The organism is Mucilaginibacter sp. P5_A4, from assembly GCF_056400605.1.
This window is the reverse complement of the sequence record NZ_JBFUKX010000009.1, coordinates 1-115,343: the sequence shown is the minus strand read 5'-3', so window position 1 is coordinate 115,343 and position 115,343 is coordinate 1. Positions and strand designations below refer to the sequence as shown.

The 115,343-nt window shown below is 42.4% G+C and carries 84 protein-coding genes and 1 tRNA gene (1 of these 85 running past the window's edge); 53 read left to right on the top strand and 32 right to left on the bottom strand.

Translation table 11 applies throughout. The features are described 5' to 3' along the window. Both AC1DQW_RS08245 and AC1DQW_RS08240 read left to right on the top strand, forming a co-directional pair. On the top strand, nucleotides 1–494 hold the 3' end of the coding sequence (locus AC1DQW_RS08245; protein ID WP_477453644.1) for an aldose epimerase family protein. Its footprint begins 682 nt before the window's first position; 494 of the gene's 1,176 nt are visible here — the last part of the coding sequence; its start codon lies off the left edge, out of view; its stop codon occupies nucleotides 492–494. Between the two features lie 51 nt (nucleotides 495–545). Continuing rightward, the gene (locus AC1DQW_RS08240; RefSeq protein WP_477453643.1) at nucleotides 546–1,139 is read left to right on the top strand and encodes an RNA polymerase sigma-70 factor; all 594 of its coding nucleotides are present in this window, start codon (nucleotides 546–548) and stop codon (nucleotides 1,137–1,139) included. Between the two features lie 185 nt (nucleotides 1,140–1,324). Here AC1DQW_RS08240 and AC1DQW_RS08235 read toward each other — a convergent pair whose 3' ends face one another. After that, nucleotides 1,325–2,371, bottom strand: a complete 1,047-nt coding sequence (locus AC1DQW_RS08235) for a PDDEXK nuclease domain-containing protein (protein ID WP_477453642.1) — start codon at nucleotides 2,369–2,371, stop codon at nucleotides 1,325–1,327. 154 nt (nucleotides 2,372–2,525) lie between these two features. On the opposite strand from AC1DQW_RS08235, the gene AC1DQW_RS08230 reads away from it, so the two are divergent. From AC1DQW_RS08230 to AC1DQW_RS08190, 9 genes are all read left to right on the top strand, one after another. Beyond that, nucleotides 2,526–3,620, top strand: coding sequence for a FecR family protein (locus tag AC1DQW_RS08230; protein ID WP_477453641.1), 1,095 nt, complete (start codon nucleotides 2,526–2,528; stop codon nucleotides 3,618–3,620). 220 nt (nucleotides 3,621–3,840) lie between these two features. Then, nucleotides 3,841–7,119 (top strand): TonB-dependent receptor, encoded by a 3,279-nt coding sequence (locus AC1DQW_RS08225; RefSeq protein WP_477453640.1) that lies wholly within the window; start codon nucleotides 3,841–3,843, stop codon nucleotides 7,117–7,119. A gap of 20 nt (nucleotides 7,120–7,139) precedes the next feature. Next, nucleotides 7,140–8,699: a RagB/SusD family nutrient uptake outer membrane protein gene (locus AC1DQW_RS08220; RefSeq protein ID WP_477453639.1), complete on the top strand. Its 1,560-nt coding sequence runs from the start codon at nucleotides 7,140–7,142 to the stop codon at nucleotides 8,697–8,699. 132 nt (nucleotides 8,700–8,831) lie between these two features. Further along, on the top strand, nucleotides 8,832–10,901 hold the full coding sequence (locus AC1DQW_RS08215; protein WP_477453638.1) for a hypothetical protein: 2,070 nt from the start codon (nucleotides 8,832–8,834) through the stop codon (nucleotides 10,899–10,901). Nucleotides 10,902–10,923: 22 nt separating this feature from the next. Next, the gene (locus tag AC1DQW_RS08210) at nucleotides 10,924–12,405 is read left to right on the top strand and encodes a family 43 glycosylhydrolase (RefSeq protein ID WP_477453637.1); all 1,482 of its coding nucleotides are present in this window, start codon (nucleotides 10,924–10,926) and stop codon (nucleotides 12,403–12,405) included. A gap of 211 nt (nucleotides 12,406–12,616) precedes the next feature. After that, nucleotides 12,617–14,590, top strand: coding sequence for an alpha-L-arabinofuranosidase C-terminal domain-containing protein (locus tag AC1DQW_RS08205; RefSeq protein WP_477453636.1), 1,974 nt, complete (start codon nucleotides 12,617–12,619; stop codon nucleotides 14,588–14,590). A gap of 76 nt (nucleotides 14,591–14,666) precedes the next feature. Then, nucleotides 14,667–15,674, top strand: a complete 1,008-nt coding sequence (locus AC1DQW_RS08200; protein WP_477453635.1) for a family 43 glycosylhydrolase — start codon at nucleotides 14,667–14,669, stop codon at nucleotides 15,672–15,674. An 81-nt stretch (nucleotides 15,675–15,755) separates the two neighbouring features. Next, on the top strand, nucleotides 15,756–16,739 hold the full coding sequence (locus AC1DQW_RS08195) for a glycoside hydrolase family 43 protein (RefSeq protein WP_477453634.1): 984 nt from the start codon (nucleotides 15,756–15,758) through the stop codon (nucleotides 16,737–16,739). Nucleotides 16,740–16,794: 55 nt separating this feature from the next. After that, a complete protein-coding gene (locus AC1DQW_RS08190) occupies nucleotides 16,795–17,796 on the top strand; it encodes a ligand-gated ion channel (RefSeq protein ID WP_477453633.1) in 1,002 nt (333 codons plus the stop codon). Between the two features lie 13 nt (nucleotides 17,797–17,809). On the opposite strand, the gene AC1DQW_RS08185 is transcribed toward AC1DQW_RS08190, so the two are convergent. Continuing rightward, nucleotides 17,810–18,619, bottom strand: a complete 810-nt coding sequence (locus tag AC1DQW_RS08185; RefSeq protein WP_477453632.1) for a lysophospholipid acyltransferase family protein — start codon at nucleotides 18,617–18,619, stop codon at nucleotides 17,810–17,812. A 250-nt stretch (nucleotides 18,620–18,869) separates the two neighbouring features. Between AC1DQW_RS08185 and AC1DQW_RS08180 the strand changes: the two genes are divergently transcribed. Together AC1DQW_RS08180 and AC1DQW_RS08175 are read left to right on the top strand one after the other, a co-directional pair. Beyond that, nucleotides 18,870–19,037, top strand: coding sequence for a hypothetical protein (locus AC1DQW_RS08180; protein WP_477403888.1), 168 nt, complete (start codon nucleotides 18,870–18,872; stop codon nucleotides 19,035–19,037). A 17-nt stretch (nucleotides 19,038–19,054) separates the two neighbouring features. Continuing rightward, nucleotides 19,055–19,963, top strand: a complete 909-nt coding sequence (locus AC1DQW_RS08175) for a metallophosphoesterase family protein (protein ID WP_477453631.1) — start codon at nucleotides 19,055–19,057, stop codon at nucleotides 19,961–19,963. A gap of 48 nt (nucleotides 19,964–20,011) precedes the next feature. On the opposite strand, the gene AC1DQW_RS08170 is transcribed toward AC1DQW_RS08175, so the two are convergent. The 3 genes from AC1DQW_RS08170 to AC1DQW_RS08160 all read right to left on the bottom strand — a co-directional run bounded on the left by AC1DQW_RS08170 (nucleotide 20,012) and on the right by AC1DQW_RS08160 (nucleotide 21,549). Continuing rightward, nucleotides 20,012–20,293 (bottom strand): type II toxin-antitoxin system YafQ family toxin, encoded by a 282-nt coding sequence (locus AC1DQW_RS08170; RefSeq protein ID WP_477453630.1) that lies wholly within the window; start codon nucleotides 20,291–20,293, stop codon nucleotides 20,012–20,014. A gap of 8 nt (nucleotides 20,294–20,301) precedes the next feature. Next, nucleotides 20,302–20,499, bottom strand: a complete 198-nt coding sequence (locus AC1DQW_RS08165) for a hypothetical protein (protein ID WP_477453629.1) — start codon at nucleotides 20,497–20,499, stop codon at nucleotides 20,302–20,304. Between the two features lie 369 nt (nucleotides 20,500–20,868). After that, nucleotides 20,869–21,549 carry a GNAT family N-acetyltransferase gene (locus AC1DQW_RS08160; protein ID WP_477453628.1) on the bottom strand — a complete coding sequence of 227 codons (681 nt, stop codon included), beginning with the start codon at nucleotides 21,547–21,549 and terminating at the stop codon, nucleotides 20,869–20,871. A 424-nt stretch (nucleotides 21,550–21,973) separates the two neighbouring features. On the opposite strand from AC1DQW_RS08160, the gene AC1DQW_RS08155 reads away from it, so the two are divergent. The 7 genes from AC1DQW_RS08155 to AC1DQW_RS08125 all read left to right on the top strand — a co-directional run bounded on the left by AC1DQW_RS08155 (nucleotide 21,974) and on the right by AC1DQW_RS08125 (nucleotide 33,679). Continuing rightward, nucleotides 21,974–22,261 carry a hypothetical protein gene (locus tag AC1DQW_RS08155; RefSeq protein ID WP_477414050.1) on the top strand — a complete coding sequence of 96 codons (288 nt, stop codon included), beginning with the start codon at nucleotides 21,974–21,976 and terminating at the stop codon, nucleotides 22,259–22,261. A 130-nt stretch (nucleotides 22,262–22,391) separates the two neighbouring features. Further along, on the top strand, nucleotides 22,392–23,015 hold the full coding sequence (locus tag AC1DQW_RS08150; protein WP_477453627.1) for a hypothetical protein: 624 nt from the start codon (nucleotides 22,392–22,394) through the stop codon (nucleotides 23,013–23,015). Between the two features lie 471 nt (nucleotides 23,016–23,486). Next, nucleotides 23,487–25,163 (top strand): RICIN domain-containing protein, encoded by a 1,677-nt coding sequence (locus tag AC1DQW_RS08145; protein ID WP_477453626.1) that lies wholly within the window; start codon nucleotides 23,487–23,489, stop codon nucleotides 25,161–25,163. 732 nt (nucleotides 25,164–25,895) lie between these two features. Next, nucleotides 25,896–30,038: a hybrid sensor histidine kinase/response regulator gene (locus AC1DQW_RS08140; protein WP_477453625.1), complete on the top strand. Its 4,143-nt coding sequence runs from the start codon at nucleotides 25,896–25,898 to the stop codon at nucleotides 30,036–30,038. A 234-nt stretch (nucleotides 30,039–30,272) separates the two neighbouring features. After that, on the top strand, nucleotides 30,273–30,854 hold the full coding sequence (locus tag AC1DQW_RS08135) for an RNA polymerase sigma factor (protein ID WP_477453624.1): 582 nt from the start codon (nucleotides 30,273–30,275) through the stop codon (nucleotides 30,852–30,854). Nucleotides 30,855–31,106: 252 nt separating this feature from the next. Continuing rightward, nucleotides 31,107–32,594 carry a glycosyl hydrolase family 28 protein gene (locus AC1DQW_RS08130; protein ID WP_477453623.1) on the top strand — a complete coding sequence of 496 codons (1,488 nt, stop codon included), beginning with the start codon at nucleotides 31,107–31,109 and terminating at the stop codon, nucleotides 32,592–32,594. A 62-nt stretch (nucleotides 32,595–32,656) separates the two neighbouring features. Next, nucleotides 32,657–33,679 (top strand): LacI family DNA-binding transcriptional regulator, encoded by a 1,023-nt coding sequence (locus tag AC1DQW_RS08125; RefSeq protein ID WP_477453622.1) that lies wholly within the window; start codon nucleotides 32,657–32,659, stop codon nucleotides 33,677–33,679. Between the two features lie 148 nt (nucleotides 33,680–33,827). On the opposite strand, the gene AC1DQW_RS08120 is transcribed toward AC1DQW_RS08125, so the two are convergent. Further along, a complete protein-coding gene (locus AC1DQW_RS08120; RefSeq protein ID WP_477453621.1) occupies nucleotides 33,828–34,760 on the bottom strand; it encodes a PorP/SprF family type IX secretion system membrane protein in 933 nt (310 codons plus the stop codon). Between the two features lie 21 nt (nucleotides 34,761–34,781). Continuing rightward, entirely contained in the window at nucleotides 34,782–42,203 is a 7,422-nt protein-coding gene (locus tag AC1DQW_RS08115; RefSeq protein WP_477453620.1) for a cellulose binding domain-containing protein, read from the bottom strand. A gap of 756 nt (nucleotides 42,204–42,959) precedes the next feature. Between AC1DQW_RS08115 and AC1DQW_RS08110 the strand changes: the two genes are divergently transcribed. The 8 genes from AC1DQW_RS08110 to AC1DQW_RS08075 all read left to right on the top strand — a co-directional run bounded on the left by AC1DQW_RS08110 (nucleotide 42,960) and on the right by AC1DQW_RS08075 (nucleotide 53,457). Next, complete coding sequence (locus AC1DQW_RS08110; RefSeq protein ID WP_477453619.1) at nucleotides 42,960–43,781, top strand: alpha/beta fold hydrolase; 822 nt, start codon at nucleotides 42,960–42,962, stop codon at nucleotides 43,779–43,781. 169 nt (nucleotides 43,782–43,950) lie between these two features. Continuing rightward, nucleotides 43,951–45,375, top strand: a complete 1,425-nt coding sequence (locus AC1DQW_RS08105) for an MATE family efflux transporter (protein ID WP_477453618.1) — start codon at nucleotides 43,951–43,953, stop codon at nucleotides 45,373–45,375. 170 nt (nucleotides 45,376–45,545) lie between these two features. Further along, the gene (locus AC1DQW_RS08100) at nucleotides 45,546–46,136 is read left to right on the top strand and encodes an RNA polymerase sigma factor (RefSeq protein ID WP_477453617.1); all 591 of its coding nucleotides are present in this window, start codon (nucleotides 45,546–45,548) and stop codon (nucleotides 46,134–46,136) included. Between the two features lie 70 nt (nucleotides 46,137–46,206). Then, complete coding sequence (locus AC1DQW_RS08095; protein WP_477453616.1) at nucleotides 46,207–47,151, top strand: FecR family protein; 945 nt, start codon at nucleotides 46,207–46,209, stop codon at nucleotides 47,149–47,151. Nucleotides 47,152–47,306: 155 nt separating this feature from the next. Next, on the top strand, nucleotides 47,307–50,627 hold the full coding sequence (locus tag AC1DQW_RS08090) for a SusC/RagA family TonB-linked outer membrane protein (protein ID WP_477453615.1): 3,321 nt from the start codon (nucleotides 47,307–47,309) through the stop codon (nucleotides 50,625–50,627). 19 nt (nucleotides 50,628–50,646) lie between these two features. Beyond that, nucleotides 50,647–52,185 (top strand): RagB/SusD family nutrient uptake outer membrane protein, encoded by a 1,539-nt coding sequence (locus tag AC1DQW_RS08085; RefSeq protein WP_477453614.1) that lies wholly within the window; start codon nucleotides 50,647–50,649, stop codon nucleotides 52,183–52,185. 75 nt (nucleotides 52,186–52,260) lie between these two features. Further along, nucleotides 52,261–53,313, top strand: coding sequence for a metallophosphoesterase (locus AC1DQW_RS08080; RefSeq protein ID WP_477453613.1), 1,053 nt, complete (start codon nucleotides 52,261–52,263; stop codon nucleotides 53,311–53,313). 6 nt (nucleotides 53,314–53,319) lie between these two features. After that, nucleotides 53,320–53,457: a hypothetical protein gene (locus AC1DQW_RS08075; protein ID WP_477453612.1), complete on the top strand. Its 138-nt coding sequence runs from the start codon at nucleotides 53,320–53,322 to the stop codon at nucleotides 53,455–53,457. Between the two features lie 194 nt (nucleotides 53,458–53,651). On the opposite strand, the gene AC1DQW_RS08070 is transcribed toward AC1DQW_RS08075, so the two are convergent. The 3 genes from AC1DQW_RS08070 to AC1DQW_RS08060 are packed head-to-tail and all read right to left on the bottom strand — an operon-like array spanning nucleotide 53,652 to nucleotide 58,364. Continuing rightward, a complete protein-coding gene (locus tag AC1DQW_RS08070) occupies nucleotides 53,652–54,908 on the bottom strand; it encodes a PQQ-dependent sugar dehydrogenase (protein WP_477453611.1) in 1,257 nt (418 codons plus the stop codon). Nucleotides 54,909–54,965: 57 nt separating this feature from the next. Next, nucleotides 54,966–57,254, bottom strand: coding sequence for a glycosyl hydrolase family 95 catalytic domain-containing protein (locus tag AC1DQW_RS08065; RefSeq protein WP_477453610.1), 2,289 nt, complete (start codon nucleotides 57,252–57,254; stop codon nucleotides 54,966–54,968). Nucleotides 57,255–57,260: 6 nt separating this feature from the next. After that, entirely contained in the window at nucleotides 57,261–58,364 is a 1,104-nt protein-coding gene (locus AC1DQW_RS08060) for a Gfo/Idh/MocA family protein (RefSeq protein ID WP_477453609.1), read from the bottom strand. A 352-nt stretch (nucleotides 58,365–58,716) separates the two neighbouring features. Here AC1DQW_RS08060 and AC1DQW_RS08055 point away from each other — a divergent pair, with 352 nt between their 5' ends. The 3 genes from AC1DQW_RS08055 to map all read left to right on the top strand — a co-directional run bounded on the left by AC1DQW_RS08055 (nucleotide 58,717) and on the right by map (nucleotide 65,837). Continuing rightward, nucleotides 58,717–62,322 (top strand): family 43 glycosylhydrolase, encoded by a 3,606-nt coding sequence (locus AC1DQW_RS08055; protein ID WP_477453608.1) that lies wholly within the window; start codon nucleotides 58,717–58,719, stop codon nucleotides 62,320–62,322. A gap of 305 nt (nucleotides 62,323–62,627) precedes the next feature. After that, complete coding sequence (locus AC1DQW_RS08050) at nucleotides 62,628–64,928, top strand: S9 family peptidase (protein WP_477453607.1); 2,301 nt, start codon at nucleotides 62,628–62,630, stop codon at nucleotides 64,926–64,928. Between the two features lie 144 nt (nucleotides 64,929–65,072). Next, on the top strand, nucleotides 65,073–65,837 hold the full coding sequence (gene map / locus AC1DQW_RS08045; protein WP_477453606.1) for a type I methionyl aminopeptidase: 765 nt from the start codon (nucleotides 65,073–65,075) through the stop codon (nucleotides 65,835–65,837). Nucleotides 65,838–66,022: 185 nt separating this feature from the next. On the opposite strand, the gene AC1DQW_RS08040 is transcribed toward map, so the two are convergent. The 4 genes from AC1DQW_RS08040 to AC1DQW_RS08025 form a co-directional block, all read right to left on the bottom strand. Next, entirely contained in the window at nucleotides 66,023–66,454 is a 432-nt protein-coding gene (locus AC1DQW_RS08040) for an alpha/beta fold hydrolase (protein WP_477453670.1), read from the bottom strand. A 17-nt stretch (nucleotides 66,455–66,471) separates the two neighbouring features. Next, the gene (locus tag AC1DQW_RS08035) at nucleotides 66,472–66,813 is read right to left on the bottom strand and encodes an alpha/beta fold hydrolase (RefSeq protein ID WP_477453605.1); all 342 of its coding nucleotides are present in this window, start codon (nucleotides 66,811–66,813) and stop codon (nucleotides 66,472–66,474) included. 400 nt (nucleotides 66,814–67,213) lie between these two features. After that, nucleotides 67,214–67,975: a LytR/AlgR family response regulator transcription factor gene (locus AC1DQW_RS08030; RefSeq protein ID WP_477453604.1), complete on the bottom strand. Its 762-nt coding sequence runs from the start codon at nucleotides 67,973–67,975 to the stop codon at nucleotides 67,214–67,216. Continuing rightward, the gene (locus AC1DQW_RS08025; protein WP_477453603.1) at nucleotides 67,956–68,975 is read right to left on the bottom strand and encodes a sensor histidine kinase; all 1,020 of its coding nucleotides are present in this window, start codon (nucleotides 68,973–68,975) and stop codon (nucleotides 67,956–67,958) included. Before AC1DQW_RS08025 ends, AC1DQW_RS08030 begins: the two co-directional genes overlap by 20 nt. Here AC1DQW_RS08025 and AC1DQW_RS08020 point away from each other — a divergent pair. After that, nucleotides 68,964–69,266, top strand: coding sequence for a hypothetical protein (locus AC1DQW_RS08020; protein ID WP_477453602.1), 303 nt, complete (start codon nucleotides 68,964–68,966; stop codon nucleotides 69,264–69,266). The two genes, AC1DQW_RS08025 and AC1DQW_RS08020, sit on opposite strands and share 12 nt — an antisense overlap. A 10-nt stretch (nucleotides 69,267–69,276) precedes the next feature. Here the strand turns inward: AC1DQW_RS08020 and AC1DQW_RS08015 are convergent, their stop codons facing one another. From AC1DQW_RS08015 to AC1DQW_RS07995, 5 genes are all read right to left on the bottom strand, one after another. Then, entirely contained in the window at nucleotides 69,277–70,296 is a 1,020-nt protein-coding gene (locus tag AC1DQW_RS08015) for an alpha/beta fold hydrolase (protein WP_477453601.1), read from the bottom strand. A gap of 78 nt (nucleotides 70,297–70,374) precedes the next feature. After that, nucleotides 70,375–70,770: a DoxX family protein gene (locus AC1DQW_RS08010; protein ID WP_477453600.1), complete on the bottom strand. Its 396-nt coding sequence runs from the start codon at nucleotides 70,768–70,770 to the stop codon at nucleotides 70,375–70,377. 139 nt (nucleotides 70,771–70,909) lie between these two features. Beyond that, nucleotides 70,910–72,475, bottom strand: coding sequence for an FAD-dependent monooxygenase (locus AC1DQW_RS08005; RefSeq protein WP_477453599.1), 1,566 nt, complete (start codon nucleotides 72,473–72,475; stop codon nucleotides 70,910–70,912). Nucleotides 72,476–72,515: 40 nt separating this feature from the next. Further along, nucleotides 72,516–73,430, bottom strand: coding sequence for a helix-turn-helix domain-containing protein (locus AC1DQW_RS08000; protein WP_477453598.1), 915 nt, complete (start codon nucleotides 73,428–73,430; stop codon nucleotides 72,516–72,518). Between the two features lie 130 nt (nucleotides 73,431–73,560). Next, nucleotides 73,561–73,905, bottom strand: a complete 345-nt coding sequence (locus tag AC1DQW_RS07995) for a hypothetical protein (protein WP_477453597.1) — start codon at nucleotides 73,903–73,905, stop codon at nucleotides 73,561–73,563. 370 nt (nucleotides 73,906–74,275) lie between these two features. Between AC1DQW_RS07995 and AC1DQW_RS07990 the strand changes: the two genes are divergently transcribed. Beyond that, complete coding sequence (locus AC1DQW_RS07990; RefSeq protein WP_477453596.1) at nucleotides 74,276–74,950, top strand: Type 1 glutamine amidotransferase-like domain-containing protein; 675 nt, start codon at nucleotides 74,276–74,278, stop codon at nucleotides 74,948–74,950. A gap of 164 nt (nucleotides 74,951–75,114) precedes the next feature. Here the strand turns inward: AC1DQW_RS07990 and AC1DQW_RS07985 are convergent, their stop codons facing one another. From AC1DQW_RS07985 to AC1DQW_RS07975, 3 genes are all read right to left on the bottom strand, one after another. Then, entirely contained in the window at nucleotides 75,115–76,743 is a 1,629-nt protein-coding gene (locus AC1DQW_RS07985; RefSeq protein WP_477453595.1) for a two-component regulator propeller domain-containing protein, read from the bottom strand. A 288-nt stretch (nucleotides 76,744–77,031) separates the two neighbouring features. After that, a complete protein-coding gene (locus AC1DQW_RS07980) occupies nucleotides 77,032–77,184 on the bottom strand; it encodes a GIY-YIG nuclease family protein (RefSeq protein ID WP_477453594.1) in 153 nt (50 codons plus the stop codon). Nucleotides 77,185–77,219: 35 nt separating this feature from the next. Next, a tRNA-Met gene (locus tag AC1DQW_RS07975) sits at nucleotides 77,220–77,293 on the bottom strand. A 161-nt stretch (nucleotides 77,294–77,454) separates the two neighbouring features. Here AC1DQW_RS07975 and AC1DQW_RS07970 point away from each other — a divergent pair. The 3 genes from AC1DQW_RS07970 to AC1DQW_RS07960 all read left to right on the top strand — a co-directional run bounded on the left by AC1DQW_RS07970 (nucleotide 77,455) and on the right by AC1DQW_RS07960 (nucleotide 80,802). Continuing rightward, nucleotides 77,455–77,835 (top strand): START-like domain-containing protein, encoded by a 381-nt coding sequence (locus tag AC1DQW_RS07970; RefSeq protein WP_477402620.1) that lies wholly within the window; start codon nucleotides 77,455–77,457, stop codon nucleotides 77,833–77,835. A 110-nt stretch (nucleotides 77,836–77,945) separates the two neighbouring features. Then, a complete protein-coding gene (locus tag AC1DQW_RS07965; protein ID WP_477453593.1) occupies nucleotides 77,946–79,370 on the top strand; it encodes an LptF/LptG family permease in 1,425 nt (474 codons plus the stop codon). A 226-nt stretch (nucleotides 79,371–79,596) separates the two neighbouring features. Next, on the top strand, nucleotides 79,597–80,802 hold the full coding sequence (locus AC1DQW_RS07960) for a bifunctional 3,4-dihydroxy-2-butanone-4-phosphate synthase/GTP cyclohydrolase II (RefSeq protein ID WP_477453592.1): 1,206 nt from the start codon (nucleotides 79,597–79,599) through the stop codon (nucleotides 80,800–80,802). 93 nt (nucleotides 80,803–80,895) lie between these two features. Here AC1DQW_RS07960 and AC1DQW_RS07955 read toward each other — a convergent pair whose 3' ends face one another. Further along, nucleotides 80,896–85,299: a translocation/assembly module TamB domain-containing protein gene (locus AC1DQW_RS07955; RefSeq protein ID WP_477453591.1), complete on the bottom strand. Its 4,404-nt coding sequence runs from the start codon at nucleotides 85,297–85,299 to the stop codon at nucleotides 80,896–80,898. A 204-nt stretch (nucleotides 85,300–85,503) separates the two neighbouring features. On the opposite strand from AC1DQW_RS07955, the gene tsaD reads away from it, so the two are divergent. Both tsaD and AC1DQW_RS07945 read left to right on the top strand, forming a co-directional pair. Next, a complete protein-coding gene (tsaD, locus tag AC1DQW_RS07950) occupies nucleotides 85,504–86,505 on the top strand; it encodes a tRNA (adenosine(37)-N6)-threonylcarbamoyltransferase complex transferase subunit TsaD (protein WP_477453590.1) in 1,002 nt (333 codons plus the stop codon). Between the two features lie 91 nt (nucleotides 86,506–86,596). Continuing rightward, nucleotides 86,597–86,767 (top strand): hypothetical protein, encoded by a 171-nt coding sequence (locus tag AC1DQW_RS07945; RefSeq protein WP_177183727.1) that lies wholly within the window; start codon nucleotides 86,597–86,599, stop codon nucleotides 86,765–86,767. A gap of 285 nt (nucleotides 86,768–87,052) precedes the next feature. Here AC1DQW_RS07945 and AC1DQW_RS07940 read toward each other — a convergent pair whose 3' ends face one another. Both AC1DQW_RS07940 and uvrA read right to left on the bottom strand, forming a co-directional pair. After that, nucleotides 87,053–87,649 carry a glycoside hydrolase family 19 protein gene (locus AC1DQW_RS07940; RefSeq protein ID WP_477453589.1) on the bottom strand — a complete coding sequence of 199 codons (597 nt, stop codon included), beginning with the start codon at nucleotides 87,647–87,649 and terminating at the stop codon, nucleotides 87,053–87,055. 305 nt (nucleotides 87,650–87,954) lie between these two features. Next, nucleotides 87,955–90,888, bottom strand: a complete 2,934-nt coding sequence (gene uvrA / locus AC1DQW_RS07935; RefSeq protein WP_477453588.1) for an excinuclease ABC subunit UvrA — start codon at nucleotides 90,886–90,888, stop codon at nucleotides 87,955–87,957. A 376-nt stretch (nucleotides 90,889–91,264) separates the two neighbouring features. Here uvrA and AC1DQW_RS07930 point away from each other — a divergent pair, with 376 nt between their 5' ends. From AC1DQW_RS07930 to AC1DQW_RS07900, 7 genes are all read left to right on the top strand, one after another. Continuing rightward, nucleotides 91,265–91,507, top strand: coding sequence for a hypothetical protein (locus tag AC1DQW_RS07930; protein ID WP_477453587.1), 243 nt, complete (start codon nucleotides 91,265–91,267; stop codon nucleotides 91,505–91,507). Nucleotide 91,508: 1 nt separating this feature from the next. After that, the gene (locus AC1DQW_RS07925) at nucleotides 91,509–91,841 is read left to right on the top strand and encodes a hypothetical protein (RefSeq protein ID WP_477453586.1); all 333 of its coding nucleotides are present in this window, start codon (nucleotides 91,509–91,511) and stop codon (nucleotides 91,839–91,841) included. A 345-nt stretch (nucleotides 91,842–92,186) separates the two neighbouring features. Continuing rightward, nucleotides 92,187–92,771, top strand: coding sequence for an RNA polymerase sigma factor (locus tag AC1DQW_RS07920; protein ID WP_477405136.1), 585 nt, complete (start codon nucleotides 92,187–92,189; stop codon nucleotides 92,769–92,771). Between the two features lie 224 nt (nucleotides 92,772–92,995). Then, on the top strand, nucleotides 92,996–93,190 hold the full coding sequence (locus AC1DQW_RS07915; protein WP_477453585.1) for a hypothetical protein: 195 nt from the start codon (nucleotides 92,996–92,998) through the stop codon (nucleotides 93,188–93,190). A 306-nt stretch (nucleotides 93,191–93,496) separates the two neighbouring features. Beyond that, a complete protein-coding gene (gene nth / locus AC1DQW_RS07910) occupies nucleotides 93,497–94,255 on the top strand; it encodes an endonuclease III (protein WP_477453584.1) in 759 nt (252 codons plus the stop codon). A gap of 278 nt (nucleotides 94,256–94,533) precedes the next feature. Beyond that, nucleotides 94,534–95,556: a recombinase RecA gene (recA, locus tag AC1DQW_RS07905; RefSeq protein WP_295720980.1), complete on the top strand. Its 1,023-nt coding sequence runs from the start codon at nucleotides 94,534–94,536 to the stop codon at nucleotides 95,554–95,556. A 364-nt stretch (nucleotides 95,557–95,920) separates the two neighbouring features. Beyond that, on the top strand, nucleotides 95,921–97,555 hold the full coding sequence (locus AC1DQW_RS07900) for an ABC transporter substrate-binding protein (RefSeq protein WP_477453583.1): 1,635 nt from the start codon (nucleotides 95,921–95,923) through the stop codon (nucleotides 97,553–97,555). A 132-nt stretch (nucleotides 97,556–97,687) separates the two neighbouring features. Here AC1DQW_RS07900 and AC1DQW_RS07895 read toward each other — a convergent pair whose 3' ends face one another. Further along, entirely contained in the window at nucleotides 97,688–99,955 is a 2,268-nt protein-coding gene (locus AC1DQW_RS07895) for an aconitate hydratase (protein WP_477453582.1), read from the bottom strand. 234 nt (nucleotides 99,956–100,189) lie between these two features. After that, on the bottom strand, nucleotides 100,190–100,816 hold the full coding sequence (locus tag AC1DQW_RS07890) for a polysaccharide deacetylase family protein (protein WP_477405126.1): 627 nt from the start codon (nucleotides 100,814–100,816) through the stop codon (nucleotides 100,190–100,192). A 94-nt stretch (nucleotides 100,817–100,910) separates the two neighbouring features. Between AC1DQW_RS07890 and AC1DQW_RS07885 the strand changes: the two genes are divergently transcribed. Together AC1DQW_RS07885 and AC1DQW_RS07880 are read left to right on the top strand one after the other, a co-directional pair. Then, a complete protein-coding gene (locus tag AC1DQW_RS07885; protein WP_477453581.1) occupies nucleotides 100,911–102,359 on the top strand; it encodes a TolC family protein in 1,449 nt (482 codons plus the stop codon). A gap of 40 nt (nucleotides 102,360–102,399) precedes the next feature. Beyond that, nucleotides 102,400–103,737, top strand: a complete 1,338-nt coding sequence (locus tag AC1DQW_RS07880; RefSeq protein ID WP_477405811.1) for an efflux RND transporter periplasmic adaptor subunit — start codon at nucleotides 102,400–102,402, stop codon at nucleotides 103,735–103,737. 69 nt (nucleotides 103,738–103,806) lie between these two features. On the opposite strand, the gene AC1DQW_RS07875 is transcribed toward AC1DQW_RS07880, so the two are convergent. From AC1DQW_RS07875 to AC1DQW_RS07860, 4 genes are all read right to left on the bottom strand, one after another. Further along, nucleotides 103,807–104,631 (bottom strand): type 1 glutamine amidotransferase, encoded by an 825-nt coding sequence (locus AC1DQW_RS07875; RefSeq protein WP_477453580.1) that lies wholly within the window; start codon nucleotides 104,629–104,631, stop codon nucleotides 103,807–103,809. A gap of 95 nt (nucleotides 104,632–104,726) precedes the next feature. Beyond that, the gene (locus AC1DQW_RS07870) at nucleotides 104,727–105,824 is read right to left on the bottom strand and encodes a carboxylate-amine ligase (RefSeq protein WP_477453579.1); all 1,098 of its coding nucleotides are present in this window, start codon (nucleotides 105,822–105,824) and stop codon (nucleotides 104,727–104,729) included. Between the two features lie 400 nt (nucleotides 105,825–106,224). Beyond that, nucleotides 106,225–107,304 carry an ATP-grasp domain-containing protein gene (locus tag AC1DQW_RS07865; RefSeq protein WP_477453578.1) on the bottom strand — a complete coding sequence of 360 codons (1,080 nt, stop codon included), beginning with the start codon at nucleotides 107,302–107,304 and terminating at the stop codon, nucleotides 106,225–106,227. A gap of 108 nt (nucleotides 107,305–107,412) precedes the next feature. Continuing rightward, nucleotides 107,413–108,120, bottom strand: a complete 708-nt coding sequence (locus tag AC1DQW_RS07860) for an alpha/beta fold hydrolase (protein ID WP_477413947.1) — start codon at nucleotides 108,118–108,120, stop codon at nucleotides 107,413–107,415. 160 nt (nucleotides 108,121–108,280) lie between these two features. On the opposite strand from AC1DQW_RS07860, the gene AC1DQW_RS07855 reads away from it, so the two are divergent. From AC1DQW_RS07855 to typA, 3 genes are all read left to right on the top strand, one after another. Beyond that, entirely contained in the window at nucleotides 108,281–109,069 is a 789-nt protein-coding gene (locus AC1DQW_RS07855; protein WP_477453577.1) for an alpha/beta hydrolase, read from the top strand. A 17-nt stretch (nucleotides 109,070–109,086) separates the two neighbouring features. Further along, nucleotides 109,087–109,215 carry a hypothetical protein gene (locus tag AC1DQW_RS07850; protein WP_477453576.1) on the top strand — a complete coding sequence of 43 codons (129 nt, stop codon included), beginning with the start codon at nucleotides 109,087–109,089 and terminating at the stop codon, nucleotides 109,213–109,215. Nucleotides 109,216–109,309: 94 nt separating this feature from the next. Continuing rightward, the gene (gene typA / locus AC1DQW_RS07845) at nucleotides 109,310–111,121 is read left to right on the top strand and encodes a translational GTPase TypA (RefSeq protein WP_477413941.1); all 1,812 of its coding nucleotides are present in this window, start codon (nucleotides 109,310–109,312) and stop codon (nucleotides 111,119–111,121) included. 135 nt (nucleotides 111,122–111,256) lie between these two features. On the opposite strand, the gene AC1DQW_RS07840 is transcribed toward typA, so the two are convergent. Next, nucleotides 111,257–112,735, bottom strand: coding sequence for a lipopolysaccharide biosynthesis protein (locus tag AC1DQW_RS07840; protein WP_477453575.1), 1,479 nt, complete (start codon nucleotides 112,733–112,735; stop codon nucleotides 111,257–111,259). A gap of 54 nt (nucleotides 112,736–112,789) precedes the next feature. Here AC1DQW_RS07840 and AC1DQW_RS07835 point away from each other — a divergent pair, with 54 nt between their 5' ends. From AC1DQW_RS07835 to AC1DQW_RS07825, 3 genes are all read left to right on the top strand, one after another. Next, nucleotides 112,790–113,800, top strand: a complete 1,011-nt coding sequence (locus AC1DQW_RS07835; protein WP_477453574.1) for a glycosyltransferase — start codon at nucleotides 112,790–112,792, stop codon at nucleotides 113,798–113,800. A 30-nt stretch (nucleotides 113,801–113,830) separates the two neighbouring features. Next, nucleotides 113,831–114,604: a class I SAM-dependent methyltransferase gene (locus AC1DQW_RS07830; protein WP_477453573.1), complete on the top strand. Its 774-nt coding sequence runs from the start codon at nucleotides 113,831–113,833 to the stop codon at nucleotides 114,602–114,604. 12 nt (nucleotides 114,605–114,616) lie between these two features. Continuing rightward, the coding region (locus tag AC1DQW_RS07825) for a sugar transferase (RefSeq protein ID WP_477453572.1) at nucleotides 114,617–115,343 on the top strand (727 nt) is incomplete at its 3' end.

The window sequence follows — 115,343 nt, the reverse complement described above, 5'->3', positions numbered from 1 at the left end:
GCGATTCAACTATACTGGATAATATTGTGAAAATTGACGCTGATAACATTACCCCGGTTGATACCACGCTGATCCCGACAGGGAAATTACAGCCTGTAAAAGGTACTCCTTTTGATTTTACCACTGCAAAAACCATTGGCGCCAATATTAATGACAAGGACGAGCAATTGAAAAATGGCAAAGGCTACGATCATAACTTTGCGCTTAATAAGCACGATATCACCAAATCGATAGCAACTGTGAGCAGCCCTAAGACAGGTATTGTAATGGATATTTATACCGACGAACCGGGATTGCAGTTTTACAGCGGTAACTTTTTAACAGGTGCAACCAACGATGGTAAAGGCGGTAAAGCGTACCCGCACCGTTCGGCATTTTGCATGGAAACCCAGCACTTTCCTGATGCGCCAAACCAGCCCGCATTTGCATCAACTGTGTTAAAGCCAGGCGCAACCTATCATACAACAACCATTTATAAATTTTCAAGCAAGTAGGCTTCTTATAAATAATTGTAGTTCCATTTTTTGATTATAACCCCGCTTGAGATGGCTGAAACCGAAATAAAATATCTGCTTAATGATATTGCTTTAAATAACAACAGGGCATCCTTTAAAAGGCTGTACCTGTTTTATTACCGCAAATTATTTTGGTTTGCCAAATCGTTTGTAAAAACCGATGAGGCCGCTGAAGAGATTGTTGATGATGTATTTTTAAACCTGTGGATGCAGCGTACAAAGCTAACCGACATTAGTAACTTTAGCAACTATTGCTATGTTTCGGTTAAAAACAAATGCTTAACCCATATCTCAAAAGCGCAGTTAAACCAGGTAAGTATTGATGAGGTGGACGTGGATGTCATTGATCCTTCGGCAACCGGCGAAGACAAGCTTATCTGCAGAGATACAACAAAACTTATTAATGATTCGCTCAGCAGGCTATCAGACCAATGCAAATTGGTTTTTAAACTGGTAAAGGAGGATGGTTTAAAATACAGGGAAGTTGCCGACCTGCTGAACCTGTCTATAAAAACCGTTGAATATCATATGGGTAACGCGCTAAAACAGATCTCGGTTGGGATTGCTGATTCGCAGAAAAGCAATGTTGCAACACAGGGAAAAGTATTTTCAGAAAAGAAATAGTTTTTACAATGCAGCGTCTTTTTTGCTGTAAATTACATTTTTACAAGGCAATAATGGTTGATAAATTACATTTATACAAGGCAATGTGCTGTTGAGTGGGGTCTGTAAAATAAACTGTGTCAGACCCTTATTGAGCTGACAGAGCAACATAGCAAGGCTTAGCTGCATAATACTTATTAATCTTTTTACTCCAGCTGCTTTTTAAGGGCTTCTTTACTTGGTAATACCGCTTTATATTCTTTGGCAAATATTTGATTGTTACCCTCCGGTAATGTAAACTCTATAACTGTTCTGTTTTCCTCTTTACAAAGGATAATACCTATTGTTGGGTTTTCATCCTTAGTTTTTATTTTTCTGTCGTAATAGTTTACATACATCTGCATCTGGCCAATATCCTGGTGGGTTAACTTGCCAATTTTTAAGTCGAAAAGGATAAAGCATCTTAGTAGCCGGTTATAAAAAACAAGGTCGACAAAAAAGCTATCACCTTCAAATGTAAACCTCCGTTGCCTTCCTTCAAACAGGAAGCCTTTTCCTAACTCCAGCATAAAGTGTTCTAACTTATCTATAATGGCGGTTTCAAATTCATTTTCAGAATATTTACTTTCTTCTTTTAAACCAAGAAATTCTAACACATAATGGCTTTTAAGCGCATCGGCAGGCCTTTCTATTATTTGTCCTTTTTCTGCAAGTTGTTTTACACCGTTTTTATCCTTGCTTAAAGCTAATCTTTCAAATAATGCCGAGTTGTATTGCCGCTGCAATTCCCTTACCGACCAATGATTAGCCGCGGCTTCTATTTCGTAAAAGTTGCGTTCATCTTCATTTTTAATTTTAAGGAGCTGGATATAATGAGTCCAGCTTAAATGAAATGGGATGGTAAATTCCCCAGACACTGTATGGGGAATTAATAACTGATTGAATTTCCCAATCACTGATTGGGGAATTCGATGGCGGTAAATAATATAAAAGCTTCTCATGTATTCCAGGTTTGACAAGGAATACCCCTTTCCAAACTCTTTATTCAATCCATTACTTAAATGCGTCAATGTTTCTTTAGCATATTCAGCACGTTGGCTTCCTTGTTGTTCATCTTCTACAATCATTTTACCTATTTGAAAATAAGTAAGGATCATAGTTGCATTAACATTCCTGACAATATAATGCTGTGTTTCGGCTATTATGGTTTTGATATTTTCAAAAAGCGGGAACGGATTGTTTTTTGATCTCATTTTTATATGCTGCTATGCCAAAACTAATAAGAATCATTATACCTGTGATATAGAAAAGGCAAAAGTGTCGTGATAATCGCCCCCAAAAAAAAATATAATTTTTCTCCCAGGGTGTTTTCATTATTTACAGTCTATATAAGTAGAGCARTAAATAATGATTAATAATATCTGGATACTTATTGGTAAAAAGTTAAGCGGTGAGGCTACTGCCGAAGAATTGCTTGAACTTGAAGAACTGCTGCAGCAAGGCATTGCAGATCAGTATCCGCTTGCTTTACTGGAAGAGATCTGGCGAAAAGAAAATGAAACAAAGGCCGACGAAAAATTAGAATCAAAATGGCTGGCCTTTGAAAATAAGCTGGATGATGCCGATAAAACAGAGTATGAAAATTTAACCCAATCAGAAAATTCTGAACAGGATAAACCAAAACCGGGCTTCATAAAATTCCTTAAAATTATTTCATTAGTTGTAGCAGCATGTTTTGCCCTGGTGTTTGTTATTGTAAATAAAAGGGATGTAACAAACATCAATAAAACCAACCAGATAACAGCGCCGCAAAACGGCATCAGTAAAATTCAATTATCCGATGGTACCAGGGTTTGGTTAAACGCGGGCAGCAAGCTGATTTATGATGCTAATTATGGCGTTGAGCAAAGAAAAGTTTCGCTCCAGGGCGAGGCTTTGTTCGATGTTGTAAAGGATACTCAGCATCCCTTTATAGTTACTACACCAACCATCAGCATAAAAGTATTGGGTACCAAATTTAACGTACGTGCATACAGTAACGATAAAACATCTGAAGCTTCGCTCATACGGGGGCGGATAGAATTAACCATATTAAAAACCCCCGAGAAAAAGATCATTTTAAAAGCAGCTGATAAGCTTACCATAAATAATGAGCAACCGCTTGTTGCCGGTAAAGCCCCGGTGCTGGCTGCCAAAAATATAACAGAAGAAACTCCGCTGATGGCATTAGGCCAGATCCATATGGCGAAAAAGGATAGTTTACCATCAGAGGCGCTATGGATTGAAAACAAGCTTGCCTTTGATGCCGAGGATTTTGAAAGCCTGGCCAAAAAGCTGGAGCGCCGTTATAACGTTACCATTAGTTTTAAGAACGAAGGCCTTAAAAAATTAAGATTTACAGGTAAGTTTCAAAACGAATCTATCGGTAAAGCCATGAAAGCCCTGCAAACCACAACCTATTTCCATTATAAAACCGACAATAATCAAATTTTAGTTTATTAACCATTTAACCAATTAATTAAACAGCCTATGCTTATATAAGTATCTAAACTAAACCAAAAAACGGGGAAATGTTGACGCATCCCCCCGTGTATTTGGTACAAGTTAACTACCAGCCCTTTTAGAAAACCAAATAGTTAAAACACCTTAATGCTAAATTATGAAAAAAAATGTACACCGCATTAACCAAGTGCGGTTAAACCAATTTTTGAAAGTCTTTTTTATGTTTAAATTTATCCTTGCCCTGGTGATCATGTCATCATTTCAGGCTTTTTCAAAGGGATATGGCCAGAGTATAATAAATGTCAATTTTCAGAATGTAACCTTAAAAAAGGCGTTCAAAGAAATTGAAAAAAAATCTGACTACCGCTTTTTGTACAACGATGATATACTGGCTAAAAATGTTTTACCCACAAGCCTGAATGTCACGAACGCATCACTTGAGCAGGCAATGAATACTTTGCTTGCCAATACCAATTTGGTATACAAGTTAAGTGATAATAATCTTGTGATTCTATCAGAAAAGGGCGCCACAGTTTCGGTACTTACCGTAACCGGGAAAGTTACCGACGAGGAAGGCCTGCCAATGCCTGGAGTGAGCATCAAGGTAAAAGGAACAGAGGTGGGAGCACAAACCGACATTCAGGGAAAGTATGTGCTTAACATACCTGATGCCAGTGCGAGCAATGTGATACTTGTATTTTCGTTTGTGGGGTATACCACACAGGAAGTGCCGTTAAATGGTAACTCCACGCTTAGCGTTCAGCTTAAGGCTGCCTCAAATTCATTAAACGAGGTTATTGTTGTTGGTTACGGATCAGTAAAGAAGAAAGATCTTACAGGTTCGGTATCGGTAGTAAACGTTGATAATGCCAAAAAAACAGCATCGTATGATGTGGCCAAACTATTACAGGGCCAGGCAGCTGGTGTAAGCGTACAGGGATCGGGCGAGCCGGGTGGTTTTGTACAAATAAAGATCCGTGGTATTTCTACCTTCGGTAACAACAGCCCGCTGTTTGTTATTGATGGCGTTCCTGTAGATGCCCCCTTTGATTTCCCTACCGATAATATAGAAACCATACAGGTATTAAAAGATGCATCTGCAGCGTCAATTTATGGTTCGCGCGCGGCAACAGGTGTTATTATCATCACTTCTAAAAAAGGGAAAACCGGGCCTTTAAGAGTTAATTATAACGGTTATTACGGCCTGCAAAATATTGCCAAGCGCATGGATGTTACCGATAGGGCAGGTTATCAAAAAATAACTACCGCAGCCGAGTTAAATGCCGGCTTAACTATTGCCCCGGCAAATGACCCATCAAATGCGGCTTTCATCAGTAAAACCAATACCGACTGGCAAAAGGAAATGTTTAAAACCGGAAAAATACAGGATCATAACCTGAACTTATCCGGCGGCAGCGATGCCATAAGCTACAATGTTGGCCTTGGTTATTTTGATAACACCAGCACATTATCGGGCCCGCAAAGTTACAAGCGCTATAACTTTACAGGTAATTTTCAGGGTAAAAAAGGCATATTTACTTTTGGCGGTAAAACGGCTTACACCCAATCGCACAAAAACAACCCGGCTATTACAAGTTCGCACGCGGTATTTGGCGGCGGCCTTACCAGCATGCTCACCGCAATACCAACTATGCCTGTTTATGACCCTAACAGGCTGGGCGGCTACGGCGGCAGCGACAACGTAACTCAAAGGGCTATTACCCTTAATGTTATTGGTATGAATAACCTGGTAACCGATTACAGCAACCGTAACAGGATGTTTGGCAATTTTTGGGGCGAACTGGAGCTGGTAAAAAACCTAAAATACAAGGTTAATGTAAGCTACGACCGTACCGATTACGAAAACTTTCATTATGAGCCATCATATGACCTTGGTTTTTACTACCTCAACACCAAGTATTACCTGAACGACCAAAACGGTAACGCGCATACCGGCCTGGTAGAAAATACCTTGTCGTACCAGTTAACCGCCGGCAAACATAAGCTGGATGTTTTGGCAGGTACATCATACCAGGAAGATCATAACCAGTTTGTTACCGGTACCGCATCGGCAGCCGGCAGCCTTAAGTTTTTTACCTTTGGTTCCATTGCCGATCCAACTTCAAAAGGCTTAAATGGTTATAAAGATGCCAATACCTTGTTATCTTACTTTGGCAGGTTAAACTATAATTATGATAGCCGTTACTTATTAACAGTAAACTTCAGGAGGGATGGTTCATCAAGGTTTGGATCTGCTCATCATTATGGTAATTTTCCTTCGGTTGCCGTAGCTTGGAATGTAGGCAACGAAAAGGCTTTCCATCTGCCATCATTTATCAGTAGTTTAAAACTAAGGAGCGGTTACGGCTCATTAGGGAATCAAAATTTTGGTAACTACCTTAATACAGGTTATATAAATGGCAATGCCAGTTACGTTTTTGGTAATACATTGGCCCCAGGGGCAGCAGTAATTGCAGTGGCCGATCCAAATGTTAAATGGGAAGCAACAACTACAAGCAACGCTGCTATTGATTTAGGTATTTTTCAAGAGAAGCTTACATTTACTGCTGAGTATTTTTATAAAAAAGCAACCGATATTTTAGCCAGTATTCCTTTGCCTTTATCTGTTGGTTCGGTCCCTAATTCAGTAGTAACCAATGCGGCATCTACACAAAACAAGGGCATTGAGTTTACTGTGAACTATCACGAAAATATTGGTAAACTACAGTTAAATATTAAAGCCGATGCCAGTACACTTAAAAATAAAGTGTTAAAATTGGGTGGCACCAACAACCCTATATACGGGGCGGGCAGTAAAACAGAAGTTGGCCGCGAAGTGGGCGAGCTGTATGGCTTTGTTACCGAAGGCATTTTCCAAAGCCAGGCCGATATTAACAGCCATGCTACACAAACATTGGCCGCGCCCGGTGATGTTAAATTTAAAGATGTAAACGGTGACCATGCTATAACAGATGCCGATAGGGTTTACCTCGGATCTGTTATACCCAAAGTTTATTATGGCCTAAATGTAGGCGCGTCATATGGGAACTTTGATGCATCATTTTTCCTGCAGGGAAGCGCCGGTAATAAAGTATTTAACGGGGTTTATCATGACCTGATGGTTGGCCAGTATATCAACTCATCTGTGGATGAGCTAAATTTCTGGACACCAACAAATACCAATACAAATGTACCAAGACCTATCATCGGAGATCCGAATGGTAACTCACGTTTTTCTGATCGTTTTATAGAAAGCGGCAGCTATGTTAAATTACAAAATGCACAACTGGGTTACACTATTCCGAAAAATGTTTTAAATAAAACCCATGTTTTCAGCAGCTTCAGGGTGTACCTGTCTGGTCAGAATTTGCTGATCATTTCTAAATACCGTGGCTATGACCCTGATTTTATAAGCGATGGTTTATTTAGCCGTGGCTATGATTATGGATCATTCCCAAATCCAAGAACGGTTATGTTAGGTGTACAGGTAGGATTGTAAAATTTATTAAAAACAGAGTCATGAAAACTAATAAAAAATATTTTATATGGGCATTCGCAGCTGTAGTATGCCTTAGCGCCTGTACTAAGAAGTTAGACCAGGTAAACCCAAATCAGCAAACAGCAGTATCATTCTGGAAAACGCAGGCCGATGCTATCGCGGGATTAAATGCCGCATACGGCAGTTTAATTATTGATGGTACCTATATGCGTTTTACCCCGGCCATGCTGGATATTCGCGGTGATGATGTGCGAAGCAACAGCCCCTGGACTGCGTTTTATAACATTGGCCGTTTTTCATTAGGTACGGCTGATGGGTCGGGCTATGGATGGGCTTATGGTGCCTATTACGAAGGTATAGCCCGTTGTAACCAGGTGTTGGATAATGTGCCCAATATTACTATGGATGCTGCACTGAAAAATCGCCTGCTGGGGCAGGCCCATTTTTTAAGGGGATTATACTTTTTTCACCTGGTGAACTTTTTTGGTAAAGTAGCCTTGCCTACCCATTATGTAAAAACATCGGCCGATTATTTTGTAAAACAATCAACCGAGGCCGAAGGCTGGAAACAGGTAGAAGATGATTTTACCGCCGCCGCCGCGTTACTGCCGGTATCCTACACATCAACAAACGGACCGGATGCAGGCCAGATTGGCCGCGCTACCAAAGGCGCAGCCATGGCATACCTGGGCAAAGCTTTATTGTTTAACAAAAATTTTGCCGGGGCTGCTACGCAGTTTAAAGCGGTTATTGACTTAAATGTGTACAGCCTTGTTGCTAATTATAAGGACAACTTTACTGAAGCGAACGAAAATAATTCTGAATCAATATTTGAAGTACAGTTTTCACGGGATGCCGGGGGTACAGACCTGGGCTGGGGCGGAGCGCCGGTATCAACCTGGGGCCGTACATCGGCAAGGGCTATTACATTTGCACCACGCAGTTTTGGGTGGACAGACGTGCAGCCTACGTTTTCGGCATTGAACGAATACCTGATCGAAAAAACGGTAGATGGCAACGTTGACCCAAGGGTTGATGCCACCATTTATTACAACAAACCAGGCGAGACCTTATATGGCCAGTCGTTTTTTGACAGGTACAAGAATAACCCTGCCGATTTGAACGATATATTTTGCCGCAAATATGAAAACGGTGATACCCGTGCCGATGAATTTGACTGGCGCTCGGGCATCAACGAAAGGATTATGCGCTACGCCGATGTATTGCTGATGTATGCCGAGTGCCTGAACGAGGCCGGCCAAACAGCACAGGCTTATCCATACATCCAGATGGTGCGCACCCGTGCTAAACTGCCCGACCTGGCTACCACAAAACCAGGTATGAACCAAACCCAGATGCGTGATCAGCTTGCTCATGAAAGGTTGCTTGAGTTTTGTTTGGAAGGCCATCGCTTCGACGATATCCGTCGCTGGGGCTGGTTACAGGATCCTGCAAAACTGGCTTTGTTGAAAACCAGGGATGTTGAGTTTAATACTTACCAGGCCGGCCGGGAATATTATCCTATCCCGCAATCAGAAATTGACAACAATCCTGGTTTTAAACAAAACGCAACTTATTAAGCAAAGTTAAACCTTATACAGGGGCGCCCATTTTGCGCCCCTGCATAAAAATAAACAATTGAGATCAGGTTACAGCTGTGCTGTTTTTTATAAACGGCGCAGCTTATTTAACACCAAACAAAATATTTTACGGTGATAAAAAAACTTTGCTACCTGGTTTGCCTGTGCCTCCTGTTACAACAACAGGCCAAAGCGCAGTTGGTAAATCAAAAGGAGGCCGTTGTTGATGTTACTATTGATGCAGGCTATAAGGGGCCGGTTATATCAAAGCTGGTATACGGGCAGTTTATTGAGCTGCTTTTTAATTATTTTGAAGGCGGCCTGTGGGCCGAGATGCTGGGCGACAGAAAATTCTTTTACCCGGTAAATTCAAACGGGAAATTAACACCTGGCAACTCACGTAATTATTTAGGCAGATGGAAGCCGTTTGGCCCCGATGCGTTTGTAAAGATGGATAGCGCGAACGCATACACCGGCGAGCATGCCGTTAAAGTTATTTTAGATGCTAACACGGCGCATGGCATACAACAGGCGGGGCTTACCTTTTTAAAAGGCAAGGCTTATGCCGGTTACGTAATTGTTAAAGCAAAAAAAGGTACAATACTAAACATAGATGTTGTTGCTGATGATAACTTAGGTAACCTGAGCATCGCCCTTCCTGTTACAACCAGCGGGTTTCATAAATACCCTTTTAAATTTAGGGCTACTACAGGCAAAGCCACTTTTGAGGTATGGGCAAAGGGTAATGGTTCCTTTAATATTGGCGCGGTTTCATTAATGCCTGCCGATAATGTGCAAGGTTTCAGGGCCGATATTTTACGGGATTTAAAGTCAATGAATTTGGGCATCATCCGCTGGGGCGGTAATGCATCATCCGGTTACGATTGGCGCAATGGTATTGGCGACAGGGACAAACGCGCGCCCAAATATGATTACGCCTGGAGCGCCATGGAATCAAATGATGTGGGCACAGATGAATATATGGTCCTTTGCAAGTTACTGAATGTGGTGCCCTACATTGGCGTAAATGCTGGTTTTGGCGAGGCATATTCAGCTGCTCAATGGGTACAGTACGTTAATGGTGCTGCATCAACGGCAATGGGCAAGTTAAGGACGCAAAATGGGCATCCGCAGCCCTATAACGTAAAATGGTGGGGCATAGGAAACGAAATGTACGGCGAGTGGCAACTGGGACATATGCCCATAAAATATTATGTGATTAAGCACGAAATTTTTGCCCGGGAAATGAGAAAGCAGGACCCATCCATTATCCTGGTGGCATCGGGTGCGTCGACATTTGAGATGGGCGCAACATCGGTATATGTTAGTCACCCCGAAATTGCGCATGTACCTTATAGCTATGGCTCGGAGCAGGATTGGTCGGGCAATTTGCTGGCCCACGATGCTAAGTATATGAATTTTATAGCCGAGCATTTGTACCCCATATCCGATTCGGCCTACAACGAAAACACACAACGGTTTGATCATGTAAGCGACTCGCTGCCGCAACGCATCAGGCGCTTGCCCAACCGCATCAAAGGTGCGGCCGAAGCTTTTGAACAATACACAAAAACCATCCCGGAAGTAAAAAGCAGGAATATCCTGATGGCAATGGACGAATGGCGTATGAAGGATGGCTGGGGATTGGAAGACGCACTGGCAACCGCCGAAGGTTTTAATGAAATAGCCCGCCATACCGATATTATCAAAATGTCGGCCTATACATCAACAAGCGCGCCGTTGGGTTTGTTGTACAACGCAACAGCAAGCGCCATGCAGCCCAATGGCCTCACTATTAAACTATATGCCGATCATTTTGGCAGTATCCCGGTGATGGTAAGCGGCAGCAACGATCAGCCCCAAATTGCCGGAACCACAGGTGCCGACAGGCCGGCAACATCATCCGGCAGTAGCACTTATCCTTTAGATGTAATGGCAGCGTTAACAAACGATGGTAAAAAAATAACCATCGCGGTGGTTAACCCCACAAGGCAAACACAAACACTCCACATACAATATAAAAACATGAGTATTGCTGCCGATGGGCAAAAATGGGCTATAGTTGGTACAGATTTGAAGGCGATCAATATACCAGGCACTAAACCAGCTGTAAGTATTGTATCATCGGCAATTAAAAATGCCGGTCAGTCACTCAGCACCGAACCTTTAAGCGTAACTCTGTTCGAACTTAAAATTAAATAATAATAAAACCGGGAATAGCACGATGAAGAAACTAAAATACTTATGCGTAATAGCAGCCATGGCAACGGTAACGTTCTCTTGCTCAAAAAAGGGAACACCAACGCCTGCCAAAACGGATACCACAACCACACCTGTTACAACTGCTTTTGATATTAATTCCATAACAGATACCTATGCCGATATCTCGGCATTTATCTATTACCCCAAATGGACGGTATACAACGTGCACGATCCATCCATTAAAAAATTTGGCGATTATTATTATTGCTACAGTACCGATGTGGGTTTTGGGATAGATGTACGGTCGGGCCTGCAGATCCGCCGTTCAAAAGACCTGGTGAAATGGGAATATGTGGGCTGGGTATTTTCGTCATTACCGGCATTAGGTTCGCAATACATTACCTCAAAGGGCGGCACACCATTTAATGCGTTATGGGCGCCTTATGTAATGAAGGTGGGTTCGGAGTACCGGCTTTATTATTCACTCTCATCCGCGGTAGCGCGCTTAAGCGTTATCGGTATGGCAACAGCTACATCACCTGATGGCCCCTGGACCGAAAAAGGCCTGGTGGTAACATCAGCAAACGATGCCACCATACAAACCAATGCCATCGATCCAACTGTAATTACAACCACCAGCGGCGAGCAATACATGTACTATGGATCGGCATGGGATGGTATTTATATTTTAAAGCTTAATGCCTCAACCGGTTTGGCGGCCTCGGCTGGTGATAAGGGTAAACGCATTGCCAACCGTGGTTTTACAGGTGGCAAATACAATGGCAATATTGAAGGCGCAGAAGTGATCTACAATGCCGATCTGAAAAAGTATTTCCTGTTCATCTCGTACGACTGGTTGCAAACTAAATACAACGTAAGGGTTGGCCGTGGCGATAGCCCAACCGGGCCTTTTTATGATTACAACGGGCACGACATTAATACCGATGAAGATCATGGGCCGATGATTTTGGCGCCGTACCAGTTTAGTAATCAAAGCGGCTGGCAGGGCACGGGCCATTGTGCTGTGTTTGATGATGGTAGCGGCCAGTATTTTATGGGCCACCAGGGCAGGCCTGGCATCAACTCCTACTTTATGGACCTGCATGTGCGCAAAATTTCCTGGACGCCCGATGGCTGGCCTGTAGTATCACCAGAGCGTTATGCCAATGTTGCCCAAACCGCCATAGCCAATACGGATATTGCTGGTACTTATGAAAAAATAACGCTTGGTTATCACGTAGTAGTAGGTTACGGTACAGAACAAACAAACCCGGATTTCCAGGTTTCAACCCAATTTAAACTGGATGCGGGAGGTACCATAGACGGCAGCGCAACTGACACCTGGACCTATGCATCGCCATATATCACCCTTAAATACAGTACTGGAGCCACCTATAAACTGAAAGTTGAGCGCGAGCGCGACTGGGAAAATAAAATAACATCAACCTTAATATTCACCGGGCTGGATAATACCGGAACGGCTATTTGGGGGAAGAAGAAGTAAGTGTGGAGATGAATTATAAAAATGTTGTCATTTTGACGAGGGACGAGGAGAAACGGCATCATGCTTCGAACGATGTTGTTGAATACAGAGGGTTCAAGATTTCTCACTCGTACTTCGTTTCTAAATAACAATTTAAACTACAAAAAAATAATTATTGTGAAAAACACACTTAATAATAATTTTTTGTAGTTTTAGCGTACCAATAAAACCAATGATGATCAGGAAAGCTTTTTTTACTTTTTGCAGCGCCGGCTTGCTCTTGTCGGCCCAGGCGCAAACGCCTAAGGTTTACACCATTCAGGCCGATAAAATAAAAACGCCTATACAGAAAACCATGTATGGTATCTTCTTTGAGGATATTAACCTGGCTGCCGATGGCGGGGTATACGCCGAACTGGTTAAAAACCGGTCGTTTGAGTTTAATATGCCGTTGATGGCGTGGACAACACATAAAAAAGATGGCGGCGATGGTCGTACAGAGGTGATAAACAGATCGGCAGAAAGGCCGGAAAACCCGCATTTTATAAAAACCTATATAGCATCAGATGCCGGTTCTTATGGCCTGGCAAACGAAGGTTTCCGTGGGATGGGTATTAGGGAAGGCGAGGAATACAGCTTTTCGTTAATGGCCAAACAGGAAGGGGATGCCAACGTAAAGCTGCACATCGAACTGCATGGCGATAACGATGCTATCGTAGGTTCAGCTGATCTTACCCCGACTGATAAAGAATGGAACCGCTATAGTGTGAAATTTAAATCGTCGGCCACGGTAAAAAAAGGAAGCCTGTATGTTTGGCTGAGCGGCAAAGGCATTATCGATATGGATATGATCTCGCTGTTTCCTGAGCATACCTGGAAAAACCGTCCCGGTGGTTTACGTGCCGACCTGGTACAAAAACTGGCCGATATAAAACCAGGCTTCCTGCGTTTCCCCGGTGGTTGTATTGTTGAAGGCCGCGAGCTGGGCAACCGTTACCAATGGAAAAAGAGTATTGGCGATATTGATAAGCGTACCAATATCATTAACCGCTGGAACATGGAGTTTAAGCATCGCCCTACGCCCGATTATTACCAGACTTTTGGCCTGGGCTTCATGGAATATTTTATGACTGCCGAAGATATTGGCGCCTCACCACTGCCTATTCTTAACTGTGGTATGGCCTGCGAGTTTAACACGGCCGAACTGGTACCGATGGATCAGCTTGATCCGTATATACAGGATGCTTTAGACCTTATTGAGTTTGCCAATGGCGACGCAAGCACCAAATGGGGCAAGATGCGTACCGATCTTGGTCACCCGGCGCCGTTTAATTTAAAAATGTTAGGCGTAGGTAACGAGCAATGGGGCCCGCAATATGTAGAGCGTTGGAAAGTGTTCACCAAAGCCATCAAAACAAAATATCCTAACGTGAAAATAGTATCAGCCTTAGGCCCATCACCCGATGGTAAGGAGTTTGACCTGCTGAACACTACCTTCCGCAGTTTAGGTGCCGATATTTTGGATGAGCATTACTACGCCGCCCCAAAATGGTTTCGCGATAATGCCAGGCGTTATGATAATTATGACCGTAAAGGTCCGAAGATTTTCGCCGGGGAATATGCAGCGCAGAGCGTATCTACGGTTAGTCCCGAAAATAAAAACAACTGGGAATGCGCCCTGGCCGAAGCCGCCTTTATGACCGGCCTGGAGCGTAATGCCGATGTGGTGAACATGGCCTCATACGCCCCGCTGTTTGCCCATGTTGAAGGCTGGCAATGGACGCCAAACCTCATCTGGTTTGATAACCTGAACAGCTACGCCACACCAAACTACTACGTGCAGCAACTATTTTCATTAAACAAAGGAACTGATGTAGTGCCGCTAACCCTCAACAACGATGTTGTTGCCGGCCAGGATGGTTGCTACGCCACTGCCAGTTTGGACAAAAACACCAATGAACTGGTCATTAAGTTTGTAAATACCGGTGCCACTGCCCAAAGCGTAAGCTTTAAACTAAATGGCGGCAGCTACCAGAAACAGGCTAATGTTACAACATTAAGCAGCGAAAAAGGCGATGCTGCAAACTCGTTGGAAAAACCTACAGCGGTAAGCCCGGTGCAAAGTACTATTGCGGTTAGCGGTAAATCTGTAAACGTGAACATTGAGCCTTATGCATTGAAAGTGATCAGGCTGAAGAATAAGTAGGGGTAAAATACGATTCCCCGAACCCGTCATTGCTTCGTATTTCGCCGCAATGACGGGGTTTTTAAATACATATACCTTGAAAAAACTAACCATTGCTGTCTTCCTGCTCATCACCAGCATTACTACCAGGGCACAGGATTTAAAAACCGATATTTCGGTACACGATCCGGTGATTATTAAGCAGGATAGTACCTATTATATTTTTTGTACGGGTATGGGGATAGCCATGTGGTCATCGGCAGATAAGGTGCATTGGAAACATGAGCAGCCGGTTTTTGCTGTCGCCCCGCAATGGGCGGTTGATGCTATTCCCGGTTTTAAGGGTCATATATGGGCGCCGGATATTTCATATCATGATGGTTTGTATTACCTGTATTATTCGGTATCTGCCTTTGGTAAAAACACCTCCGCAATCGGGGTGGCTACCAATACTACCTTACACACTAACGATGCGGCTTATAAATGGATAGATCATGGTAAAGTTATCCAGTCTATCCCGGGCAAAACCAACTGGAATGCCATCGACCCTAATTTAATTACGGATAAGGATGGAACGCCCTACCTGGTATTTGGTTCCTTTTGGGACGGCCTTAAACTGGCTAAACTTAGTAATGACAGACTTAGTATTGCCGAAAATATTAACAACCTGCCAACTATTGCCACCCGCAAAAAAAACGCCGTTGAAAACCTGCCCGCAGTTGATGGCAACCCGGTTGATGCCGGCGGTAATGCTATTGAGGCGCCATTTATTTACAAACACAGCAAATACTTTTATCTGTTTGCCTCGATAGATTATTGTTGTAAAGGACCAAAAAGTACCTATAAAATGATCATCGGCAGATCAAAAGCCTTAAAGGGCCCATACCTGGATAAAACCGGCACAGCTATGAACAAAGGCGGCGGTACTGTTTTGCTGCAAGGCGATAAGGATTGGTACGGCGTAGGCCATAACGGCGTTGCCCGGTTTGATGGCGATGATTATATTGTTTACCACGGATATGATGCCGCGGATAGGGGAATCTCAAAATTGCAGCTAAAGAAATTGAAATGGGTAGACGGGTGGCCGGTGATACAAGAGTTATAAAAATCTATTCGCCGACATGCGTAGCGAAGAAGCACATCCTTCGTTCTTCGGAATCACAATTTAAAAACTGGTAAGAAAACAATGAAAATATTAAAATACCTCATCACATTAACAACAGCCCTTGGCTGCTTAATCTCAGCCCAGGCCGCGGTTATCAAACCGGATACCATCATCCACAGCACTGGTAACCCCATCATTCGCCATAAGTTTACCGCCGATCCGGCGGCTATGGTGTACAAAGGCCAGGTGTATTTATACACGGGTCATGATGAGGCAGCCACCGGTCACAATGGCTACGTAATGCACAACTGGACCTGCTTCACATCATCAGATATGGTAACCTGGACAGAACATCCATCCCCCCTAAATGTAAAAGATTTTGCATGGGCTAAAGCCGATGCATGGGCATCGCAGGTAATTGAGCGCAATGGTAAGTTTTACTGGTATGTGGCACTTGAGCATGGCACAATCCCCGGCAAGGCGATAGGGGTAGCAGTAAGCGATAGCCCTACCGGCCCGTTTAAAGATGCCCGCGGAACAGCTTTAGTTACCAACGATATGACCAAAGCTGTTAAACATTCCTGGGATGATATTGATCCATCGGTTATTATTGATAAGGATGGGCAGGCTTACCTGTTTTGGGGCAACGGCATTTGCTACTACGCCAAATTAAAACCCAACATGACCGAGCTTGATGGCCCGATAAAAACCATCACCCTACCGCATTATACGGAAGCGCCGTGGATTCATGAGCGCAACGGCTGGTATTACCTGTCGTACGCATACGAATTCCCCGAGAAGATAGCCTACGCTATGAGCAGGAACATAAATGGTCCCTGGGTTTACAGGGGAATAATTAATGAGCTGGCAGGCAACTCCAACACCAACCACCAGGCCATTATAGATTTTAAGGGTAAAACCTATTTTATTTATCACAATGGGGCCTTAGCAGCAGATGCAGGCAGTTTCCACCGCTCGGTATGTATTGATTACCTGTACTATAATAAGGATGGTACTATTAAACGGGTGGTAATGACAAGTGAAGGGGTGAAGAAGGTAAAATAGTTACCCGTGAGGGGAAACCACTTTTGTTCAGTTAAAAGATTATCCGTTATATTATATGATTAAAACTATATTAGCTTTAATTTATACAACAGATAATCTTTTGAAATACTCCCTGCTATTCATCCCGTTCATATTCTTCGCATCGGCAGCTGCTATGGCGAGGCCTGTACATCCCGATACTGTAAAAACCGGGGTTTATATTACCAGCATTCATGATATAAATTTTAAGGATAAAGAATATACCATCGACCTTTGGCTCTGGCTGAAATACGAAAACAGGAAATTTGATTTTTTGCAAAACCTGGAAGTGCCCCAGGCAAAAACAGTTACCAAATCGTTTTCAACTATTGATTCAAGCGGCAGCAAGGTTTATATGTTGATGAAACTGCAGTGCGTGATGAAAGATTCCTGGGCGATTGACAACTTTCCCTTCGACAGGCAGAAGCTGAGATTTTCCATCGAGAATTCGCAGTTCGATTCCCAGTCACTTGTTTTTGCTGCCGATACATTGGGCAAACATTTTGATCCCCGTTTCACACTAAGGGGATGGCGCATAGATAGCCTAAGTATCACCACCGGGATTAAAGCCTATGAAACAAGTTTTGGCGATGAGAGCCTGAAAAAACCACACACCGAATACAGTAATTTTAAAGTAAGGTTACAAATTAACAGGGACGCCATGGGTCTATTCTGGAAAATGTTCCTGGGTATGTACGTCGCTTTCCTGATTGCTTACATGTGCTTTTTTATCCATACTGATAGTATTGATTCGCGGTTTGGATTAAGTGTAGGCGCATTGTTTGCGGTTATTGGTAATAAGTATATCATTGATTCGGCGCTGCCGGAGTCTACCACGTTTACCCTGGTGGATACCCTGCACGGAATTACTTTGTTTTTTATACTTACTACAATTATCTGCACTGCATATTCCCTCAGGCTGGTAAAACAGGAAAAAATAGCTAAGGCCAAAAAGTTCGACTTTATTTGCGGCCAGGTTTTGCTGGTAGTTTACCTTGTATTGAATGCCTGGTTTATTTATAAAGCGAACGGGCAATAGCCAGTTTTAAATATCAGGCAGCAACTTCTTTTAGTTCATATGTTTTTGCGCGCAGTATAGGCAGCAGCTCATCGGTTTTTTGCTGGGTTTGAAAATTGCAGGGCGATATAGGTTTGCCAATGCGCACACGTAATACCATCCCTTTTTTGTTAAAAAGTTCGGCTGGCAGCATGGCCGTTTGAAGGGCCGGGTGTATATAGCGCAGCAAACTAAAGCCTATCCCGTTATCGCCGTGAAAATAAATGGGGAGTACAGGTACTCCGGCTTTTGCAATAAGTTTCCCAACAACGGGGTGCCATTGCCTGTCGGTAACCTGCCTGGTTTTAAAATCAAATGCAGAAACCTCCCCGGCAGGGAAAATAGCAACCGGGGTGCCGCCGCGAAGTTTGGACAAAGTGTTTTTTAGTCCGCTGATGCTGGAGCTATCTTTAACGGTTTCAAAAGGGTTAACAGCAATGATATAATCAGCCAGGTTTGGTACCCGCTTTAGCAGAAAGTTACCCATAAATAAAGTATCGGTCCTGGATGCAACCAGTAAATTGAGCAAGGCCAGCGATTCAACAGCGCCATAAGGATGATTAGCTACTGCAATAAAAGCGCCCGAAGCCGGGATCCTGGCCAGATCCTCTTCATCAACCTGGATAGTGATACCTAAAAAATCAAGCACGAAACGGGTAAAGTCAACACCTTTTAAAGTGCCAGCCTGCTGCATCATGCTATTAAATGCATCAATTTTCATCAGCTTCATTAAAAGCGCAGCTAAACCGGGAAGCCTTTTAGTTCCCGTTGCTTTTATAACATCATTTTTGCTGATTATTGCCATTTGGCAAAAATAAGGTTATGGTGTAAAGGAATAGTCCTGTTGTTGTTATGCTTTGTAGTACGATGCTGATTTTTCACTGCCATTCAATTCGGCATATTACCATTTTGTTAAATTATCCACCTGGGTTATTATTACCAAAAAGGCATTTAACTTTGCGCCGGTCATTGAGATCATTGCGTAGGGCGCTGGCCGGCAGCATATGAAAGGTTCGAGCCCTTTCCCTACATCTGTTTTAATCAACAAACCAATTATGGAAGCGATAAATTATCCCTTAGTAATAGCCATAACACTTGTGCTGGCTGCATTGGTGATATGGCTCATCCGCAGGAATCAAAAGGATGAAAAGGAATATGAAAAAGATAGTAATAAGTCAGAAATGAAGCCGGAAAAAGGGGAGCATAAAAAACCTCGTATCTAATTAGTTTTACATTTCATATGCAAAGAAGATCAGCATTAAAAAATATTGGCGGCCTGTTACTGGCGCCAACCCTGGGTTTTGGTAACATCATCGATCCTAAAAAAAATGTGCTCCGGATAGCGCATTTGACCGATGTGCATCTTAAAAACAAGTTTGATGCTCCCGCCAAATTTGTTAAATGCCTGCACCATTTGCAGCAGCAAAGTCCCAAACCAGACCTGATACTGAATGGCGGGGATATTGTTTTTGATATGAACAAGGAAAACATCGGCACTATTAACGATCAATGGCGGCTGATGAACAATGTGATGAAAGGCGAAAGCAGCATTCCCGTACATTATTGCCTGGGCAACCACGATATATGGTGGAACGAGAATAATAAAAGCCAGGCTATTTACGGCAAACAATACTCCATGGACCAGCTAAAACTTTCAAAGCCCTACAACAGTTTTACCAAAGGCGGCTGGAAATTTATTTTGCTTGACAGTGTACACCTTGATATTGACGGAACCTGGTACATTGGTAAACTGGGCGACGAGCAGTTTGCCTGGCTGGAGAATGAATTGAAAACCACCGACCCTGCAATGCCGGTACTGGTGATGTCGCATATTCCTATCCTGAGTGCTACACTGATGGTACAGGATGATATTATCAACAAATGGGAAATACTGGGCGGCGATATGCATACCGATACAGCAAAAATCATTCGCTTGTTTTACCAGCACCCCAATGTTAAATTATGTTTGAGCGGTCACATCCATCTAAGGGATAAGGTGGTTTATAATAATGTTACCTACATCTGTAACGGGGCCGTAAGCGGTGCATGGTGGGAAGGCAACCTCCGCGAAACCGCACCGGGCTATGGGCTTATTGATCTTTACAGTGATGGAACGTTTGAGGAGCAATATGTGAATTACCTGGGGTAGAAGGAAACAGATATGCCATGAAGGTTAATGTATTCCGGATGTTATAAATTAAAATAGATCTGAATGTGTACCTGTTCTTACTAACTCTAAAATCATTAGTTTTTCATTCTCATCCCAAATAAGTAACAGGTCGGGCTTTACATGGCATTCCCAATATCCTTTGTAATCGCCGCTAAGTTTATGAGGTTTATGCTTTTTGCTTAACCCCTTGTGTCCTTTTTCAGCAAGTACAGTAATTAGTTGCTGTAATAATTTAAAATCTTTACTTGAGCGTTTTTTAAGTAATTTCAGATCTTTTAGGAATTTCGCTGAAGTAACAATTTCAAACATCGCTTTGATCAGATACTGTTAAAAAGTTCGTCAACACTTTTGAATTTTTTGCCCTTACCTGCTTTAAGTTCATTCATTGCAGCTATAGTATCTGCGTTTGGAGTATTAACCTCTTTTTTTACTTTAACGGTTACACCAAGTTCTTTTAAAAATTCTTTAACCAGGCGGGTTTTATCGTCCGGTACTTTAATTTCGAGGGTTTGCATATACAAGATGAATTTTACGTGTTATAAATTTACTTAATTAATTATTAAGAATCTGCGCTAAGCATCTCATCAATGTCTTTCCGAGAATATTTTTTATTCCTAATAACTTAGCTACTTCACTTTCCAGTTGATCTCCATAATAATTAACCAATATTTTTTTAGCTCCGAAGTCTCACTGTCAGCCATGGGCTGCTAAATAGCCTTAACAGGCTAATTTAAACAGCATTAAGTTCGGTATGCGAATTTTGAGCTACAGTAATTAACAAATTTACTGAATTAAGCCAGATGTAGCAAAAAGCATGCTATATGTTGAACAAATTATATCTCATTCTCGGTAAAGCCACGCCCCTGTTTTTGTATTGCCAGTAGTTAAACCTTCTGTATTGCGCAAATGCTCATTTCCTTCCGTGTTACAAAATCCAGCTTTTCATAAACTTTAATAGCATTTGCATTATCGTAAAGCACATGAAGGAATGGAATGCCATTATCAGCTTTAATTAGCCGCAGCTGGTGTTGTATTAATTGGCTGGCGTAACCTTTGCCAAGGTGATCGGGATGGTTACAAACCGCGCTAACCTCCATGTAGGGCAAAGGCTGTAAACGCCGCCCGGCCATGGCTACCAATTGATGGCCATTGAAAATGCCGTAATAATTTCCAAAATCTATAGTACGGCTAAAGAACGGACCGGGGTTGGTTAGTTTGGTGAGCGCCAGTATGGCCGGTATATGCTCATCTCGTAAAGGTATAAGTTCCGCGCCGGCTACTGCCTGTGGTGCCGGGTTATTGTATACCATTTGCAAGGCCCTCATTTGCTGAATGATTTTCCATTGTTTGGGGATCTCCATCTCGCCCGGATTAAAAACGGCCACCGTAGTTTGAGACGGCAGGAGATTATAAAGGATATCGAAGTTCCCGGGTGTGTTTTCGGCCATGCCTGCAAAAGGGGAAACATCTTTTATAAAATATTTAACATGGTGAACACCTGCCGAAAGGTTTTTATTGCCAGATGTTAAAGCATTCCAGGCCGGGTTATCAAGTGGATGCTCCATGTAGGTATTTATAATATTCAAATTTTGTTTGGTTAAAATTATGAAAAATACCAAATGGCATTAAAATAAACCACTTTAGTTTTTATCGATAATAATTATACCTGATAACGGGGATGATTATTTGGCGTTGTATGTTTTACYGTATCATAATTCCATTTATTTACCGTGCGTTAAAAATAGCGGCAGTACTTAAAAATTAAACCCTGCCAATTTGACTTATTGTTGTATTAAAATCCAAACACAGGGTGTTATTTGTAGGCGGAGTTGAACCTGGATTTATGAAGTTTTGTAACAGGTTTAAGAAAAAAAAATAAACACTCGCATTGTAATTGAATTTACATGCTTTTGGATTGAAATTTGCTAAGATGTTGAGTAGCAAATAAGTAGGGAGGTATGTTTGTAAGCTGTTAAATTGAAAATTACCATGAAAAACAATAAAAAAAGATTAAGCAATGCTTTAACAAGCAGGGTAATTGATCTGCACGACCAGGGATATACTGACGATTTTTTACCAATACAGGATGAACGATTTTTATGTATCCAAAACAGTGAGGACTTTTCTTTAGCTGATCTGAATATAAAAGTGATTGACGAGGGATTTGATCAGTTATCAAAAACCTATAAATACATCTATACCATCGAAACTACAAACGGATCGAAAGGCTTATTGGTTACCGATTTTATTTTTGCTGATCCTGAAGCTGTAAATTAATCAGGATGTTTTATACTCAACTCCGTTCGCTAAATTATATTTAATTATCCGGTAGGATAGGTAATAACCTCTATCGCAATCTTTGTATCTAAGATTAAAACTATAGATTTGATAATAAAGATATAAAAATATGTGGTGGCAATACCTGCTTGTTTTTACGGGCGCCTTTTTATTTGATGTTGTTCCTTTCCCGTTTCCACCTGCTTTTACCATTATGATTTTTTTACAGGTTGTATATGGCCTAAATGTTTGGTGGGTTATTACAATTGGAGTTGTGGGGTCTATTATTGGAAGATATACCCTTACTTTGTATATCCCGATGCTGGCCGGAAGAATTTTTAAGAAGTCGAAGAATGAAGATGTCCAGTTCCTTGGTAAAAAACTAAAAGAAAAAGGATGGAAAAGCCAGGTAGTCATACTTGCTTACACCTTATTACCGCTTCCCACTACGCCTTTATTCCTGGCCAGTGGTATGTCAAAAATAAACGCAAGGTATATAATCCCAACTTTTTTTGTAGGTAAATTTACAAGCGATGCCATTACTGTGCATATGGGAAAATATGTTTCAGAAAATGCGGAAAGCATAATCAAGGAAGGATTTTCCTGGAAATCRATTGCAAGTTTAATATTGGGGTTGCTTTTACTGTGCTCTATTTTATTTGTCGAATGGCGTTCACTGATCCAAAAAAATAAATTTGTGTTAAACTTCAAGATCTGGAAGCCTGGTAAGGCTAAAACAACTCCCGCCCGGTAATTTGGGTTCAGATCTTTTTTTTGGGTGAACTAAGGATAAAACACATTGCAAAAGTCTGCTTATTTGTCGCTGCCCATAAGTAAACACAATGGGAAGATAGAAATTAAAAATCCTTAATTTATTGCCACATGCCTTAGGATCAATTTAATACAGCTGTAAATGGCGGGTGAAATATGTTGTTATAAATTGTGACGTGTTTTGATGAAATTTAATATTATTACTCCTTCCTGGCCTATTAGTGCCTCATAAATGGTCAATTAGTCCCTCATTATTATTTATTAATTGCAATATGTTTGACTTACAATTATTACCTATTAGTCAATACGGAAGCCATGTCTCTTATCTTGGTTGCAATTTATTTTATTATTAATCAACACTATGCTAAGTATTTGGGTTCGGTTTTGCGTTTTTGGTAGGTGTTTCATTTGTAATTAATTAACCAAATTATAACTTAACCAAAATTTAAAAAAAATGAAGTCAAAAAGCCTGATTTTTCTTAGCTGTTTATTTCTGATGTTTACATTAGGCTGTAAAAAGTCATCTTTGCCCGTGGCGGTAAACGCTGATAGCAATAAGCCTACATCTGTTTCTAAACTTGCCGTAAACGCAACCACTACATTCATTCACCCCGGAATGCTGCATACCCAGGCAGATCTGATCAGGATGCAGACCATGGTTAACGCAGGGACAGATCCCTGGCTGTCTGGATGGAACAAACTTACAGCCAACTCACACTCGCTATCAACTTATGCCATGAAAGGGCCTGTGGATACCGTTTACAGAGGTTCTGGTTCGCCGGAAAACTATTCAAAACTATATAATGATATTGCTGCCGCTTATCAAAATGCTTTACGTTGGAAAATCAATGGCGATGTAGCCTGTGGAAATAAGGCAGTGGCTATCATGAACGCATGGTCATCTACCCTGGTATCGATCCAGGGATCTGCAGACAGATGGCTTGCTGCCGGTATATATGGTTACGAGTTTGCCAATGCAGCCGAGATCATGCGTGACTACAGCGGCTGGGCAGCAGCAGACTTTACACGCTTTAAAAATATGATGCTTAACGTATTTTATCCAATGAACCACGATTTTTTGGTGAATCATAATGGAGCCTGTATAACAAATTACTGGGCAAACTGGGATTTGTGCAGTATGGCGTCAATTCTTTCAATTGGCATATTATGTGACGACACTAACAAGTTTGACGAAGCAATAACCTATTTCAAAACCGGCGCCGGAAATGGTTCAATTGATCATGCTGTGCCTTTTTTATACAATTCAGGTCAGTTAGGGCAAGGACAGGAAGCTGGTCGTGATCAGGGGCACCAATGTTTGGATATTTCTCTGCTGGGGGCTTTCTGCCAAATGGCTTATAACCAAAACCAGGATTTATTTGCTTATGAAAACAACAAAGCATTGGCAGTTTGCGAATATACTGCCAGTTATAATCTTGGAAACGAGGTGCCTTTCACCACTTATAACTGGGCTAACGGGCAAAATTGCACATGGCAAACACAAACGGTTATTGCAGCCGGCGGTAGGGGAGATATCCGCCCAAGCTGGGAGCTGATCTACAATTACCAGATATCACATGGCATTACCGGAACAACCTTTAGCGGGCAGTATGCTGCTAATGTAAGGCCCGAAGGCGGCGGCGGCGATTATGGGCCAAACAGCGGAGGGTATGACCAGTTAGGATTTGGAACTTTAACACATTCTGTAGGAACGCAGCCTATAGCCAATGGAACTTATAAACTGGTCAATCGCGCAAGCGGAAAATACCTGGATAATTTAGGGGTAAATACTAACGGAGCAAATGTGGGGCAATGGGCCTCAAGCGGTAGTAATAACCAGAAATGGGTAATAACATATAGCGGCGGTTATTACAAATTAGCTTGTGTAACAGGTGGCAAGTGCCTGGATAGCTATGACCACATTGCCGACGGTTCTACAGTTGCCGAGTGGGCAAGCGGCGGAAGCACCAATCAACAATGGACAATAATACCGGTAGGATCCTACTTTAAAATTGTAAACCGTACTAATGGCAAATGCCTGGATACCGGAGGTGGTACCGCGGATGGATCCATCATGCAATTCTGGGCAAGCGGAACCAGCAACAATCAGTTATGGACCATTGCACCTTGATAAACATGTTGCTAAAAAAACGTAAAACTTATATTTATAAACAAGAAATGGCATGGACTATAGGTTCATGCCATTCCTGTTTAAACCAGGCCATCATTGCGCGTAGGGAAATAAATTCAGCTGTTTAATATGATCCAGGTTGCGCAAAAAGGCCGGTCAATGGTCTTTTTGCGTTTATTCTCAATCGTTTAAATTAGGCAGGTCAAATAATTTATCGTAATAAAATGAAAATGGTGAGTATATAAAGCAATCACAATTGTCTATATATTATCTTGATATACCGGTTGGGTAACTATTGATTAATAATTGGTTAGAAGGCTCTTCAGGGAGCCTTTTTTATATTGCGTTGTGATATTTAACACTAATGTTTCGCCGAAAAAAACTTTAATATATAAAGCTTTTGAAAGAAAATAATTAGGAGACGCACCCGACTTAGTTTGCCTTGAAGGACAGCCAATTATATAAGCTCCCGGATAATTTGAGAAAATGAATGGAAAATCTTTTATTTGTACAAATGATTAAAAAGAAAGATGAAATAGAGCCCGTGCCTCCCTTTCGGATAAGGAAACTTAAAATTCCCCCGAAATTGATCGCTTCTAACTGGAACTCTATATATACTAAGATCAGCAAGTCCCGGGGTACAGATGAATCCTAACCAATAGGCTTCTTGTTAGATTTATAACAATTAAATCCGGCCCAGATAGTGATACCAGTTTAATAAGAGAAGTAAAAGTGAATCCCGAGGTTAACAATTGCTTATATCCTAAAGTTGCGAAGTCAGCCAACTATATCAGCATTGTATACCTGGTAGTTGTTCTGATACTTCAGCCATTATTATCTTTTGCTATCGTTTATCCTGCAATAGATCATTTATCAATCAATAATGGCTTATCAAATAATGAAGTCCGCTGCATTTACCAGGACGACCAGGGATTTGTATGGTTTGGGACATATGATGGTTTAAACCGTTATGATGGCTATAATTTCAAGATCTTCCGCAATAATCCAAATAACTCAAAATCCATCATAAATAATTGGATTAACTGTATTACACAAGATACCAGGCATGATTTATGGGTAGGAACCAGGCAGGGTATAAATATTTTTAATCGGGTGTCTGAAAAATTCACCCCGGTTTATGCCTTTTTTCCTGGTAATAGCCAACCAAAAAAACTCAGTACTTACATAAAGGATATTAAAACTGATGCCACGGGATTGGTGTATGTGGCTTCACAGGACAACGGACTGATAGTCTTCGATCGAAAACATCAGGAAACAGGCTATGGTGTTCCCCTTATTGATGGCCATAAAATTATCGTGAATTACAATGTTACGAGCTTGTGTACAGATGGCTTGCAACATGTTTATTTAATGGTTAAAGACCACGGATTGTGCTTGTATAACAAGGAAAAAAAACAAGCTGAAGTCATTAATAAATCAATAACAGCGGCTTCGTGTATGCAGGCAGACAAAGGTCGGCTTTGGATTGGAACAAGCTCCGGATTACATCGTTACGATATAAAGCTGGGTTATTATAACCTTGAGCTGAGCGAGGGTCCAGAGAAGCTTAGTTCAAACAGGATAACAAGTATTCAACCAATGCGGGATAGCTCGCTATGGATCGGTACAGATGGCGGAGGTATCAACATTCTGAATATAAATACCGGGAAGTTTAATTATCTGAACAGCAATCTGAGCCAGTTTTCTCTATCCAGCAATGCTGTTTACGCTATTTACGTAGATAAGCAAAATAGAAAGTGGATTGGCACACTGCGGGGAGGGGTAAATATAATAGATGATTACAAATCCAGGTTTCTTAATATTGCTCATAACCCGATAAATGCGAATAGCCTGATTAATAATTTTGTCAAATCTATCTTTGAAACTTCAGACAAAAAAATCTGGATTGGTACCGATGGCGGCGGCCTGAGCATTTGGGACAGAAGGGAAAATACATTTGAAAACTACAGCCATTCCCCGGGGGATTCACGACAGATAAATTCCAATTTTATTACATGCATCCAGCAGGATTCATTCGGCAAAATATGGATTGCCACCTATAGTAACGGAATAAATCAGTATTTGCCTCAATCTAAAGAATTCAAAGTTTATAAAGGAGTTAATGAAGCGGGAAATCCGGTCACTTCAATTTTTTGGATCTTGAAGGAAGATCGCGCACATAATCTTTGGGCAAGCGCATTGCAGGATGGGTTTTACCGCTACGACAGACAAAATGACCGGTTCAGTGTATTTGATTCTAAACTAATTAATATCCTGGCTATTACCGAAGACCATTACGGAAAATTGTGGGGAGGATCATTTGATGGTATTTATGAAATTGACCGGATAAATAAAAAGCATAAGTTTTTTCCGGTTGGCAAATCTGTCCGATCAATACATGAAGACAAATGGGGTAATATGTGGTTGGGAACAGAGGCCGGTTTGATGCTTTTTGACAGGAATAAACATCGTATTGTCCGTAAGTACACTACTGATGATGGATTAAGTAATAACACCATTTTGGCTATCGAAGAAGATAGTTTTGGGCACTTGTGGATGAGTACTTACAATGGCATTTCCAGGTTCGACCCGCAAAAACGGATATTTACTAATTATTTTGAAAGTGATGGCCTTTTGAACAGGGAATTCAACTATAATGCCTCCTTGCACCTGTCAACCGGAGAACTTGCCTTTGGCGGCATTAACGGTTTAAGTCTGTTCCGTCCGGAGCAAATTGTCCCGATAAAAGATAATTCCAACCTGGTTATTACGGGGATAAAAATAAATAATCACCCTTCAAGTGATTACCTTTTCGGGCTAAAATCTGATAGTAAGAAGCTTATTACCTCGCTTACGGTGCCTTATGATGAAGCGTCTCTTTCTTTTGATTTTGCAGCTATCAATTTCACTGCCCAGGAAAGAATTAGCTACAGGTATACAATGGAAGGCTGGGACAGGGGATGGAATTACTCCGGGCACAACAGAACCGCAGTTTACACCAGGTTAAGCCCGGGAACATATACATTTAAAATTAATGCCACCAATTCTGAAGGGCAGTGGTTATCAAAACAAGCCTATTTAAAGGTAATAGTGCTGCCTCCGTGGTATCGCACCTGGTGGGCTTATCTTGTGTATGTACTTTTAGTCATATCTTTTATTTACTGGTACCTGGATTATAAGTTTAGAGAAACCCGTTTGAAATATGAAATTAAGCTGGCGGTAGCTAATGCCGAAAACCAAAAGACCCTGCAGGAAAAGGAAAGAGAATTACACGAGAGGAGACTGGAGTTTTTTACAGGAATGTCTCATGAATTCCGTACACCCTTATCTTTAATAATTAATCCCATCAAGGATCTTTTAGACCGGAGTTTGGAGAATGACCGCCAGGACCTGAATATTATATATAGGAATGCAAGAAGGTTGTTAAGCCTGGTTGACCAATTGCTTTTATTCAGAAAAGCTGACGATGGCATTTCTCAATTAAATATAGGGCCCATAAATATCTTTGAAGTCTGTCGTGATGTAAAGTCCTGCTTTATTCCTCAGGCAAAAACAGGACACCTGCATTATGAATTGATTGCCGATGTTAAAGACCTGGTTATTTATGGCGATAGGGAAAAGATTGAAATTATCCTTTTTAATTTAATTTCAAACGCAATAAAATATACGCCACAAAACGGAAAGGTGATCATTAGTATCAAAGAGGATACTGAATTTGTAAATATCAGCGTAGCTGATACCGGACAGGGGATCCCGGAGGATGTTAAAGAAAGGTTGTTTGATAAATTTTACCGGTCAAAAGATACCACAGGATTGTTAAAGGCTGGCTTTGGTATCGGTTTGTATCTTGCCAGGCAATTTACTGCCGAACACCATGGATCTCTCTCTTATATAAGCGAAGTATCAACCGGAACGGTTTTTTTACTTCAATTGAAAAAGGGTACAGCTCATTTTGCAGGTAAGGAAATAGCAGCAACGGGATCACAGTCTTCAGAACTTTTAAATGAACTGGCCGATAGTTTGCCGGTTGCTAACATAGTTGAAAATCAGCTTGATTTTAAGGGCCAGGGAATAATTACTGATAAAAAGGTAATATTAATTATTGATGACGATCACGAACTGAGGCGGTACATTAAAAGTATACTTGAAAAAAGCTATCTCATATGCGAAGCTGCAGATGGTTTGAGTGGTATTGCTGTTGCAAAGGAAAAGCTGCCTGACTTGATTATTTGTGACGTAATGATGCCTGGCTTAAACGGCATTGAATTGTGTGCTATAATCAAGCAAGATCCTTTGCTCAACTATATCCCCATGATCTTGCTGACTGCCAGCTCATCAGCAGAAAATAAGATTAAAGGATTGGAGAGTGGGGCGGATGATTATATAAACAAGCCTTTTGAAAAAGAAATTCTCATTGCGCGTGTTGCCAATTTATTGCAGATGAGAAGCAATTTACAAAGCTATTTTTATAACGCGGTAACACTGAAAAAAAGTAATATTAACATTTCGGAAGAATATAAGCATTTCCTGGAAAAATGTATCGAGGTGGTTGAAAAGCATCTTACAGACGAACATTTTAATGTACATGTACTTGCAAATGAAATTGGGATGAGCCGCTCAAACCTTTTCAGGAAAGTAAAGTTCCTGTCGGGGCATTCAATCAACAGCTTCATCAGGTATATAAGATTGCGTAAAGCGGCAGAACTATTGATTCAATCGAATATGAATGTAAATGAAGTTGCGCTTGAAACCGGCTTCAACAATATCAAATACTTCCGTACACAGTTTTTTAAACTCTTCGGCGTTAATCCTTCCGACTTTGTTCGTCAGAAGCGCCCGGTATTTAAAAAACGCTTCAATGTTAGCGGCACTTAACGGGCAATCCATCGGTTTTGTCTCTAAACCGGTTTAGAGAGCCTTTTTTGGTCGAATTGTACCCTTTAAATGGCTTGTTTGTACCCCGTATTTATGTGCAATTCGCACCATATTAGCTCTTGTTAAACCAATTATTCATTGTTATTTCTTTGTTCTTCAAACCAGCCAATGTGCACGGCATATTGAGTTTTGTATGTATAAAGTATGTAGCATTAAGAAAATCCAAAACCGTTTATGAATAAGAGCAGTCAGTTATCAAGTTGGTGGGAAGATTCCCGCAGTGGGGACGTTGGGGCATTCAAATGTATCCATAATGAATTATTTCCCGGTCTGTTTCATTATCTACTTAAGATATTGAAGGATGAAGATGTATGCTACGATTTACTCCAGGATCTTTTTATTAAATTATGGGAAAAAAAGGAAAAGCTCGGCCCGATTAGTAACGTTAAGGTGTACTTTTTTAAAGCCGCCCGTTCCATTGCTATCAATTATATTAAAAGTGATAAGGTGCGGTATACTCACACTATACAAGACTTTGAGATTGAAATGGTGTTTTCCCAGGAAGAAATACTGGTTAACAAGGAAATTAACCTTCAAATGAAGCGGCAGCTCTCTATTGCACTCAATGGCTTGCCAAAACGGCAGCGTGAAATGATATTTCTAAAATATTTTGACGGCTGGAACTATGAGCAGATAGCCGAGGTTACAGGTATAAAATACCAGTCGGTAGTTAATCATGTCCATCGTGGAATACTTCAGTTGAGGACAGAACTGTCCGAAGATAAATACATGGCAGATTGCAGAGTTGCCGTTTAAAAAATTAAGACCTCAATTTTAAATAAATATTGCATTTACAATCCACATCAATGATTTTATTTAACATATGCTAAAACTATTACTTCACAACTATAATTAACATCTGTAATTAAGCCTTCTTCATACATACGGGTATCAATTGGTTATAAGGCTTAAGCTATTGGGGCTTTTTTCTAATTTATCCTTAATAACATGAGTATGTAAATACAATTAGGCTGTCTTTTCTAAAATTTCAGTGTTTATAAATAATATATGTTTAAATCAATATTTACGGTATGCATTTTTCTGCAAACCACAATTTGCAGTTTTGCAGAAATAATTAACTATAAAGCCCCTAATTGTACAATAATAAGTAAAGCCTACCAGGTAAAGATAAAAGAGGCAGGCTCAGCCTGGCAAAGGCCAGACGTGTATTATGCAAACGTTGCCCATTCGGTTAATAACAGGATGGCAGTAAAGCAGACTTCCTATACTTATTTTGATTGTTCGGCCAAGGTAAATGTTTCGGTAACGGTAAATAATGCCAAAGTTAAAAGTGTTAAAATCCGCCCGGCGGCTTATGGAATCGTTTCGCAGATACACGGAAATACCATTACTTTTTCTATGGATGCTTCACAGTTTGTTTCTGTTGAAATAAACGGGAATATTCTTGAGAACCTCCAGGTCTTTGCGAATGCTATTGATACCGAACGACCCACTTCAGGAAACGCGGACCTTATTTATTTTGGTCCCGGAATTCATGAAATCGGCAGGATGCTCCTGCCTTCAAATAAAAAAGTTTATATATCCGGAGGAGCTATTGTACACGGCAGCTTTATAGTTGATCACGCAGAAAATGTAAAGATTTTTGGCCGCGGTATTTTAACACAATTAAATGTTGGACAAGAGTCTGCCCGGCACGAAAATAACAAGTCCCCCGATTCTGTGACAACAAGAAAGGATGCCATTCTCGTTCAATATTCAAAAAACGTCGAGATCAGCGGTATTATCGTTATTCCTCATAAATATTCGGTACTTATCGGTCAATCGGAGAAAGTAAACATAAAAGATCTTAAATCCTTCAGTTCGGAGGGAAATGCAGATGGAATTGATGTGTTCTGTAGTAAAGATATTTTGCTTGATCATGTTTTTATGCGAAATTCTGACGACTGTGTGGCCGTATATGGGCACCGTTGGGATTATTATGGTAATGTAAAAAACTTAACCGTAAGTAATTCAATTTTGTGGGCAGATGTAGCCCATCCTATCCTGGTAGGCACCCATGGCGACAGTAAAAACCCAGATACGCTCGAAAACATAAAATTCAAAAATATAATCATACTGAATCAGCATGAAAACCAGATAGATTACCAGGGATGTATGTCGTTAAATGCCGGGGATAGCAATTTGCTGCGCGATATTCGATTTGAAAATATTGCAGTTGAAAGCATAAGTAAGGGCCAGCTTATCAATATTCGGGTAATGTTTAATCATAAGTATAATACGTCGCCCGGTGATGGTATACAGAATGTTTATTTTAAAAATATTCACTATGCAGGTAAAAACGCGAACATGTCAATTATTGCTGGTTATGATGAGAAGCGGGGAATCAAAAATATAACGTTTGAGAACCTGAAAATCGCAGATCAGATCATCTCGGATGATATGGTTAATAAGCCGTCGTTTTACAAAACGGGAGATATGGCGGATATATTTGTTGGTGAGCATGTTGAGGATTTAAGATTTATCAAAACGGAATGATTAACCACAACTATTTAAAATAAACCTGAACATTTCAAAGTGTAATATGCCCGGGAGCTTTTATGAAAAAGAAGTTAGGAATAAAGGATATCGCAAACCAATTAAACATTTCTAAAACTACGGTTTCATTTATCCTGAACGGGAAGGCAAAAGAATATGGGATTACTCCTGATTTAGAAAATAAAGTCCTGAATTATGTAAAGAATGTTGGTTATATACCCAATAAAATAGCCCAGGGATTCAGAGCGGGAAAAACCAAAATTCTGGGTATGATGATTGAAGATATCTCTGATCCTTTTTTTTCATCTATTGCAAGAGCAACCGAGGAGCATGCATACAACAAAGGCTATCAGATCATCTATGGAAGTACAGAAAATGACACCCGGAAAGCTAAGGATTTAATACTGGCTTTTAAAAATCATGGTGTTGATGGTTTTATTATCGCGCCGGCGCCGGGTATTGAATCCGCTGTCAGCGAATTATTGGAAGATGGTTTTCCTATCGTCATATTCGACCGTCCGCTCGGGAATATTAAAGCTGATACCGTTCTGGTAAACAATTTTTTTGCAAGCTTTTCGGGAGTAAAGCATTTGGTGCAGGAAGGTTATCAAAATATTGCATTAATAACATTGGTATCCGAGCAATTTCAAATGATTGAACGGCAAAATGGATACCTAAAAGCAATAACTGATTTAAAACAATCGCCAATAATTAAAAAAATAAGGTATCATAGCCAGAGGGAGCAAAGCATAGTTGAAATTGAAAATTTCCTGAAAGAGAACAACGCTATCGACGCGCTTTACTTTTCAACAAACTATATCGCCGAAAACGGACTGGAAGCGATCAGGAATCTTGGCCTCCGGATTCCGCAGGATGTGGCTGTAATTGTATTTGACGATAGCAGGTTGTTTAAATTACATTCGCCACCTGTTACTGCCATATCCCAACCAATTACTGCAATAGCCAGCCATTTGGTCGCTTTGATGCTCACGATTCTTACCCGCACCAACGATGATGAGAGTAGCCCGGAAACAGTTATTCTGGATGCGGAGCTTATTATCCGGGCATCATCACAAGCAAGATAATAGCCAGTTTATTGCAAAAAAAAATCCGGGAAATCATTTCCCGGATCTAATAAATGGGCAAAGCTTATCACAGAATAGGCAATCCCATTTTTCCGGAAACTACTTTGTTTTTCTTTTTGCAACAGCTTTTTTATAATATGGAAATGGGCTATAGTAAATTAATATTATTCAGAAGTTTCCCAAACCGGTAGCTCAGCGATATTTCATGGGTAGCGTTGTTAAAGCCCCCCAGGTTGGCTGATGAGGTGCCTAACTGGTAGCTGTAACCTATATGAAAGGCATTCATATTTAATGTAAGAATCCCTGCCATTGTTTTATCGGTACGGTAGTTGATACCAAGCCCCAGGGTCTCTTTTATATACATTGTACCGGAAACATCCGCAACAAGCGGCACTCCTTTTGCATAGGCAACCAATGTTGCCGGTTTAAATTTGATATCCTCGCTGATATTGGCAAGCATAGCCCCTGAAAAGTAATAATGACTCCTGAAATTGGAATTGTTTTGAATCGATGCGGTCCCCAAACTGGTTATGGTAAGCTCGGGTGCCGAGATCCCCAGGTAGTACCAGCCGGTATAATAGATTACGCCAAATCCAATATTGGGTTTGGTTCCCCTTACATCATTCCTGAAGGTTGGATCATTGGAATCCAATGTAGAATAATTGGCTGCATAGTTCCGTACGCCGGCGTTGATCGATACCGCTAAATAACTGTAAGGGTCCAGCTGGATCCCTTTTGCAAAATAGGCATTTACTTCGGTTTGATGTTCAATGGCCAACTGGTTATTAAATACGATCAGTCCTGCTGCACCGTCAATCGATTCGATGGGCAGGTTCCCGTTGATCAGGTAAGTTACCGGCGCCCCGTCTATTCCTACCCATTGCTTGCGTGCCAGGGTATGAATTGATCCGGCTTTATCCAAAAGGGAATAGGCCGGGTTAAACGGTGTTAAGTTATCCATGTACTGGGTATAACTAAAGGCTTGCTGCTGCGCAACAGCACTGTTGCCTGTTACTATAAGTAACAGGCACAGGCTTAATGCAACAAGCAGGGGTTTCTTGTTATTATAAATTTTATTCATATCCGGGACCATGCCGTGCTATCAGTATTTAATGATGATGAAACCGGTTTTATGTTTATTTTCTTCACCCTTCTTATATTCCAGCGTGTAAAAATAGGTACCCGGCTGCTGCATGGCGCCGCCTATACTGGAATGCCCGTCGAATACTTTCGAGCTGTTATCATAGCCATTCGCTTCAAATATTTTAACACCACTGCGGTTCATGATCGTTAATTTATTATCCGGGTAGGCGGTTAAGCCGTCTATGATCAGCACATCATTAATACCATCCCCGTTTGGAGAAAGACCCTGGTGTACTACAATTCCTTCATTGCTGATGTCGCGCTGCGGCGGAGCCACGGCCAGCGGGGCGCTTTTTAATGACACGGAGCCTGCTGAAGGTTCTGTTCCGTAAATCAACTGCCCTTTATAATAAACCGTAATGTGGTTATTCTCCTTCATCACATCTTTGGCCAGGTAGGAGTAATCATTCAGTTCATTAAAGTTCGACCAGTCTGCTTTGACAATACGGTACTGGATATTGCCCGATGAACTTAAAGGATAAAGGGTACCGGCTGAGGAATTTACCGCAAGCTCAAAATAGGTGTCGGCCCCGGTAAGCGCAGTACTTAATGGTACAAAGTTACCGCTGATGTTACCGCTGCCTTTTTTAGCATAATCTATCCAGTAGTTCAGGCTTTGTGTGCCGTCTTTGGTAAACCAGTAACGGGCCGTAATGTCGCCAAAAGCTACCGGTACATTCCCGGTATTGTTAATAGCCAGGTAGGTGCTGATGGTATTGCCGCTGGTAGCTGTGTTTTGATTCTGGTAAAACACGTTCAGGCTGGTAAGCGGGGTAGCAGCAGTTGGCTCGGTTCCCCATATCAGCATCCCGTTGCGGTAAAGCGTGATATGGTTGTTGCCAGCATAGCTGCTGGTATTGCTTTGATGGGAATAATCATCCGCCTCGTTCAACAATCCCCAGTCCTGGTTGGCAAACCTGGATTGTATTTGCCCGGTATTGCTGTTAGCGCCCAGGTTTCCTGTTGCGGTGAAACTATATTCCACATAACCCAGGGCGCCATTCCGGGGCTGATCCAAAGGAACATATTTCATTTTTACATTGCTGTTCCCCAGCTGGGCGTAATCAATCCAGGTATTGATGCCGGCATAATTCTCTGCAGTGAACCAGTAACGCATGGTTAACTCACTATAGGCTACGCCAACAGAATCGGCATTCACCACCTTCACATATGGGCGGGCGATGTTATTGGTCAATTGTCCGGTATCCCCATCCTGGTACTGTACCTGCAGGTTAAGCGGAATAACGGTAAAGGTTTGGCTAAGCGTTGTGTCTTTATAAGTTGCGTTACCCGGCTGGCTGGCTGTAATAACAGTTGTTCCGGTTCCCACAATATGAACCAGTCCGTTGGTTACCGTTGCAACACCTGTATTACTGCTGCCAAAGCTTACCGGCAGGCCCGATGAAGCAGTTGCGGAAATACTAAAATCAGCATCACCTGGTCTTTTAGCAGGCAGGGCGTTGAAAGTAATAGTTTGAGCCAGTTTGTTTACGGTAAGGCTTTGGCTTACCGAACTTGCAGGAAGATAGGTAGCATTCCCGGCTTGTGAAGCGGTAATAACAGTTGTACCTGCTCCTTTGATGTGAATTTTCCCGTTTAAGATGGCTGCAACTGTTGTATCGGAACTTGCGTAAGAGATCAATAGGCCTGAGCTTACTGCTGCACCCGCATAGAAATCGGCATCGGTAACCGTTTTGGGGCTTAAAGTATTGAAAGCTATAGTTTGAGCCAGTTTGTTTACCGCAAGGCTTTGGCTTACCGAACTTGCCGGAAGATAGGTGGCATTCCCGGCTTGTGAAGCGGTAATAACAGTGTTTCCTGCACCTTTGATGTGAATTTTCCCGTTTAAGATGGCTGCAACTGTCGTATCGCCGCTTGTGTAAGATACCAATAGACCTGAGCTTACTGCTGCACCCGCATAGAAATCAGTATCGATAACAGTTTTGGGAGTTAAAGTGCTAAAGGTTATTGTTTGATCTTTTTTAACTATGGTTAAAGTTTGGTTCATGGATGTTGCCGCTTTATAAGCAGTGTTTCCGGCCTGAGAAGCGGTAATGACAGCCGTTCCTGCTGCTTTAATATGGACATTCCCGTTAACAACAGCTGCAATTGTAGTATCTGAACTGGTGTATGTTAGTGGAAGGCCCGAAGATGCAGTGGCAGGAGGTGCAAAATCGGTATCACCCATTACCTTCTGCGTCATAAGGTTAAAGGTAATTGTTTGATCGCTAAGAAGGTCCGCAGCAATTTCTGTGGCGCTTAATGCCCTGCTGTAAATCTTAAACGCGTCAATTGAGCCTTTAAGCATAGGATCACCTGAAAATTGCGATTTGCCTAAATAATTAAAACCTGTAGTTCCCAGGGCCGATGGCTTGATACTGATAGCTGTGGTGGACGCTACAGCTGCGCCGTTGATATATAAAGTACAAGTACTGCCCGACCTTGTTACTGCCAGGTTTGTCCAGGTATTGAGCGGGAATGTATAATTAAAATTCAGGTTCTGTTCGGCAGCAGACCCGTTTTTAATTGCATAACGGACAGTTGATTTTCCGCTTACCACGGCTGCCTGAACTGTTAAGAACATATACTGAGTAGTGCTTTGCCCAAAATCAAATACACGCATCCAGGTAGTAATAGCGTCCATTCTTACCCACGTAGAAATGGTAAAATCATTTAGCGTACTCATAGTGCCCGATGGAAGCGTTGTATAAGCATTGGCCGTTCCATCCAACAGGAGCGATTGGCCGTACTTGCCGGTACCATGGCTGGCTGTAGCCGCCAGTGTAGCATGTTTTGCGCCCCAGGCGTCGACCCCTTTGGTGCCGCTTTGCTCATCAAATTTATAATAATCATTCTGGCCAATATTGGGTTTCGCAATTACTTCTATGCTGTTTGGGCTTTCAACAGTGCTGTCAATTGATGTAACCACGTAAAAATAGGTGCTTCCGTTAGTCACGTTCGCATCGGTATATTGTGTAGTACTAACATTTCCAAGGGTGGTATAAGGCCCTCCCGAAGTAGTGGAACGTTTAACTTTATAGCTGAAGTTTGATATCGGCCCCCATTCTATAATGTTTTTAGCATCTCCCGCTGCAACCAGGATTCCGCTAACGATGTTGCTTTGAACCGTTAAAGCAAGAGCTGCGGTATCCGCAGTGCTTCCGTTTGATGCAGTTAGGGTAACAGAAAAAACTCCGGTTTGGGTTGGAGCGCCCGAAATTACTCCCGTATTTGTATTAATATTCAACCCGGTAGGAAGCCCGCTTGCCGAAAAACTATTGGGCGATTTGATTGCCCCGATAGTATAATTAAAAGACTTTCCGACTACAACAGTGTCGGTTAATGAACTGGTGATGGTAACGGGCAAAGTGCGGTCATCCAGTAACTGAACATCGTTGCCCGTTCCTCCCTGATAGGTTATCCGGAAACTGTAACCGCCCACGGTAACTAAAGACAATTCCGGCAAATCTTTAAAAGTTCCGGCAATGGCGGTGCTGCCTGTATTATTAATAATGGTATAAGAAGTGCCCGATGGTAATGTGCCTGCAATGCCCGTTACTGATAATTTAGGATTATTGACCAGGGTTACACTGGTAGCTGTTATCTTATCTCCCGTAGCACTTCCCAAATCAATTTCGGCATTGTAGGTAGCATCAGACTTTAATGTTAAGGCTCCGGTTATCAGCGAACCGATTGCCTGGTTTCCGGGCTCAAGTATCGCGCCTGTTCCGCTTCCGGTTCCGATAGTAACTGATCCTGAACCTTTACCGGTTCCGCCGAATGAACCGGCTGTAACCGTAAGCGCGCTGTTAAATACGCCGGACGACGGGTCGTTATTCAGCAAGAATTTTCCGCCATTGATGGTTGTGGTGCCGCCATATGAATTATTGCCGCTAAAAATAAGTACGCCCGAGCCTACTTTTTCAACGTTCATTGAGCCCGACATGACGCCTCCAAAATTTGTACTAAGGTTTAATGCACCAATGCTGATGGTAGGACTACCTCCCGCATCTGTCCGGATTGCCCCCCTGCCGGAAAGTGCGCCAAAACTGATGGTACCGGTAGCGAACAGTATGCCCTGGCAGTCGTTACCATTGGCATCCAGGTTCCAGTAAGCTTTTGCACTACCCGATTCTGGTACTTCAAAACGCACCCGGTTATTACCGCTACGTAATTTGGATACAAAAGTACCGGTGAAATTGCTGTTATCGCCAAAAAGGTGTAAGCCCGCGTAAGTGTTTCCATCCTGTATAATGGTGCCGTTACCCAAAAGCTTGCCCCGCAGGTTTATTGCGTTACTGGTTTGATAAAAATAACTGGTTTTACCGGCAGCTATTTCAAAGTCATTATAAAAGGTTGCATCGCCATTTGCAGAGAATAATGCCCCGCCATTCATAATGATTTTACCCGTGCCCAGCGGCCCGGATGTTGGAGCCGAAGGCGTTCCGGTACCAGCGCCCGAAACTTCCAAACCATATACGGGGGGCCAGCTTTGCCCGTTGCCGTTTAGTGTGGTGGTGCCGGTGTAAGTATTGTTCCCTGATATATAAAGATATCCTATGCCATTTTTAAGCAAACTTCCGTTTCCGCTTAGCCCTCCGGTGAGGGATACCGTACCGCTGGTTATGGTGTTTACATTGAGTAAAGTATCCAGTACAACAGGTGTACTCAGGGTATGGGAGGTTGTGGCATTGTTAACCAGGTCATTCTTTAAATGAAGTGTATCGCCGGATATGGTATAACTGTTTGCGCCCGCGTTAAATTGCATCCGCGAAACCGCCAGCCCTTTAATGTTATTAGTCAAAATAGTATCAGCCGATGCGTTGAACATAATAATGGCCGGGCTTGCCGGTATAGCATTTTCTACCCAGTTGGAAGCCCGTTTTAATGAATCGGTTTCGGTTGCCGGTTTCCAGGTATAAGAACCAGCCCCGGGGACCCCGAATGCCTCGATCGAATTCGTGCTTTCTTTGGTTTGCCCAACTGACGAAACCACATAATAATAAGGGCTTCCGTTGCTTACATTTATATCGGCGTAACTGGTACCCGGCACATTAGCTACGGTTGTATAAGGGCCGCCGCTAACGGTGCTTCTTTTTACATTATAGGTTGCTGCTCCGGAAGCGGTGGTCCAGCTTAAATCAATTTCTTTGTTTTTATTAACCACAGTGGGTTGTGCAGGGGCCGCAGGCGGAACTGAAGCAACGACCTCGTTGGAGTTACTACTTTCCAGATTCCCGGTAAAGGCCGTAATAATATAATAGTTGTTTACTTCGGGCACAGGAGAAGCATCAGTAAAGCTGGTACCGCTAACCCCTGCCTGGATTGTTGTATATGCACCTCCGGGGCTTAGCGAACGTTTAACCGAATAACCGGTAGCGTTGGCCGAAGCTGCCCAGGTCAATTTAATTTGCGTAGCGTTAACCACCGATGCCGCGGCCGATGCAGGCGCTGCGGGCGTTTGGTTATTGATAACGTTGAGGATGAGGGTTGCCGTACCTGTGCCGTTGGCATTGGTAGCTGCTATGGCAACTTCGCTTTGCCCTAAAGCAGTAGGTGTGCCGGAAATAATACCGGTAGCCGCATCAAGGCTAAGCCCAGCTGGCAAGCCGCTGGCACTATAAGAAGATGGATTAGCACCGGCGGTAATATTATAACTGAAAGGTGTGCTAATTGTAGCTGTGGCTGTAGTAGCACTGCTGATATCCGGAGAGCCGGCCGGCGCAGTTCGACTATAAGCTACATTGCTGAACGTGGCAGTATTGAGTGCCGAAGCATTACCAGAGATGGTATAAAACCCGGCATACAGATCGGTTGGGAAACCTGTTGCAGAATACCAGCAGCTAAGATTGGTCCAGTTAATACCGTCCTGCGAATGGTAGGCGAATATACGCGTACCTACGCGTTCGATTTTTAACCACCAGGGGGCTTTGGGCTGCCAATGATTGCCGATACCGCCTGTAGCGTTGAGAAAAATATCCCAAAATGCGGAACCAGCAGCCAGCGATTGACGTAACATGACGCCGCAGCCGCCGGTATTGAGCGACATGCTGTTAACTTTTACGACCAGGCCAGCATTGCCGCTGATCTTTTTAAAATTGAAGCTGAAGGCATTACTGGTAGAAGTTCCGGCAGAATTAACTGTCCAGACCCCGTTATTCAACGAAGCGCTGCCTGCCAGCCCGGTATTACCGATATCCAGATTGGTTACGTTACTCACCGCCTGTACGTTATCGGTAGGGTAAACAACCGGCGTTAAAGGTGTGGCATGCGAGGTATCGGAAGATTTTAAATACAAAAACGAAAAACCATCTTCGCCTGCCAGCGCACGTATTTGCTCGGTATATGGTGTTGGGATGCCTTTACGGAGTGCATATGCTCCCTTGATGATATTGTTAAACGGATGCCTGTGAACAAATCCGGGAGGGATTCCCCAATTGGTCCAATAGCTGGCATAGGCTCCGTATGGTATAAAAGATAAGGTACCGGCAGGCGACTGACTATACTGATTATATAATTCGCCGATTTTAAACAAACGATTATCAAATTCTGCAAACAGGTCAACCCCTTGTTTCCAGGCTACTTCGGCACTCCACCCAAGCGCCTGGATCTGCTCAAACCAGTGGTCATCACGACCGGAGTCACCTACTTCGCCGTTAGGTAAGCTATTCCGCAACCCGCCGCCTGCATCCATACGGTATACCTCAAGGGCTTGCTGCCATAAAACAGGATCTTTTAAATAGGCCGATATACCAATTGCAATTGCAGTTTGAAGAGCCCCTTTATTAGCATCCCTTGTAGGGTAAGGCGACCAAGAAGTTGGAAATAAAACATTACGGAAATAATTATTGACATGGGTATCGTTAGCCGCTGTCCATCCCGGGAAGATGCTTCTTAAAATATCAGCCCCGGCAACAAAATAAGCTACCCGGTCGCCAATATCGAGCATATTTTCTCCGCCACCCCAGGTGGTATTGGTAACTGCCCATGCATCCAGCATATTGGTAGCTTTACGGGCGTATGTGGAATCGCCTGTAAAAACATACATGAACGCCAGGTTATGAATAGCGATCATATCATCCAGCCATGCCGGATTGTTTAAATTGGGTGCCCGGGTTACCGTAGCAAAAGGCCCTCTCATTCCATAGCTCAATTGCGAATGCGAATCGCCTTTGAGGGAGTTATATCCCGTAAGCCAGGGCTCTGTATTCATATTGGCCTTAAGTTGAGCCAGGTCTGCCTGGGTGAAGGGAACGCCGGGATTTACAAAGGTCTGTGCCCGGGTTACTTTACTTGTGGTTATGAGGCAAGCAAAAATAAGCAGGAAAAGAAATAAACTTTTTTTTCTTTTCCGGGGTGTGAGATAGGTACAAAGGTTCATAAATAGTGAATAATTAGTTTAAACTTTGATTATTATGGATTGGCTAAAAAAATACATGTATAAGAACATCGCCATCGTAAGATGATTTGATGGCGCAATTAAAATAGGTCAGTCGTAAATAGCAGGTGTGTATGTATATAGAAAACAGCGTTTTTGTGCCTTGTAGTTATTGTTCTATAACTATTCAGGCAAAAGCAAGTACTACTTTCCACAGGTCATCAAATAGACAGGCAATGGCATTTATTATACTCAAATAATTTAAAATATTTTTAGGGGGAAACCTGCTATAGGCGATTTGTGAAGTAATTCATTGTAAATCAGCTGATTGTTTGTTGTTTGGAGGAGAGGGTTAATTTTGTATGCCGCTTATTTACAGGGAATTGTAAACAGTAAAAAGAGGCATACCGGAGCTGGACCTGGATTTTGCATCTTATTATCTACAAGGTATCTCCGACACGACCAAAATCCAACCGATTTATAGAACATAAAATTACGTTGGGTGAAAGGCGACGTCAATTCCTGACGTTTTCTGCTGTTAAGCGGAAAGTGATTTCTAAAATGTTTTATGAACTTTTGTATTGACCTGTTTTCGCTGTTCAAGACCTCTTAAAGTAAAGTTTTTAACCTACGAAAAAGCATGTTGCTATGCCGGGGGCATTTTTATAAAGATAGTAAAAACCAAAACTGCATGGTATTGTTAACATGTTTCAATAATCGAATTAGCCTTATTAATCACAACAATCAAAATCAACAACAATGAGTAAAATTACAGTAAAAGACGGCACTGAAATTTATTACAAGGACTGGGGGACCGGACAACCGCTTTTTTTTCATCACGGCTGGCCTTTATCAGGTGATGACTGGGATGCACAGATGGTGTTTTTCCTTGGGCAGGGATTTAGGGTTATCGCCCATGATCGCCGGGGGCATGGAAGATCGGCCCAAACGGCCGACGGACATGATATGGACACCTATGCAGCCGATGTGGCCGAGCTTACCCAGGCACTTGATTTAAAAGACGCTGTGCACATTGGCCATTCTACAGGTGGTGGCGAAGTTATCCGTTATGTTGCAAAACATGGAAAAGGCCGCGTAGCCAAAGCTGTGTTGATCAGTGCGGTTACGCCCATCATGGTACAAACCGAAAACAATCCCGACGGAATTCCAATGTCCATATTTGATGAGATCCGCGAAGGCACTGCAACACACCGGCCACAATATTTCCAGGATTTTACCATGCCCTTTTACGGATTTAACCGTGAGGGAGCTAAAATATCGCAGGGAATCAGGGACAACTGGTGGCGCCAGGGCATGATGGGCGGAATAAAAGCGCACTATGACTGTATTAAGGCTTTTTCGGAAACAGATTTTACAGAAGACCTTAAAAGCGTGGATGTTCCTGTACTTGTTATGCATGGCGAGGATGACCAGATTGTTCCATTTGCCCTTACAGCAGTAAAAGCTGTAAAGCTTGTAAAAAACGGAAAGCTTATTTCATATCCTGGTTTCCCCCACGGAATGCCAACAACAGAAGCTGCAACCATTAATAAAGATCTTTTGGCTTTTATTAAATCATAAATAAAAAAGATAATTAGGTTCAAGAATGTAAAGCCTTGGAAATTAATATTTCAAGGCTTTATTTGTGTTGATCTCAATCACAGCTTGCGTAACCAAAAGGTCTCGTTATATTTGTAACTCAGGGTCTCAGATAAAAAGCCGCTACCTAAAACAATACAAGCTTATATTTATGTCACAATCAGTTACTACAAAGGGTAAGGTATCTTCTTTTTTCTCGGTTTTAAAACAAGCAATAAAGGGTCACGAAGTTGACCTAACCTCCATCAGCATAAAAAGAGCAATTGTTTTATTGGCTATCCCCATGATGTTGGAAATGGCTATGGAATCTGTTTTTGCGCTGGTCGACCTTTATTTTGTAGGTCATTTAAACAACAGCAGTCATGCTATTCAAACAGTGGGATTAACCGAATCTGTATTAACCGTAATATATTCATTGGCCATAGGCTTAAGTATGGCCGCAACGGCCGTTGTTGCACGCCGCATTGGTGAAAAAAATCCTGAAGCCGCATCAAAGGCAGGCATGCAAACCATTATAATTGCTGTGTTTATTAACCTGTCCATCAGTATTTTTGGGTTTTTACACGCCAGGGACCTGCTTTTAATTATGGGTGCATCGACAGAAACTGCAGATCATGGAACTCCATTCGTCCGCATTATGATGGGCGGTAGTATCATCATTGTGCTGTTGTTTTTAATAAATGGTATTTTCAGGGGAGCCGGTAACGCCGCCATCGCCATGCGTAGTTTGTGGATTGCTAATATGGCGAACATTATTTTATGCCCCATTTTTATCAGGGGCCTTGGTCCTATCCCGGCTTTTGGATTAACAGGAGCGGCTATAGCCACAAGTATTGGTCGCGGTTTGGGTGTTACCTATCAGGTTTACAATTTATTTAATGGCAAAAATGCTTTAAAAATCCGTATAAGCTATTTTATACCCGACTGGCAGCAGATTAAAGCGATTATAAAAATTGCGGCGCCCGGTATTTTGCAATTTGTAATAGCCAGTTGCAGCTGGATATTTTTGGCGCAATTGGTTGCTACAACAGGCGGCGATCATGGTTCTGCAGGTTACCAAACATCACTCCGGTTAATGATGTTCTTCCTGCTACCGGCCTGGGGCTTGAGCAATGCAGCAGCAACATTGGTTGGGCAAAATTTAGGCGCCGGGCATTTGGACAGGGCAGAACAGTCGGTATTTCAAACTATAAAATATACGGTTGTATTTTTAGGCATTGTGAGCGTATTGTTTTTAACCTGCGGACATTTATTTGCCTCTTTTTTTACAGACGATGAGGAGGTTAAAAAAGTGGCCACCCGATCGTTACAAATTTTAAGCGGTGGTTTTATTATTTACGGAGCAGGTATGGTTTTTACCAGTGCGTTTAATGGCGCCGGCGATACCTGGACACCAACTAAAATTAATGTTTTTACCTTTTGGTTATTCCAGATACCCTTTGCTTATTTATTGGCCAAGTATTTTTCAATGGGGCCAACCGGCGTTTTTATTTCCATCCCTGTCGCCGAAATAGGATTGGCCATAGCAGCTTATATACTGTTTAAGCGTGGAAAATGGAAGAAAACCCTGGTGTAGTGTATTATTTAGTATCGCAGATCAACTAACTTTTTAACGGGTTCAACGCCGGTATTTTATGGTGTGACTTTTGATTGCAAGTTTATTAAAATACAGCCTTGACAGGCATGTTGTAATCATTTTCTTAAAGTTTAGTTAACATTAGTAGTGTAAGTTTGCGCGGACAAGTCATGGAAATTGCCGACACTACTTTACTTTCGCGTATCAGGGAAGACGATCATTCGGCCTTTGACCTGCTGTTTGAACGTTACTGGGAGCGGTCATACCGGGCAGCCCGGGGCAGGCTTGATGATGAAGCACAGGCGCAGGACCTTGTGCAGGAGATTTTTATCAAACTCTGGCAGCGCAGGCATACTTTAGCTGTCCAAACCAGCTTGGAGCAATACTTATTAAGTGCGGTGCGCTTAAGCGTAATCAGTTATTTCAGGTCTCAAAAGGTTACTCATGTTCGCCTGCAGGATGCGATGCAGCGGGTAGAGCTGCTTGAAAACTCGATACACGACCATACGGGATACCTTGAGTTGGAGCGGACTCTTGAGCGGGCTGTTAAACATATGCCCGAGATGCTGCAAAAGGTTTACCAGTTGCGCAGCGAAAACCATTCGGTAAAAGCAATTGCCAGTGAGCTGGGACTGGCCGAACAAACAGTAAAAAACTATATCTCTGAAGTATTACGGCGGCTGCGAATTGCAATTGCTAAAAAACACCCCGAACAAAGTACAGCATATTTAGCGCTGATACTTTTTGTGCTTTACAATTAATTAACAAAATGGTGATGTAAATTATAAGTACCCTGACGGCTTTTTGACGACTTAATGTTGAAAACCCACCATGGAGCTACGTAAATTTATAAAACAACTTGGCCGGTACCTCAATGGTACCACCAATGAAACCGAAAAAGCCATAATTGAAGCCTGGTATGATTCCTACGAGACCGAAAGCGAAAAGCAGTCTTTATCAGCTAAGGAGCGCGAGCGTGTCAGGAATGCCATGCACGCAAGGATCAGCGAAAGCATAAACAAGTCCGCGCCGTCCGCATGGTTCAATTACCGCATTGCTGCAAGTGTTTTATTGTTATGCTGTTCATCTGTGCTGGTTTTTTTCCTGCTTAGGCCAGCGGCTCCCGTTCAGGAAACATTTACAACTTTACGTACGCGTAGCGGAGAGATTAGACGGGTTACATTGCCAGACAGCTCCGTTATATGGCTAAACGCACAAAGCAGGATGCGTATCCCTTCCAATTTTGATAAGGCTATACGCCAGGTATATTTAGATGAAGGCGAAGCTTTTTTTGAAGTAAAACATAACACCCGTAAACCATTTCGGGTTATCACGGCTCCGTTACAGGTGCAAGTTTTAGGGACCTCATTTAATATCAACGCCTATCATAGCCTGCCTCATGTCAAAATCACGGTGGTTACCGGCAAAGTGGGGGTAAGCAAAGCAACAAAACTGCTGTCGTTCGTCACGCCGGGGCAGGAACTCAGTTACCTGACAGATCGCGGCACCTTTGAGCAGAAAAAAGTAGACGCCAGTCAAAGCCAGAGCTGGAAAGACGGAGATACTTATTTAAACCGCGTAAAATTTGATGAGCTGTCGCTGGTTTTTAAAAACCTGTACGGTCTTACGTTAAAGGCGGGCAACAAGCGGGTACATGATTATTTATTCACCTTACGCATTAAACGTAACACACCCAGCGCAGAAGCACTGAAGCTTATCAGCGCGATACACAATGCACATTTCAGAAAGGAGGGTACTTACGTAATTATTTATTAGCCTTAAAAAAGAAACCGGTCCTGTTTCAGCAGGAGCCGGCTTTAATTTCAGCAGGTGAAGGTTTGCCGACCCCGCCCGCAATGCTTAGCAACTATTTGACCTATTACAAAGCAATCAAAAATATGAATTTCTATACACAGTTATGCAGACAGATTATGCGTATCTCATTTTTACTAATTTCCATATCAATAACCATCGGCCTGGTATCGGTGCGGGCAACTGAGTTGGCAGCACAGGGGGTAAACACCCGCCTGGATATCAGCCTGGGAAACGAAGATCTTTCGACCGCTATTAAAAAGCTGGAGCAAAAGGCCAATGTTGTTTTTGCTTATGATGAAGTTTTCTTAAACCTGGCCGGTAAGCATGTCAATCCGGCAAATTACCGGAACGAAAGCCTGAAAAACATCCTTGGTGCATTATTCAAGGGGCAGGAGATCGGGTTTAAAGAACAGGCCGGTAATATTATCCTCTTCAGGCAACTGACAGGCCGCATAAACGGCAAGGTTACCGATGAAAACGGTCAGCCACTACCGGGAGCATCTGTAAGTATTGCGGGTACCACATCGGGAATGATGACCAATAATGATGGTAGTTATACGATTGCCATTCCGGAAGGTGCTTATACCGTGGCCGTTTCATTTGTAGGATATAAACGATTGGAAACCGCCGATGTAAAGGTTACCGGCAATCAAACCACCATATTGAATATCAGCCTGGTGCCAGGTATGCTGTTAAAAGAAGTAACCGTAAGCTACGGTAAACAGCGTATCAAAGAAGTCACCGGGTCTTTGACCCAGGTAGACGCGGCTCCGCTCCAGGATATGCCGGTGATGCAGTTTGTCCAACAATTGCAGGGAAAGGCAGCAGGTGTACAGATCGCGCAAAGCAGCGGTCAGCCAGGCCGTGGTGTGGAGTTTCGGATCCGGGGTGCGGCCTCGTTTTACGCCAGCAACCAGCCTTTGATAGTGGTAGATGGTATTCCTGTTACCGGCAGTATCAACAACATGAACCCTGCCGAGATCGAAAGTTTCAGTATATTAAAGGACGCGTCGGCTACCGCGCTTTATGGTTCACGTGCTGCAAATGGTGTAGTGCTGATTACCACGAAGCACGCTAAACCTGGCGACGCACAGATTGAATTTAACGCGAATTACGGTGTTCAGAAAATACCGGGCGAGCGTGTTCCGAAAATGATGGATGCACGCGGGTTTACGCAATACATGAAAGAGAAGTTTGAGGATAGCCGCAAATATGAGCTCGGTTATATCACACCTACCCCGGCCGATTATTTAAATCCGGAGCAGTATGGCGAAGGTACCAACTGGTATAAATTGCTTACCCGTGCCGCGCCAATTCAAAGTTATGATGTTACTATTCGCAGCGCCCGCGAAAAATCAAGTTCAACCGTTATGGCTGGTTACCAGGAGCAACAGGGCGTGCTCATCAATACCGGTACCAAATTGTTTTCACTACGCATTAACCAGGACCTTTCTTTAAGCAATAACAGACTGAAAATAGGTTTTAACCTTGCCCCAAGCTATCGCCTGGACCATAATAACCGGTTAGGCACCGATGGTGTGGGCGGCCTGTTTGAAAGGATTTTTGAAGCCAGCCCTTTAAAATCTCCTTATAATGCCGATGGTAGCTATAACCGTGATACCTACTCACCGGGCATGGTGGCCTATATTAACCCGCTGGCTCAGTTCAATCTCACCAACGATGATTATAAAACAACCCGCATATTAGCAAACGGCTATTTAAACTATGAGTTTTTAAAAGGCTTGAGTATTAAAACCAACCTGGCGGTAGATAAGGGCAGCGAAACACGCCAGTATTTCCAATCGGGGGTGGTTACTTCAACGGTAGGTCAGGCCACCGGAACCAGCAGTTCAGTAGATAATGGATCCTACACCGCCGAGGCTAACCTGGTTTATCGCAAATCTTTAGGTGATCACAACCTGGAAGCGCTTGCTGGCTACTCTGCTCAAAAATATAGCGGCACCAGTAATACGCTAACTGGTTTAGGTTATCCGAGCAATGATATCCCGTATTTAAACGCAGCTACCAGCTTATCAGCCGGAGGTAGTTCCTATAGCGCATATTCATTATTGTCAAGCATCGCCCGTCTTAACTATAACTATAAAGGCAGGTACCTGCTGCAAGGCGCAATTCGCCGCGACGGCTCTTCCCGCTTTGGCGAGAATCAGCGTTATGGCAATTTCCCTTCGGTGTCAGCGGGCTGGGTAGTAAGTGATGAAAAGTTCATGGAGCGCTTCCGGTTTCTTGACCTGGTGAAGATTCGCGCGAGTTATGGCGTAACCGGTAATAATTTCTTTTTGGGTAACTACGATGCGCAGGCAACCATAGGGAAATATTATTATGAATTTGGTGGCGCAGCTGTTTCAGGTCAAGCCATCAATCGTTTGGGCAACAGCGAACTTCGCTGGGAACGCAACAAACAGTTTGACCTGGGGATCGATCTTTCCTTCTTTAATAACCGGTTGAATTTTACTTACGATTATTACCACAAGATCTCTGACGGACTTATTATGCAACGCCCCATACCAAAAGCTTCGGGTTCTACCAGTATCCTGGATAATGTGGGTGTGATTGAATTGTGGGGACACGAGTTTACGGTTAACTCTACCAATCTTACAGGTAAGTTTAAATGGACTACTAATTTAAATATTTCTTTTGATCGCAACCTGATCAAGGATATCGTTAATCCGGGTTACATCCGCAGGAACAACACCGTATCATCTGATTACTTCCGCCAGCAGGAGGGACATCACCTGGGCGAGTTTTATGGCTTTGTGTTTTTAGGCTTATATAAAGATGCCAATGACCTGGCCAACTCGGCAAAATACGGCAGTGCGTCAGATGTTGGCACCATTAAGGTGAAGGATATTAACGGTGACGGGGTTATTGATGATGTGAACGACCGTACCTTTATTGGCGACCCCACACCAACTTTTACAGGTGGCCTTACCAATAACTTTGTTTATAAAAACTGGGACCTGAACATCCATATGTCTTTTTCTGTAGGCGGTAAAATACTGAATGCCGCCAAGTGGGCCTATCAAAGCAATCTCGACGGTTCGCGTGTTATGCTTGCAGCAGCTGCGGACCGCTGGCGCTCGCCCGAAAATCCGGGCTCAGGCGTTTATCCCCGTACAAAAACCGGTACTACGGCAATGGGGCGCCAGGTTAATTCGCAATGGGTTGAAAACGGCTCTTACCTCACTGCAAAAAATATCTCGCTGGGCTATCGTTTCAACCTGGGCGATAAATTCTTAATGCGTAACCTGAGAGTGTATACATCAGTACAGCAGGCTTTTGTATTCACTAAATATTCGGGTATGAACCCCGAAATCAACTTCGCTGGGCTTGATCCTACGCAGGGTATCGGTGTTGATGAAAATGCTTATCCTATACCCCGCACATTTTCATTTGGTGTTTCAGCAACTTTTAAATAACCCTCTAAAAGAACATTTTATGAAAAAGATATATATCATTTTTGCTTTTATCGCACTTACAGCACTTTCGTGTAAAAAGGACTTTATTGATCTTACACCCAAAGATTCCTATACCAGTGCTTCATTCTATAAAACTCCCGACCAGTTTAAACAAGCTGCCATCGCGGCATATGTACCATTGCAGGATGTTTTGGTGAACGATTATTTTACATCAGAAATACGCTCGGATAATACCATTTATCAACCATATCCCAGCAATCGTGGTACCTCCTATTTATACCGTGAAAGTATTTCAAACTTCACCAATACGCCCACTAATGATTATGTGAACGCTGTTTGGCAGCATTGTTATACCGGTATTTCGCGAACCAATATTGTGATTCAGCGCCTGGCAGCGGCTGATTTTGATGCGGCAACCAAATCACCAATTGATGGACAGATGAAGTTTTTAAGGGCTTTCTACTATTTTAAATTGGTTAGGTTGTTTGGCGGTGTACCCTTGTTTTTAAAGGAAGTGACTAAGGTCGATGAAGCTTTTTTACCACGTTCAGCGGCTGATGCAGTATATAGCCAGATTATTGCCGACACGAAGGACGCCATCAGTGAGCTGAACGCCCCTGCCAGGTTTCCGCAAACGGGAGAGGCCACCAAAGGGTCGGCAACGATGTTGTTGGCTGAGGTTTATGCCACCCAAAAGAAATGGGTCGATGCCGAAATCCTGCTGAACACTCTTGCCGGTATGGGTTACGGACTGAATGCCAATTATGCGGATGCATTTACACCGATAAATAAAAACAGCAAGGAATCCATATTCGATATCCAGTTTCTGGAAGGAACAGTTTTGGGCACTACCCCGAATCCGCTGCCTTTCCATTTTTTACCGCGGAGCACCAATACATCGGTTATTACGGGTATCGCGATCAACAATAGTTCAACCGGCGGCTGGAATACACCCACGCAGGACCTGATTAATGCTTATGAGCCGAATGATAAACGCCTGGCGGCATCGATAGGAATTGTTGAAGGAGCTTATAATGCCAGCGACCTGTTTGTTTATTCGGCCAATAAAAGTGTGGTGGGATATGTACCTGCCGCGGGTAAAATTGGCGTACCCTATATCAAAAAATATGAACATCCGCCGCTTATCGCGGTTACAGGCTCCAGCGATAACTTCCCTATCTACCGGTATTCTGATGCGTTGCTGCTTTTGGCCGAAGCAGAAAACGAACAAGGTAAATCGCCGCTAACGGCATTAAATATAGTAAGGTCAAGGGCCGGATTACCTGAAACCGCTACTGCCGACCAGGCGTCTCTCCGCGATATCATTGCTCACGAGCGCCGGGTGGAATTAGCCTTTGAAAATCACCGGTGGAACGACCTGGTACGTACCGGCCGGGCGGTTGAGGTAATGAATACTTTTGGCACCCTGCTTAAAACACAGGTAAATTACCTTACGCCGGATACTTATAATGTAACGGCTAACAAGTTGTTATATCCAATACCACAGCCGGAAATTGATTTGAACCCGGGCGTAATGACACAAAACCCCGGTTATTAATCCATCATCTTTTACCATCTCCGCCTGCGGATAACTGCAGGCGGGGATATGGTTTAACCTTCAAACAAAAAACTCATGATACTCAAATACAGAAACGCATTGGCAGCCAGGTTTTGCCTTGGCTTGCTATTGCTGAATTATAATGCACAATCAAAAAATAACTTACCATTAACGGATACGGTTTTAAACACTCCAGGACCTGACGCGGTGGTTAAACCCGGCGATTTTTCCATTGCCGTACTACCCGATACGCAATACTACCTGGCCCAGGCACAGCTTGGTGGAACCTTTGATATGTTTAAAGCGCAGATTGACTGGATAAAAAAGAACCAGGTTAAAGAAAACATAGCCTATGTGGCACATATGGGCGATATTACCGAGCATGGCGATAACCCGGTTACGGAACGGGCCGAATGGTACCTGGCCAAGACCGCGCTTTACGGCCTGGAAAACCCGGTAAGCATACCCTATGGGCTGGCTGTTGGTAACCATGATCAGTTCCCGTCGCAGTATCCGGTTAAAGGTTCCACCAGCGGCTATAACCAATATTTTGGTATAAAGCATTTTGAAGGGCGCCCTTATTACGGCGGTCATTATGGCGAGAATAACGATAGCCACTACGACCTGTTTACTGCCGGCGGCGTTGATTTCATTGTATTATTCCTGGAATATGATGCCTTTAATGAGGATCAGGCGGGCATGTATTCCTGGGCCAACCAGGTTTTAGCCAAATATACCAGTCGCAAGGCAATTGTTGTAAGCCACTCCATTTTGCATTTTAACCCGGTAACCGGTTCCAACACGCCGCAGGCACCTTTTAACGCGCAGGGTAAAGCTATTTATGAAAGCCTGAAAAGTAACCCCAATTTGTTTATGATGCTTTGCGGACATGTTGGAGACAATGGCGAGGGTTATCGCACCGAAACCTATAACGGGCATACAATTAGGGCTTTCCTGAACGATTATCAAAGTCGGCCTAACGGTGGGAACGGTTTAATGCGCCTGTACAAGTTTTCGGTTAAGCATAATGAATTGTCGGTCAGGACATTTTCGCCTTATGCCACAGAAAACGAAACGGATGCTGACAGCCAGTTTACCGTGCCTTTATTTGATACTCCTGTAAAGTAAGCAGCTATGAAAATCGTTTTAAAAACATTGGTAATTATTGTGCTGACAAGCCTCCATGCCCTGGCACAAAAGCCGAAATATGTAGTTATCATCAGCATTGATGGCTTCAGGCCCGAATTTTACAGCGGCCAGGCCTGTTTTTAGGCGGATTGCTGCTTTTTCCAACTACCGAAACAAGACGTAGTTATCGTACCTCTTTGATACCGGACCAGGTAAAGATCATAAAGAGGGGCAGCGGCTTGATAGTATAAATGACACGTAGGTTGCAGCCGTCTTTTTTATAAGCCCTGTTCAAAATCATAGCGGCCGTCCTGTCGGCCGCTATGCCTCTTTTTAACTTAGTTTTTGATGATCTTATAAACCCCTCCTTTGGTATTTCCGGGGCCGGTATCTGGATTGGTTGAAAAATAGAGCTCACCTGCCGGGTCTTCACCAAACCCGGTTATTTTTAGGTTTGAGGGAAGATTTTGTAAAGCGATATCTCCCCTTTGCCATTTATTCCCTGCTTTTTTCAAAAAGAACACCTTTCCCACCCAATCTGCAAACACATATTTGCTTTTTAAAGCAGGCATTTGTTGCCCGTTATAAACGTAACCTCCAATAACACTCACCCCAATTTTATGGCTGTATTCAGCTATGGGCATAGTAATTCCCTTGATAACACATCCTGTGGCAGGGTTGTAGCAATGTGTTCCTTCCATTAAACGCCAGCCGTAATTAGCACCCTTGGTAACGATATCCACTTCTTCCCATAAATCCTGACCAACATCGCCGGCAAACATTTGGCCCGTGGCGCTGTCGAAGGAAAAGCGGTATGGGTTACGGAAACCGTAGGCCCATATTTCGGGTTTTGCGTCTTTTCTGCCAACAAAGGGATTGTCTTTAGGCACCATATATCCAGCCCTGGCATTAACATCTACACGCAATATTTTAGCCAGCCAGGTATTCAGTTCTTGTCCGTTACCGGTTTTTCCGTGCCTGTCACCCTGGCCACCGCCATCGCCGAATGAGATATACAAATAGCCATCGGGACCAAACCTGATACAGCCGCCATTATGGTTTGATTCTGGTTCTTCAATAGTAAGTATAATACGCCCGCTGTTAGTTTCAATCATACCTGAACCAGCCGATAGCTTATACTCGGCTACAACGCCCGTATGATCTGATTGTTGAGCGGACGGCCTGCTGTAAAACACATAAAATTTTCCATTGGTTTTAAATTTTGGGTGCAGGGCAATACTCAGTAGCCCCCGCTCTTCATAACTACTGCTTAAATCTACCAGCTTACTGTGCAGATCAAGTAAAGCAGCCTCCCTTAATTTCCCGTTCTTAACTACCCGGATCTTCCCGGTTTGCTCCGTAATCCACACATCTCCGTTACCCGGGAAGGCCATGTCCGTAGGGGCATTCAAATTTTCAGCAACCAGTTGAACTTTTAAAGTTATGGTTGATGGCTCTTCCATTTTTGTGGCTGGTTTATCATTATTAAAAGAAGGGAGCAAGCACATCAAAATGCCCGAGCACAGGAGGATAATCAATGGTGCCCATAATTTTGATGGTTTCCATGTGAATTTATTACGGAATTTGCTTTTCATTATTTGGTTAGTTTCAGGTTAGTATTTATTTATCAGGTCAAACTATAGTGCCCTGATTTAATCGGCTGCTTTCAAAATTATTTTTTCATTTTCGCCCGTGTTAAAAGTAATTGTTTTACCATTAAGTATTTCCGCATTTTTTCCGTTGCGAATCAAGTGCACTTTTTGATCCGGCCATGGGTTTTCCATGGTGCAGTTTCTGCCTTTTTCGCTAAGCAGGCTAACATATTCAACTTTCCCGTTTTTTAATTTACTGCTGATCACAAATGCGCTATAAGCCCTGAGTTTATCAAAACTTGCATCTTTAGCGTGGTTCCAATTGGGGAACACCCGTACTACGCCTTCATAGCTTTGCAACAGCATTTCATTAATAGTGAGCGGTACGGCAGCAAGGGTTTCAATACCGCCTCCGCTTTGAGTGATCCACAGGTTAGGTAATGATTGCGCGGCGATACGGGCTTTCAAATAATTTAAAACCTCATCTGGGTTATATCCTGCACGCACTGCTCCGGGAAAGCAAGTTTCTATCCCATTGCCCAGGGTATTACCCCAGTCTGCCGGGCTTTCTGCCTTGTCTTTCCAATGGGATATATCACTAAGCAATATTTTATTAAACTCTGGTGTGCTAATTGGCCCTGCAACACCCCCGGGCAATATTAGCCCATGAATGGACACGCGTGACAAACCATCCACACGGTTCACCCACGCTGAAGGGCTTTTCTCTGCGTTTTTCAGGGCGATTCTGCCATTAGTTTCTCCCACGGGGAAATCGCTGATATGATTGCGGATATCCTGCCATTTAGCCTGCCGGGTTTCATCAATTTTTAAAAAGCTACTCACATCCATCATTCCCTTAAAAAGCATTTTTACCAAACCTAATGAAAGTGTGGAGTTAAAATCGCCCAGTTGGTTACGCCATTGCCCTTTATTTTTAAGGTTAGGCATTACTTCGCCAAAATGATCATTATAGATCACATAACGGCCATTTTCAAGCTTCAAATAGTCTTCCCAAAAATTAGCACACTGCAACAGGTAAGGATATATCCGCCGGGCATAATTGGCGTCATAGGTACTGTAAAAACGCATCAGCATATTGCCTGCACCAAAAACTGCATTAATTTTTTGCCCCAGGAACTTATAACCATGATCGATAGTGTCTTCCCGCGAACCATACCGTTTTTCCATCTCATCAGGAGTAAGCGGCCAGCGCGTGGTACACAATCCTTTTGGCCCGATACCAACCGGGTAATACATGCCATTGATATGAAGCAGGTCCTGGGCATGGAATTTGCCCATCTTCATGTAATCCAGCAAGGGCTGATCATAATTGTCAATCAAATCGATGTAATTAGATGAATAGGCCGCCCAGAAAGGGGCTTCATAATTATAGTTCAGGTGATAATCGCCACCCCATGAGGTTGAGTCTCGGGTAACGAACGGGCCCCATATACCAGGGGCGAATTTATTCCCCCGCGTGATACATGCAAACAGGTATTGAGAAGCATAATAGTATTTTTCAAGCACCATATCCCCAATTTTTATATTTGAACGGTCCCAAAAGTTTTTCCACCATTGCTCATGTACGGTTTGTATTTTCCCTATCTTACCCGGTGTTAATAACCGGGCCTCGTTAATAGCGGCATCCTTCCAGTCCTTACGATCATGATTGGTATACATGATAACTGAAATGGTTACTTTTTGATTTGGCAATAGCGTAACCGTTCCATCATTTTTTAATTCAGCACCTAATACCTTCATGGCCAATATCACATGCGAGGGCCACTCCAGCATAGGGGTGTTTTCAAAAGAACGGCTTACCCAAATCACATCGCCGGTTTTGCCGGCATGGTTAACAGCCGTATTGCCTTTAGCCGACCATAGATTTAGCTTTAAACGACAGGTTTTATTGGCCGAAAAGCTGGCTGTCATCATATTGTTTTCAGCTGCTACCCAGGTATTAAGAGTAACTGTGAGCCCGTTTTTTTTGAAAGATGCTTTAATAATAGCCTTGTCCTGTATTTGCTCGGCGTAATAGGCAGCGCCTTTTAGCGCATTAATACCAATGGTTAACCCGCCCGGCAAAGCAATGCCGCCGCCGGGATATACCGGGTATGCCCGCCAGAAATCATTTTTACCTAAAAAGAAACATAAATTTTCGGGATTGCCGCCCATCGTCAGGCCGATATCCCCGTTACCGGCAAGCGGTGCATCAGGGGGTTTTGAAGTGGGCGTTTGCTGGGGTGGCTGGGTAAATATTGCTTTATAACGCCCGGCATAAACAGACTGGGCATAGCTTTGCGCGGGGCAAACCAGCAGGAGGATAATTATTGTTTTTATTAATTTCATGAAACACTAATAAGTTACCGCTACACTTTTGCCGGTTTGCGCCGCCTTATAAATAGCTTCCAGGATTACCAGGTCCCGCCGTCCTACCGTTCCCGAAACTGCGGATTCGCTGTTATTTATAATACATTGGGCAAAATTATCCATCTGCAATGCCTGCTGAACAGGAGGTGTAAAATTAAGCGGGCCCCGGCTGGTATCCACTACCATGCCCCGGTAAGTAAAAGCATGTTCTTTAAACTCAATCCATCCTTTTGCGCCTTCGGCCCTGAAACGATCGGAGTTGTGCCGGTAACTGGTAAAAGCGCTGCATTCAGCGCCGCCCGGAAACTGCATGGTCCAGTTCATGCCCTCTTCTACATCACTAAAAATATCAGGGCGGGTTTTGGGTATCTCGCTGGCGGTCACTGATATTGGACCTGCACCATTGGCAGCCATACATGCCCCGTGAATAATATAAATACCCAGGTCCATCATAGGGCCGCCGCCTGCTAACTTTTTATCTGCCCGCCAAACTTTACTATTCATTATAAATCCACGATCACCTGTCATTTTAGTGAAGGCGCCAAAGTCTTTATCCCTCGCCAGCCGCATCAGCTCCTGATGGTAAGGATCAAAATGTAAACGATAGCCTACAGATAATTTAACCTTAGCATCATTGCATGCCTTTATAATAGCATCACATTCGGCAACCGTATTTGCCATGGGCTTTTCGCAAATGATGTGTTTGCCTGCTTTCGCAGCGGTGATAGCGTGCCGGGCATGGAGGCCGTTGGGGGTTACCACATATACAATGTCAATATCCGGGTTATTGGCCAGTTGCGCCATGGTTTCATAATTGTAAATATTTTTTTCGGGGAAACCATAATCCTTGGCCCATTGCAAGCCCTTGGCTTTATCACCGGTTACTACACCTTTAAGCTTGCAATACTTTGTTTGCATTAAAGCCGGGCCTAATTGCCTGGTACTATATTTTCCCAATCCAACCAACGCGATGCCAAGAGGCCGTTTTCCCGGCCATGCCGCAAATATCGACCGGGGAGTTAATAATGCAGCGGCGCCAACGCCCATCTGCCCTATAAAGGCCCGGCGAGAAACAGAATTACTTTTCATGCACTACATTTTGCTATTAAACTAAAGCAGGCTACGGGTTTACAATGAATGAAAGTAATAAAAGCTTTATTCAATCAGCAGCTTTTATGCGTATATGACAAAATGAGTTAATAAATAGCTAATATTACGTTTATCCAGCATCTGAATTAGGTATTTATTTACATAAATCACCCATATTATTCCAACCCTCAAAAGACAAAATAGTGTTATAACTGGCTAATTTGCGGTGCGAATCTCAGTTTCAGAACATCGATATTGTCTCCTTAAATTATAGTTAGAATAGGGTAATTGTTTTTTATGAAAAAACTACAGCTATACTTAATCACTATAAAACCTGTAATAATTAAATCATATGTATCATGCAACTTTGAGGGGCTTTTTTTTGTTGTGCTTATTGCTCTTTAAATTGCTTGCTTTGGGCCAACAGCAAAGCCCAAACAACCCGGGCAATGGTAACCCGGTTATTCCGGGATATTTTGCCGATCCAACGGTAAAAAAATTTGGGGATACTTATTACATATATGCTACTACCGATGGCAATGGCGGAGGTTTAGGCCCGTCACAGGTATGGACATCCAAAGATTTTGTAAACTGGACCATGCAGGATATGAACTGGCCAACTACACACAATTACTGGGCGCCCGATGTGGCCTTAGGCAACGATGGTAAATATTACCTGTACTATTGCCAGCCAACGGTCGAGATCTATGGTGCGTCAGCTTCAACGCCTACAGGACCCTGGACACCTTTGTTTGCAGATGGTAAACCAGTTTTAACAAACTTGTATGTTCCAGGTGTTATTACGCTGGATGGGCAAACATTCAGGGATGATGACGGTAAGTTTTATATGACCTGGGGAACCTGGGGCATTTATCCGGGTTACGGCTGCGGTGTAGGGCTTTTAAACCCTGACATGAGCTCTTTTGCGAAAACTGCGCAGATACCGAATTCTACAGCTAAAGATTTTTTTGAGGCATCTTACATGTTCAAACGCAAGGGCATCTATTATTTGCTTTACTCATCGGGCTTTTGTGAGGATGGAACCTATCGGGTTCAATATGCCACCAGTAAAAAAAGCCCAATGGAAGGCTTTGCTTATGGTAAAAATAACCCTATACTGGTTACCAGTGAAGATGGCTCGGTACATGGTCCGGGGCATAATTCAGTGCTGCAGGTGGGTGACGACTATTATATTATTTATCACCGGCATAACAACCCGCATTCGGGCGGTGGCTATCACCGGCAGGTTTGCGCAGATAAGCTTGTTTTTGATGCTGAAGGTAATATTGGAAAGGTGGTCCCTACGCATACGGGCATTGGTTCATTAGCCAAAGCTACCAACCACTATCCTAACCTGGTCTACCAAAAAAAGGTAACCGCGTCTTCATTCTATAACAATGATTATAAACCCGAATTCGCGGTAGATGATAATAACGGTACTTTATGGAAGCCAAAAGATAATAGTGCTGCTCCGGCATGGCTGCAGGTAGATCTTGGCGCTGTAACCACCGTCAAAAAGGTGTTAACGCAATTTGAATATGCAACCTGGTATTATCAGTACCTGATAGAGTATTCACTTGACGGAGAACAGTGGCAAACCTTTGCTGATAAAAAGAATAATCATTGGCATGGCAGTCCGGCCGTTGATGAAGGAGATGTGAAGGCAAGATTTATACGGCTTACCATCACTGGTACCGAATATCCGGGTTTATATAAAGCCATATGGAATTTGAAAGTATTTGGGGGCGGCGGTCATGAACCTGTACCTGTAAATATCCATCAGGCTGTGCCACAGGCTCAATACAGCCAAAAAGGTTTGTTGATTGATATTGATGCCGATGCATTACAACCAGGTACAATAGTTAATGAATGGAAAAATAAAGGAACACTTGGCGGGGTATTTAAAGCTGCTGAAAAAGCACCGTTTGCTGATTTTGTTGCCGGTAAAAAGGCCGTTGTATTTAAAGGCCGGGAATCATTAAAATCAGTTTTTGGTGTACCGCTTTCGCTGGCCGGCAATAACAGCTATACGGTATCCTTTTGGGCGTACACATTCCAATTAAAAGATGAGAATCCATTATTAACCTGGACCGAAGGTAGCGAGCAGCTTACCTGTGCCGAATTTGGATATGGGAACAATAAAGAAATGGGAGCTGCCCGGCACCTTGGCTTTGCCGATTTTCCGTATTCTAATGGAGCACCGGCAGCGGGCAAATGGCATCATATAGCTATTACCTTTGATGGTACTTTTGAAAAAGTATTTGTTGATGGTAAGCTTAATAACCAGGAAAATAAAATGCTGTTTCTGCAATGTGCAAATAACTTTTTAATGGGAGCGCAGAATAATGGCCCAGCTTATTTTTCGGGCGCTGTGGCTTCGCTGCAGGTTTATGATATAGCGTTAAGTGATACAGCGGTTAAAGGTTTATACGGCAAGGTTAAGGAATCCGATGTTGCTATTTACCTGGACGCTGCCAAATTGCTTTACGGTAAGTTAAATAACTGGCCTAATGATGGCGGTAATGGCGGTGCTTTTCAACCGGTAAATGCTGAACCGGAAGTGAAAGATGTGGCAGGCAGGATTGCATTAAATTTTACTGATAAAGAATCGCTTATTTATAAAACGCCAGTGGTATTAACAGGGGATTATAGTATTGCGGTAAATGTTTATACCCCGGTATTGAAAAAAAATATGGCGCTTATAGTATTTGATGGTAATAAACAAAAAAATCGTGCAGGTTTACATTATAATGCACCTGCCGGTAAATGGCACCTGCTAATCAAAACAGTTAAAGATAAACAGGTTAAGGAATACCTTGACGGCAATTTACAGTCTTCTGCTGTATTAGCTTATAGGATAAAGCGCATAGATAGTTTATATATAGCACAGCCCGGTGATAAAAGCTTTACCGGGGCTATCGCCAATTTAACAGTATACAAACATAGCCTGAATGTTCAGGAAGTTAAATCAATAACAGCTACATGGCTGAAAAACCTGCATCCACCTGCGGGTGCTGTATTAAATTATAGGTTGATGCCAAAAGCAGTATCTCCACAAATGGTGCAGATGGAGGCCGGTTATTATGAGGCAAATAGGGTAAGTAAGCTGCAATATTATTTTACTGGGCTAAGCAATAAAGATTCTATCAAAACAAGTGGGTGGACCGATGATCCCTATTATATTGATTATGGACTTAAGCCTGATGAACAATATAGGTATAGCTACAAGATCAGGGACAATTTTGGCAACGTAACGGCCAATAGTTTGCCTGCAAATGCTAACACCGGGTTATCGCAGTTCACTATTTATACTGATGATTTTTCAAAAGCTCAGGATTATTTATCATCCGGCACAACAGGCTCTGTTTGGGATGGGGTTATAGGTAAAGGCGAAAAACAATTGGCCGCAAAAATTGCAACCGTTAATAGTAACGCGCTCCGGCTGGAATCGCAGGGTTCTAATTGGGATGGTATTGCTCCTTATGGGCCGTTTTTGTTCAAGAAGGTTAAAGGTGATTTTGTTGCCGAGGTGGAAGTAACCGATGTGAGTGGTTTTGCAGAAAAAAAGGTTGCGGGCAACAACGAAGCGGGGTTAATGGTGCGTGCCGCTACAGAGATTAACAAAAATGTATCCGCTGAACAGTTATTACAAAATGGCATTTTCCCTGCCTGGAATGTTGGCAATATGTTCACCAATTTTGTTGCGGGAAACAGGCAGCAAACTAACACACAGTCGGCCTGGAACTATAATAAATATTTGCAGATACAGCGTAAGGGTAATTGGTTTTACGTGCGTACCAGCAAAGATAATATTAACTGGATGGACCTACCCGGCAGCCCGGCTTTACGGTTAGATTTGGAAAATAAGGAGGTACAGGTTGGCTTGTATCAATGTACTTATGGCCCCAAAAGCGCTTATGGCGAATTTTCAAACTTTAAACTGGTTTTATCAAGATAACTTTTCTTTATCAGGACATTTGTATATAATGTTAAGCTTTTAGAGGCTGGTAGTTTGGCAAGCTATAATAAATAGCCAGTAAAGGCACCTCAATGGTAAATATAGCCTTTAATATTCCTTCGCGCGGGGTGAGGTTGTTACGTATTATCGGCAAGTAAACAATTAACAATTAAAAGGTAATTGGTGGTTAATAGTTGTTAATTTATTAGCAAAACAAAGCTTTCACTTTAAGTAATTTTAATCAATATAAATTCCTAATCCCTATGTATTGTATTCGCTCGTATTTTTATTCTTTTTTTTTAATTGTGTTGGTTTTTGTAGCAACTGGCAGCTATGCACAACAGAAGCCTGTTAGGCCATACCTACCATCACATGACGAAGTTTTACGATCATACATCAATGCTGATAAACTTGATTCGGCCTTGAAAAAATTGGCAATCAATTATAATATTAAACCCAACTGGCAACCAAATAATAAACAGTTTTGGTACGGCAAGCGGGTAAAAAACAATGAAACCGACTACTATTTTGTAGATGCTGAAAAAGTTTTAAAACGCAAAGCTTTTGACAGTAAACAAATGGCTGATGCAATTAGCACAGTACTTGGTAAACAATTGCCGGTGAGTAAGTTGCATATAGTGCAAATGTTTTTTAGCGCGGATGAAAAGCAAGTGACATTTAAAACAGATAATAACTGGATAAAGTGCGATTTGAGCAGCTACCATTGCGAAAAAACAACCGATACATTATTTAAGAGTTATGATCCTAATGAGCCGCTTCAAAAGCGCAGGTATCGTTGGGAAGGGTTAGTGGCCGATTCTGTTTCGCCGGATAAACAATGGACTGTTTTTGTAAAAGGCGGCAATATTTATGTAAAGTCATTAAAAGGATCGGCCGAAATTCAATTCACTACTGATGGTAGCCTTGATAAACCTTACGGTGATGTGTCCTGGGCTCCAGATAGTAAACACCTGGTGGGTTACCATATTGACCCTAAAAAAACAAAGGAGGTATATTATATTCTCAGTTCGGTACCCGGAACAACACGTGGGCAACTTAAATCGCATGAGTATGACCAGCCGGGAGATGAATGTACCTCTTATGAATCGTTTATTTTCGGCATAGCCGATAAAAGTAAATTAAAAATTGATGCAGAAAAACTTGACTTTTTTGGAGTCCCGGCACTGCACTGGCGTGAAGGGAACAGCAGGTATTTTACTTATGAGAAAGTTGACCGGGGGCACCAGCGTTTCAGGATTATTGAGGTAGATGTACATACAGGGAAAACACGCAACATCGTAGATGAAAAAACAAACACCTTTATCTATGAGCAAAGGATCTATACCCGCTACCTGCCTAAAACGCATGAGATCTTATGGCTTACTGAGAAGGATGGATGGCGCCACGCTTACCTCGTTGATGAATTAACAGGAATGGAAAAGCTGATTACCACAGGTAACTGGGTTGTGCGAGACATTGATAGTGTAGATGTTAAGAAAAGAGAGATCTGGTTTAATGCAAGCGGAAAAAATGCAGGCGAAGACCCTTATTTTATCCACTACTATCGCATGGGTTTTGATGGCAGGAACCTGGTTGACCTAACCCCCGAAAAAGGTAACCACAACCTTACCTTTTCGCCCGACAGGAAGTATTATATTGATACTTATTCGGAAGTTAATGCAGCGCCGCGTATTGTGCTTAAAAATACATCAACCTTTAAAACGATAACCGAACTGGAAAACCAGGATATGAGCGATCTGTTAGCTACCGGTATTAAATTGCCCGAGGTGTTTGTTGCCAAAGCCCGCGATGGCAAAACAGATATATGGGGCGTTATCTATCGCCCGGCCAATATGGACCCTGCTAAAAGCTATCCTGTTATTGAAAATATATACGCCGGCCCGCAGGATTCATTTGTCCCCAAGAGTTTTTCAGTGATAAACGAAATGCAAAGCATAGCGCAATTAGGCTTTATAGTGGTACAGATAGATGGCATGGGTACGGCCAATCGCTCAAAGACTTTTCATGATGTATGCTGGCATAACCTGGCCGATGCCGGTTTTACCGATCGTATTTTATGGATGCAGGCTATGGCTGCAAAATATCCGCAGGCTGATATCAGTCGTGTGGGAGTTTATGGTACATCAGCCGGGGGGCAAAATTCTGCCGGGGCGTTATTGTTCCATCCTGAGTTTTATAAAGCTGCAGTATCAGCCTGTGGATGTCACGATAACCGGATAGATAAGCAATGGTGGAACGAGCAGTGGATGGGTTACCCGGTAGGGCAGCATTATGAGCAGCAATCAAACATTACCAATGCCGGTAATTTAAAAGGTAATTTATTGCTGATTGTAGGCGAGGCTGATAACAATGTTCCGCCGGAGTCGACTTATCGTTTTGCTGATGCCCTGATAAAAAATAATAAATATTTTGACCTGCTAACTATACCCGGAATGGGCCACAGCGATGGCGGCCCATACGGCCGTAAAAAGAAAAGAGATTTTTTTGTGAAGCACCTGCTAAATGTCGAACCACCTAATCGTAATGCAGATGAAATTACCGTTGTAAATACCGGAGAAACAGCACATCATTTAGCTGATCAATAGCCTGTTTATTCATGCTTATGTGACTCCTGTTAAATCAATTAAACAAAACAGGCACAAATACGAACGTTGTTTTCATAAACTGACGTTTGGTAAACGGTGTCAAATGTATTAATTGTTAATTTTGCCGCAGATAAAAGCTCAAAAATGTCTATAACTACCGAAGACGAAAGAATTGGAATGCAGCAGGCAAGTGATGCTGTTGCCATCACGCTTAAAAAGATGCGTGAGTTTGCCAAACCGGGCATTTCAACAAAGGAACTTGACGAGTACGGCGGCGAACTGCTGGCACAGATGGGCGCACGTTCTGCACCTGCGTTAACCTATGATTTTCCCGGGTATACATGTATTAGTATTAATGAAGAAGCTGCGCACGGCATACCATCGGTGGATAAAATCCTAAAAGAAGGTGATCTGATAAATATTGATGTATCGGCAGAATTAAATGGCTATTGGGCCGACAATGGCGGCTCGTTTGTATTGGGCGAAGATATCCACGGCCATGGGAGACTGGTAGAAGCATCGAAAGAGATATTGAGGAAGGCGATCAGCAACATTAAAGGTGGTGTCAGAATATCAGACATAGGCAGGTTGATCGAGACTGAAGCCAAAAAAGCTGGCTACACGGTAATAAAAAACCTGACCGGACATGGTATTGGCCGCAGCTTGCATGAAGAACCCCACGAGATAGCTAATTACTGCGACAGGTATAACACTACGCGTTTTAAAAAGAATTCGGTGGTAGCAATAGAGACATTCATTTCAACACGGTCAACAATTGCCGATACAGAAGCCGATGGCTGGACGCTAAGCGGTAATAAAGGGGGTTTTGTTGCGCAACATGAGCATACCATTATGGTAACTGGCGGTCGGCCGGTGATATTTACAGCGCAGAACGGCATTTGGGATTAATTATCGTCCAACGTCAATGTAAAGCAGAAAGTATAGAAAAGGGCCGGTTTCGCTATTCACACTGATCTTTCCGGCATGGCGTTTTACTATCCCGGCACTGGATTAAATCAACCGGTCAATAGGAAAAAAGGTCGATGTTTGAATCGACCTTTCCTTTTTTGATCGTATTTAGCTGCAAAATCACTTTATTTTCCTTCGGCTGCGGCTATAATAACATTGGCTACCTCCTGCGGATGAGAGATAAAAATAACGTGGCTATCCTTAATCTCTGTAATTTTGGCTTGGGCACGTTGGTACATCGCGCGCTCCGTTTCCGGATTGAGGCTTTTGTCTTCCGTTGCAACAATCCCATAGCTTGGCTTCGTTTTCCAGGCGGCTGCCTCCAAAGGGGTATCAAAGCATTTCGCGATGATCGGTACCTGGGATGCGCACATAAAATCAACCTGTGCCTGGCTTAAGTCTGCGGCAAAACCACCATGAAATTTCGCCGGGTCATAATAAACAAAACCAAATTGGTCGGGTTGGGTAAAGCCTGCTTCCGGTGCGGCTGGCGCAGCGCCTATCCATTTGCCGGCGGTCTCGCCTTTGTCTGGTGCAAATGCCGCGACAAATACCAGGGCGGCAACTTTAGGGTTTACACCGCCTGGCTAATCACCGCCCCACCCCAGGAGTGCCCCACTAAGACCACCGGGCCATTCTGCGCATTAATCACGCTATTGGTGGCATTAACATCATTTTGCAATGAAGTTAACGGATTTTGCACGATACTTACATGGTAGCCTTTTTTAATTAATATATCGTATACTGCTTTCCAGCCGGAACCATCTGCAAATGCCCCGTGTACGAGCACGATATTTTTAACAGCCACCTTTTGGGCGTTAGCAGGGACAGTCGCTGCGATTAACTGAAGTGCGAACAGGATCACTGAAAAAACGATTGGTTTGAATACTTTAGTGAAATTGAATGTAGTTTTCATTGTTTTTATTGATTGATAGGTGATTATTTGTGAATTGATAACTGATTAGATTGCGTTACAAAGCAGGAACTGATTTACCGGCTTGTTAAATAGGCGCTAATATTTCATCGGCTGTGGTGGGCAGCCGGAGCAGCCTGAAGTGAACCGCGCCAGCACAGCAAACCATCACCGCGAACATTAGAATTAAGTGATTTCGAAGCTGCGCTGCGGTCGACCAGCGCAACAAAGCAACGGGTGAATATCATTACAGCGCCGGTGCTTATTGTTTTTAGAGGTTTCATCTTTTTTGAATTTTTTTTTGATCCAAAAGTAGATAGCCCCGCGGCCTTAAAGGAGTGAAAACAGGCTCAATTGGACAGATCAGCGCTTCATCCCGACAAATTGAGCCAGTAATATTTTTTTACCTTTCTTCCATCCAGGAAAGAAAAGTGGTAGATTTTTCCTTATTGATCAACAGCTTTTCGGGAGTTTCAACAACCAGCTTTACATAGAGCTTGCGCAGAAAATAATGTTCTACCTCCTTGATCGCTTTAAAATTAACCAGGTATTGCCGGTTGACCCTAAAGAATTGCCTGGATGATACGGCATTGGTAATTTGATCCAGCGACTGGCTAACGGCATATTCCTGCTTATCAAAACACATAATTGATGTGGCATCATTGCGGATATAAAAAAAGGCGATATTATCGGTATGTACCGTAGTGTACTTTTGGTTCTTAAATACCAGGAAGCTGGTTTTGCCGGTAGGCGACCCTAATTTGGACAGCAGGTCGCCGAGATCAGGTACTACCTTTTGCTGAAAGAAATTTTTCAACTCATCTACTTTCCTGAACGCTTCCCGGATATCCTCTTTTGAAAAGGGTTTAAGCACATAATCGACACCGTTACGCTTAAAAGCTTCCAGCGAATATTCATCAAAGGCCGTACAGAATATTACAGGGCAGGTGACCTTAACGGATTTAAAGATCTCGAAGGACAAACCATCGGCTAATTGAATGTCCATAAAGATCAGGTCGGGTTGCGGGCTGCTGGTCAATGCCTCTACCGATCTTTCCACACTTTGATATTGCCCGGTGATCCTGGCTTCAGGACGCAGGTTCAAAATGATATTTTCAAGCGATTTGGCTGTTTTTAGCTCGTCTTCAATGATGATGATATTCATAAATTAAAGGTAGTTTGATTTGGAACATGTTTCCGTCATTAATAATCTCTACCTGCTTTTCCAGCAGGTGATGGTAACGCAGCTGAATGTTTTTCAAGCCCACGCCAAGTGAGTTTTGATCCCCGGATTTCAAACGGATCGGGTTTTCGATGATGATATGCTCAGCCTCTGCATATAAGCGGATATGCAATGGTTTATCCACCGATACCACATTATGCTTGATGCAATTCTCCACCAGTAACTGAAGGGTAAATGGCGGGATCAGGGTATGCATTATTGGGTCGTCCAATTCGTTTTTAAAAGTAAAGCCGCCCTCAAACCTGGCGTTCTGCAAAAATAGATAAGCTTTCACAATTTCCATTTCGTCGGCCACTTGTATAAGATCGAGTTTCCGGCTCTCCAGCGTGTAGCGGTAAAAGTTTGAAAGTTTCAGGATGAAATCTACTGACTCCGCATCACCGGTTTCCACCATGGCTTTCAGCGTGTTGAGACTGTTAAACAGGAAGTGCGGGTTTACCTGCTGTTTCAATAATTCAAACTGAGCCCCGAGGTTATCGTTTTTGATCCGCTCCAGTTCCATATTAACATATTGGTTCTCATAGTTTTGCTGCAACAACTGCAGAAACATATAGAAAATCAGGTTGATCAGGATACCCCTTACCTCTACCATCAGCATCACCGGTCCGAAATTGATATGCGACAGAATTAGCTGCTGTATCCAGGCTAAACCGAACATGACCCCAATCCCGATCAGCAAACTATTAACGAGCCTCGGATAAGAGATCTGCCGTTTAGGCGATTTTTCAGATTGATAGGAAAACATATAAATATTCACATACCACATCAGCAAGGCAAACGCGGAAGTGATGCCTGCATTCACAGCTGCTTCTGCCGCATTAAAATGCTGCTGTGCTATCTGTGGAACTGATGACAGCAGCCCGATGGTAATAGCGCTGACCCAGATAAGAGCAGCCGATATCTTTAATTTTTGTTTATTCATGATAAGCGTCCCACCAAATTTATAGATATTATTTCATGCCCGGTAAATTATCGCAGAGCTTCCCAGCAATCGCTTTTTAAATATTTAAAGGGTCAAACGCCAGAAAAATCATTAAATGAACCTATTTGGCAAAGAATATTGGCGAATAGCGATGGGTTTGAAACCCATCGCTATGGTGAAAGTTTTAATTTAGTTTTAAAAGCGATTACTGGCGAACTTCCATTTAAACCAACACCCTGCCACCAACCGGATAGTTTAGTGGCAGGGTGTTTCGATATTTTAGATTGTTAGTGAATATTCGTTATTTGGCAAGGCTATCGGCTTCCATAATGGCATCGGCAAACGCTTTGGGTGCTTCCTGCGGCAGGTTATGCCCTATCCCGCCTGCCACCGTATGGTGCGCGTATTTTCCTTTGAATTTTGCAGCATAATTTGCCGGATCGGGATGAGGAGCACCATTGGCATCGCCTTCAAGAGTGACTGTTGGTACCGCGATCGCAGGTGCAGTAGCCAACTTATTTTCCAGCGCATCATATTTGGCTTCACCCTTAACCAGGCCTAAACGCCAGCGATAATTATGTATCACGATAGCTACATGATCGGGATTATTAAAAGCCGCGGCCGATTGCGCATAGGTAGTATCGCTAAATTGCCATTTTGGCGAGGCGGTTTGCCAAATCAGGTGATTAAATTCCTTGGTATTGGCTTCATAACCTGCACGGCCGCGTTCGGTGGCAAAGTAGTATTGGTACCACCAGTTCAATTCGGCTTTGGGTGGCAGCGGCGCGATATTTCCTTTTTGGCTTCCTATCAGGTAGCCGCTTACCGATACCAGGGCCTTGCATCTTTCGGGATACAAAGCGGCGATGATATCTGCGGTGCGCGCGCCCCAGTCAAAGCCGCCGATAACCGCTTTTTGAATTTTTAAAGCGTCCATTAGCGCGATGATATCCAGCGCCAACGCTGCCTGCTGTCCGTTTCGCATGGTTTGAGGAGAAAGGAAACGTGTGCTGCCATACCCTCTCAGGTAGGGGACAATGACCCGGTAGCCCTTTGCGGCCAGCAAGGCCGATACACCGGCATAGCTATTAATATCATATGGCCAGCCATGGAGCAGGATGACCGGCTGTCCGTTAGCGGGACCGGCTTCTGCATAGCCCACATTCAGCACACCGGCATTTACTTGTTTGATTGCTGTAAAGTGGGTTGGTAAATTATTTAAGGTTAACTCTTGTGCGCTGGCTGACCTGGATTGGATGATGATCGCTAATAATGCGATAAGTGCTGGAAATGGAAGGCGGATGTTACGTTGGCTGTTCATAATGCTTAGTTTTTATTTTGTTTGACCGAGGAATATTCACCTACATCCCCGGGATGTAAGCTTTTGAATAATTAGTGATTAAACCTTGGCGGCATTAACATACGTGGCAGGATATAATTTCCTATACATAGAATAGGTTACGCTAATAATAGTGAACGCGATGATTGCATCAATGGTTGCCGGGAAACCAAGCACCACAATTTTAGAGAAAAAGGCAAAAAGAATATCAAAGAAGATACCGGCAAATACCCATTCCTTTAATCTTAATAAACGGTTAGGTGTTAGCAGTACTATAACCCCTGAAAGTTTAGCTACGCCGAGAATGTAAATGAAATGCGGTGGGTAACCAAGTTTTACAGTAATATCCCAAACAATAGGGTTCTTAGTTAGTTCACAGAAACCGCTGGCACCAAACCATAATGACATTAATGATGCGCCTGTCCAATAAATTACTTTCGTTGTTTTTGAGTTCATGATCTTGTGTGTTAAATGATTTATGATTCAAAAATGCCTGGAAAGTGGATATTATCAGAGCTGTTTGAAGCTAAAGCGGACATACTGATATTTGGATCGGACAATGACAGGCGTGAAAATTTATTTGGTTCAGCTTTTTTTAATGTTCAATCCCTGAATTGCGAACAAACCAGCGAGCGACAGCCTTTTGGAATTCGCTGCAATCTGGTGCGTTGTCAGAAGAAGCCCAGGCGATAATCCCATCAGGGCGTATCAGTAGGGAGCTTACAGCTAATCGGTCTTTTGCACTACCTGAAACATACTTCAATCGGTCGCCATATTCACCCGCCAAAGTTTTAAGTGAAACATTCCTGTCAAAATCGAGCAGTATCCCTTGACCAGCGTGCATTAAATCGCCAATCCTTGCACCGTCTTCCAGCTCAAAGTTGGGAACGCTGTGACCTGCCAAAGGGTGGTCGCCACCGAGATTGTAGTGTGTGTGGACACCCCACACCCTTCCTGCAAAATAGGTGGCGCCATCGCGCGTATTGATAAGATCGCGGATAATTGCATACAGCGCGCGGGCATCGGGACCTGGTTTCATGATTGCAACCTGGGCGCGTGACCAATCCAAAACCTGTGCCCCAATGGGGTGCCGTTCGGTATAATAACTATCCAGCAAGCCTTCAGGAGCTTTCTCCTGGATGGTTGCGGCAAGCTTCCAGCCCAGGTTCATGGCATCGCCCAGCCCAAGGTTAAGTCCCTGGCCCCCCAATGGCGCGTGAATGTGCGCGGCGTCGCCGGCTAAAAGTACCCGTCCGTTGCGGTAGGTTGTGGCCTGCCGTGCCCGGTCGGTCCATGTGGTTGCGAAATGCAGGGCGCTGATAGTTACGTCGGTGTTCGAGATGCGGCGAAGTACCTCCTGCACATGTTCGGGTGTGATTGGCTCTTTTGAATTATGAAATCGCCCACCGTCAAAATCCTGTATCAACAGGTAGCCTGGCTGCGATTGCAGGTACATGCCTGTTGGTGTCACGTTTCGGCCTGGACCGAGCTTCTCCGGATCGGCGATGTCCACTTTCGCAGAGTAGCCGGTAAATTCCGGCTCCGTACCGGCGAATTCAAAACCGCCTGCCTTGCGAACACCACTACGGCTTCCATCGCAACCCACCAGCCATTTACCTTTAAATGATTGGTTGCCAGACCGAACAGTTACGCCGTTCCAGGTTTGATGAAAGCCGGTAATAGCAAGCCCGCGCCTGAATACTACACCCAGGGATTCTGCGCGGCGGGATAGCATCGTTTCAAGCTCCTCCATTTCAGAAATTAAACTGGTTTCTGTAGAGCCTGGCAGCCGATACTTCCACTGGGAGGTGTCGATATCGCCGTCATGGAATGGAATGCCGCCGAAGTGTCCTGCCTGACGACGTGGCCCGAGTACGGCGTTTTGGTGGGGGTTTTTAAGGCGTTTATGTACCTCAAGTTCTTTTAGCAATCCACGACGGTAAAAGGCTTCAATAGTAGGCGCCGAAAGTCCCCGTATCCCGAAGGGAAGTTGCTTTAAGGGCGAGTGTGGATTCTCCGCCTTTTCCAGTATCAGGACTGAACATTTGGCCAGGGCCAGTTCACAGGCGAGAAATAGGCCTACAGGCCCTGCGCCGGAAATGATTACATCGTGAACAGAATGATTTTGTGTGAATTTCTTGCTTTCAAGTGTTGCTTTCATATAGAATGATTGAAACACAAAAGTCTGGAATGCTCCTGCGTCAGGCTTGTATAAACGCGACAAAATCGCTGCTTAAAGCCTGTTTTCCTTTCTTTGCTTTTCGCGCGAAGGCTGCGGGCGTAGTGCCGCTATAGCGTTTGAATTCTCTGCTTAGATGGGATTGATCCGTATAGCCCAGCTCATGAGCTAAGCCGGCAAGGTTAATATCCGGATAAAGCCATAATCGGTTTCGTACCTGCTCAAAGCGCATCAGAGCTGATACGTCTTTAACGGTATAGCCAGAAGATTGCTTGAAGTTTCTTTCCAGTGTACGAACCGTGGCATGAGCCGCCACCGCTACCTGTCTTACTGGCATGGTGCCGTTTGCACCCCTCATAGCAACTCCCGCTTTGAATAGCATACTGCTGGTAGCGATTCTCGACCGTGCATCCAGGAAATACTGTTTTACCTGGGCCAACGCTTCATCTATCCTGCCGGCTTCAATGCACTTATTCAATGTAGATTGAAGCCGGGCGATGGGATGCTCAAATGTGCGCACCCCGCCTTTACCGGGCGGCAGCCCGAGCAAATCGAACACGGTCCAGGGAAAGCACCTGATGCCAATGATATCTAAACGGCTTTTTGTGTAAAAAACAGCAGGCTGATTGAGCAGCCCCATCATAAACGGTGATGGCAATGGCTGCAAGCCTCCATTGTAAGAAATGCTACAGCCGCTTCCGAAATGAAAGATAATTTCAGCGTAGCCATCAGGTTGCACCTCAAAACCCGATTGTAGTTCTCCGGAATCTCTTCTGTTGTACCAAAAGCATTTTATGATATCCCGTAACTCTTCGGGAGGCTCAAATTCCTGGTGCTGCATTTTGAAAGATAGCATATTTGAGGAGTAGCCGATATAGATTTTATTGAATGTAGTACGTATACCATATACATATTCAAATATAACAAGAAAAGCCATCAGATTTTACCAGGCAGCTTTCTCGCTGTTAAACTGGCAAAATGTCGAACTTTTTGAATGATCTACGATTGATTTCAGAAATAATTTAAATTTTTTTATTGCTCATCTATCGAAGCTAATGGGGGTTTTTTTAGCTACGAGAACGCTTTATTTTACTAAGGAGATAATGAATAGTTAGGGCAAGGATAGTCCAGTAGATAGCAAACCCGATAAGAAAAAATGGGGGTGGCGTATCCGGTTCTTGTCTTAAAAAGGCAATAAAGGGCAACAGGGGGCCTATCAAAACAATTTTGATAGGTAATAATATTGTGGATACGATACTCTTCCAAACTATAGGTGATCCCGTTCCCAGGAAAGACTCGCCATGTGCAGGAAAGAGCCTGACATCCGGTCCCAAAAGTGAGTTAGAGATAAATTGAAAGGCAAATCCAAAAACGAGGAAGAGAATAACAAATTTTGTTCTTGAAATTTTCATATTAATATTTTTTTGTTGATAAAAGTACTTTGTTATTCAAAGTTAAATAAAAACACTTTGCATTCCAAAGTGTTTTTTAAAATAATTATTCCGGATGGTTTTAGGGCTGTGAAATGAGGCGGAGATGGGGTTATTAGTCGAGCTGTTAAATAATAGTAACAATGCAGTATGTTATACCCAAATTAAAAAACCTGTCACAATTAAATGTAACAGGCTCATCTTTCAGTAGCCGAAAGTGAAAGATATGCTTTGATTGCCTTAAATATTTTTGCGATCTATAATTTAATTTCAACCTTTGAATTAACATTTGTTATTGACAAATAAGAAATAGACTACCAAGCAGGGCGAACAATAGCCTAAGAAAGAAATTATGAAGCTTCTTCTCACTTCCGCCGGCATCAGCAATACGAGCATCCATAACGCGCTGGTTGAACTCCTGGACAAACCGATTGCCGAGGCGAACGCGCTTTTCGTCCCCACCGCGATATACGCCATAGCCGGCGGTGCTGGCATAGCACGAAAGGTGATTTGCGGATCACTTGGTGACCCTTTCTGCGAATTGGGTTGGAAATCGTTGGGAGTGCTGGAGCTCACTGCGGTACCCAGCATCAAACAAGAGCTTTGGGTCCCCATGCTCCAGGAAACTGACGCCCTGCTGGTTGGAGGCGGCGACTGCCAGTATCTGTGCTACTGGATGCAGCAGTCCGGACTGGCAGACCTCTTGCCGTCGTTGCTGCGTAAGACAGTCTACGTGGGCTTGAGCGCTGGGAGTATGGTGATGACCCGCTTTGGAACAACCTACAGTGGTCATATGCTGCCAGCAGAAAGCGATAAATCGCTGGGGCTGGTTGATTTTGCACTGCATCCGCATTTGGATCATGAGTGGTTTCCGGAAAATTCCCTGGCCAACCTGGAAAAGTTGGCCGCTACGATATCGGTACCGTCATATGCTATCGATGATCAGACCGCCATTAAAGTGATCGACGATACCGTAGAAGTCGTCTCCGAGGGGAAATGGAAGCTGTTTACCCCTAATACCTTGTAAATTTTAACCCAGGCTATGGTGATAACACCACACCAGGGTTAGCCAAAAATGCATTAAAATAACAAAGGCCACTCTTTCGGGTGGCATTCTTTCAAGTAGGAGGAACCGGCGATATGTCGAACTTTTTAAGTGATTTAGAATTAATTACAGACCTGAATCTCAAATTATCTGCTATATTTTTTTGCTACGATTTTCATAAGGAGTTTAACGTCGTCCGAAATAGTTGAATCAAAATGCTTTTCTGATCTGTAATCAATACCCCAATCTGTTCGATCAACGATCAGCGCGCCATTCACCACGACAGTTCCGTCCATTCCGTCCTTAAAATGCATGCTGGCTGGAAAAGTAACTGCCTTTGTGATCCCTTCAATGGTCAGGTTCCCTGTAACTTTTATACTTGCGATCCCTTCAATGGTCATGTTGCCGTTCCCTGTAACTTTTCCATCATTCACTGTTTCAACCTTCGTAATTGCGAATGTAGAAACAGGGAATTTTTTGACATCAAAAAATGGAGGTAATTTATTGTGTGGACGCTGATCATCAAATTTTTGTTCAATCGTATTCATGTCCACTTCAACTGCACCGCCCACGAGATGACGGTTTTCGATCAACAATTCTCCTTTTAATATATCAACGTCCCCTGTACTTGTACCATCACCAAGAAACATAGAACCTTCCCATGTACCAAGTAGCATAGAACCTTTCCATATTATAACACTTTGCTTCATATCTATGATGTATTTTTTTTGACCGTCTTTACTATAAAAGTCCGTGATGGTCTTTCCATCATAACGATAAACTCCTGTCGCAGATCCAAACCAAATACTTCCATCGTTAGCTTCCAAAAGCCCCAAAAAAGCATCTCCCGACATGATTTCGGCTACAGTGGGCTTATTACTATACAAGGACTTTGCATCATAACGGGAAAGTGCCCAGACCGCCACATGAGCAGAATTTACTGGACCAGTAGTCCAGATGTTTCCTTTTTTATCTTCGATTATAGCATAAGCACCCCTCTCCGATACATTAGTAAAGGTACCAGTGCCTGCCCTGAGCTCAGTCGAAGGGTCATAGCGCCAAAGGCCATGGGTCACGTCACCAAGCCAAATATTGCCTTTTCTATCTTCGATTATACTCCAAACGTTTGTAAAAGTTTTGCCCTTATGGATTAACGGGGTAAATGTTTTTCCGTCATAAACAAAGGCGTCGCCTCTTGTGCCAACCCATAATTTCCCGGTTTTATCTTCAATGATTGTAGTAATATCATTATTCCAATTTCCTCCTTTATAAAAACGCGAGGGGTTCGGATTTTTAAAATTTAGAAAAGATTTCCAATCGTAACGGCTTATTCCAGCTCCGGTGCCGAACCAAATAATGCCGGCTTTATCTTCATAAACAGACATAACCCGATTATTGGCAAGTCCCTCCGTGGTTGTGAAATGTTGAATGGATTTCCCGTTGTAATAATAAACGCCTGAATCAGTAGAAGTGAACCAAATATTTCCTCGTCGATCTTCTAATACATCCCAGAATCGGTGCGAACCTATTTTACTTGTGAGATTAGTAAAAGATTTTCCATCGTATCGAAAAACATCACCAAATGATGAGTTGTTCGGGCCAGCAATCAAAATGGTGGCATTTCTGCCTTTTTTTATAACACGAACCATTATGTTAGGCCCTATGTCTTTAATTTCGGACTTGATATTATCCTTTGGTACGTTTGTTTGGTTTTGTCCACAGGAAGTGAGAAAAACAAACATTAAGAACAAAGCATATACGTGCATGTATTTCATAATTTTTTATTAATTGATCCTATTAGCATTGATTCAGCGAATCTACTTTGCTATTTTTCGGCGCAACGAATTTGGATTGTAAATAAAAATGTAAACTTTGTAAATAAAATCTTGACATTATGCGTGGTAGCCTAAACGTCCTCTCCGGGAAACGCAAGTACCTAATCATCTGAACTAGAAAATTTGTTTTGATAATATCCCGAATGAATTTTCTGCCATTTGCAGATTTTAATTGCTTTTCTCTTTTAATCGCCTCGGCTTTTGTTGAACAGACCTCAGTGTATGCAATTACCACGGACGGTACTTTATGGTATGCCCTTTCGTGGCTAATTCGTTATGGGAAAGTAAGCGGTTAGCTATATCGGAGGTATAGCCGATGTAGATCTGGTTAAAAGCAGGTGAATATAAAACGTATGCAGTAAACAGGAGGGTGGAATACAAGAAAAGCCCCTTTTTCAAGGGGCTTTCTGCCAATGTAGCGGGGAGCAGGATCGAACTGCCGACCTTAGGGTTATGAATCCTACGCTCTAACCATCTGAGCTACCCCGCCGTTTTTAATTAATACTCTCTTTTAATGGTTATTAAAAAGAGCGGCTATGTTTATAAAACAATCGCCATCCTTAAAAAGGTTTGCAAATATAGCAGAAATTCGTTTTCTTTAGAAAAAATGTTAACATTTACGGCTTAACCCGTTTTCAAGTATAAACCTCGATGTCCGAAAAAAAGAAATTTACTATAGAATATGAGATAAAATCATCTCCAAGAATACTGTTCACTTTTTTAAATGAACCTAACGGGTTAGCACAATGGTTTGCCGATGATGTAAATATACGCGACCAGGTTTATACTTTTACCTGGGACGGTGAACCTCAAAAAGCAAAACTTATTACTGTAAAAGAAAACAAGCTGGTAAGATTTAAGTGGGTGGATGACGAACCGCAATGCTATTTTGAGATGGAAATTTTGCAGGATGAGCTTACCAATGATGTTGCGCTGGCTATTACGGATTTTGCTACTGAAGACCTGATTTCTGAACGTAAACTTATTTGGGATAACCAGATCGATTACCTCATAAGTGTATTGGGCGCTTAAGGCCATATAATTTTAGCTAATTTTGTATTGCGAAACGCTAATTTTGCGTTAATGAAAATTAACCTGCATTAGTATGCGGTTTTAAATCCTGTTAAATACAAATTGCCCCGATGAAAAAGATCCATCTTTTACTGCTTAAATCATTTATACGGCCTTTTGCAGTTACGCTTTTCATTGTAATGTTTGTATTGCTGATGCTGTTTTTGTTTAAATACATTGACGATTTGATAGGCAAAGGCTTTGCCTGGTACACCATTCTTGAGCTGATGATGTATAACTCGGCTACCAATGTGGCTATGGCTCTTCCGCTATCTGTACTGCTTTCAACCATCATGACCTATGGCGCGCTTGGCGAAAATTATGAACTGGTAGCCATTAAAGCTGCAGGGATTTCATTACGCCGGGCAATGTACCCTATGATTGTTATTATATCCATTTTAAGTACTGCCGCGTTCTTTTTTTCTGATTATATGCTACCCGTAGCAAATCTTAAATATTTTTCGTTGCTGTACGATGCCCGTAAGCAAAAATCGGCCGATTTGTTGCCCGAGGGGGTTTTTAGTGCAAGTTTTCCGGGCTATACCATCAGGGTAAAAAGAAAAGATCCTGATGGGCAGCGCTTGTATGACATCATGATATACAAAAAAAACGACGAGGAAAACAATACAGAAGTTACCCTGGCCCGCGAGGGTACCATGTTTCGTACCATGGGCGATAAATACCTTGTTTTAAAACTAAAAGATGGGGTAAACTATGTGGAGTCAAGAAGCGATGGGGCTAATTATAATATGCGCCAGCGATTAACCCGTTTCCGGTTTAAAGAGAGTGAGCAAAAGTTTGACCTATCGAGCTTTAAACTTACCCGTACCGATGAAAACGAGTTTAAGCAAGCATCGCAAATGATGAATTTAAAGCAGTTGAGAAAGTTTATCGACTCGAGCCAGCGCGCGGTTGATGCTGCTGTTGTTTTGAATTATAAGCTTGTTACCCCTTATATCAAGTATTTCAACATGCCTGCCAGGCCGGATAAAAAAATAAAATATATACCTGCCGATAAGGATCTGTTAAAAAGCATGACAATTAGCGACCAGGTAATGACCCTGTCAAGCGCCGCATCCGAGGTGCGTTCAATAAAGGATGTGCTAAAAAACCGTACCGAAAAATATAATTTCGATGCCATGACCATTCGCAGATATGCGTCTGAGGTTCAAAAAAAATTCACACTGTCTGCAGCCTGTATTGCTTTGTTTTTAATAGGCGCACCGCTGGGGGCTATAATCCGGAAAGGTGGTTTGGGTTTGCCGGTTGTAATTTCGGTGGTATTTTTCCTGATTTATTATATCATATCAACCATTGGCGAAAAATCTGTAAAAGCAGGCAATGTTTCTACCTTTTTTGGGATGTGGATTGCCATAATCGTGTTAACGCCAATAGGACTGTTCCTGTCATACAAGGCGGCAACCGATTCTGCTTTATTTGATATGGAAGCTTACAAGCGGTTTTTTAACAAGATATTTAAACGCAAAACGGCTTAAAAGTATTTGAAACAAAGGATGGAAGGCTAAAAGAAAAAGATGAGATCACCTGTTTCTGCTTTTTTTCTTCCTTTATCTTTTATCTTTTCGTTCTTCTTCTCATAAAAAGTTAAAGGAGATGATTTTACATACCACCGACCAGAATCATTTTAATATACTTTAAATTTGTTTAAACTTTAATATACCGTGGCAGCCTTTTTAGCTGGCCATACGTAATGTACATACAATGTTAAATACAATACAAGAAGCTATCGAAGATATACAGGCAGGTAAAATGATCATTGTAGTTGATGATGAAGATCGCGAAAATGAAGGTGACTTTTTAACTGCAGCACGTAATGCCACCCCCGAAGCTATAAATTTTATGGTGCGCTATGGTCGCGGCCTGGTATGCGCACCTATTACCAAGAGCCGGGCCCGTGAGCTTGATCTTGAACCCATGGTGAGCCATAATACCACCTCGCACGAAACTAACTTCACTGTTTCTGTTGATCTGCTTGGGCATGGCTGTACAACCGGTATTTCGGCTACCGACCGTTCAAAAACCACTTTGGCTTTAATTGACCCCTTAACCAAACCGGAGGACCTGGGCAGGCCCGGGCATATTTTCCCGCTGATTGCCCAGGATGGTGGCGTTTTGCGCAGGACCGGCCATACCGAAGCTGCTATTGACCTGGCTGTTTTGGCAGGGTTTGAACCCGCAGGCGTAATATGTGAAATTATGAAGGAGGATGGCGATATGGCCCGTTTGCCTGACCTGCTGGTGATGGCAAAAGAATTTAACCTCAAAATTGTTTCTATAAAAGACCTGATTGCTTACCGCCTGAGCACCGAAACTATGGTGAAAAAGGAAGTATCGGTACAAATGCCAACTGAGTGGGGCGATTTTGAAATGATAGCCTACACACAGGTTGATACCGGCGAGCATCATCTTGCCCTTGTAAAAGGCACGTGGGAGCCCGGTGAGCCTGTTTTAACCCGTGTGCATAGTTCATGTGTTACCGGGGATATTTTTGGCTCGTGCCGTTGCGATTGCGGGCCGCAGCTGCATAAAGCTATGGAGATGATAAGTAAAGAAGGCAAGGGTGTGGTTATTTATATGAACCAGGAAGGACGTGGTATTGGTTTAATCAACAAATTAAAAGCCTATCACCTGCAGGAAAATGGTTATGATACCGTTGAAGCCAACGTTAAGCTTGGCTTTAAAATGGATCAGCGTGATTATGGTATTGGCGCACAGATATTGCGGAGCCTGGGTATCTCAAAAATGCGGCTGATGAGCAACAACCCCAAAAAACGTGCTGGTTTAATTGGCTACGGATTAGAAGTGGTTGAAAATGTACCTATCGAGATTGCTTCGAACCCGCATAACGAATTATACCTGCGCACCAAACGCGATAAAATGGATCACGCTATTATGCGCGATCACTAATTAATAGATGTGAAGATTCCAGATGTGCAGATTTCAGATGAATGAAAAATGGGGCTGATGATTAATCATCATTATCTGCACATCTCCCCTCAATCAATCCTCATCATCGGGTTTTGTAACTATCGGGTTTGGATTGGTTACCGGTAAAGGGGGGGGAGGGGCCTGGCGACGCCTGCCGCCACTGCGGAAAAGATTACGGATAAACTCTTTAAACGTATCAAAATCTCTTTGATACACCAAACCTATTCCGTTAACATACTGCGGCTGCAAGGTGGTGGTGAGGCTGTTTAGTGTGGTGCTGTTCAATACTCTGTAAGAGTACCTTGCAGTAAGGTTGCCATCTTTCCTGATCTGGTATAATGCCTCAAAATCTTTTGTAATTACATCAAATTTTTGATTGAAAAGGCTGGTATTATTATTAAAAAGATCGTTGGAGCCTGTATTGGTAAACAAGCTTCCGTTAAAAGATAGCCTGCTGTTAAAAAATCTTACTGATGCGCTGGCTTCGTTGAACGAACGGATATTTAAATCGAAGTTTTTAATGTTTGATTGTGCTATCAGGCTATTCAGCTTATTGAAGGCAAACTCACTCACAGCCTCGCCTGCTGTGCTTATAACCTGGTTGGTTAAACTGCCGTTATTACCCGAGTTAAAGCTGCGCCGTACAATGATGCTGATTGCCTGCTGACTGCGGTTATTGGCATCAGAAAGATAGGTTGCCAAATCATCCTTAACAGATGGATCGGTAGGGAAGTTAAAGTCGAAATCAATAGTTGGTTGTAATAACGATTTGGTCAGGATCAATTCTGCCTGCACCAGTACCTGGTTGGTATTTGCCGATTGCAGGCCCGCGGCTGTATAAAGCGGCGCCCGGTTTGTACGTACTTCGTATAAGGCTTTCAGATTTATCTCGGCGTTTGCGGGGTTCCCTGTCCACCTGATGGTACCACCCTGGCTTACCGTAAAGTTTTTACTGATAAAGTTTTTGGCCGTAAACTCAAATTTACCGGTGGTTATCAAAAAGTCGCCATACATTTCAAAATCGCCCAAGCTATTAATGTTTAGCTTCAGGTTGTTGGCCACGCCGCTTCCTTCCAGCTGACCGTAATCGGTAGTTATCCTAACAACGGTCTTCTCGTCGGCGCTTAAGTCAAAATTAAGGGTAACACCATTAAAGGCGCGTTCTTTAGCAACAACTTTTGCGGTATCGCTATGGCTCACAAATTTTATAAAATCATATTCGCTTGCTGTTGCCGATGTATTGAGCGGTATGTTAAAAATAGTACCGGCCTGTGTACGGGCGGTAATATCAATTTTCATGTTATCAACCGGGCCTTTAAAGCTAAAGTTGCCCGTACCGTAAGCAGTACCATAGTAAATATGGTTATCCTTAAAGGTTGTATTAAGTGCCAATAGGTTAGTCGCTTTTAAATCAACCTCAATATCCGGGTTTGATGGATTATTTAAATCAACGGTTCCATTAGCGATGCCGGTGCCGCCACGTTTATCCTTTAGCACCATGTCGTTGATTTTAATAACACTATTTTCCACATTTACCCTGGTGTTTACAGTGTAGGCTGTTTTTAAATAATTAACTGTAACACCTGTATTTACCAGGGTAACATCGCCATTAAGTTTCGGTTTTGAGGGACTGCCCGTGAGTTTTAAGTTGGTAGATATGTTTCCCTTTACATCAGATACAAGGTCTTTTATAAAAGGTTCAAAAATGATGGCTTCTGTCTGGTTCATTTTCACATCAAAATCCAGGTTATCTTCCGTATCCTTTCCAAAGGCGTAAATTCCCGAAAGATTCATGGTTTCAAGTCCGCGATTTACGATATTAAGTTTCATATCTGCCTGTTTGCGGTCGTTGCCAAGGGTTGATACCAGTTTTACATCACCAATAAGGGTTTTGTTCATGGTAAGCGAATCGATGGATAAATGCGCGTCGACGCCCGGCGATTTGGTGATGCCCGTCATCTTAACATCTCCATTAAGCGCGCCTTTTAAAAATATACCCGATGTTTTGGTAAGCTGGTTAAGCGTTCGCATGTTAAACTTCTCGAACGAAAGTTTAAGCTCATCGGCAGGGTTATCAGATATGAATCCGTTTATGCGTACCTTTTGTATGCCGTTTGACAGCTCGAAACCCGATACCTGGGTTTTACCATCAAGCAGGCGGATGCGCACCTGTTCCTGTATCTTCCATTTTTCTTTCTCCAGGATAATATCTGATGGCAGCAATTTTAGTTTGGCAGTAGTATCGCGGCCAAATTCAACAAGGCCGTAAAGATCCAGCTGATTTACCGCGTTTTTATCCGATAGCTTAATGTTAAAGTTCAGGCTGTCGTTTTTGAGGAAGTTGGTAATGTTGATGTCTTTTATAAACAGGCTGTCTGTAAGATCAACCCTGCTTAATGAAAGATTGACGCCCAGCAGGCTGTCGGCAGTGCTCTCATCAATAATAAAATCATGAAAAACGGTTTTACCATATTTTATGGTTTTGATATAGCCCGATAAAGTTGCCGTTTTATTTCTTGAATCAAATTGCCCGGTAAAAGTACCCTGATCAGGAAATGTTAGTTTTGGTAAAAATATTGCCATAAGCGGATCGAGCTTTTTGATTGACAGATTAAAATCAAATTGCTCGGGCTTTGGTGGTACAATAGTGGTTTTTATAGAGGGGATATATTTTTTAACAATGGTTTTAAAATACGATGGCAAGGTGGCCAGGTCAAAACTGCCTTTAATATTGGCATCGGCAAAGTCGGATTTAAGGGCTATTTCTCTTGCATTGCCCTGGCCGTTGGCCGATAGGTACAATGAATCGGCCAGGTAATTATTTCTCGGGTCAATAATCCTGATAGGGGATAATAAAATGCTTCCCTGCAAATTCTCAAGGTTATTACCAGAAAATTTGGTTTTTAACTGGGTGCTTAAGGTAATGGTATCCTTTATAAGTTTTAAAGCATTTAATTTAGCATCCTTAATGGTAGCCGTAAGATCATAGGATGGTAGCTCGGGGTTTAAATTAACCTTGCCTTTAAGGTCGAGTTTTAAATTTTTATCGTTAATGGTGATATGCCCGTTTGCCAGTTTTTTAATAAAAGAGCCTTTAATGTTAAGGTTGTTATAAGTGTAGTTATTAAAGTCGAGGTATTTAATTCGCGCATCACCTTGTTCGCTCAGGGTTTTAAGTTTATCGCCGCTACCTTGTATGTTTGATGTAAAAGTAGTGCGGCCAACAGTGCTTTCGTCAAGCAACGTACCAAGATCGAAGTTGAAGGCGTTCAGTTTGCCGCTGTAGCTGGGTTTACCTTTTTTATCTATCTTAAGATTAATGTCCGAATCGAACCGGCCAAGTTTGGTTTTAAAAATACCATAGGCTACAAAGTCATTTTGTAAGCCGGTGAACCTGCCGGTAAAGTTGATATTGCCAAATTTGTTTATAATATCAGGAGCCTTAAGGTTTGGCTGACCCGAAAAATGGCTGATGAGATAGTCGATATCTTTTTTATTGGATGCTATCTGCTCAAACTTCAGTTCAAGGAAAGTATTATCCCAATCGGGCAATCCCCTTAAATTAAAATCGCCTTTTATAAAAGTAGCCTGCCCGCCGGTAATGGTAACACCTTTCGATTTTAAGTTACTTACAGGCCCCCTGGCCCGCCCTTCTAAGCCAAGGTCAAAGCTTACCTTTTCAAGCCCGCTGGTGAAGTACGCTATATCTGCCGATGATATACGTGATGATTTAAAATCGGCATCCATATAAACCTTGCTTGTAAACCTTGCAAAATCATTAAATGATTTAAACCGCATCCTGAAATAATCCTTCAAATCGGAGTGCCCTGTTTTTATATGAAGATTTTGCGCCAGGATCTGGTTGGTATCAATAGTGATGTTGGAGCGTAAGTTTTTAACGTAGAAACCGCTTTTTTCCTGTAGGGTTAGTTTTTGTACATTGGCCTTAAATAAGTGGTTTTTAAGGTCCATCCCCAGTACTACTGTACTAAAATGCTTAACATCAATATCTTCAAAGTTAACCTGGGGCGTTACCGTATCAACCAGCTGGTTTTTATACCTGAAATGAAAATTATTGATAGCGATCTTGTCAAAATTAAGCGTCCAGGGTTTGCTTTTTGTTTTGGGGGTAGCGGCTGAGCTAAAGTAATCAATAATAAATTTAAGATTGGTGGTGCTGTCTTTTTGTTTTTTGAGGTAGAAGGAGCCGTTATCAAGCGCTATCGATTCAAAATTGATGACACGATTTTTAATGCTGTTAAACAGCGAGAAGCCATTAACATCAACAACCAGTTTTGGCGTGCTTAAAAGGGTGTCTTTTTTTTTATCCAATATATAAAGCCCCTCAAGCACAACCGACGAAAAAGGTCTTAAATAAAGACTTTTTATATCAACAGTGGTTTGCAACTCATCCGACAAATATTTGGTCGCTTTTTTTGCGGCCCATGTTTGCACGGGTTTATATTGAAAAGCCAATAAAAGTATGCTTAGTGTCAATAATATCAACAACACCAGCCCGAATACTATTTTGAGTGCTTTTTTAATAACTTTGTGTTTAATTAAAAATTCAAAAGTAAAAATTCAAAAACGCCCGAAAAGTTTTACTTTCTGAATTTAATTTATAATCTGTCAATAATAAAGGTCTTTTGACTTTTACCTTTTGACTTTTGACTTAAAAAAGTGCCTGTAATATTAGGAATTGAATCTTCATGTGATGATACCTCGGCTTCTGTTTGCGTTGATGGGGTAATATTAAGCAATGTTATTGCCAATCAAAGCATTCACGAAGCATACGGCGGTGTGGTCCCTGAGCTTGCCTCAAGGGTTCATCAGCAAAATATTGTTCCGGCTGTTCAACAAGCGTTATTGAACGCAAAAGTAAACAAAAATGATATTGATGCGGTAGCTTTTACGCGCGGTCCGGGACTTTTAGGTTCGCTATTAGTTGGGGTATCCTTTGCCAAGGGATTTGCGCTGGCTCAAAAGGCTCCGCTGGTTGAAATAAACCATATGCAGGCCCATATATTGGCGCATTTTATTGGCGATCATAAGCCGACATTTCCGTTTTTATGCCTCACCGTATCTGGCGGGCACACGCAAATAGTACTGGTGAAGGATTATTTTGATATGGAGATCATCGGCCAAACTTTAGATGACGCCGCCGGCGAGGCTATGGATAAAACCAGCAAAATTTTAGGCTTGCCGTATCCCGGCGGACCGCTGATTGATAAATACGCACGCCTGGGTAACCCGGATGCTTATAAATTCCCCGAGCCGCAGATCCCCGGCTTCAATTTTAGCTTTAGCGGCTTAAAAACGGCTATACTTTATTTTATAAGGGATAATGTTGCGAAAAATCCTGATTTTATCAGCCAGAACCTGCCAAATATCTGCGCTTCTGTAGAGATGCGGATTGTTACCATATTACTAAACAAACTTCAAAAAGCTGCAAAGGAGCATGGCATAAAGCAGCTGGCTTTGGCGGGTGGAGTATCGGCCAATACAGGTTTAAGACAAGGCCTGCAATCGCTTTGCGAAAAGAATGGCTGGGAAAGTTTTATCCCTAAAATGGAATACTGTACAGACAATGCTGCCATGATTGCTATTGCCGGTTACTATAAATATTTAAAAGGAGACTTTGTAGGACAGGAGGTTGCACCTATGGCGAGGATGATATTTTAGCCCCCGGCCCCCTAAAGGGGGAACAGGAGGTATTAACTATATAATTAATTAAAAAAACTCCCCCTTTAGGGGGCTGGGGGGCTTGAGCTATATGAACATTCCATCATTAATATTCTGGGCGGTATTTGTACTGCCGCTGGTTGCATTTTTAGTTTGGCTTATGCGCCAGGATAAAAAAAAGGGCGTTACCGGGCTTATTGTACTGGCTATTACCGTTATTGGCGGTATTATTTACATGTATGTTAAAACCGGAGGCAAGTAGTTTGGCTATAGGCTCATAACGCCTACGTATCGACTTTTTTTTACGAAAAGCGGTTTAAAATAAATAGATCGCCATTGCTTCGTACCTATCTGTGATGTACTTACTAAAGAAACTCTTTTGTCATCCTGAACGGAGTGAAGGATCTGCTCTCCGCCATGCTTCTTCGCCCTGTACAGTCTGCGAATAGATCCTTCACTCCGTTCAGGATGACAAATACTCCGTTCAGGATGACAAATCTTTTAAAACGCCATCCCCCTTCAGAGTTCCTCGGTATTTTATAACTACCTAAGCCATAGCAACTTCTTCTGTTAAGCCTTTGTAAAATACCTGCGCATAGCCGGCTATAGTTTGGGCAGCATCGAGGCCATTGATTATTTTGCGGGCGTTTACCCAGTCGGTAACCTCATCATTAAAATATTTACCCAAACCAACACCGGTGAATAAACCACCAGTCATTCCTTTTACCAGGATGGCCGCGGCTACTGAGGGCTCTAAGGCCATTTCGGGGTTATTAAGTAAATCAACGTGTAGCAGCCGGCCCATGTTTTCGTAGTTTTCATACCAGGTTAACTGTACATAGCCCCGGCCATAGTATAATTTATCGGGTGTGCTGTAAGGGATGCGATGGCCGGGGCCGCCACCCATCTTAAACTTTTCGCCATAAGGGTGCCCGGCGCCTTTGCCAAATTCGTTTATGGGCTGCATTTTTTTGGCGCATTCATGAAAAACGGTAGCCAGCATGTAGGCCACTTTGCGTTCATCGGTAATACCGGCATCTGTAGTCGCTTTTAATATGGTTTCGATACCATCAATCTGGCTTTGTGCCATATGACCGCCAAACATCGGGCGGACATCGTCATAAAATTCTTTTGTACCTGACATGATCTTAAAGGTTATTGGTTAACAAAAAAAGAAAAATATGCAAGCTAAGCGCTTGTTTAAAAGGAAGATATAGAATATTTAGGCTTTGTAGAGTAAATGTAAATATTCCTGATCGGAATATCAAAATAAAATTTAAGCTGAAATGAGTGAAGGGAGACAATGCATATAATTCCGTCTGCCGCATGTATATCCAACCTGGAAATGGTCCCTGGATATAGTTAGAGACGCAAGTATGCGCCTCTATAAAGAAAATCCCATAATCCGAAAAATCTGTTTAATCCCGGTTCTGATATAAATCGATGGCCTTACTTCCCAAACCGCTCCTTTAAATAATGCCCGGTATGTGATTTTTTCTCTTTAATAAGAGCCTCGGGCACGCCTTCAAATACAACTTTACCGCCACGGTCGCCGCCTTCGGGACCGATGTCGATAACCCAGTCGGCACATTTTATAACATCCATATTATGCTCAATTACAATAATGGTGTTACCATGTTCCAACAGTGCATCAAACGATTTAAGCAGTTTTTTAATGTCGGCAAAATGCAGCCCGGTTGTAGGCTCATCAAAAATGAAAAGCGTTTTATGCGTATTGTTACCCTTTACCAGGAACGATGCCAGCTTAATGCGCTGCGCCTCGCCGCCCGAAAGTGTGTTAGACGACTGGCCCAATTGCACATATCCCAAACCAACATCAACCAAAGGTTTTATTTTGGAGATGATTTTAGGCTCTTTGGCAAAGAACTGCAGAGCTTCATCAATGGTCATATGCAGCACTTCGGCTACGTTTTTTTCGTTGTAGGTAATATCAAGTATATGCTGTTTAAAGCGATTGCCGCCACAGGTTTCGCAGGTTAAAAATATGTCGGCCATAAACTGCATCTCTATCTTCACCTCACCCTCGCCCTGGCAAACATCACACCGGCCACCCTCTACGTTAAACGAGAATGCAGATGGCTTTAACCCAGCGGCCTTGGCGGCAGGTTGTGCAGCATATAGGTTACGGATCTCGTCCCAGGCTTTTACATAGGTAACCGGGTTTGAGCGCGACGAACGGCCGATAGGGTTTTGGTCAACCAGCTCCACCTGTTCAATTTTTGCGTAATCGCCATCAATGCTATCGTATGATCCGGTTTGTTCGCCAGAGTAATTACCCAGCGTTTTTTGAAGCGCAGGGGCCAGGATGCGTTTAACCAAACTTGTTTTGCCCGAGCCGGATACACCTGTAACCACGGTAAGTATGCCCAACGGGAATTTAGCGTTAACCTGTTGCAGGTTGTTTTCGCGCCCGCCTTTTATCTCAATAAAATCATTCCATTTGCGGCGCGTGGCAGGTATGGCAATTTCTTCTTTCCCGCTCAGGTATCTGCCGGTCAGGCTGTTATCGTCCTTTATAATCTCATCATATGTGCCGGTAAATATCAGCTCGCCGCCATGGGTACCTGCTTCGGGACCAATATCTATGATATGGTCGGCGGCTTTCATGATCTCTTCTTCGTGTTCAACCACCAAAACGGTATTGCCTACATCCCGAAGGGATTTAAGAACACCTATTAATCGCTGGGTATCGCGTGGGTGTAAGCCGATGCTTGGTTCGTCCAATACATATACCGAGCCCACCAGGCTACTGCCTAAAGAGGTAGCCAGGTTAATCCGTTGCGATTCGCCGCCCGATAGTGTGTTTGATAAACGGTTAAGCGTTAAATAACTTAAACCTACATCATTCAGGAACACCAAACGGTTGGTGATCTCCATTAATAAACGCTTGCCAATTTTTACATCAGTTTCGTTTAATTGTAAACCCTCGAAAAATCCCAACGCTTTATCCAGGGGCATCAATACCACATCGGTTATTGAGCGTTCGTTGATCTTTACGTATGAGGCATCCTGGCGCAAACGACTGCCCATGCATTCGGGGCAAGTGGTTTTACCCCGGTATCGCGACAGCAAAACACGGTATTGAATTTTATAGGTTTGCTCCTCCATCTCCTTAAAAAATTCATTAAGGCCGCGGAAGAATTTATTGCCTGTCCATAAAAGCTTTTGCTCTTTTGGGGTAAGCTGATTGTACTGGCGATGTATAGGGAAGTCGAATTTCAGGGCATGCCTTACTAAATTATCGTTCCACTCGCGCATTTTTTCGCCGCGCCATGGTGCAATGGCGCCTTCATATATCGATTTGCTTTTATCGGGGATCACCAGGTCCTCATCAATGCCAATAACCTTGCCATAGCCTTCACATTTTTTGCAGGCGCCGTAAGGGTTATTAAAGCTGAAAAAATTTGGACTGGGTTCTTCAAACTTAATCCCGTCCAGTTCAAAACGATCACAAAAGAAGCGTTCTTTCTCTGTATCAGCCTCCGGCTCCTGGTAACGCACGTAGCAATCGCCTTTGCCTTCAAAAAACGCCGTTTGTATAGAGTCACCTAAACGGCTAACGGTTTCATCTTCTTCGTTTTTACTGATCCGATCAACAACTATACGTACAGCGTTATAAGTGGTGAGTGATGACTGGTGAGTGGTGAGTTGTTCGGTTTCACTTTGCTTTTCGCTTTTCGCCTTTAAGCTTCCTTTCACCTTCAGGCTTTCGCCTTTCGCCTCCTCAATAAGCCATGAGCCATCATCAACTATGCTGGCATCTTCTAATAAGGCTTCAATTTTTGATAGCTTGCCCCGGTATTCAACCCTTACAAAACCTTTTTGCATTAATACTGCAAGCTCTTCTTTTAAGCTGCGGTTATTGTGCGGGTATAATGGCGCTAATAAAGTTACCTGGGTTTCATTGGGCAGCGATAATATAAAATTAACTACATCGGTCACCGAATCTTTTTTTACAGGCAGGCCCGAAATCGGCGAAAGGGTTTTGCCTATACGCGAGAAAAGCAGTTTGAGGTAGTCATAGATCTCGGTTGAGGTACCTACAGTTGAGCGTGGGTTTGAAGTGATCACCTTTTGCTCAATAGCGATAGCAGGGGCAATGCCTTTAATGTAATCTACATCGGGCTTGTTCATGCGGCCTAAAAACTGGCGTGCGTACGAGGAAAGGCTCTCTACATAACGGCGCTGGCCTTCGGCATAAAGGGTATCAAAAGCAAGTGACGATTTGCCCGAACCCGACATGCCTGTAACTACAACCAACTTGTTTTTGGGAATAGCCACATCCATGTTTTTAAGGTTATGAACACGTGCCCCCTTTATGATGATATGTTTTGACGGATCTTTTTCTGCTTCTTTACTCATAATAGTTAATAGTCCATGGCCCATAGCAGTCATGAAATTAACATGGTCTATGGACTATTGACCATGGTCTTTTTTCCAAAGTGCAAAAATCCTAAAATATTTAGCAATATCCAAATCGGTTTTACTTTGTTTGGTTGTTTATATTCAATTAATTACCGAGTTTACAGTTTGCTGACTTTTAATTATTTAGGCTGATAATTTATAAAAGGCTTTAAAGGGAAAATGCATGAAATTTAATCTTGCGCAAAGGTGCCGAGGATTTTGATTTTTTACTTGGCCTCTTTGAATGGAAAAACTTATTGCCGAGGATTATAACGAATAATAATGCTTTTAATATTTGATATCATTTTGTAATTTTACCATACAAACGCATATTATGACTACGCTGACTGTAAATATTGACGACAAAAAAACCGAGAAGGCCATTAAGGCCGTTTTGGATGCTTTTGGCTTGGATTACAATATAAAGCAGGATACAAACCCCGTTACCCGTCCGCTAACTAAATCGGAACAGGTAATGTATAATCGTTTAAAAAGATCTGTAAAACAGATCAACCTGTATAAAGAAGGAAAGATTAAGCTAAAAACAATTGAAGAGGTCTTAGCAGAACTTTCATAATATGGCAATTGTTGTTGTACCTACCGACGATTTTGTAAAAGAACTAAAGCGAATTTCCAGGAAACAAAAAGGTATCATAGCAGATATTGCAAACCTGGCCGTGCAGCTAAAGGAAAATCCAACCATGGGTACAAACCTGGGTGGGAATTTTTACAAGATCCGTATATCAATTACCGGAACCGGGAAAGGAAAATCCGGAGGAGCACGAGTGATTACTTACGTGATATTAGATGACGAAACAGTTCTTTTAACAGAAATTTACCTTAAAAGTGAATATGATACCGCAGATGTTGATGCGCTTATACAGCGTTTAAAAGATCAGGGTTTAATATAATATCCCTTTGGTCAATTAAAAAATATCATTCCCTTTATAAAAGCACCATCAAACCCTGTTTCCAGGCATTTAAATGCAGAAGTTGTAAGAAATATCTTGTTTTAGATTAAACCTTTTTAGCTGAACCTTGTCTAATGCTAAAGCCCGAAATTTTCAATAGAAAGGGGCTTAATTACCCCAATCAACCTGATAGACAGAAGTAAATAAAAAAATATAATTTGTTTTTTAAGATAGAAATTGTTTTATTTGAGGTAACAATTTCTTAACCCCTAAAGAGCAGACTATAGAAGATACTTTACTTTTAAAAAGATTTTTAACTAAAATTAAGTTTAAGTAGTACGTTCTATGGATTTTCAATTGAAGAGTGATCAGGATCTAATCCATCAATACATTGCCGGCGATGAAGCGGGACTGGTAGAATTGATAAGGCGATATCAATCAAAAATATACACCTCTATTTATCTGTTGGTAAAAGACGAATACCTTGCCGAAGATATTTTTCAGGATGCTTTTATAAAAGTAATTAATACCCTTAAAGCCGGAAAGTATAACGAAGAAGGTAAGTTTTTACCTTGGGTAACGCGTATTGCGCATAATTTGGTTATTGACCATTTTCGCCGCGAAAAACGTGCCCCCATGGTAAGCAATGGCGACGACTTTGATATTTTTGAGGTGCTGGGTAATTACGATGAAAGCACCGAGGATAAGATGGTGCGGGCGCAGACCTATAAAGACCTTAAATCGCTGATACAACTTTTACCTTCCGAACAAAAAGAGGTATTGATTATGCGCCACTTTGGCGATATGAGCTTTAAGGAAATAGCCGATATAACCGATGTGAGCATAAACACGGCTCTCGGCCGTATGCGCTATGCACTTAATAACCTGCGGAAGATGATGCAGGGCAAGGAAATGAGCCTCAAAAATTAACTATTAAGTTACAGGGTTAACTTTTTTATCTGAAATCCGGTTATTGATTAATTATCAGTTAACCGGATTTTCTGTATAAATGGCTTTATTATATTGAAAATCAAGTAGTTAGCAAATAAGTCCCAAATGCCAAAATAAAAAAATTTCATTTAATTTTCATTTAACAAAATATTATCTTTATGGCATCGTTATAAATCGTATAAAATTTATAGTAAAAAAAGCTTATGGATGAAACCTTTACAAGAACATTAAATGCAACTGCTAACCAAGCACAGATGAACGAGAATGCACAAGAATATATGGATGCAGACGATATGATTTTTTATAATTCTATTCGTGCTGATTTGGACCTTTTAACAAAGAAGCCCAAACTGCAAACCATACACCAGATTCTGGATTACTCCAAGAGCTTACGTTAAGTATTGCCAACCTCACTGGTTCATAAATCACAAATGTTGATTAAGGTTACCCGATGCGAATCGAAATAACCAAAAGCCAATAAGTGATTTATGAACCTTTCTATTTTATTAGTTCATTGTCGCTGCGCTTGTTCAGTGGTTCATTGGTGAATAGTTCGATAAATTTTATAGCTGATATTTTAACGGTTTTGCCAATTGCGATTTATTGAGCATAATTGCAATGTATTGGATATGCCGCAAAACTAATAAACAACCGGGTCAACGAACTATGCAGCTACCGATGAACTAATGAACCAATGAACTAACATGCTGAAAGCCGAACGTTATCGCCATTTTGTTGAATATTTTTCTGAGCAGCAGCCTAACCCGGTTACCGAGCTGCATTATAATAACCCATTCCAGTTACTGGTAGCCGTTATTCTATCGGCGCAGTGTACCGATAAGCGGATTAACCAGGTAACGCCCGCGCTGTTTGAGCGTTTCCCTACACCCGAAGATTTGGCGGCATCTACCCCCGAGGAGGTTTTTACCTTTATCCGCAGTGTAAGTTATCCTAACAACAAGGCGAAGCATTTAGTGGGCATGGGCAAAATGCTGGTTGATGTATTTCACAGCGAGGTGCCATCGGGGATTGACAACCTGCAAAAAATGCCGGGTGTTGGCCGTAAAACCGCTAACGTTATAGCTTCGGTTGTATTTGAAGAGCCGGCAATGGCTGTTGATACGCACGTATTTAGGGTGGCCAACCGAATAGGTTTAACCAATAACGCTACTACGCCGTTGGCGGTAGAGAAACAATTAATACAACACATTCCAAAGGAATATATAGGAGTTGCCCATCACTGGCTGATACTGCATGGCAGGTATGTCTGCGTAGCCCGAAGCCCTAAGTGCGAGGTTTGCCCCTTAACCCGGTTTTGCAGGTATTATGAACGCAATAATACCGAAGCCGCATTATTACGTGCCGAGGCGGCTAAGATAAAAAAAGCTAAGGAAGCGAAGAAGAAAAAGGCTTTAAATACAATCAGTAAAGAGTTAAAGAAGCGGAGTGTGGAGCGGGATTAATTAGGTGAATAGCTGATTAAATGAGTAGTGTTAAGTCAACAGTACTAAGTCGTAAGTTATAAGTCGGATTTGCTCTTTTTTGACTTCGAACTTAAGACTTTCGACTAAAGGCTAACGTCAATTCAAGGTTGACACGACAGTGGTTGGTTTTGTATATTTGATAAACGTAACCACTCACTTAATAAACCTGATCTAATCATTCACCAATCAAAAAATAAATACTAAAAAAATTAGTATTTGTAAATAAAACATTTATATTTGTTGAAGAAAATTTGAAGATGGCTAACATAGATAAAAACAATTCGGATAAATTAAAGGCGCTGCAGCTTACGTTGGATAAGCTGGAAAAATCATACGGAAAAGGTACCATCATGAAATTGGGCGATTCCGTTATTGAGCCTACAGAAGTAATATCAACCGGCTCCTTAGGGCTTGATATCGCCCTGGGTGTTGGCGGTTTACCTAAAGGAAGGGTTATTGAAATATACGGACCGGAGTCATCCGGTAAAACTACACTGGCAATCCATGCCATTGCAGAATCGCAAAAGAAAGGCGGCATTGCGGCATTTATTGATGCAGAGCACGCTTTTGACCGTTTTTATGCCAAAAAATTAGGGGTTGATGTAGAGAACCTGCTGATCTCTCAGCCAGATAACGGTGAGCAGGCACTGGAAATTGCCGATAACCTGATCCGCTCGGGAGCTATAGATATTTTGGTTATCGACTCTGTTGCCGCGTTAGTTCCTAAAGCTGAGATTGAAGGTGAAATGGGCGACTCAAAAATGGGTTTGCACGCGCGTTTAATGTCACAGGCTTTGCGTAAGTTAACCGGAACCATCAGCAAAACCGGGTGCTGTTGTATTTTTATCAACCAGTTACGCGATAAAATAGGTGTAATGTTTGGTAATCCCGAAACTACCACCGGTGGTAACGCTTTGAAGTTTTACGCTTCGGTACGTTTGGATGTACGCCGGATTTCACAGATCAAGGATACTGATGAGGTATCCGGTAACCGCGTTAAGGTGAAGATTGTTAAAAACAAAGTTGCACCGCCGTTCCGTATTGCTGAGTTTGATATTATGTTTGGTGAAGGTATCTCCAAAGCCGGCGAGATCATCGACCTGGGTGTTGAGTACAACATCATTAAAAAAGCAGGTTCATGGTTCAGCTATGGCGAAACCCGCCTGGGCCAGGGCCGTGATGCGGTTAAACAACTGATACTCGATAACCCCGAACTGATGGAGGAACTGGAAGCTAAAATTAAAGAAACCGTAACAGGTGAGCATTTAGCAGAGGTGTAACACGATTTAAGCATTAACGAGATTGGCAGGATTTTTTGATCGTCTGATTCAATTTTGAATAGTTTTATCCATATTAAAAAGCCTTCCGTTTTGGGAGGCTTTTTGCTTTTGTTGGGATGGGTTGAGTTTGATGCTGCAAAGGTGCAGGTTTGGTCACCAAAAGAATATGGAAAGGTGCATGAAAGGTATGCGAACAGATGCTCATAAGAGTACAAAATAACTGCCCTGTTTTGCTGCTTTAATTATTAAATGACGGATTGCTAAAGCACAAAATCAGTAATTCACTAATTGAAAACCTTCATCGCTAAGTAATAAATCAGGGGTTAGCTAACCTGTCAATCCAAAATTGATATATTAGCTTGTGATGAATAAACTGGTCGTATTGTTGTTTTTGGTGCCGATGGTTCTGCTTTCGGCATGTCATACAAAATCGCCGGGGTCGCATAAAACAGTTTTCAATATCAACATGGAGGAGGGCCTTACCTCGCTCGATCCAGCCTTTTGCCGTAACCGGTATACCATCTGGATGGATAACCAGGTTTTTAACGGATTGGTGCAGGTTAACGATAGTTTAAAAGTTACCCCATGCATAGCTAAAAGCTGGGAGGTATCTGCCGACGGATTGCTATATACTTTCCACCTGCGTAATGATGTTTATTTTCATGATGATCCGCATTTTGCAAAAGGTGTTGGCCGTAAAGCTGTAGCCTCCGATTTTGTATACAGTTTCGGTCGTTTGATTGATCCTAAAGTGGCTTCATCCGGCTCATGGATCTTTAGCGATAAAGTAGAGGGTAAAGCTGCATTTTTTGCGCCCGATGATAGTACGTTCCAGATTAAACTAAAGCAACCCTTTGCCCCTTTTTTGAGCATGCTTACGGCACAGTATTGCTCTGTAGTGCCAAAGGAAGTAGTAGAGTTTTATGGTAAAGATTTTAGGAGCCATCCTGTTGGTACAGGGCCGTTCAGGTTTAAGTATTGGAAGGAAGGGGAGGTGCTGGTACTCCTTAAAAATGATAAATATTGGGAGGTTGATAATAAAGGAAAACAGCTGCCTTACCTCGATGCTGTAAGAGCAACCTTTATTGCCGATAAACAAACCTCGTTTTTGGAGTTCATAAAAAAGAAGCTCGATTTTTTAAATGATATTGATGGCAGCTACCGCGATGATATTCTCACCAAATCGGGCAAGGTTACGCAGAAATATAAAGGCAAATTCATACTCAATACCGCTCCCTATTTAAACACCATGTATCTGGGGATATTGGTTGATAGTAACCTGGCTATTGTTAAAAAATCGCCGTTAAAGATATTAAAGGTAAGACAGGCTATAAACTATGCTATCGACAGGCAAAAGATGATCAAGTACCTGCGCAACAGCATGGGAACGCCGGGATATTCAGGCTTTATACCGCAAGGGATGCCCGGCTTTGATGGTAAATGTGTTAAAGGTTATTCATACGACCCGGAAAAAGCGCGAAGACTGCTGGCAGAAGCCGGTTTTCCCGATGGGAAAAACCTGCCCGAAATTTCACTGGCCACTACAGTAGGGTACCGTAGCCTCATTGAATATGTACAAGGCCAATTGGATAGGATAGGTATTAAAACCAGTGTTGAAATTACGCAAGGGGCCAGCCTGCGTGAGCTGGTATCCAAAAATGGCATCAATTTTTTTTACGGCCAATGGATAGCAGATTATCCTGATGGTGAAAATTACCTGTCGGTTTTCTACTCAAAAAATAAGATCCCATTTGGCCCCAACTATACCGGTTTTAACAATAAAAAATTTGATGCCCTGTTTGAACAAACCTACCAGGTAAAAAATGATTCGGCCCGTTACGCGCTGTATCAGCAAATGGATAACCTGGTAATGGAGCAATCGCCGGTGGTGGTATTGTATTATGATAAGTTGGTGAACCTTTACCAGAATAACATCTCTGGCTTTAGCTTGAACGGGCAGAATTTGTTGGTGTTGAAGCGGGTGGTGAAAACCCTATAACTCCCCGAGAGGGAAATTCTTAACGTCATTACGTAATAGCACAGAAAAATTCCAGGAATCAATAAAAAAGCCTCCCCAAAAGGGAGGCTCAAAAATTATAAAAATCCGAAATCGAAAATCCGATATCCGAAATTAAGATACCATTTGTCTTCTAATGATGTTCAACGCACCACCAGCTTTAAACCACTCAATTTGCTGAGCGTTGTAAGTATGGTTAACCGGGAACGAATCAACAGAGCCATCTTTATGGTTTAATACCACGGTTAACTGTTTGCCAGGGGCAAATGCTGTTAAGCCGATGATATCAATTGTATCATCTTCCTGGATCTTATCGTAATCGTTATTATCGGCAAAGGTGATACCCAGCATGCCTTGTTTTTTAAGGTTGGTTTCGTGGATACGGGCAAATGATTTTACCAGTATGGCGCGTACACCTAAATGACGAGGCTCCATTGCCGCATGCTCGCGTGATGAACCTTCGCCATAGTTTTCGTCGCCTACTACTATTGAACCGATGCCATTCGCTTTGTAATCGCGTTGGGTGGCGGGTACAGGTCCGTATTCGCCGGTCAGTTCATTTTTAACGCTATCGGCAGTATTGTTAAAGTAGTTGATAGCACCGATCAGCATATTGTTTGATATGTTGTCCAGGTGACCGCGGAATTTTAACCATGGACCAGCCATCGAAATATGGTCGGTAGTACATTTGCCTTTAGCTTTGATCAATAATTTCAAGCCTTTAATATCGGTACCTTCCCATGCGGTAAACGGCTCCAATAATTGCAAACGTGATGATTTTGGATCAACCAAAACCTGTACCTGGCTGCCATCTTCGGCAGGCGCCTGGTAACCGGCATCTTCAACTGCATAGCCCTTAACCGGCATTTCAATACCTAATGGTTCGTCAAGTTTTACCTGCTCGCCATTTAAATTGGTTAAAGTATCAGTAAGCGGGTTAAAAGTTAAATCACCTGCAATAGCCAAAGCTGTTACAATTTCTGGTGACGCTACAAACGCATGTGTGTTGGGGTTACCATCCTGGCGTTTAGCAAAGTTACGGTTAAACGATGTGATGATAGAGTTTTTGCGGGTAGGGTCGTCTGTATGACGGGCCCACTGGCCAATACATGGGCCGCAAGCATTTGCCAATACTACACCGCCCATTTGAGCAAAGGTATCCAGGTAGCCATCACGGTCAACTGTGTAGCGTACCAATTCTGATCCTGGGGTGATAGTAAATTCGGCCTTTGTTGTAAGGTGTTTATCGATAGCCTGTTTTGCAATAGATGCAGAACGGGTGATATCTTCGTATGAAGAGTTGGTACATGAGCCAATCAAACCAACTTCTAATTTTGCAGGCCAGTTATTTTCTTTAACCGCTGTTGCGAATTTAGAAATAGGCCATGCCAGATCTGGTGTAAATGGACCGTTAATGTGTGGTTCTAATTCAGATAGGTTGATTTCGATAACCTGGTCAAAATATTGCTCTGGGTTAGCGTAAACTTCCTTGTCGCCTGTTAAGTGTTCTGCAACCGCGTCGGCAAGCTCGGCAATATCGGCGCGTTTAGTGCCTTTAAGGTAGGCCGCTATTTTATCATCATAACCAAATACCGAAGTGGTTGCACCAATTTCGGCGCCCATGTTACAGATGGTACCTTTACCTGTTGCAGAAAGTGAACGTGCACCTTCACCAAAATATTCAACAATAGCACCGGTACCACCTTTTACAGTAAGGATACCTGCTACTTTCAAAATAACGTCTTTAGCTGATGTCCAGCCAGATAATTTACCAGTTAATTTAACACCGATCAATTTAGGGAATTTAAGCTCCCATGGTAAGCCGGCCATAACGTCGCAGGCATCGGCACCGCCAACACCAATGGCTATCATACCTAAACCACCCGCGTTTGGTGTATGTGAATCGGTACCTATCATCATACCACCCGGGAATGCATAATTTTCAAGAACAACCTGGTGAATGATACCGGCTCCTGCTTTCCAGAAACCAATACCGTATTTATCAGATACCGAAGCCAGGAAATCATAAACCTCGCGGTTAATATCAATAGCTGTATTTAAATCGGCAACGGCGCCAACTTTTGCTTGTATAAGGTGATCGCAATGTACCGTAGAGGGTACCGCAACCTGCGGGCGGCCTGCCTGCATAAACTGCAATAAAGCCATTTGCGCTGTAGCATCCTGCATGGCTACACGGTCTGGTGCAAAATCAACATAGTCAACACCACGGCCAAATGCCTGTTGGGCATCGCCTTCAGAAAGGTGGGCGTATAGTATTTTTTCGGTTAAAGTTAAATGTTTACCAGTCGCTGTACGGGCAGCATCCACGCGGCTGCTGTAGCGATCGTAAACTTTTTTGATCATATCTAAATCAAAAGCCATTTGTATTTGATTTTTAGGTGAAAAGTAAAAGAAATTGACACTAAACCCCTTAATAGAAGCGTAGTGCGGCGAATTTACAAAAATTACAACTAAAACCTGTCAGTCAACTATGTAAATGTTATTTGGAGTTGTTCTAAATAAAGGCGTTAAGTTTGATAGGGTTGACTTGGTTGGTTAAGGTTACTTTTCAGTCAATAAGTTCATTGGTTTTTTCTTTTTGATGAATTCGTCCAATCAACGCAGACCAATCAACTTAAATTCATACCCCTCTTTACTCCACTCCTCCATCGCCCTTGGCAAAACATACTCCAGTCTTTCAAAAGCTTTTAAACTGTCGTGAAATACCACCATCGACCCGGCCCTGGTGTGTTTCAATACATTTTTAAGGCAGGCTTCGGGTTTTAGGTTGATGTCGAAATCGCCGCTAAGCACATTCCACATGATGATTTTAATATTAGGGCGGACAATTTTAAGATCCTTAACCTGTTGTTTTTTGATGCGGCCATAAGGCGGGCGAAAAAGATCGGTATCTAATATGTTATCAGCAAGTAAAAAATTATCAACGTAAGTTTTGTTATCAGTTTTCCATCCCTTTAGGTGGTTATAGGTATGGTTGCCTACGGCATGCCCATCGTTAACTACTTGCTTAAAAATATCGGGATGTTTACTTACATTATCGCCAATGCAAAAAAATGTGGCTTTGGCCTTATATTGTTTTAAAATATTTAATACAAAGGGTGTAACAATAGGTATAGGTCCATCGTCAAAAGTAAGATAAATACAACGGTTGCTTTGGTTTACGTTCCAAATTAGTTCGGGATATAGCTTTTTTAGTAGCCAGGGAGTTTTAACCAGGTACATGTCAAATTCGAAATTAAATGTTAAATTTTCCGATATATAGAAATCAACATTGCAATGTAGTCAACAGTTGCTTACCATTGTATAGAAAAACCTTATGAAACCAAAATTACTATTATCATTTAAAGCAACTGTTATTTGTACCTTCCTGTTTTCGGCACTTAGCTTTACGGCTAATGCGCAGGAAGTGATTACATTGCAAAAAGCGGTCGATCTGGCTTTGGAGCGTAACCTTACCATCAAACAGTCGCAGTTTACCGAGGCTTTGGATAATGAAACCTACAAACAATCCAAATATAACCAGCTGCCAAACTTAACTGCAGGTCCGCAGGCTTCGTTTAACTTTGGCCGTAATATCGACCCTTCAACCAACCAATTCATTAATCAGCGTATTTTTGCGTTAAACGGTACAATTCAAAGCCAGGCAACTTTGTTCCAGGGTGGGCAGTTACGCAATACTGTAATTCAAAACAAGTTGTTGCTTGATGCAGATAAAACAGCGACCGCTAAGGTTAGGAACGACCTGGTACTTAATGTAGTGACCACCTATCTGCAGGTATTAACCAACCAGGATTTGGTAAAAGCTGCACAGCAACAGATTGATATCTCAAAAATAACTTTGGATAGAGCTCAAAAAAACTTTGATGTTGGCAACCAAACACTGGCCGATCTGGCGCAGGCAAAAGCGGCAGGTTCAACAGCAGAGCTGAATTATACCAATGCCGAAAATGCGCTGGAGCTTTCCTTGCTTACACTAAAGCAATACATGGAAATGACCCCACAAACAGATATTACAGTTGAGAAACCAGATATCAGCAAACTAACAGATATAAAAACATTGTATAATGCCGAGGAGGTGTTAAAAACCGCAATGGCCGTTAACCCGGATGTGTTATTAGCCGAGCAAAGGGAAAAAGCGACACAGCAAGGTATAAAAGTAGCCCAGGGTAATTATTATCCAAGCGTTGTTTTGTTTGGGCAATTGGGTTCAAACTATTCTGATGCCCGTACTTTATTTGGTGGTGCTATCCCTACAGGCAGGGTAGATACAGTTGGCTTTGTTAATGGCAACCGGAGCCAGCCGGCAACATTGCCGAATTTTAAAGCAGTATATAACAAGTATCCGTTTTTTAAGCAACTAAGCGACAACTTTAACCAATCAATAGGCGTAAGCTTACAGATTCCGATATTTAACCGTTTTAGTGCACGCACATCGGTACGTAAAGCCAAAATACAATATGAAAATGCAAAGCTAACATCACAACTGGCCCGCAATAACCTGAGTAAAATTATTTACCAGGCAGTATTGGATGTAAAATCTGCCGAAAAATCGTATCTGTCTTCAGCCCAAACTTACCAGGCAAATAAAGAAGCATTTAATATTATACAACAACGTTATACCGTTGGCTTGGTAAATTCATTGGATTATAATACATCATTAACTAATCTTAATAAATCGCAGTTTGATATGATTGAGGCGCAGTACATGGTTGTATTCAGGGCCAAGGTTATTGATTATTACCTGGGCAATCCTATAACATTATAATTATAAAAATCTAAAACCGTAAATATCCAAACTCATTATCATGGGAAAAACTACTAAATATATTCTGATAGGGCTTGGCTCTCTGGTTGTTCTGCTGATCATACTTAAAGCGACAGGTGTAATAGGCAAGCCGGCTTTAACACAGGTGGCTACCGAAAAAGCTGATGTGCGCGTAATAAATGAAACAGTATCTGCCAGTGGCAAAATAAAACCACATATTGAAGTTAAAATAAGCCCCGAAGTTTCGGGCGAGGTAGTTGAACTACCTATAAAGGAAGGCGACGTGGTTAAAAAAGGACAATTGCTTTGTAAAATCAGGCCGGACATATTAAAATCTGGTTACGACCGCGCAATTGCATCATACAATACCCAAAAGGCAAGTGTAGGCAACTCCGGCCAGATGCTGAAACAAGCCGAAGCTACTTTTAACAACCAGGCTGGTATTTTTAAACGCAGCCAGGAGCTTTATAAAAACAAAGTGCTCACGGTATCAGAATTTGAAAATGCCAAGGCAGCGTTTGAGGGTGCAAAAGCATCATTTGAGGCTGCAAAGCAAAACGTTATTGGTTCGCAATTTGGTTTGGCTCAATCACAGGCATCAGTTAAAGAAGCTCAGGATAACCTGGCTAAAACAACTATTTACTCACCTGTAGATGGTGTAGTATCTAAACTTTCAATTGAATTAGGCGAGCGTGTCTTGGGTACCCAGCAATTTGCAGGTACCGAGATCATGACCATATCTGATTTGAGCAAAATGGATGTTAATGTTGATGTGAATGAGAACGATATAAACCGCATCTCTTTGGGCGATTCATCAAACATCGAGATTGATGCGTTTTTAGGCAAGAAATTTACCGGTGTGGTTTCTGAGATAGGAAGCTCTGCCAACGTAGTGGGCACAACTGCCGACCAGGTAACCAACTTTACCGTTAAGGTTAGGATCAATGCTGCATCATATGCAGGTTTGCTTAAAAAAACTGCTGATAACCCATCGCCGTTCCGCCCGGGATTAACAGCTACAGTTGATATTAATACCAACCAGGTTAAATCGTTATCTGTGCCAATTCAATCAGTAACTACCCGCGAGGAGAAAAAAGAGCAGAACGGTCCGCCGAAGAAAGATGATGATAAGAGCAAGCCGCAAATATCGCAACCATCTAAAGAATACGTTTTTGTGTTGAACGGCAACAAACTTAAACAAGTGCAGGTAACTACCGGTATTCAGAATGATACTTACATCCAGGTATTAAGCGGTCTTAAAAGCGGCGATGAAGTAGTATCGGCTCCGTATGCAGCTATATCAAAAACACTGGCCGATGGCATGGTGATTGAAAAGGTTGACAAAGGGAAGTTATTTAACGCGGATGCTAAACAGTAAAACATAACCTAAATTTTTATAACGAAGCCGCAACCAGTAAAGGTGCGGCTTTATTATTTATAAGGAAGTTTACGAAATGCCCTGTAGGTTCATTACCGCCTGATTTAAAAAATTAGGGATAAGAGTGTTTTGCGTAAGGGTGATCTTATCTGGATCGGCAAGGTGTTGCAGCATTTCTTTGTATTTCACATCGCCGTGCTCGTTTATAACTTCGTCCTTTTTTTCTTCTTTTAATAAAAGATTTCGCATGCCGTTGGCATCAGCTTCGGGATGAAACTGCGTAGAAAAAAAATACTCATTAAAACGGATGGCCATCATAGCCCGGGGAAGGTCAACGTGAGGGCGCTCTTTTTCCATAGCTACCAGTTGCATATCTAATTCCTTAAACCGTTTTTCGTTGGGGTTTATCACCTGCCAGCTGCGCGAATCCACAGCATAAAATGGTTCGGCAAGGCCTTCAAAAACAGGGTCGTTGAAGCCTTCAATAGTTTTATTAACCGGCAATACCCCAAATGATGGTGAACGGCGCGTATTAATATCACCCAATTCGTATTTACGGCACATCAGCTGGAAGGAGTGACATACAAATAGCGCATGTTTTTTATCTGTATTGTTTGATAAATTATGATCTTCCAGTTTGTCGGTCAATCTGAAATATTTCTTTTCCCATTCTGTGCCCTCATAAAGCGGATTACCGGGGCCTCCGCTTGAAATATAGATATCAAAATCGAGTCCTGGTACTTCGCAGCCCCTACGAACATCAAAAATTTTGTAGGTAATATTTAAATCGTGCTGTGTTTTGTACCTGTTTAAAATATCCTGGAAACCGCGCATACCCTCATTCGCTATCCCATCATACAGATCAAGTATGGCTACTTTTATTTCCGGTTTCATATGGCCCTCTAAATCTCCCCCGGTAAGGGAGACTTTTGTTTTTTTTTTAATAAATATAATATACAAGTCCTCCCTACCGGGAAGGTTTCGGCTGTCTATAGCCCCTTCAACGTTTGCGAGGTAATATAGTCAACCACGTCTTCAAAGTTATTATTTTGCTGGTAAACGGCCAACTGCCTGTCGGCGCCGGTGCCGTGTTCCAGTATTTTGTGTACGTATTGGAGGTCGTCGCGCGAGCCAAGGTCATCAACTACATCGTCAACAAAATCAAGTAATTCCAATATGAGCGACCGGGTATTTACTTCCATTTCTTTACCAAAGTCAATCATCTTCCCATCAATGCCATATCGTGCAGCGCGCCATTTATTCTCGTTAATAAGCGCCCGTGAGTAGGTAATGAACTTCATATTCTGTTGCCTGAGTTTATATAGCTTGGCGCACAGTGCCTGGAAAAGCGCAGTGAAAACAATTGTTTCATCAACCAGCATGGGGCAATCACAAATGCGGAATTCGATAGTTTCGAAAAACGGATGTACCCTGATATCCCACCAGATCTTTTTGGCATTATCAATACAATTGGTTTTTACAAGCAGTTTGATATAATTATCATACTCCTCAATGCTGCTAAAATAATCAGGAATGCCGGTGCGTGGGAATTTATCAAAAACCTTTGTACGGAATGATTTAAACCCTGTATTACGCCCTTCCCAAAAAGGCGAATTTGTTGATAGTGCGTAAATATGCGGCAAAAAGTACCTTACCTGGTTGGCAATATGAATGGCCATATCACGCGATTGAATGCCAACATGTACATGTAAGCCAAAAATAAGGTTTGAGCGGGCCGCATCCTGCATTTCATCCACTATCTCGAAGTAGCGGGGATGATCGGTGATCAGTTGGTGTTGCCAGTGCGAGAACGGGTGTGTTCCCGCAGCGCCAATACGCAGGCCGATATCACCGGCAAGTTGGGCAACCGTGGTGCGCAGTTTGCCTACTTCTTTGCGGGCTTCCAGGGTGTTTTTGCAAATATGAGTGCCTACTTCCACTACGGCCTGGTGCATTTCGGCCTTCACCTGGTCCTCATGGATCTTTTGCGCGCTATCCACAATTCTTTGCTCATGCGATTTTAGTTCCCTGGTAACAGGGTCAATCACCATAAATTCCTCTTCAACACCTAAGGTAAACTCGTTCATAATTGGTTAGGGTTATGATAGCAACGGATATAAAACCTTCAGTGTTCGAAAGATTTTTTCCGGAGGCTACTGTGTGTATCCATTTTATATATCAAAAACTGTCGTGTGTTGCGTTCGCAACAGGTGAAACAGTAAAAAATATTATCTATTTGATAGTTAGTAAATTATGAATTGTCATAAAATACAAAACGCAACAAAACCGCAACAGCAGAAGAAAAAGAGCGGCAATCAAGAGGCAAAACTTTAGGTTTCTAAACCGGGTGATTCCCCTATTTAACCGCAACTTTCCTCGTTCCCAAAGTAAGGGATCGCTAATTCACCAGCCCTTTTAATCGTTCGGCAAGGCGCTTGTCCCGGGAAGCCGATCCGACCAATTGGCGGGCGGATTACCTGGTTTAGATTACGCCTTCACCGCCTTCTTCGCCTTTACCACCTTCTCTTTCTTTACTTTACCGTCAGTCTCAATAGCATGATCAATCGTGCCTACAGATACATCTGCCTTGGCGGGTTTAGCTTTTTTAACACTTACCAATGGCGTTTTTGCTGCCGATGTTTTCAAATATTCGCCCCAGGTAAGGTTATCAATGCCGTCTTTTTGTTTTTTTGCGCGCTCTATAGCGTAATCGGCGGCGGTTTCTACCACCCATTCAAAGTTTTCCTGGCCTACGCTGGTTACTTCGGCATCGGGGGCCGGGTTGCAAAAATCAATAGCATAGGGAACCCCATCGCGGATAGCAAACTCAACCGTGTTAAAGTCGTAGCCCAAAAACTGGTTAAGTTTTATCACATAATCTTTAACCGTTTCCAATAATTTTTTTGATGCAGGCGCTTTGCCATGCTCGTAACGCAGGTGATGTGGGTTACGGGGCTCGTACTGCATAATGCGTACATGTTTGCCGCCAATACAATAACAACGGAAGTAATCATCAAAAATAACCTCTTCCTGCAGCATCATAACGTACTGTTTCGTTTGGTTGTATTTATCAAAAAAGTCTTCCTCGTTTTCCAGTTTATAAACCTCTTTCCACCCACCGCCGTCAAATGGTTTCATATAGGCCGGGAAACCCACATAGTTAAATATACCTTCCCAATCTAAAGGATAAGCAAGGTTACGGAATGACCTGTCGGTTGTATCATCAGGCAGATCTTTTGATGGCAGGATTACAGTTTTAGGTACCGGTACGCCAATTTTAACAGCCAGCGCGTTGTTAAAAAACTTTTCATCGGCACTCCACCAAAATGGATTATTGATAACGGCAGTACCGCAAATAGCTGCATTTTTTAATGCCGCGCGATAGAACGGCACATCCTGCGAAATACGGTCGACAATTACAGCGTAATCCAAAGGCTCGGCCTGCATTACTTTATCAATGCGGACAGACTCCGCCGAAATATTTTTCTCGGCCTTCTGGTTTATTCGATCCACAAATGCCTGTGGGAACGAATTTTCCTGTCCGAATAAGATGCCTATTTTTTTCATAGTGTTTTGTTTTAGGTTGCCGGTTGCGAGTTGCCGGTTTCCTGTTGTTTTTGTATTAGTGTAGATATTGTTGTTTCTGTCTTGATTACTGTCTTTTAACTCTTGATTCTATTTAATGGTTGATAAATAATGTGGAAACATTTCCTGCCATATCGGCCAGTCGTGACTGGCATTCGGGCGGATATCCAACCAATGGTTAATGCCTTTATTGTTTAAAATGTTTGATAGCTGAATATTATAATCTTTGCAGATATCATGTTCTGACGTGCCGAGGATAATGTTTATCTGCCATAATTCGCTACGATCGCTGCCTGGCAAATAATCTATCGGGTTGTTATAAAAAATATCATCATTGTAAAAACCATCGGTAAACATTTTAATATCAAATGCACCGCCCATCGTAAACAGGTGAGCCACTTTCTCCGGGTGTTTAAAAGCGAAATTGGCCGCATGATATCCACCGAAACTACAACCGGCAAGGGCTACTTTGCCTACGCCGGTTTCGTGCATAGCCCAGGGTGCCAGCTCATTAAGCAACATTTTATCGTACCAGCTGTAGTTACGTGCCCGGTCGGCCGCATGGATACCTTTGTCGTACCAGGTACGGTCGTCAAGTGTATCGGGACAGTAAATTTTCACCAAGCCTTCATCTACAAACCATTTCACGCTATCTATTAAGCCAAAATCCTTGTTTTGATGATAACGGCCTTTGGTTGTTGGGAATAGGATAACAGGAAAACCCCTATCGCCGAATACCAGCATTTCAACGTGTAAGTTTAAGTTGGGCGAGTACCAGCGGTGATATTTTTCTGTCAAAATGGTCGGTTTATGTTTTCAGAATGTAAGTTAAGCGGTTTAACTGAAAAAGGCAACTAACTGATAAATAAAAACATTAGCTTAATAAATTAAAAACATAGCGTACTTTTGTGCCCTTTAAATTTAACATAATATGTATTTGGGCTGGGCTGAAACTGAGATGGTGATAACCGAAAAAAATATAATTGTAACCTCCAAACTGCTTAACAGGGAAGTGATATGTACCCTTTTAATGCCCGATGAGCAGAAAATTGCAGAGCCCCTAAACCTGCTATTACTAAACGACGGCCAGGAGCTTGAAAACCTACAACTTACACAAACGCTTGAGCAGTTATATAACAGTAACCGCATAAAACCACTACTGGTTGCAGCCATACACGCCGGCGACGAACGCCTGCAGGAATATGGCGTTGCGGGCAAGCCTGATTTTAAAAAGCGTGGTATCAAAGCTGATATTTATACCCGGTTTATTATAACTGAACTGTTGCCACAGATTAAGGAGCAAACCGGTATCAACGATTTTGAAACTACAGCCTACGCCGGTTTTTCTTTAGGGGGATTATCGGCATTTGACATTTGCTTGAATAATGCGGATTTATTTGGTAAGGTTGGGGTGTTCTCCGGATCATTCTGGTGGAGAAGCAAAGATCTTACAAAAGGTTATACCGATAAAGACCGGATAGCTCATGCACTTGTAAGAGAAACCGAAGGCAAATCCAACTTGAAATTCTGGCTGCAAACAGGCACCAAAGATGAAGCCAGCGATAGGAATAAAAACGGGATCATAGATGCCATTGACGATACCATCGACCTGATTAAAGAACTGGAAGATAAGGGCTATACCCGTCCTGCGGATATACAGTATGTTGAAGTGGTAGGTGGCAGTCATAATACAGAAACCTGGGGTAGGGTTATGGGTAAGTTTTTGAGTTGGGGGTTTGGGAGGTAGAGTTTTTATAAATTAGCTTGAATTTACCTGGTCGCCACGGCGATCCTTTTTACCGGCTGATAATCTCCCAGGCTATTACCGAAAACCTGATTATTATCTCTGCCGATCAGCACTTTAAAGCCTATCCGGTTACCACCCTTTGGTAATAGAATTGTATAAATCTTTACCCATAACTTGACAACGCTTTAAAATCTCATATATTAACGTTACCTTTGCGCCAAAATCAGAAGAGCATTTTTCATGCAAAAAATAAGAAACATTGCGATCATCGCACACGTTGACCACGGTAAAACCACTTTGGTTGACAAAATTTTACACAGTTGCGCCATCTTTCGTGATGGCCAGGAAACTGGTGAATTAATATTGGACAACAATGACCTGGAACGTGAGCGTGGTATTACCATCGTATCAAAAAACGTTTCGGTAATGTATAAAGACGTTAAGATTAACATTATTGATACTCCTGGTCACGCCGATTTTGGTGGTGAGGTTGAGCGTGTATTGAAAATGGCTGATGGTGTGTTATTACTTTGCGATGCTTTTGAAGGCGCTATGCCTCAAACCCGCTTTGTAACCCAAAAGGCTTTAGCTTTAGGCTTAAAACCAATTGTGGTTGTAAACAAAGTAGATAAAGAGAACTGTCGCCCCGAAGAAGTTTACGAACAGATATTTGAATTATTCTTCAACCTTGAAGCTACTGAAGATCAGCTGGATTTCCCGGTTATCTACGGTTCATCAAAACAAGGCTGGATGAGCACCGACTGGAAAAAACCTACTGAGGATATTTTCCCGTTAATGGATGCTATATTAGCTAACATTCCTCCTGCGCCTATAGCCGAAGGTACCTTACAAATGCAGATCACTTCTTTGGATTATTCTTCATTCGTAGGTCGTATTGCTATCGGTCGTGTGGCTCGTGGTACTATTAAAGAAAACCAACCGGTATCTTTGGTAAAACGCGATGGCACTATCCAAAAATCAAGAATAAAAGAACTTTATACTTTTGAAGGTTTGGGTAAAGTTAAAGCTACAGAAGTAAGCTCTGGCGATATATGTGCGGTTGTAGGTATTGATGGTTTTGATATTGGCGATACTATAGCCGATTTCGAAAAACCAGAGCAACTGGAAGTTATCCATATTGATGAGCCAACAATGAATATGTTGTTCACCATCAATACTTCTCCTTTCTTTGGTAAAGAAGGTAAATTTGTTACCTCACGCCACCTGCGCGACCGTTTATACAAAGAGATGGAAAAAAACCTGGCGCTTAAGGTTGTTGAAACCGAATCGCCTGATTCATACCTGGTATATGGTCGTGGTATTCTTCACTTATCTGTATTGATTGAAACCATGCGTCGTGAAGGTTATGAGTTGCAGGTTGGTCAGCCACAGGTTATTGTTAAAGAGATCGATGGTGTTAAATGCGAGCCGGTTGAAACCCTGATTGTAGATGTACCGGGCGAAGTTGCGGGTAAAGTAATTGAGCTGGTAACACAACGTAAAGGTGATCTTTTAGTAATGGAACCAAAAGGCGATTTACAACACCTGGAGTTTGATATCCCTGCACGTGGTATCATTGGTTTACGTAACAACGTATTAACTGCCACAGGTGGCGAGGCTATTATGGCTCACCGTTTTAAAGCATATGAACCATGGAAAGGTCAGATCCCGGGCCGTTTAAATGGTGTATTGGTATCAATGGATACCGGTAAAACTACCGCTTTTGCAATTGATAAATTACAGGATCGTGGCAGGTTCCACATTGATCCGGGAGTTGATGTTTACGAAGGACAGGTATTAGGCGAGCACATCCGCGATAACGATTTGGTTATTAACTTAACCAAAGGCAAGCAGTTAACCAACATGCGTGCATCAGGTAGCGATACCAACGTTAGGATTGCACCTGCTATCAAATTCTCGTTAGAAGAATCAATGGAATACATCCAGGCCGACGAATACATTGAGGTAACCCCACAAAGCATTCGTTTACGTAAAATATTCCTTAACGAAAACGAAAGACGGATTAACGCCAAGAGATTTTCAAACCAATAATAAGGTTGGTAAATTATAATATTAAGCCCTTCGGTAACTCCCGGAGGGCTTTTCTGTTATTGGGAGGAACCATTCTTCCCGGGGATATTGTGCCCGAACTATCTCCTCTATCTCCATAAGGATTTTGTCCGGTATTTACTGTTTGATTTTTAATAGCAGGTTGTCAATAGTCCCATTAATGTCATCAGACAAATTTAAAAAGTAAACCGCCGGTAAATAAAGCGCGGTAATAAACGCGGTTCGTACCATGGTATCAATATAATAATTATGCAGGTGTGGCAGTATCCAAACTGACAGGTAATAAACTAAAACACCTGCTACCAAAGCCAGCAGGCATTGAACGGTAAAAGGCTGCATTTTAAAAGTTACCCAAATGAAAATATACCTGAAAAGGTTAAAAATAAAAACAGTAATTGCCGAAGCGATGCCAGATCCGGTAATACCATAAATGGGAATTAATATCAGGTTGGCTGCAATAATAATACCAACCAGCAACAGGTTAAACAAAGCCTCGTACCTGAAATATTTTGAAGTTGCCATGATAACCCCGTTTATACCTGTTGACGCCTCGATCAAAAAGCCGATGCTTACAAAGAATATAGCATACTTCCCCGCACTGTATGCCGGTGGAATCAAAGCGAAAATATTATCAATGCTTGCCCACATGAGTATAAATATAAATAGGGAGCTAATGAGTTGGGTAACACAGCTTTTTTCATAAACAGTACGGATATTTTGGAGATCATTGGTTTTAAATGACTCGGCCACTATGGTATAAGCAATGCTGTACAATGACCGGGTAGGAAGTGTAATGATCAATCCAAAGTTAAATGCAAGCATATAAATACCTGTGTTGCTTAATCCAAGCTTTTTAAAAATAATATAGTTGTCAACATTTTGGATAATTACAGGAGCGGTACCTGTTAGTATAGTAAAGAAGCAAATCCCTATCAGTTTATAGGCCATTTCCTTATTCAAAAACTCAAGATCAGGTTTAAGCGAAAATTGATTGTCTTTGATGAGCCTGATAATGATAAAAGCTGTAGGGATGAGATTTGCCACCAGCCAAAGCACCATAAATGCCCCGAAGTTTATCAGCTTAAAATAAATAAGCAACATAGGCACCAGTATAAATATTCTTTTGGTAAACTCCCGTAAAATAAGGCCGGTAGTCATGTTGTAAAGCATCCGGGCATAAAGGTCAAACACATTAAAAAACAGCGTGAAAATAGTAAGCGGCATCAGGTACCAATAATATGCCGCAAGCAGGGCTGATTTAGATAAGTTTTGTCCAACTATTTGATCTTTAAAAAGATATGCTATTAGTAAGAATAATATGGTACCCGCTAATGATACCATACAAGCTAAAAATAAATAGCCATGGTGGTTTTTTTCCTTGTTACGAAAGTATGGGAAATACCTTGCGGTACCATTAAAACCCAGGATAGCAAACTGGGCAAACATAAGCGGAGCAGAGGTTAGTATACCTATTAAACCAACTTGTGCAGCCGTTAGTGAATGTGGTAAAATATAGTTTGTGGAAAGAAAGCCAATGAACACACCCAGGTACGAATAGATGGAACCCTTAATGGTTTGTCGTTTTATTATGCCCATTCAGTAATATAACCGCTGTAATGTATGTTGTAAAATGATACTTTTGAATTGTACATGGCAAATATAAAATATAAAGTGTGTGTGTTAACGGTTACCTATGCAAATAGGTGGCAATTTTTGGAGCAGGTGCTGAAACGGGTACTTTCTTTGCATCAGGTTTCACAGGTTGTAGTGGTTAATAATGCCTCGGCTTATAGCGTGGATGAAAAGGTTGCCGGTCTTGAAAATAGCAAAGTTATCGTTTTAAATAATGCCGATAATATGGGCTCGGCGGGTGGATATAAACAGGCTATTGAATATGCTTACCTGCAAACCGATGCTGACATGATTTGGCTGCTGGATGATGATAACCTGCCCGATGGAAGTGCACTTGCCGGTTTACTTGCCAAATGGAATGAACTTGAGGTTGATAATAACAAAAAGGCACTTTATTGTTTACGCGAAGACCGGCTGCCGCATGTTAAAATTGCCCGTGGCGAAAACCCCGCCAGGTATTATTTAGTGCCCGATAACTTTATGGGCTTTAGCGTGTTTAATATTCTAAGAAATCAGTTTTATAAGAGGAATGATAAATTTGATAAGGAAGTTGATTATAAAGATAAAGTGATGATGCCTTATGTACCCTACGGTGGGTTACTGATGCATCGGGGGATGGTTGAATTAATAGGTTACCCCGATGAGCGTTTTTTTGTTTATGTAGACGACTCCGAATACACCTATCGCATTACTCTATCGGGCGCCACCATCTGGTTGATACCATCGTGTAAGGTTATTGATATAGATATGTCGCAGGGAATAAATTACCAGCCTAAAGCCTTTCATTCACATTTGCTGGATTTGTGGAGTTTCAGAACCTATTATGCCATACGTAACAGGATGTACTTTTATGTAAAGGTGGCGGTGCGGTCGCCCTTTGTATTTAAGCTGAATAAAGGATTGTACATGGGGTATTTATGGCTGATAAGTAAGCTGAGCGGCAAGCAAAGCGAATACCGCAAATTAGTATCGGCGGTTAATGACGGGCTTCAGGGCAAGCTTGGTAAAGCGTCGCCTGAAAAGTTTTAATAAGCAATAAAAGTTTTACCTTCGTAAATAATGCAGGAATCAATTATTGGCGGCGAATATAAAACCGCGTACGATCAATTTTATCAGAAACACGATGAAGCCTGGCGCATGCTTGGTGCCAAATACAAAGCGCAGCATATTATTGATGTATGCAAGGGCTTAACTTTTGCCAATGTACTGGAAGTAGGTGCAGGCGATGGCAGTATTTTAAAGATCTTGTCTGATAATAACTTTGCATCCGAGTACCAGGCAGTTGAAATTTCGGGTAGCGGAGTGGAGTACATCCTGTCGCGTGGTATAAAAAACCTGAAAGCTGCGCAGGTATTTGATGGTTATAAGCTGCCTTTTGCCGATGATAGTTTTGATTTGATCATCCTATCGCATGTGTTGGAGCATGTGGAGCATGAGCGGATGTTGCTGCGCGAAATAAAAAGAGTGGCAAAACGATGCGTTATTGAAGTGCCGCGTGATTATAAAAGCGGTGTTGATACCCGCATTAAACACTTTTTGGCATACGGCCACATCAATGTTTACACGCCAACATCGTTACGTTACCTGTTAGCTACCGAGGGTTTAGAAGTAGAGAAGGACCTTACCTCGATGATAGAGCCCGAGGTTACAAAATTTAATATGTACATTAATCAAAAGAAATCCCAAAGCCTTTTGAAAAACCTGCGTATAGCTACTGAGTTTAAGGTTAAACAGGCACTTGGAAAACTTATGGGAAAAAAAGTGAGCGAGCAATTTGCCAACGCTTATACCGTTCTGTGTAAAAAGGCCGCGAAGCAACCTGAATTATTTTGATTTTTCCAATAAATGCAAAAACTTGCCCCAATAGCCCTGTTTGTATACAACCGGCCCAATCATACGCGCCGTACCATTATTCATCTGCAAAAAAACGTTTTGGCAGATGAATCCCGTTTGTACATTTTTTGCGATGCAGCCAAAACTGAAGCCGACCGTGCTAAAGTTGATGAAGTAAGGCAATTGGCTAAAGAAACAACCGGCTTTAAATCGGTGAAAGTAGTCATGCGCGATAATAACTTGGGTTTGGCCGAATCCATTATCAGTGGGGTTACCCAATTGGTTTATGAATATGGCAAAGTGATTGTTTTTGAAGACGACCTGCTATCATCACCTTACACGCTCCAGTATTTTAATGAAGCGCTAACCCGTTACGCAAACGAAGAAAAAGTGATGCATATTGGCGCGTATATGTACAACCTGGAAGAAAAGGATCTGCCCGAATTGTTTTTTTATCGTGCTGCCACCAGTTGGGGCTGGGCAACGTGGGCGCGTGCCTGGGCTAGCTTTGAACCCGATATTGATAAACTTATAGCACAGTTTGACTCTTTAAAGATCCTTAAATTTTCGATTGAGGGCAAAATGAATTTCTGGAAACAGATCCAGGATTTTAAAGCTGGTAAAAATAATTCCTGGGCTATACGCTGGTACGCTTCTATATTTTTAAAGGGCGGATTAACTTTAAATCCTTCAAAATCCTTTATACAAAACATAGGTCACGATGGTAGTGGTGTACACC

Coding starts and splice junctions, on each gene's coding strand:
- AC1DQW_RS08240 (WP_477453643.1), top strand. CDS start 546: ATGGCTGAAACCGAAATAAAATATCTGCTTAATGATATTGCTTTAAAT.
- AC1DQW_RS08235 (WP_477453642.1), bottom strand. CDS start 2,371: ATGAGATCAAAAAACAATCCGTTCCCGCTTTTTGAAAATATCAAAACC.
- AC1DQW_RS08230 (WP_477453641.1), top strand. CDS start 2,526: ATGATTAATAATATCTGGATACTTATTGGTAAAAAGTTAAGCGGTGAG.
- AC1DQW_RS08225 (WP_477453640.1), top strand. CDS start 3,841: ATGTTTAAATTTATCCTTGCCCTGGTGATCATGTCATCATTTCAGGCT.
- AC1DQW_RS08220 (WP_477453639.1), top strand. CDS start 7,140: ATGAAAACTAATAAAAAATATTTTATATGGGCATTCGCAGCTGTAGTA.
- AC1DQW_RS08210 (WP_477453637.1), top strand. CDS start 10,924: ATGAAGAAACTAAAATACTTATGCGTAATAGCAGCCATGGCAACGGTA.
- AC1DQW_RS08205 (WP_477453636.1), top strand. CDS start 12,617: ATGATGATCAGGAAAGCTTTTTTTACTTTTTGCAGCGCCGGCTTGCTC.
- AC1DQW_RS08195 (WP_477453634.1), top strand. CDS start 15,756: ATGAAAATATTAAAATACCTCATCACATTAACAACAGCCCTTGGCTGC.
- AC1DQW_RS08190 (WP_477453633.1), top strand. CDS start 16,795: ATGATTAAAACTATATTAGCTTTAATTTATACAACAGATAATCTTTTG.
- AC1DQW_RS08185 (WP_477453632.1), bottom strand. CDS start 18,619: ATGGCAATAATCAGCAAAAATGATGTTATAAAAGCAACGGGAACTAAA.
- AC1DQW_RS08180 (WP_477403888.1), top strand. CDS start 18,870: ATGGAAGCGATAAATTATCCCTTAGTAATAGCCATAACACTTGTGCTG.
- AC1DQW_RS08175 (WP_477453631.1), top strand. CDS start 19,055: ATGCAAAGAAGATCAGCATTAAAAAATATTGGCGGCCTGTTACTGGCG.
- AC1DQW_RS08170 (WP_477453630.1), bottom strand. CDS start 20,293: ATGTTTGAAATTGTTACTTCAGCGAAATTCCTAAAAGATCTGAAATTA.
- AC1DQW_RS08165 (WP_477453629.1), bottom strand. CDS start 20,499: ATGCAAACCCTCGAAATTAAAGTACCGGACGATAAAACCCGCCTGGTT.
- AC1DQW_RS08160 (WP_477453628.1), bottom strand. CDS start 21,549: ATGGAGCATCCACTTGATAACCCGGCCTGGAATGCTTTAACATCTGGC.
- AC1DQW_RS08155 (WP_477414050.1), top strand. CDS start 21,974: ATGAAAAACAATAAAAAAAGATTAAGCAATGCTTTAACAAGCAGGGTA.
- AC1DQW_RS08145 (WP_477453626.1), top strand. CDS start 23,487: ATGAAGTCAAAAAGCCTGATTTTTCTTAGCTGTTTATTTCTGATGTTT.
- AC1DQW_RS08135 (WP_477453624.1), top strand. CDS start 30,273: ATGAATAAGAGCAGTCAGTTATCAAGTTGGTGGGAAGATTCCCGCAGT.
- AC1DQW_RS08130 (WP_477453623.1), top strand. CDS start 31,107: ATGTTTAAATCAATATTTACGGTATGCATTTTTCTGCAAACCACAATT.
- AC1DQW_RS08125 (WP_477453622.1), top strand. CDS start 32,657: ATGAAAAAGAAGTTAGGAATAAAGGATATCGCAAACCAATTAAACATT.
- AC1DQW_RS08120 (WP_477453621.1), bottom strand. CDS start 34,760: ATGAATAAAATTTATAATAACAAGAAACCCCTGCTTGTTGCATTAAGC.
- AC1DQW_RS08115 (WP_477453620.1), bottom strand. CDS start 42,203: ATGAACCTTTGTACCTATCTCACACCCCGGAAAAGAAAAAAAAGTTTA.
- AC1DQW_RS08110 (WP_477453619.1), top strand. CDS start 42,960: ATGAGTAAAATTACAGTAAAAGACGGCACTGAAATTTATTACAAGGAC.
- AC1DQW_RS08105 (WP_477453618.1), top strand. CDS start 43,951: ATGTCACAATCAGTTACTACAAAGGGTAAGGTATCTTCTTTTTTCTCG.
- AC1DQW_RS08100 (WP_477453617.1), top strand. CDS start 45,546: ATGGAAATTGCCGACACTACTTTACTTTCGCGTATCAGGGAAGACGAT.
- AC1DQW_RS08095 (WP_477453616.1), top strand. CDS start 46,207: ATGGAGCTACGTAAATTTATAAAACAACTTGGCCGGTACCTCAATGGT.
- AC1DQW_RS08090 (WP_477453615.1), top strand. CDS start 47,307: ATGCGTATCTCATTTTTACTAATTTCCATATCAATAACCATCGGCCTG.
- AC1DQW_RS08085 (WP_477453614.1), top strand. CDS start 50,647: ATGAAAAAGATATATATCATTTTTGCTTTTATCGCACTTACAGCACTT.
- AC1DQW_RS08080 (WP_477453613.1), top strand. CDS start 52,261: ATGATACTCAAATACAGAAACGCATTGGCAGCCAGGTTTTGCCTTGGC.
- AC1DQW_RS08075 (WP_477453612.1), top strand. CDS start 53,320: ATGAAAATCGTTTTAAAAACATTGGTAATTATTGTGCTGACAAGCCTC.
- AC1DQW_RS08070 (WP_477453611.1), bottom strand. CDS start 54,908: ATGAAAAGCAAATTCCGTAATAAATTCACATGGAAACCATCAAAATTA.
- AC1DQW_RS08065 (WP_477453610.1), bottom strand. CDS start 57,254: ATGAAATTAATAAAAACAATAATTATCCTCCTGCTGGTTTGCCCCGCG.
- AC1DQW_RS08060 (WP_477453609.1), bottom strand. CDS start 58,364: ATGAAAAGTAATTCTGTTTCTCGCCGGGCCTTTATAGGGCAGATGGGC.
- AC1DQW_RS08055 (WP_477453608.1), top strand. CDS start 58,717: ATGTATCATGCAACTTTGAGGGGCTTTTTTTTGTTGTGCTTATTGCTC.
- map (WP_477453606.1), top strand. CDS start 65,073: ATGTCTATAACTACCGAAGACGAAAGAATTGGAATGCAGCAGGCAAGT.
- AC1DQW_RS08035 (WP_477453605.1), bottom strand. CDS start 66,813: ATGAAAACTACATTCAATTTCACTAAAGTATTCAAACCAATCGTTTTT.
- AC1DQW_RS08030 (WP_477453604.1), bottom strand. CDS start 67,975: ATGAATATCATCATCATTGAAGACGAGCTAAAAACAGCCAAATCGCTT.
- AC1DQW_RS08025 (WP_477453603.1), bottom strand. CDS start 68,975: ATGAATAAACAAAAATTAAAGATATCGGCTGCTCTTATCTGGGTCAGC.
- AC1DQW_RS08015 (WP_477453601.1), bottom strand. CDS start 70,296: ATGAACAGCCAACGTAACATCCGCCTTCCATTTCCAGCACTTATCGCA.
- AC1DQW_RS08010 (WP_477453600.1), bottom strand. CDS start 70,770: ATGAACTCAAAAACAACGAAAGTAATTTATTGGACAGGCGCATCATTA.
- AC1DQW_RS08005 (WP_477453599.1), bottom strand. CDS start 72,475: ATGAAAGCAACACTTGAAAGCAAGAAATTCACACAAAATCATTCTGTT.
- AC1DQW_RS08000 (WP_477453598.1), bottom strand. CDS start 73,430: ATGGCTTTTCTTGTTATATTTGAATATGTATATGGTATACGTACTACA.
- AC1DQW_RS07995 (WP_477453597.1), bottom strand. CDS start 73,905: ATGAAAATTTCAAGAACAAAATTTGTTATTCTCTTCCTCGTTTTTGGA.
- AC1DQW_RS07990 (WP_477453596.1), top strand. CDS start 74,276: ATGAAGCTTCTTCTCACTTCCGCCGGCATCAGCAATACGAGCATCCAT.
- AC1DQW_RS07985 (WP_477453595.1), bottom strand. CDS start 76,743: ATGAAATACATGCACGTATATGCTTTGTTCTTAATGTTTGTTTTTCTC.
- AC1DQW_RS07970 (WP_477402620.1), top strand. CDS start 77,455: ATGTCCGAAAAAAAGAAATTTACTATAGAATATGAGATAAAATCATCT.
- AC1DQW_RS07965 (WP_477453593.1), top strand. CDS start 77,946: ATGAAAAAGATCCATCTTTTACTGCTTAAATCATTTATACGGCCTTTT.
- AC1DQW_RS07960 (WP_477453592.1), top strand. CDS start 79,597: ATGTTAAATACAATACAAGAAGCTATCGAAGATATACAGGCAGGTAAA.
- AC1DQW_RS07945 (WP_177183727.1), top strand. CDS start 86,597: ATGAACATTCCATCATTAATATTCTGGGCGGTATTTGTACTGCCGCTG.
- AC1DQW_RS07940 (WP_477453589.1), bottom strand. CDS start 87,649: ATGTCAGGTACAAAAGAATTTTATGACGATGTCCGCCCGATGTTTGGC.
- uvrA (WP_477453588.1), bottom strand. CDS start 90,888: ATGAGTAAAGAAGCAGAAAAAGATCCGTCAAAACATATCATCATAAAG.
- AC1DQW_RS07930 (WP_477453587.1), top strand. CDS start 91,265: ATGACTACGCTGACTGTAAATATTGACGACAAAAAAACCGAGAAGGCC.
- AC1DQW_RS07925 (WP_477453586.1), top strand. CDS start 91,509: ATGGCAATTGTTGTTGTACCTACCGACGATTTTGTAAAAGAACTAAAG.
- AC1DQW_RS07920 (WP_477405136.1), top strand. CDS start 92,187: ATGGATTTTCAATTGAAGAGTGATCAGGATCTAATCCATCAATACATT.
- AC1DQW_RS07915 (WP_477453585.1), top strand. CDS start 92,996: ATGGATGAAACCTTTACAAGAACATTAAATGCAACTGCTAACCAAGCA.
- nth (WP_477453584.1), top strand. CDS start 93,497: ATGCTGAAAGCCGAACGTTATCGCCATTTTGTTGAATATTTTTCTGAG.
- recA (WP_295720980.1), top strand. CDS start 94,534: ATGGCTAACATAGATAAAAACAATTCGGATAAATTAAAGGCGCTGCAG.
- AC1DQW_RS07900 (WP_477453583.1), top strand. CDS start 95,921: ATGAATAAACTGGTCGTATTGTTGTTTTTGGTGCCGATGGTTCTGCTT.
- AC1DQW_RS07895 (WP_477453582.1), bottom strand. CDS start 99,955: ATGGCTTTTGATTTAGATATGATCAAAAAAGTTTACGATCGCTACAGC.
- AC1DQW_RS07890 (WP_477405126.1), bottom strand. CDS start 100,816: ATGTACCTGGTTAAAACTCCCTGGCTACTAAAAAAGCTATATCCCGAA.
- AC1DQW_RS07885 (WP_477453581.1), top strand. CDS start 100,911: ATGAAACCAAAATTACTATTATCATTTAAAGCAACTGTTATTTGTACC.
- AC1DQW_RS07880 (WP_477405811.1), top strand. CDS start 102,400: ATGGGAAAAACTACTAAATATATTCTGATAGGGCTTGGCTCTCTGGTT.
- AC1DQW_RS07875 (WP_477453580.1), bottom strand. CDS start 104,631: ATGAAACCGGAAATAAAAGTAGCCATACTTGATCTGTATGATGGGATA.
- AC1DQW_RS07870 (WP_477453579.1), bottom strand. CDS start 105,824: ATGAACGAGTTTACCTTAGGTGTTGAAGAGGAATTTATGGTGATTGAC.
- AC1DQW_RS07865 (WP_477453578.1), bottom strand. CDS start 107,304: ATGAAAAAAATAGGCATCTTATTCGGACAGGAAAATTCGTTCCCACAG.
- AC1DQW_RS07855 (WP_477453577.1), top strand. CDS start 108,281: ATGGTGATAACCGAAAAAAATATAATTGTAACCTCCAAACTGCTTAAC.
- typA (WP_477413941.1), top strand. CDS start 109,310: ATGCAAAAAATAAGAAACATTGCGATCATCGCACACGTTGACCACGGT.
- AC1DQW_RS07840 (WP_477453575.1), bottom strand. CDS start 112,735: ATGGGCATAATAAAACGACAAACCATTAAGGGTTCCATCTATTCGTAC.
- AC1DQW_RS07835 (WP_477453574.1), top strand. CDS start 112,790: ATGGCAAATATAAAATATAAAGTGTGTGTGTTAACGGTTACCTATGCA.
- AC1DQW_RS07830 (WP_477453573.1), top strand. CDS start 113,831: ATGCAGGAATCAATTATTGGCGGCGAATATAAAACCGCGTACGATCAA.